This is a genomic window from Agriterribacter sp. (genome assembly GCF_035497235.1).
Classification (GTDB): Bacteria; Bacteroidota; Bacteroidia; order Chitinophagales; family Chitinophagaceae; genus Agriterribacter.
In genome coordinates, this window is sequence record NZ_DATJEB010000033.1 from 230,686 (window position 1) to 317,293 (window position 86,608).

Consider the following 86,608-nt stretch of genomic DNA (forward strand, 5'->3'; position numbering starts at 1 on the left):
GCGTGCCGCCAACTGGCTGCTCTCGTACCAGAACGTATAGTTTCCGGTATATATCTTTATTTTCTGACGGTCTACATCGGCTACATGCGTACATACGGAATCCAAAAAGTGCCTGTCGTGGCTAACTACGATGACAATGTTTTCATAATCGGCTAAAAAATTTTCGAGCCAACTGATGGTTTCCACATCAAGGTCATTGGTAGGTTCATCTAATATCAGTATATCCGGGTTGCCAAATAAAGTTTGCGCCAGTAATATGCGCACTTTTATAGCGCCCGGCAGGTCTTTCATTAACGCCAGGTGGTATTCTTCTTTAACCCCCAACTCGCCTAATAGTGTTCCCCCATCGCTTTCAGCGGTATATCCGCCCATTTCGCCAAATTCGCCTTCCAGCTCGCCGGCACGCATACCATCTGCTTCGGTAAAATCTTCTTTGGCGTAAATAGCGTCTCTTTCCTGCATCACCTGCCACAATTTCTGGTGTCCCATCATTACCGTCTGAAGAGCTGTATATTCATCAAAGGCAAAGTGGTTTTGCTGCAAAACCGCCATCCGTTCACCGGGAGTAATATCTATTGTTCCTTTGCTGGGGTCAATTTCACCGGAAAGGATCTTTAAAAAAGTAGATTTCCCGGCGCCGTTGGCTCCAATAACGCCATAGCAATTACCCTTATTGAAGCTCAGGTTTACCTCATCAAATAATACCCTTTTGCCAAAAGATAACGACACATTGTTCACTGTAATCATAGCTGCTTCTTGTTTTAAATTCTGCCTTTTGCGAAAATAAGCCGCAAAGGTACGATTTAAAGCGCAAGAGATAAAGCGCGTAAAAAGCTTCCTCCATCTGAATCAACCCCCGAATTTTTAAATTTCAGTTTATCGAAGCTTTTGATCAGCCCGGCGAATAGCACATGGGTGTATTCCATCGCTTCCAGGTATTATGTTTCCTGCATAAACTTAACCTTTATCAACACAGATCATAATCGAATATCTATACTACCCTTATACGCTTATAATTATAAAAAGCAGCATATAATACGGATATATGGATTTATATGCATAGCTAAGTGTATGTCCTATCGAAAATAAGCAATAACACTTAGCTGGCTGCGTTATGTTTGCGCAATATTTAACCCCAATTAAACCACCATGAAAAGGTTTTTACTCATTTTTACAATTTCCCTTTTTTACATATTATGTGTAAATAGTCAACCCTGTACGCCCGTTGGCGACCAAACTACTTACGGAACCGGTAATATATGGATCGGGTACACATATAATAGCATGAATTTTACGGATTACCGCAGCTATGTAAATGAAGGAACAGCGGCAAGCCCTAACTTTGACAGGAATTTTGGGGGAAGCAATGTAAACTATCCTACTACCGGCTGTTTCGTACAAACGGAAACGTTCAGCATGCGCTATAAGCTTACCAAAACCTTTACCAGCGGCAATTATATTTTTACGGTAGGTGGAGATGACGGCTACAGGCTGAGCCTTGATGGCGGCGCCACATGGGCCATTGATCGCTGGAATGATCAGTCTTATACCATTACCACCCTTTCTGTTGCGCTAAATGGCACTTATAATATGGTATTGGAATATTATGAGAACGGGGGAGAAAACAGGATATCTTTTGCACTATCCGCCGCATGCAACGGAACAGAAAACACCGGGATATATGGAACAGGCAACATATGGAATGGATATGTGTACGATGGAACCAATTTTGAAGTATACGCAGGTATGGTGCATGAAGGGTCTGCCAGTGACCCGGCATTCGACCAAAACTTTGGAGGAGCCAATGTATCTTACGCTACCAGCGGCTGCCCGGTTCAAACCGAAACCTTTAGCCTACGTTACCGGCTTAGCAAAACATTTGCTGCCGGAACCTATATGTTTACCGTTGGAGCCGATGATGGCTACAGGCTAAGCGTTGATGGCGGCGCTACCTGGATCATTAATAACTGGACGCTGCATTCATATACTACCACAAGCTACAGCGCTTCGTTAAGCGGAACGCATGACCTGGTACTGGAATATTATGAAAACGCCGTGGATAACAGGGTTTCGTTTGCCATGCAAACCCTCTCCATATTACCTGTTACCCTGGAATCTTTTACCGCCCGCGAAAAAGAACATACCGTGCAATTGAACTGGAACATCTCTTCCAACAGTGATCCCCGCTTATTTGAAGTAGAAAAGAGTATAAACGGCTTATCTTTTTCGGGTATCGGCACAGTACCATCTAACAGCAATTCGGTTACGCAATATAGTTTTACCGATCAGTCTCCTTTCAGGGGAATGGCTTATTACCGTTTAAAAATGACCGACAGGAGCGGTATTACCACTTATTCGGCAACAGTAAGCATTCGTGCGGCCGTAACTTCTGCAAATAAAATAAGCGTTTATCCCACCGTAGTAACAGGTAATTCCTTTTTCGTAACCAGTAGCAGCAATATCCGCAATGCAGTAATTACCATTACCGGTTTAAACGGAAAAATCTTATCCAAACAAAATGCCGGAAATATTACCACGGGGCAGGCTATTCGTGTTTTCACAGGCGCCGCTACTTCCGGAAAAGGAATATATGCGGTAACAATATCAGGCAGCGATTTTGGAATAACTACAGGTAAAATAATTATACAATAAATTTTCATGTGAAGGGGTTAAAGAAAGCAAGTGTCAATGGAGGCCCAGCTACAGCTTTGTAGTTGGGCTTTTTCTTTTGGATGAGCCCCGTGTATTAACCGGCAGCTTCTCTTGCGCTGTAAAAAACAATTTGAGATCGCAGGTCAACTACCCCGTAAATGGGGTTCAGCCAAAAATATACACACCAAACAAAAACGGCTATACGCAGTTTGCCTTATCTGTGCAAAATATAATCCGTCATTCTAAAAGAAATGAATTAACTTAATAGCATTAAAAGTTCTTTTTATGATACACCTAACGATTTCCCGCATAGCCATATGGCTCCTGGCCATTGTTATGATTATCTTCGGCATTATACATTTCACCAATCCGAACGAAATGCTCAACTATGTGCCGTTGTATCTTCCAAGAGGAATAGTATGGGTTTATTTGGTTGGCATTGCTTTTATTCTTGCCGCTGTGGCTTTTATAACCAACCGCTTTGTATCTCTTGCAGGGTATCTCCTTGCCGCTTTGCTAGTTGCATTTGTGTTGTTAATTCACATTCCCAATCATTTAAATTCAGGCGATCCTACGATGCGGCAGTTAGCGCTGGTGAATGCGCTTAAAGATACTGCTATAGCGGGGTTTGCCATGTATATCGCCAGTATTGCAAGACACCAGCGGTTAACCGAATCTGACAAGTAGATACCGCACCCTTATCATCCCTCTTGTTTTTCCCTTACCCAAAAACTACACTTATAATTAACCGTAAGTGCAGGTAGTACTGGAATGCCTGTTTTAGCACCGCACTAACACAATGCATCCACCCTTACGCCATCCGGCATAAAAAAGGGTTGTTTAAAAAAAATATTTTGGCATGAAGCCTTTTGATACAGCCCCGGAACGATATTTCCTGTTGCTTATTTTACTGATAAGGCTTTATCAATAATAAAGTTAAGGTTGATACGGTGTGCACGGGTTTGTTCATTGGCGGATACTGCCGTGGCCAGCATGGCTTTTATTTTTTTGAGTGAAGACAAGGCTGCTGCTTTAGAAGCATTATCATACGCGTTGGGCATCGGACTTGCAGCAATGGCTGCCAATGCCTTTACATATTCTGTTTGCAGGTTTATCCTGTAAAGATTCACATTGGTTTGCAGGTCATCCGTGAAAAAATATTTATTCAGATCGGATGTAAGGTTAGCGGTGCTGTACGTATTACCATACAATCCGCTGTTATTGATACGCTGCAAAGTAACCGGGTGCAACAGTTGCGCTAACACGGATAGCTGAATGCTTTGAACGGTTGACTGGGGTTTATAGTCTTCGGTAGAGCCAAAGAAATTAAAGCCCCTGCGTTGTTGCTGCAGGTAAGGAAACAATACCGCATCTGCATTAAAAACGTTGGGAGAGAAAATATATTTATTCAGCAGTGCAAGCGCTTTCTTTTGTGTTTCGGGCGAAACCGGGGTAAACGGTTTGGCGGTTGTATTTTGTCCCGCAAAACTCCTGTCTACATATACCCCGCCAATATAACGGCTTACCGCGTTGGCCATTTGAGCCCGCTGGCTCTGCAGCATCAGGTAGCGCTGGCGCAGTTGCTGGTAGCTTTGACCGGGTTTGCTGTATCGCTCTTTTAATTGGGGCATCATCTTATTCACCAGCTTAAAACGGTCTTCAGCATAAGCCATCATATCATTGCTCATATCGTTGATCATTACCCGCGGGTCTATTCCTCCTCCCGGCGAACGCATATCATCGGCATCATTGCCAAAAGCAAGCTGCGGATCGGTACTGCGGCTGAGTATTTTATTCAGCGCTGCTTCCTCTTCACCGGCGGCAAAAGGGGTATAGCCATATTCTATAGCCCATATATCATAAGGGCCTGCTTTAGTGGTATAGTAATTCCCCTGCTTACTGCGGTCAAGGCTTACATTAATTGCGGGATAATCCATTACAGAACCGATCATCCCAATTTTATCTGTAATGCTTTTATCATTTACCTGCGCCGGGCTAAGCATCTGGCTGGCCTTCATGTTATGATTCAATCCCAGCGTATGTCCCATTTCATGCATAATAAGATAAATAAGAAATTCCTTATGCATTTCCTTTACTTCTTCCGGCCTGTTATCCAGCGCTTCTAATACGGTTAGTCCGGTTATATACTGCGCCTGCAATTCGCGGGCTATAGTACAATACTGAAGATGATGCTTATCAAAGCTTACATGTGGCTCATCACTGGCGTCAGTCCAGGGTAGCTGAACAGCGGGCAATTCCGTACCGTTACTACCATTGAACAGGTCGTCATAATTAACGGTACCTGCGCCGCTTCTCCATTCCACAGTAATATCCGCCCCCAGTATCTGGCCGGTGCGGGGGTTAAAGAAGCTGGGGCCAATGGCGCCATAACTGGGAAAGGGGCTGCTCACCCAGCGGATCACATTGTAGCGGATGTCTGCCGGATCCCAGGTGGCGGTATCGGGCATGATCTTCATTACTATAGCATTTTTAAAGCCTGCTTTTTCAAAAGCTTCATTCCATTTTTCGCCGGCTCCTTTAATGATATTACGATATTCAACCGGCGTAGTATTTTCTATCCAGTATACTACGGGTTCCACCGGTTCACTTACCGCGGCAGCGGGATCTTTTTTTACGAGGTTCCAGCGGCTGATAAAATCTTTATAAGGAGTAGCCGATGTGGAAGTGAGGTCCTGCACCTCCGCTCCAAAATAACCTACTCTCGGGTCATCGCGGCGCGGCCGGTAATCATTTTCAGGCATAGCAAGAAAAGAATGCTGCATTCTCACCCGGTTATAGCGTGCATCCGTTACATCATCTCCGCCCCGGTTAAAAGGCGTGGGATTGTCGTATGCAAGGTCTACCACCACATCCGTATTGTCGGGATAAGATCTTATTTGATTGTACTTTGATTTGGCTACATTGAGCATGCCCAGGTTAAAGACCGCGGTAGGGGGCACACCAGGCGGCACCGTGGGTTTTACCGGATCTAATTTATCGCTGATAAATAAGCCATCAGCAGCAATCAGGTAGCCTGTAGAATCTTCGGCTGCTACCTTCTCTGAAAAAAAGATTGCCGGCGGGGCGTCTACATTCGCGGCCTTACTTACGGCATTGGACGGATCGTAATAAAAATTGGTGTTCTGCTGCGCAAATTCCAGCTTGTCAAATGGTTTGGCGATACTAAAAACAAAGGTGGCTCTTATCATATTCTGGTTCAGGTAAAGCCTTGTAGGTCCGCCCATAGAAAAGCTCTGGTAAATATATTCTTTCCCTAACTGGTCCTTCTTTATATATAATTGTATACTACCCGTAGCCGTGTCCTGGTATATGGTAAAAAGGCCGTCTGTTTTTTTACTGGATTTTATTTTTTCCGCGATCGTAGGTTTTGGTGATTTAGGGGGTGATTTTTTTGTTGTGTCAACAGCGACAACAGCAACCGCGGCATCCTTTTTCTTTTGTTTTTTCTGAGCCAGCACAGCAATACTGATGAAGCAGCAGCTTAAGGCAAGCAGGAAAGCTTTTCTATACATAAACAGTATTTTTTACCAAGATAGAACGTTTGGCTTTTATAGCGGTAATATTTTTTTAGGAGGCTTATTAACGTGTTAACAGAATAAAAAGAATTACGAAAGGTAAAAAAATACTTTCTCCCTCAACTAAAGATTATGATCTTGGCAGAAAGTTCTTTTCATCTTCCACCTTCCTGTTCTCATACTCCTCTTTGATTTCCCATTTCCAGCGGTTATGGCTCCACAGGTATACTTCGGGTTGTTTACGGATCACCGCTTCGAGGTAGCGCACATATTGCAGGGTAAGTTCTCCTTCTTTCATAGCTGCCGGGTGCAGGCTGGCCAATTTCGTTTCAACAAGATAGTATCCTCTTTTAGGCTTGGAAAACCGGGCAAATACAACGGGTATATCATTTAAGCGTGCATTTTTTTCAGGACCCGTTACAAAAGGCGTCCAGCGGTTAAAAAATTTTACCCAATGCGCTTTTGAAGGATCGCCCGGGTTTTGATCGGCTACCAGTGCCAGCAGGTATTGTTTATTGCGGTAGGGCAACATAGCGTTTTTCATATCCGTTGCAGGTAACATAGTAGTGCCGGTTCTTTCCCGGAAATACTTAAACACCCGGTCAAGCATTTTACTGCCAATAGGTATATATACGGCCAGGTAAGGGTAGAGCAACTCCTTCGCCACTCTTACATTCACCCATTCCCAGTTAAAATTATGTCCTGCATGCACCTGGCAGCTTTTACCTGTACGGTACAGCTCATTAAAAACCGATGGGTCGAACTGTATTCTTTTACGGAGGTTTTTTTCAGATATGGAAAGCAGCTTGATGGCTTCCAGAAAAGTATCAGTGAAGTTCCTGTAAAATTTTTTGATGAGTGCCATTTTTTCCTTTTCCGTTTTTTCGGGGAAAGCGATAGAAAGGTTTTTCATTAATACCTTTCTGCGGTAGCCCAAAACGTAATGCAGCAAAAAGCTGATGAAATCGGATATGCGGTATATGACCCACAACGGCAGAAAAGAAAACAGGTACAGTAAGCCAAGAATAAGATAATACATGAGCGCAAAGATAGACAGGATTTGAAATTTGAAATTGCAAATTTGAAATTGCATTTCGCTCCGGATTGTTTCACGGGTTCACGCAGAGTGCGCAAAGGAAGGTTTACGACAATCAGGTATCAGTAGTTAGGTATCAGGTAAATAACCACTGATGATAAGACGAATACTCCTTCTTTTTTTTACCACTCACCGCTTCTTTCACCCCCCGCTTCGGGGCTTCCTGCCTACAGCACAATATTCTGCACCTGCCCGCTTTTATGCGGATAATCGGTATTAAAATGAAGCCCCCTGCTTTCGTGCCTGAACTGGGCCGATTTAACAATGAGGTACCCTACGGTGATCATATTACGCAACTGGCAAAGCTGCGGCGATACTTCCGTGGTTTTATACAATTCTTCTGTTTCCTCGTGCATCATATCTAAGCGGCGCATAGCACGTTCCAAACGGGTATTGGTTCTTACAATGCCTACATAATCGCTCATCAGCAACTGCAGTTCTTTTAAACTCTGCGTGATCAGGATCATCTCCTTTGGAGCCGTTGTGCCTTCAGCACGCCAGTCGGGTATGGCATTCCGGTGCCAGCTACCCCACTCGCCACCGGAATTATCCTTTGTTTTTTTTACAGCATCCACATACGCCCTGTGCGCAAACACCATAGCTTCGAGCAGGGAATTGCTGGCCAAACGGTTAGCGCCATGCAGGCCTGTTGAGGCGCATTCTCCCGCCGCATATAAATGACGGATGGAAGTTCTTGCCCATTCATCTGTTTTAATACCCCCACAACTGTAATGCGCCGCAGGCGCTACGGGTATCATATTTTTAGCCACATCAATTCCAATAGACAAACATTTTTCGTAGATATTGGGAAAGTGGTGCAGAAATTTTTCCTGGTTCATATCCCGGCAATCTAACCACACCTGTTCCGTACCTGTTCTTTTCATTTCATTGTCTATAGCTCTTGCCACAATATCACGCGGGGCCAGGTCTTTACGGGCATCATATCTTTCCATAAACGCCTCGCCCTCGCTATTGCGTAAAATACCTCCATCACCGCGCACCGCTTCCGTTATCAGAAAAGCCTGTCCCTTCACACCGGCTTCGTATAAGGCGGTAGGGTGAAACTGGATGAACTCCATATTTTCAATCCGGCCTTTTGCCCGGTAGGCCATTGCCACACCATCGCCGGTGGCAATAACCGGGTTGGTAGTGGTACGGTACACCTGTCCGTTACCCCCCGTAGCCAGCAGGGTAATGCCGGCCCTGACCGTTTCAATTTTTTGGGTACGGAGGTTTAAAGCATACACACCAAAGCATTCAATATCGGGGGTTGACTTGGTAACCAAATAACCCAGATGATGCTGTGTAATAATATCTACCACAAAACAATGGGTGATCACTTCAATATTAGGCTGCAATTTTATTGCATCTAAGAGCGCTCTTTCCATCTCCCTCCCGGTTACGTCTTTATGATGCAGTATACGAAATTCGCTATGACCGCCTTCCTTACCGAGCGCATAATCGCCATCCGGTTCCTTATCAAATTTTGCACCCCACTCAATAATTTCCCTTATCCTGTCTACACCTTCCCGTACTACTATCTCTACCGTTTTTTCATTGCACAAACCATCGCCGGCAATCAACGTATCTTCTATATGCTTTTCAAAACTGTCGTTCTCATTATCCCATACGCCCGCTATGCCGCCCTGGGCGTATTTGGTATTGGTTTCATCGGAGGTGGTTTTGGTAAAAATAATTATCTTTTTATCGGGGCAGTCGCGGGCAACTTTTAACGCATAGGTAAGTCCTGCAATGCCGGAACCTATAACAAGAAAATCGGTGTGCATGGTAATACTTCAATATTTAATGCAAGGTAAGATTGTTTATTTTGTAGTTTATCGTTTGTGATGTATGGTTGTTCATTGATTTCGAATTTCGGATTTTAGCGTTCGTATTTTCTGATTAATTATTTTGGTTCTTTGTATTCCCCCCGGATTTCACACTCCCATCCGCTTCCTGATACTTTGCCAAACCGGTTGCACATCGGGCGAAAGCTTACAATAAATAACGCTGCCGCCATACAACAAAATGAAGGCCGCACTGCGCAAAAACATACCCGTAAAGCCATGTATGTTTTTAAAACCAAAGTAACAGGCAGCGTAGCAACAAACCGCCACTATTATAGTATACAGGCTGGCAGGCGTAAAGGGCTGTAGTCTGAATTTCTTCCATAAAAAAACAATACGGATCAAATTGTAAATTATTCCCTGGGAGATTAGATTGGCTATTGCAGGCCCCAATATATCATATTGCCTGGTAAGGAAATAGGTAAGGGGCAGCATAAACACCAGTAATATGATGCCACTCACCAGTTCAAACCGCCAGTAGTTGGAGGTGCCAATGATCTGTGCATTAAGCCCGGTACCCAGATCAATTACCCTGGTGAGCCCCAGCAATACAAAAGCACTGAAGCCTGCCAGGTAGGCGTCTTTTAATCCTAAAGTATAAATGGCTTCTGTATAATTAAGTGTTAGCAATGCAAAAATTCCCGTAGCAAAAAGCAGCAGGTTAATGGATGAACGCTGGTAAATCTTTTGCAGCAACTCCATATTCTTATCTTTCCAGGCCCTGGATAAATGCGCGATAGAAGCCGCGATGATACCCCTTTGCGGCGCCTGTATTACACTGGTCATGATTTGCGCCAGCCCGAATATGCCCGCCTTGCTTAATCCATCGTCTAATACGGCAGCAATAACAAGCGAGTCAAACACACCCGAAAGGGTAAAAACGATCATACCCGAATACGCAAAAATGCAAAGTGAAACAATTTTTTTAAAGTACCGCTGGGTAACCTTGCTTCGTTTAAAAGTAAAATGGATCTGTTTAGTAACAATTAAATAGATAAACAGTACGATGGCGATACCGGGGAAGGTAAAGGCATACAGCTTTATGAATACACCAAAGCCGGTAATGGCATGAAAAATAAATAATACAATAAGCATTGTGGTAAACAGACGCCACAGTATTTCTTTTAAAAAGTTGGTGAGTACCGGCTTATGTATGCTCCAGGCATAGGATTCCAGTATGGTATATATAGTTAGTCCAAACCCCATGGGAAATATCCAGTAATAATAGGTAACAAGGTCGGGGGAGTTTTTTCCGAATTTACGGATCACCAGGTCTTTAAATATCCAGCCGGCAAGCATCACCAGCAAAAAACCAATGCAGCTTATAAGCAGCGCCCAGCTAATCATATCATTTTTACGGGCGGGAAGGTGGTGATTATAATAAGGATGAAACTTAAAAATATAAGAAGGCATGGCCAAGCTGGCAAAAGCTTGCATCATGGTGGCTATAGCAATAAAAATACTTGTTAACCCATACTGGGCGGGGGTAAACAGCCCTTCTTTAGTAAAAAAGTACACATTCAGCATCCCCACGGCAAAGCCTGTATATATTACTACGGAGGCTACAATACTTTGCCTTCTGATCATGCTCATACAGTAAAGATAATCCTGCAAAATAATAAAACGATTCCCGTTACATAAAACAGTGCATGTTAATGACCCGCGCGGGGGGTAACAAAAAAAATTCTACAGGTTTTAAGAAATACCTACTCCCGCATCCGCCCCTTCCATACCATTATCCAATGTCTTTTCAGGAACCTGCGCAAAACCTGTAAAAACGGTACTGTCATCTTTTAATCATTAAACTATTTTTTATGTCAATCAAAATGCAGGGCATGTGGCTCGTGAGCGTAAAGTCAAAATCGGCCGCATTTCCCCAACAGTTTAAAATTGAGGGCGCCGATACCGGCAACGGAACATACGCCGGTACGCCTGGGTCTCCGGAAATATTCGTAAACGGCAGTAACTGGTCTGTTACCGTGCAAAACAATCCCGGAACAGGGTTTATTCCCTCCGGCATGCAGATCACCTTTCCCGTTTCATCGGGCGGCTTTTACCGGTTCGATATTCAATCCAATGATGCCGGGGCAGATGAAGACTTTGATGATCTGATACTTACCTGCCGGACACCGGTTGATGCCAACGACTATATCATTTATGGCAATGTGAGTTACTATGAAGGTTTTTGCCTGTTCAATCCATGCAACAGGAGGTATATTGTAATAGATACCCTTGTCGCGTTAAAGGATGCCATGCTTAACCCGGCATTAAAAAAATTGATCGGCAGCTATTATCCATCCAGGGTAAAAGCGCTGGAAACAGTAGCGCTGAATCCACAACCACTACCACCTTCTCCCGGGGATCCCTTTACACCTATGGTCATTCCGCTAACGGAAGCCGCAGCTATTCCGGCAAAAGAAAGATTTACCGTTCGCAGCATACCGGATACAGTTCCGTTGGCAGGTGACTCCCGCGCTAAAAATGAAGGAGGATTTGTATTTAACAGGCTGGTCTCGGCACAGAAATCCATCGGTACAGCAGCAGGTATATCTTCCGTAAATATAGCAGACAAGCTCCGCTCCGATGCCATAACAATTGCAGATCGCTACCGTTTTTATTGCGAAAGCGGATCGCTGCCCAATGCTATATTAAACTTCCAGGAATACGACCGCAGTATGGGTGAATTATCGGGCGACCCCTATACCGGCAACGGAGAAAGAACCGACCTGGGCAGCTCATTTGCCGACCGCAACGGCAATTATATTTTCCGCTTTAAGGTTAACGCAACGGATATTATTGACGAAATAGAAACAGATACGGCTTCCGGTGAAACAACTACTGAACAGTCGGCTCCCGATGTATTGGTTCAGTTGCTCTGCCCTGGTTCCGCTGTGCCTGTTTTTGAATCTGCCCCTAACTGGAACATTGGACATTTAAGAAGGGTCAATATTTGTGTTCCTAAAACAAAGTCGTGCCTTATTCCCTTAGCATGCAACGGACAGCATATTTTGCAGGGCGTGGGAAATATTGTGCTGGGGCCGCCTACAGCTTCGGGTACACGGATAGGTTCCAATAATTTTCTTAACGATTTGGGCATTATTACCGCTTATGGAAGCGGGGCGCCCGGCGTACGTTGCGCCGCATGGAACGGCACCTTACAGTTAAGAGGCTGCCTGAGCAATAACGCGGTGAAATATTACCGCCTGTGGTACCGGCGTAATGCGCCATTCACCTTTTTCACGGCTTTCACCAAACCATTTTCATTACCACGGTTCCAGGGCATTAATGTAGTAGATACGCCTGTTTTTGACCTGGCAAAAGATGCCTACCTGAATGTGGAAACGGATACTACCTATAGCTGGCTTATTGCTTACCGCAACATAAAAGCAAGGATAGCTACCGGCGATTTTACAGCAGGCAGCTACATTTTCAGGATCCAGGGATTAGACGCCAGCCTTAACCCTGTGGCCGGAACGGAAGAAACCATTCCCCTGTATTTTGAAACCCAGGAAATAGCTGCGCAAATTGATCCTGAAATTACTATGGATGGCGTTGGACCTTTGGGTGAATGCGCCCTGTTTACATTGCCTGTGGTAAATGGAACTGTGGTGGAAGGTGCCGGGCTTACCGTAAAGTTTAAAGCGGTACATAAACCGGCATCTGCAACCGGCTTTATGAACAGTTATGGATTATCTATGGCCAAGGGTGCGGGTGGTTTTGTATTTACGCCGGCTGGCGCCCCCGCTAATTTTATAGCGCCGGGGATATTAGATGCCACTATAAACAGCGGAAGAAACTATGTACACGGTAGTGATTTGAATTGTATTACCTATTTCCGCGGAACGATCAATGAAGCTGCGGCAGATGTGGAAGGGTATTACACTGTTTCCCTGCTCCCCGCAACTGGTCACTGGCTGGAACCCGGTCAGCCTTTTTGCGCATTCGGCATTTCACTGAGCGGCTATCTGCGGTTAACCAACGGAGAAAGTGGCTACCCTTATTTCTCCGGCGGACAGGTATTAATTGGCATACAAAGACCTTAACCATGCTACAGAATGAATGGTTTCAACTTACGGTTTGTACACTGGCAACCTGGCGGCTTACGCACCTTCTTTCTAAAGAAGACGGGCCATTTGATATCATTTACCGGTTAAGGAAAAAAGCAGGAGCAGGCTTCCTCGGGAGCCTGCTCGACTGCTTTTATTGTCTTAGTATTTGGGTAGCCCTGCCATTTGCATATTGGATGGCATTCAACTGGGAAGTACTTTTGTTGCTGTGGCCGGCCATTTCAGGCGCAGCTTGTTTACTTGAACAGTTCAGCTCAAATAATACAGCCGGGGCCAATAAAACTATGTATTCAGAAGATTAAAAAATAAAACTATGTCGTGTTGCGGACAAAAAAGAAATGAAAACCGGCAGCAGGAACAGCGCCGGGCTGCGGGTGCTGTGTATAATTATACACCCCCTAAAATGTGGGAAGACGTGCAGTTTGAATACACGGGTAAAACAGCGCTCACCGTAAACGGTTCCATTACCGGCAAGCGCTATCGTTTTGAGCATACAGGCAGTAAGCTGGTAATTGATTACCGCGATGCGGCAGGCATGACGGGCATTCCGGTACTAAGGAAAGTAAAATAGCTGAAGCATGTGGAAATATTATGCCCTGCTCTCCGCCTTCTTTGCCGCGCTCACAGCCATTTTAGCAAAGATGGGCATTAAGGGAATAAGCGGAAATATAGCTACTGCCATAAGAACCATTGTAATACTTTTTGTGGCATGGGGCATTGTGCTGGCAACAGGTGAAATAAAAGCGCTGAAAACACTTACCAAAAACAACCTGCTGTTTTTAATCTTATCGGGTATTGCAACAGGGTTATCATGGATATTTTATTTTAAAGCACTGGAAACGGGAGATGTGTCAAAGGTTGCGCCTATTGATAAGCTCAGTGTAGCCATTGCCATAGGGTTGGCCTTCCTGATCCTGAAAGAACCGGTGGATATTAAAACCATTACCGGCGCCGGTTTGATTGTTGCCGGAACATTGGTGCTTATATGGTAAAAAGGGAGAGGAAAGTACCCTATCCGGATTTACGGCTCTACCCAGGCATCGCTTTCTTTAAGTAGTTTGATCAATTCTTCCACTGCTATACTACTGTCAACGGAACGCTTCACAACTTCTTTACCCTTATATAAGGTTATTCTTCCGGGACCGCTGCCCACATAACCAAAATCGGCATCGGCCATTTCGCCGGGACCGTTTACAATACAGCCCATAATGGCAATCTTAACACCTTTAAGGTGATTGGTAACTGCGCGTATTTTAGCCGTAGTTTCCTGCAAGTCAAACAGGGTTCTGCCACAGGAAGGGCAGGAAATGTATTCGGTTTTTGAAATGCGGGTACGTGTTGCCTGCAAAATAGAAAAGGCCGTACTGTTGATGAACTGCTCGGGACTTTTATTATCTACATAATTTCTGCCACTGGCATTCAGTTGCCCGTAGCTATTGGAAAGCAGCGCATAGCTGCCCGTAGTCATCCCCAAACAAATGCCATCGCCAAAACCCTCCAGGAACAATGCGCCGGTTTCGGTAGCAAAATGAATAAGATGTTCATCAGGGGTTTGCCAGTTGCTGCCGGTAATTAATATAGCAGGGTTCCGGATATCTTTTTCCAGCAGTTCCATAAACATACGCCGCACCGATTGCATCGCGTTTTTATTGGCGCTGCTTAATGCAAGTACAACTGTAGGGTCATCTTTAACTTTATCCAGGCTGTTCAAATCAAACGAATCGCCTTCATTAAAGCAGTTCAGCATTACTACATTTAATATCGTGCTTTTGTTTTGCCCGGCCGCGCTAAGGTATTCATCAAAAGAAAATAAGGGATAATATTTTTCTTTGTCTGAGCATTCCGGCCAGTTTTTTGCAGGCAGTATTACTTTTAAAGTACCTGGTAGTGCAAACGGCAATTCATTACCGTTAAGGAATATATAGTCGGCCGCCAGATCGCTTATGTTCCACTTATCCGATGCTTTATCATAGGTATACCCTATACGTTGTAAAGTGCCTGCTGTAATTTGACCTGCTTTACTTACATCTGCCACTACTACCGGAACGTGACGTCCGCCGATATGATTAACCACAAAAGTTTCCCGCCGTTTGTACCGGAAAGGTGAGTAGTGAGTAGTGAGGGGTGAGGGGTGAATGGTGAATGGTGAATGGTGAATGGTGAATGAGGCGGCACTGTAGCGTTTCACAATATCGCGGCACACGGGTATTTCAAACTCCGGGTCTTCGGTTAAGGATACCCGTATGGTATCGCCAATACCGTCTTCCAGCAAAGTACCGGTACCAACAGCTGATTTTATTCTGCCGTCTTCACCATCACCGGCTTCCGTAACACCAAGATGCAGGGGATAACATTCATCAAACTCATCGGCCATTTGCCGCACCAGCAGGCGGTAGGCCTGTACCATTACCTGCGGGTTACTGGCCTTCATGCTGAGCACAATATTGTGATAATTTTCATACCGCGCAATGCGCAAAAACTCCATCGCGCTTTCCACCATACCCATAGGCGTATCTCCGTAACGGCTCATAATACGGTCGCTCAGCGATCCGTGGTTAGTGCCAATGCGCATAGCCGTTCCGTATTCCTTACAAATTTTAACTAATGGTGTAAAACGTTGTTGTATCCTTTCTATTTCGGAGGTATAGGCCGAATCGGTGTATTCAATAAACTCAAACTTCTTTTTGTCAATATAATTACCCGGGTTCACCCGTACTTTTTCAACAATACGGGCGGCAATTTCGGCCGCGTTGGGTGTAAAATGTATATCGGCAATGAGGGGGGTATTGTATCCTCTTTTACGGAGTTCATTTTTAATGTTCAGCAGGTTTTCTGCTTCCTTTTTGCTGGGCGCCGTAATACGTACCATTTCTGCACCGGCCTCAATACAACGAACAGACTGCTCTACGGTGCCGGCAGTATCCATAGTGTCGGTGGTGGTCATAGTTTGCAGACGAATGGGATGAAAGTTGCCTGTAAGTAATCCACCAATATTTACTTCCCTGGTTTTTAGCCGTTTATATTCCGTTAAGGATTCACAATACCATTGCATAACATAAGTATATAATATATTATAATAAAACTGAGAGCAAAGGTAAACAAAACTAAGATGGCTGTTATCCGGACGCGATGGGTGATGAGCGCGGCAAATTTAAATCTCTTATATTGCGGGAGATTACCAGTGAGCCTTAGCAATTTATAACGGATTATACCGTTATGGAATTCCCGGGCTTTTTAATGACCTCCTTCCAAAACATACAGAAAATGCGCCAAATAAGCAATATAGTTGTGCCGGGGTATAGCATATTGATTTATGGGGTCAATTTTTAAGAGAAATAATTGGTTTGCATGATTTTATATAAATACCTTTGCATGATAATTTAAATTTGGTTATTAAATTATATTAATCTGTTATACTTAACAGGTTAATTTTTTATTTAATTACATTCGTTCACATTATTCTACTTCTGAAATTCACCCCTTGATCTAAAAGCTTTAAAGTCGCCTATATTTGTAAAAACCTTATCCGCACATGTTAGTAAATATCCCTGCTACTAATAAGATCACGATCTTAATAGTTGATGACCATAAACTGATCAGAGATACCTGGTCTTTTATTTTAAACAGCGATCCGCGATTTCAGGTAATTGCCGAAACCGATTCGGGGAAAACCGCTATTGAGCTTGCAGAAAACAATCATCCGGACATTATATTAATGGATATCAATATGAGCCCGATGAACGGTTTTGATGCCACAAAGGAAATCCGTAAAATATCTCCCGATTCCAGGATCATTGGCGTTTCTATGCATTCGCAGCCCGCTTATGCCAAAAAAATGCTGCAGGTTGGCGCAATGGGATATATCACCAAAAATTCGTCAAAAGAAGAAATGATTGGCGCTATCAGTGAGGTGGCACAGGGCAATAAATATATCTGCCACGAAGTAAAGACTATTCTTTCCGAGCAAATCTTAGAAGATACCGAGAAGCCGGATATTAACCTGTTATCGCAGCGCGAAGTAGAGATCATTGACCTTATTAAACAGGGTCAGTCTTCAAAAGAAATCGCGTTGGAGTTAAGCATAACGCTTAAAACGGTAGAGGTGCATCGCCACAATATTCTAAAAAAGCTCAACTTAAAGAATACGGCCGCGCTCGTGAATTTTATTAATACCGCCGGAATAGCATAGCCTCAGCAAAAATCCATTATTTTACATAGCAATATATTCCTGTTTAACTGTGGGAATTTTAATGCATTTTATGTATTAATTATGTTAATTATGCCGGTACTTTCTGTTACTACCATTCAAACCCATTTGCACTGGGAAGATAAAACCGCTAACCTGCGGATGTTAAAGGAAAAGATCATGGCCATACCGCGGCAAACGGAAATAGTGATATTGCCCGAAATGTTCAGCACAGGCTTTAGCATGTACCCGCAGGCGCTCGCCGAAAAAATGAACGGTCGTACAGTGGAGTGGATGCAAGCGGTAGCAGCACAAAAAAAGATCATCCTCACCGGAAGCATTATTATTGAAGAAGACGGACAGTATTTTAACCGTTTAATATGGATGCTGCCTGATGGCCATTATGGTTACTACGATAAGCGGCATTTATTTGCCTATGCCTCTGAAAATGAAAGGTATACTGCTGGTAAAAAAAGGCTCATCGCTTCCGTAAAAGGATGGAAGATAAACCTGCAGGTTTGTTATGACCTTCGTTTCCCGGTATGGGTGCGGCAGAAAAGCTACCCGCGGCAGGATGGAGCGGCAAACCTTCCCGAATATGATCTTATTATTTATGTGGCCAACTGGCCGGAAAGCCGCAGCCATGCCTGGAAAACCTTACTTCAGGCCAGGGCTATAGAAAATCAGTGTTATGTTGCCGGCGTAAACCGTGTGGGAAACGATGGCAATGGCATATACCATAGCGGCGATTCTATGATTGCTGACCCGCTGGGTGAAATCTTATATACACAGGCACACCAGGAAGACGTGTTTACTACCGTTTTACTTAAAGAAAAGTTGGAAGCGGTACGCAGGCAATTCCCTTTCTGGAAAGATGCCGACAGTTTTTTAATTGATCCCTGAACCAATTGTAAATAAATGAAGATAGCCTATACCAACTGCAGCATATACAGCGGCACTAAAAAAGAAACGGGCAAAGCCATCCTGGTGAACAATAATATAACAGAGGGGCTAATCAATGAAAAGGAGCTGCCGGCCGGGTATGTAATTAAGAACCTTGGCGGACTAAACATAGCACCCGCTTTTATTGATCTCCAGATCTATGGCGGCGATGGCAAATTATTTTCGGCCGAACTCAATACAGATGCTATTGCCGCTACTTACCGGTATTGCCTCAGAGGAGGTTGCACACAGTTTATGCTTACCATGGCCACTAACACTATTGAAAAATTTTTGAAAGGCATTGAACTGGTGAAAGCATACTGGCAGCAGGGAGGAAAGGGTGTGCTGGGATTGCATATGGAAGGGCCTTACCTGAATCCTGCAAAAAAAGGAGCACATATTCCCGAATGCATTAAAAAGCCAACCGTTGATGAAGTAGCCATGTTGCTGGAAAAAGGCAAAGGTGTACTTAAAATGATGACCATAGCACCCGAGGTTTGTGATGAGCAAATAATAAAGATGCTGATGGATAATGATATTATTGTTTCGGCAGGGCATAGTAATGCCACTTACGCGGAGGCTGTAAAAGGATTTGCGTTGGGAATTCCCGCTGCTACCCATTTATTTAACGCGATGTCGCCTTTTCAAAGCCGGGAACCCGGGCTGGTAGGTGCTGTGTATAATAACGATACCGTTAAAAGCAGCGTAGTTACCGATGGCGTGCATGTTGATTATGTATCGCTGCGCATCAGCAAAAAAATAATGGGTGAACGCCTGTTCTTTATAACAGATGCCGTTGCGGAAACCTCCAAAGGCGGATACCAGCATGTATTTAAAGGCGACCGCTATACACTTCCTAACGGAACGCTTTCGGGTTCCGCCTTAACTATGATGCAATCGGTAAAAAACGCGGTGGCGCATGCCGGCATACCGCTTGAAGAAGCGCTGCGCATGGCTTCCACTTATCCCGCGCAACTATTAAAAGCGCCTGCTGTTCCCTTAGGGAAAATAGAAGCGGGCTATGCCGCAGAGTTCGTGGTTTTTAATGATGCACTGGAACTGAAGGATGTGATTCTGGGCCATTATTAGAGGATTATTTCAACCCTTAAAGCGGTCTGAACCTCCTGCATCCGATGCCGGCCGCTGTTGAACAGGCGATTCGTTTCCCGCCGTATTACCGCACAATCTTCCGGACATAGCTGTTACCCGGTGTTCTGGCGGTTAAAAAATAAACCCCATTGCTTAAGCCCTGCAAGCCATCCATCATATAGCTGTACCTGCCGGGGGTACACTCCAACTGCTTCAGCATTATTGTTCTGCCATGCATATCCATGATGCAGAACTGAACGGTTTGCCGTTTATCGCTGTAAAAACTAATATCTAATTTATCGTTGAAGGGATTGGGGGCTACGGCAAGATTGAATTGTGTGTTGCTGCTGTCGCTAACGGCAAGCGTTTTACTGTAGCTGTATTTACCATCTGGAGAAACGATCTTGATCCTGTAAAACCGTTGTGCGGTTACCAGCGGTTCCTGGTCTGTATAACTAAAAAACTGTGATGCGTTATTAATATTGTATACTTTACCTATTGACTGGTAGGTTCCGTTAGCTTTGCCGGCAGCTTCCACTTCAAAATAGGCTATGCCCTGCTCGCTGTATTCCCAGGTTAATACCACCTGGTTATTATTGAGGCGGGATGTGAAATTGGCAATGCCGAAGGGGAGGACGTATTGGGCTGTCCACTGCTCTGTTGATAGACTATATAATCGCGGACTTACCGGGTCCCTGTTTTCATTTGAAATTAATACCCAGGTTGGTTTTACTGCTGTAATACTCTCAATTTGGCCAATAATACCTGCACTGCCCAAATCAATTTTTCTTTTATTTCCTGTTGAAAACAACTTATTCATTTCAGTAAACCCTGAAACTATCCAAAGTGCACAAGGATAGAGTTCTGCAAGAACATACTTATAACCCAAAATTATAACGATATTATCATTTGCTTTAGTAGCGCTCGTAATTAATATTCCTCCGGTATCAAAGCTTTCTAACTTTTGTGCTACATAGTCTCCCGGTTCAGCAGGAATTACATAATGACTTGTTGTATTTCCTATCCAGTTTTTGGTAAACAAATGCAACTGGCCATTATGATAGATCACAGCTTCGCAGTCAAAGTCAGTGTTATTGTTGCCTGTTGGTGAAAAATCAGTTTGGTCTTCGTATGAAAAATTAATAGCCTCTATATCTGCCCCAGAAACGGTACCTATCGCTTCGGTAATGTTGAAGATACTTTGTAAAGGAACCCGATAAAATTTAAGGTCTGTCCTGTTTCCATCAACATTATTTCCAAAATCACCCACATATATATAGGTGCCGTCTGTTGTAAGGTCTTCCCAGTCTACGTTGGTAGTACCTGCTAATGTAATGGTTTGAAGAATAGCACCACTTGTTGAATCCATCACATAAATAGCATGGGCATTCCCTCCATCATTCAGCGCATACAATTTGCCATTAATATGGATCATACCGCTTATTTCAGTGAGGGTTGCAGAAAGATCGGCTTTTTTGGTCAGGGAACCGCTTGCCGCATTATACGTACATGTTCCATTATTAACCGTGGCAGATGCCATATAGTTAGTAGCCAATGGATCCATACAACCCGGCACATCCTGTGCGCGGAGGGAATGGCTTGCTGTTATGCACAGCGCAAGCACAATAAAAATGATACGCATCATGATAATCGTTTTAGGGCTTCTTTTGTATATCAGAGGTAATTACCGCAGGTATTGGAAGTGTTATACAGGGAATGGCCTGATATTAAACTGAATGCAGCAAAATGCCGCTATAGTGTAAGATTAGAAGTAAAACATTGGGATAAGGGATTCGATTGGGATAATCAGATAGCTAAGGTAATTATTTTGTAATGATAAAAAAAGAAAGGCCGGTGTTATTCCTGTACTATCCCCGGTAACGTTCCAGTAAGATACCCTTCTCTGTTAGTACCTGCAGCATTTATTGCATTGCAGATGAATCTTTTATGATCTCTATCACCTTGTCCATTTTACCATCTCTGCCTTTTCTTACATTATCTACTGTGGGCGGCACGTACGTATCGGGCATTACGCCTTTACCGTCTTTAGGTGCGTGATGGTATTGTACCAGCCTGAACAAAGGCATCCTCACCTTCATTTTGGTTTCAGGCAATACTATGTCCGGAATGAGTATACCGCTGTTGCCATGCGCCCCGCCCCCGGCTTCTTCACCAACAAGCAGTACATTAGACTGACCTTTTACAGTGTGTGCAAACAGGGTGGATGCCGAAAATGTAGGGCCGTTGATCAGCACAAATACCTTTCCATTATAATGATTTTTTTTGCGGGGATGAAACACGTGCTTTTCCCAGTACCTGAAATGATACCTGCCATCCTCCCTTTTACTGGTAGTAAAAAAAAGGATCATCGAGTTAAGCCACCCCGAGCTGAAATAACGTTTGTAGCGCCCCAGGCTATTGTGCATTGCCGTGGCGGTATCGGCAACTTTAAAAGGCGTATCGCTAATGTAACGGGCAAGGGAGGTATAATTATTTACCTTGCCGCCGCCATTGGCGCGCAGGTCAATAACTAAGTTGGGCGTTTTTGCTTTACGAAGCTTCCGGAAGCTTTTCCGGTAAAAAGAAGGTAACCGTCCTTTGCTTCCAAAGCTGTGTATGGACATTACCGCCAATGCATGGGCGGTATCTGTTTTAAAGGATCTGAAATTTTCCCATTTAGCCGGTTTATCTTCAGGGTCAATTTGTTTATTCCTGTTCCGGATAAAAGTTCTTGCCAGGCTGTCGGTAGCCGGGTCAAACAAGGGAACCGTGCCTGTTCTTTCCACCCCGTTGCTGTCTATGTATCCCACTTCATATTTTTCAGACAATCCCATGATATTGCGGTGATAATAGGGAAATGCCGCGCTGAGCCGTATATAATTCACATTCTCCGCATACCCGTCTGTTGGCATAAACCGGAAAAGCGTATCGGCCAGTTGCCGCACATCAAGCCCGTTAATACGGGTAATTAATGTGCCTCTTTTTAAAACACTATCTTTTTTATTGAGGTTAGCGGTAAGCACCATCGTATCGGGCCATATTTTCATAAACAGCGGAAAAGAGGGCTGCGCATGCTCACGTTGCCGCCTGCTGTAAGCCCGGGGATAGTTAAAGCTGGTATGCCCGCAATGCACCCTGGTAGTAAGGGGGGCAAGTATGGTAAAGCCAAACTGTTGCCGCGTCATAGAGTCGGTAATGGCGTTATAGTATTCATCAAAATAATAGTCCATGCTGTCTTTGGATGTATACCAGTACAGTGCGGGGTGAAACCGCTCCATGATTTCGCGGAGCAGGGTATAATCTTTACGCAGGGCTTCGGCAGAAAATTTTTTACCCGGATCCATCGTTTTCCTGGCGGTTTGACAACTTACCGCAAATAGTATAAGGACAGATAACAGTAAACCATACCTAAACCTGTTTGCCATACCGGTAAAAATAGATTCCAAAATCCAAACGGAGGAGGAAAATGGGAAAAATGTGAAAATGTGCTGATTTGAAAATGGGGGAAATCGTTACAGGTTACAAGTTGCAGGGGCATCCTGGCGTTGGCGGCTCTCACCCTCATGCCTGAAACCTGAAACCTATTTAAACGCATTCCAGCCCTGGGCGGTTAGCGCATGTTTATTGCCCGACCGGGTAATAATATGCCTGCCTTCTGCCGCTTCGGTAATATAGCCAATTACGCTGATCTGCTCATTCAATACCAGCTTATCATAATCTTCCTGCTTAACGGTAAAAAGCAGTTCATAATCTTCACCCCCGCTTAACGCACAGGCTGTAGGGTCCATATCTAATTTAAACGCGAACTGCCGGGCTTCTTCCGCAATGGGTATCTTATCTTCATGCAGCACACAACCCACGTTGCTTTGTTTGCAAATATGCAGCAGATCACTGCTCAACCCATCGCTGATGTCCATCATGCTGGTAGGAAATATATCCTTTTCTTCAAAAAAACCAATGATGTCTTTTCTTGCTTCGGGCTTTAAGAGGCGGCGCAAAATATAGTCCTGGCTTTCCAGGTCGGGTTGTACGGAAGGGCTTTCGAGGAAAATCTTTTTCTCTCTTTCCATCAGCAATAAGCCTAAGTAAGCTGCTCCCAGGTCGCCGCTTACGCAAATCAGGTCGCCCTTTTTAGCGCCATCGCGCTTTACAAAACGGTCGGGCGCCACTTCGCCTATTGCCGTAACACTAATAATAAATCCCTTATTAGAGGTGGTAGTGTCGCCGCCTACAAGATCTACATTGTACTTTTCGCACGCAGCATACACCCCGTCATAAAACTCTTCCAGGGCTTCCACGCTAAAGCGGTTGCTGATGCCAATGCTCAGGGTTATCTGGGCGGGAGTAGCGTTCATGGCGTATATATCACTCAGGTTTACGATAACACTCTTATAACCTAAGTGCGTAAGCGGAGTGTATATCATATCAAAGTGAACGCCTTCAATTAACAGGTCGGTGGTTACCACAATTTGTTTACCAAAATGATCCAGTACCGCCGCGTCATCGCCTACGCTTAATATGGTTGAGGCATGATGTGTTTCATTGTTACGGGTAAGATGGTCAATTAACCCAAATTCGCCAAGTGATGCTATTTCTGTACGTGATGACATGAAAAAAAGTTAAAGATGAAAAAGTTAAAGAGGAGCGCAACAGTCCGCTCATCTTTCAACCGGGTTTATACTATTTCCTTCCGTTTATACAGTCCAGCAGTTCATCGTGTATTTTTCCGTTGGTAGCCAGTATCTGCGGCTGGTAGGGCGAATAATAATTACCGCTGAAATCGGTAACTTTTCCGCCTGCTTCTTCTACCATTAAAAAACCGGCGGCGCTGTCCCATGCTTCTAATTTGTGTTCATAAAAGCCATCGAACCTGCCAGCGGCAACCCAGCACAGGTCAATAGCGGCGGAGCCCAAGCGCCTTACCGGTATGCCCCTTCTTATCAGCGTATTAAAAACCTCCAATGGCCCGTTGGGTTCATCCAAAAGGCTGTAAGGAAAGCCGGTAACCAGGCAGGAGCTGGCCATATCCTGCTTGGCACTTACCTGCACAGGCTTATCATTTAAGGTGGCGCCTTTGCCTTTTTCGGCAACAAAAAGTTCATTGAAAAAGGGGTTGAATACCGCTCCCAGTATCATTTTTCCCTGGTATTCAACGGCTATGCTTACACAGCAAAGAGGAATGCCATTAGCGTAATTTACCGTTCCGTCTATCGGATCAATGATCCATTTATAATCGGAGTCCATTACAATTTCACCCACTTCTTCACTCAGGATAAAATGATCGGGATAGTTTTTTTTAATGATGCCGATAATGGCTTTTTCCGATGCATGATCTATTTCGGTTACTAAATTATTGATACCTGTTTTGTTGGAAATTTTAAACGCGCCGTTAAACGATTCCCGCATAATGGCGCCTGCCGCCGTAGCGGCTTCTAATAAAGTTGATTTTAACATCCCGCAAAGATAGGAACACAAAAAAGAATTATCTTTACCCTCAAACCTAAACACATTATTTATTATGGAATTATTTAAATCCGGTAATCCCACCCTGAGTGAAAAGATGTTTAAATCTACGCTAACGCTGGATAGCGAAGATGTAATGACGGTAAGGGGAACCTTGAATAAATTCGGCTTTCTTTTTTTAATGGTTATGGCCACTGCTTTTTTTAGCTGGTACAGCTTTGGCAAGGGTGTAGATGTAACCCCTTATATGTGGGGCGGCGCTATTGGCGGACTGATTGTGGCGCTGGTGATTGTTTTCAAAAAAACATGGGCGCCTTTCCTGGCTCCCGCCTATGCTTTATTAGAGGGCCTGTTCGTAGGGGCTATCTCGGCTTTTTATAATCATGCTTTTGAAACAACAGCTCCTTTTATCATTACCCAGGCCGTGGGATTAACTTTTGGCGTAGCCATTGCCATGTTCATATTATATAACATGCGCATTATCCGCGCTACAGAAACATTTAAATCGGTTATCATAACCGCTACCGCGGGTATCGCCATATTTTACCTCATCTCTATTGTACTCCGTTTTTTCAGTATTGATATTCCTTTCATTCACCAGGGCAGCACATTCGGAATTATTTTTTCCCTGTTTGTAGTGGCTATCGCCGCGCTTAACCTGATACTCGATTTTGATATGATTGAACGTGGTTCCGAAGCAGGCGCACCCAAATATATGGAATGGTACGGCGCTTTTGGACTGCTGGTTACCATTGTATGGCTCTACCTTGAAATATTAAGATTGTTAGCGAAACTTAACAGCCGCAAATAACGGCTCACCGGCATATACCATCACCATAACGGTTTACTTCATATAAATCAACCGCGGCTTATAACAGTCGCGGTTTTGTTTTACAATAACCCTGCTATCAGGCCTGTCCACCCGGTTTGATGGATGGCTCCCAACCCTTTGCCGTTATCGCCATGAAAATATTCATGAAATAAAATATAATTGGCAAAGTGAGGATCTGTTTGAAATTTATCATTGTCGCCATATATCGGCCGTTTGCCATTAACGTCTTTAAGGAATAGTTTTTTCAGCCTGCCAGACAGCTCCCGGCTTATTTCCAGCAGGCTAAGGTATTGACCGGTGTTAGTGGGATATTCCACTTTAAAATCATTGCCATAGTACAGGTGAAACTTCTGTAAGGATTCGATGATCAGATAATTAACCGGCATCCATACAGGACCCCGCCAGTTGGAGTTTCCGCCAAACAGCGGAACAGGCGACTCCGCCGGGCTGTATTGTATACTATGTATACTATAGGCTTCTTCGTTCTGGCTAAGCGTATACGGATGGTGTTCATGAAAGCGGGAAAGCGACCGGATACCATAGGGGCTGAGAAACTCGGTTTCATCAAGCATACGGTACAGGATTCTTTTCATGCGGTGTCCGCGAAGTAATGAAAGCAGGTGCATTTCATTATCGCCTTTTTCCTTCCACCTTGAAATGAGACTGGAAAGCTCCGGACGATGTTTCAAAAACCAGTTGAGATGACCGGTGAATTTGGGTTGATTTTGCAAAATGCTGTCATGCAATATTTCTACTGCAAATAAAGGGATGAGCCCAACCATGGAGCGTACCCGCAGTTTGATCTGTTTGCCATCCTGCATTTTTAATCCGTCATAATAAAAGGCATCCTCTTCATCCCACAATCCGCTGTCATTTTCTCCCATAACCGCCATGGCGCCGGCGATATACATGAAGTGTTCAAAAAATTTCGTTGCCATATCCTGGTAAACCGGGTTGGTTTCCGCAAGCTCCAGGGCAATGCGCATCAGGCTTAAACAATAAGCCGCCATCCAACTGGTTCCATCCGATTGCTCCAGTACTGTTCCGCCCGGCAGCTTTTGATTACGGTTAAACAGCCCTATATTATCCATGCCCAGGAAACCTCCTTCAAAAATATTGTTGCCGGTAGGGTCTTTCCGGTTTACCCACCAGGTAAAATTGAGCAGCAGCTTATGAAATACCGTTTCTAAAAAAGCGGTATCGCCCCTGCCTCCATTATTTTTTTTATCCCGTTCATATACGTTGTAAGCGGCCCATGCATGTACGGGCGGGTTAGCGTCACCCAGGGCCCACTCATAGGCGGGTAACTGCCCGTTGGGATGTATATACCATTCATGTGTTAGCAGCAGTAACTGCTTTTTAGCGAAGTCTGTGTCAACCAAAGCAAAAGTAACGCAGTGAAAAGCCAGGTCCCATGCGGCATACCAGGGGTATTCCCATTTATCAGGCATTGAAATAATATCCGCGTTATTCAAATGCTTCCATGTTTTGTTTCTTCCCGACAGCCTTCCGGCAGGAGGCGGGGGACCGGCAGGATCGCCTTTTAGCCATTGCCCAACGTCATAATAATAAAATTGCTTACTCCATAGCATACCCGCTAATGCTTGGCGTTGTACATTTTTTTCATCTTCGTCAGATATGTCTTTTTGAAGCCCCGCATAAAAAGTATCCGCCTCCAGTAAACGCTGCCGGAACAGTTCGTTGAAACCGGCAAAAGCCTCATCCATTTCCCGTGCCGCCAGGCGCAGGCGAATAACATGAGACTGGTTGCCTTCTACCGTTATATTATAATGAACAGCGGCTTTTGTTCCTTCCTTACCGCTATTAACCGCGGGCTCATGGTGTATGATGTAATCATTGATGCCATCTTTACAATATTTATTCCCGTCGTTGTAGCCGTATAGCTTTTTTGTGTTGGTTTCATTTTCACAAAACAGGAGCGCATGCCCGTTTTCACTATATAAACGAAACATTTTCATACGGGGGTGTCTCACCTCTATTACGCTTTTATCATTTGCAGCAAGTGATGGCTTTTCGTTGTTGTAATCCCATGACCAGGTATTGCGAAACCACAGCGCAGGTAACACATGCAGGGCCGCGGCCCGGGGCGAACGGTTGCAAACAGTGAGGCGGATAAGGATGTCATCCGTATCCGCCTTGGCGTATTCAATAAAAATATCAAAGTAGGCATCGTTGTTAAAGATGCCGGTATCTATAAGCTCAAACTCCGGCTCTAACCGGCTCCTCTTCTTATTTTCTTCTATAAGCTGCCGGTACGGAAATTCAGACTGCGGGTATTTATACAGCATTTTCATATACGAATGGGTAGGGGTAGAATCGAGATAGTAATACAACTCTTTTACATCCTCCCCATGGTTGCCTTCGTAGCCCGACAAGCCGAATAAGCGTTCTTTAATAATAGGGTCTTTGCCATTCCAGAATGCGGGTGCAAAGCATAATAATTGCTTATCATCACAAATACCGCCTAATGCTTCTTCACCCCAGCGCCATGCTTTGCTACGCGCCATTTCATGAGTAGTAAAAAGCCAGGGCTCTTCGTTGCCGCTGTAATCTTCCCTCACGGTGCCCCATTGCCGTTCAGATACATAGGGCCCCCACGTTTTCCATCCTTTTGTTTTCAATCGTTCCTGTTCTGCATTCATAATAATACGATAAAATGAACTGATGCTTCAGCCTGGCATTAAATAATTACTTTATGCTGAAGGTATTTTTATGTGGTAACTGGTATATTATTTTACCCGTTTTCACTAAATCCGGGGTAGAGCGTCATACCACCATCAACAAATAAAGTAGTGCCGTTTACATAATCCGAGTCATCGCTGGCCAACCACAGCGCGGCAGCGGCAATGTCTTCCACTGTGCCCACCCTTTGGTAAGGAATTAATTCCAATAGTTTTGCTTCTGCCTGCGGAGTAGCCCATGCATCGTGGTTGATGGGTGTTTTAATAGCCCCGGGAGCTATGCTGTTAATACGGATCTTTTTAGGGGCAAATTCCTGGGCGATGCTTTTCATCATCATCATTATACCGCCTTTACTGGCAGCGTAATTGGCATGGCCCGACCAGGGAATTACTTCGTGCACACTACTCATGCAAATAATTTTGCCCGCTGCTTTAGACTTTTGGGGCACGATACCTCTCCTCAAAAACTCACGGATAGCTTCCCTGGCGCAAAGAAACTGACCGGTGAGGTTTACACTCAGCACAAAATTCCATTGCTCCAGCGTCATTTCATCAAAAGGGGCGTCACGCTGTAAGCCCGCGTTGTTCACCAAAATATCTACAGTTCCAAATTGTGTAATAACATCCGCGAACATTTGCTTAACTGCTTCTTCCCTGCTCACATCGCATTGAAAAGTAATGCCCGTTCCACCTTCCGCTTTAATTGCGGCAAGTGTTATTTCAGCGGCAGCTTCAGTAGCCGTTGCCGGGTGATTAACGATCACCGTTGCTCCCGCGGCTGCCAGGGCCTTCGCCACACCACTCCCGATTCCGGAACTGGCGCCGGTAACAATGGCAACCTGGTTTTGCAGTTTCTTTTCTGCCATGATGTTTATTTTAAATAAGTAGAAGTTAACTTTTCCCGGGGCAGGTTAATAAGTATGTAAATACCGTACGGGATGGTCCAATAAACAACCCGCGGCCAGCGCTACTCATTTTATTCATTTTGTCTGAACCGCTTTTGAACGGCAGGTAGTTGTTCCTGATTTAGGGAAGTGGTTTTCCGGAGTACTTGTACAAAGTTGTCCGCTTCTGCTTTGGCTTCGTTTAAAATTTCCGTTGCGGAACAAGGTTGTGCAAATGCGGAAGATAAAAACAGAAGGAGAAATATTACCAATGCGGTTAGTATCTTCATATATTATTTTATTACCAAAGCTACACAATTGTGCATACCCGGTGGTTTATGGCATGTTAAGCAAATGATGAGCGGGTCTAAGCGCTTAGAAAATGACGTGATGTGTCATTTATTATCAAAACAAAAACGGCACCTGTTTATAAGTGCCGTTTCCAATTAGTTTACCGGAAATGGATTTATATTATTCCATCAGCCTGTACAATTCATCTAAGTTGGGTGAAAGAATGATTTCCGTTCTGCGGTTCAGCGCCCTTCCTTCCGGTGTGGCATTACTGTCGCGCGGATCAAAATAACTGTGACCCGATGCCACCACTCTTGCAGGATCCACCTGGTAATCTTTTGTGAGGATGCGTACAATAGATACCGCCCTGGCTGTACTTAATGCCCAGTTGTCTTCAAATGTTCTGCGGATAGGAATACTGTCGGTATGCCCTTCTACCACAATCTGTATTTTAGGATCGGTATTAAGTACCTGCGCTATTTTGCCCAGTGCTTCCTGCCCGTCTTTACCTACTACCGCGCTGCCCGATTTGAAGAGCAGTTTTTCCTGGAGCGACACATATACTTTTCCATCCTTTACAAAAACATCAAGGTCTTCAGCTTTGTATTGCCCTAATGCCTTATTAATTGTGTTGCGCAGGTTTTCCACCACGCTGCGCTGCTGATCTATCAGTTTCTGCAATGCTTCCAGGCGCTTTTGCTGTTCTTCAATCGTAAGCGCTTTGGTACTCAGTTGCTCCTGGGTACTACTTAACTGCTGTTCGGTATTGCTCAGCAACTGGCGGGCTTTATCCAGCTCCTGCTCCTTTAAACTTTTGGCAGAAGTGATATCATTGAGCTGTTTTTTAAGGTCTTCATATTGCTGACCACTCTCCCGCAGGCTTTTGCGGAGGATAGCAAGGTTGTTTTCAAAACGCAGGCTGTCTTGCTTTAAAGCGCTGATGGCATTGGTTGCTTCCGTAAATTTTTTCTTGGATACGCAGGAGGCAAGGCCCGCAAAAAAGAATAATGTGGTACAAGCGAGCAGAAGATGCTTCATATTAAAATGGATTTTTTGTTTACAACTAACACGCAGGTATAGTTGCAGTTAATAGAATGATGATAGCTGTTCAAAAATAAAGAAATAATTTGTTGTGTGTGATTTTGAATTGCGGGCACTTCAGCATATATGAAAAGCCCCCAGAAAATTCAGGAGGCTTTTCACTGCAGGAGAAACGGTATAACCGGAAAATTTTACCAACTGCTAAAACGAACGCCCACTGCATAAGGGTGCTGGTCTACGCCATACTGGTGTAAAGGAGTAATAGCATAGGAACCATAGAGGCGAACAGGCCCCAGCCCCAGCTCAGCGATATAGGCAAGCTTCCATCTTTCGAGGTTAAAGTCGCCCGCAAATTTCTGTTTGCCAAAGTCATCGCTCTTTTGTTTATTTCTTGCGCCATACAAATAGCCGGCACTTATACCCGCGCTCACATTTATGCCGCCATTTTTGTGTCCCGGGTTAGGATTAATGTTAAGCATGAACGGAACGGTTACATAATCAAATGCCAGTTTATTTCTTTTAAAAGAAACGTCCTGCCTCTCCACGTAAGGATCAGACCCCTCTATGTAGCGAATGCCGGATTTGTAATAATATTTATACAATTCTATTCCGGCGCCGTACTTAAGATTTACCACCTGTTTGTACAGGCTCATGCGCTGCATAAAAAGCCACAGGTTAAAGTTGAAGGATCCCGTCTTTACTGTAAAATCACTTTTACCAGCCGGCTTTGCAAGGGTAGCGCCATGTACAAAAGACTGCGCTTCGGTTGAACCGTAATTGGTTTTATCTTCGTGATTAGCGAAACCCAGATCAACAATGAACCAATTGGTAGACACTTTGTTTTTCCAGCGGCTTCTGTGTACAGGGCGGTTTTTCTGATACCCTTCTTCCGTTTTATTCTCCTTGCCGTTTTTAATAATAATAATGGAACCTACCCTTAAGGTGTCAGACGCGGGTTTTTCCTGCAGCGTTGTGTCTGTTTGCGCCATTCCTGTAAGGCATAGCAATATGCCGCCCATCATCAGCAGATGTACTTTTTTCATTGTTCCTGGTTTAAAATTAATGCGTTATTATTTCCTGGTAATCTCAAAACTGGCAACCCGTACAATAGTTTGTTTTTCGTCTATATCGGGGTTCGTAACGTGGTCAACAAGGCGGGATGCCCTTCTTAATAATCCACGAAACTTTCCTTTTGATTTCTTTTCAGTATTGTCTGTATCCCAATAAGCAATACCCTCCTCGCGCTTTGTTATTGCCTCGTGCCGCATCATCCCATTGCTTTCCCCGCTAAAGGCGGCCTGGTCAAGGATAAGGGGTTTTACTTCTTCCGAAACCGGCGCGCCGTTATATGATACCCTGTTTGTTTGAAGAACGGGAGGAACATGTGCAGCCAGGTTCGTCATTCCGGTAGAAGCGGACTCCTGGTCAACAGCTACGGCTACTTTCATTTCCTCATTTTTAACTATGCTGTTTGCCTGTATGTTACGATCAGTGGTTAAGCCGCGGGCGGGCAATTGTAGTGTTTTGCCTGCCGCGATTGGGTTTTCAGCGGTTGTTCCGGTTTTGTTTATAATGGCTGATTGTTCAGCGGTTGTTTCTTTTACCGTTACTGAAGGCGCCTTTGTTGCTTTACTTTGCCGGGCTTGCGGTTCTGCCGGTTGCGGGGCTTTAACTGCCAGTGGCAGTTCTGTTGCCTGGTGTGGAATGATGCTGCCTGCATTCATCCATAACCAGCTACCTATGGCTATAATGGAAGCGGCAGCCACCATACGCCGCCACTGGAAAGCAATTACACGCACCGCCGTTTTTTCTGTTTTGTATAATGCGGTTTTGCCGGCAAATACAATGCTATGGTCGGCTTGTAATATGGCACGCTGCAGGAGCAGGAGTTCCGCCTGTTTCAGCGGATGCTTTTCTATAAAATTTTCCACTTCTTTTCGTTCCGCTGCGTTCAGCTCCCCATCTGCATACAACACAAAATATTCTTCATAATTACCTGTATGAATGAAGGCAGGCGTTCCGGATATTTTATATAAGCTTTCCTTATGTAAAAAAGGAGTGGCTTCATGGGCAGGGAGCCGGGTTTGTAGCAGGGCATTCAGCTCTTCCTTCAGGTCGGCATGGAGATCAGCAAAAGCTTCCACCGCTTTTTGTTCCGCTGCATCCAGTTCATTATCTGTATACAGCAAAAAGAACATTTCATAATTATTCCTGTTAATTTCCATGTTTTATTTTTTTGCCTGCCCCTTTTCGTTTACCCCTTATTATATCACATTTTCCATTTTAACTAAGTATTCCTTTAGTTGCACTCTTGCGCGGTGCAGGTACACTTTTACCTGGCTTTCGTTCAGTCCTGTTATCTGCCCTATCTCTTCGTACGAATAGCCTTCATAGTCTTTCAGCATCACTAACGAACGCTGGGTTTCATTTAGTCTTTCCAGCGCCTGCTCCAGTATTTTCCTTACGCTGTGCCTGGGCTGCGTAATGCCTGCGTCTTCCCTGAACTCCTCCTTCAAACTTATCCGCTTCCCTTTGCGGATATGGTCAATCATTTGATTATAGGCTACGGTAAACAGGTATGATTTACTTTTTTTGTACTGCACCTCTTCCCTGTTGCGCCACATTTTTTCAAAAGCGGTTTGTACCACATCCCGGGCATCTTCTTCATGCCTGAGATTTTTGAGAATAAATCTATACACATTATCTGCATAGCAGTTAACACATTCGTTATACTCTTTTTCGGTCATACAGTCAGTTAAATTCCCTTAAAATTACCTCCCTAATGTGTGATTTAAAATGTTATACGGTTAAGCGGCGTAAAAGTTACATTAAAGTAAAAATTTAATGATATAGGTTTGCAGGCATCATTGAATTCCTTAACTTAACTGGTATGAACAATCAGCATGACCTTATCCTGGTAAATGACAAAGATGAGCAGGTGGGTACCATGGAAAAAATGGAGGCGCACCGCAAGGCCCTTTTACACAGGGCTTTTAGCGTATTTATTTTTAATACTAAAGGCGAAATGCTCTTGCAGCAAAGGGCACCGGGCAAATACCACAGTCCGGGCTTATGGACCAACACCTGCTGCAGCCATCCCCGGCCCGGGGAAACCACTATAGCCGCCGCGCAAAGGCGGTTAAAGGAGGAACTTGGCTTTGTGGTTCCGCTGCGCAAAGCATTTGATTTTATTTATACCGCAAGCTTTGATAACGGACTCACTGAAAATGAATTTGACCATGTGTTCACTGGTGTGTATGAGGGGGCTGTTTTGCCGGAACCTGCGGAGGTAAAAGCTTTTTGTTATAAGTCGCCGGATATTATCCGCGAAGAATTGAAACATACGCCTGAGCGGTATACCGCCTGGTTTGCTATCGCTTTCCCGATGATGGAAAAGCAGGGCCTGAGCGGCCAGGTTTCAGGTGTATAAGGCCGATTTTTGATATAAACACATAACCCCAAAATGCCAGCTACACCAGCATTTTCTTCATTACTTCCGTTAGTTCGCCTTTGGTAATAGGTACCCCCATAATTTTATTATAGCCTTTGGCATCTACCAGGTATTTATCGCGGATGATTTTGATAAGTTGCCCGTTGTTGATCTCCGGAATAAGTACCTGTTCAAAGTTTTGAATGATATCTCCAAGGTTTTTGGGGAAAGGTCTTACATAACGGATATGCGCGTGGGAAACGGTATGTCCCTCTGATTGCAATTCGGCAACAGCGCTTTTTATAACCCCATAAGTAGATCCCCAGCCCAGTACAAGCAGCTTCCCTTTTTCCGGGCCGCTGTCTAATTGCTGTCCGGGAATATCATCGGCTATCTTTTCCACCTTTTCTTCCCTGATCTTTACCATTAATTGGTGGTTCTCCGGATCATAGCTCACATTTCCCGTAATATTTTGCTTTTCAATACCGCCAATGCGGTGCTCCAGCGCAGGTGTGCCGGGTACCACCCAGGGACGAACCAGCTTTTCATCCCGCAGGTAGGGATGAAATTTTTCTTCCCCATGCCCCAGTTCCTTTTTAAAATGAACCGGCACTTCCGGTAAATCGGCACTTTGAGGAAAACGCCAGGGTTCGGCACCGTTGGCAATATACCCATCGCTTAAAAAAATAATGGGGGTCATGTGCTGTGCCGAAATACGGCAGGCTTCATATACCGCGTCAAAACAATCGTGCGGCGAAGAAGCGGCAACCACCGGCATCGGGCATTCCCCGTTTCTTCCATAATAGGCCTGCAATAAGTCGCTTTGCTCTGTTTTGGTGGGTAAGCCGGTAGAAGGTCCTCCCCGCTGAACATCTATAATAACCAGCGGTATCTCCAGCATAACAGCCAAGCCCATTGCTTCTGTTTTTAAAGCCATGCCGGGGCCGGAAGTTGTAGTAACACCCAGGCTACCCCCGTATGCGGCCCCAATGGCGGCCGAAATACCGGCAATTTCATCTTCTGCCTGGAAGGTACGGATGCCAAAAGTTTTATGCCGGCTTAGCTCATGTAAAATATCCGATGCCGGTGTAATGGGGTAAGAACCCAGGAATAGAGGCAGCCCGCTTTTCTGTGAAAAGGCGATCAACCCGTAAGCCAGCGCCTGGTTACCCATAATAGAACGATAGGCGCCACTTTTCATGCGTGCTTTGGCTACAGTATAAGTTGTGCCAAAAGCTTCTGTAGTATCGCCATAATTATATCCGGCTTTAAGCACTCTTACATTGCTTTCAAATATTTCGGGTTTTTTACCAAACTTTTCTTCTATGAACTGAATGGTATTATCCATGCTGCGGTTGTACATCCAGTATAAAAAGCCCAGCACGAACATGTTTTTCGCCCGGTCTTTTTCTTTGGTACCCATACTAATATCCTTCAGCGCCTCGCGGGTCATTTTGGTAACATCCATTTTAATTACCTCGTAACTGTCAAGGCTGCCGTCTTCCAGCGGATTAATCCCATCGGGATAATTAGCCAGCCTGAGATTTTTAACATCAAATCCATCGGTATTGGCAATGATCCTCCCCCCTTTTTTCAGGGCTTTCAGGTTTACTTTCAGTGCCGCGGCATTCATCGCCACCAGCACATCGCATTCATCGCCGGGTGTATACACCATATCGCTGGAAAACCGCAGCTGGTAGCCGCTCACGCCGGGTAAGGTACCCTGGGGGGCCCGTATTTCGGCTGGAAAATCGGGGAAAGTGGCCAAATCTATACCCAAAAGGGCAGTATTATTAGTGAACTGACTGCCGGTAAGCTGCATTCCATCACCGCTGTCTCCTGCAAACTTGATCACTACTTCCTGTAATACTTCTGTCTTCGTAGCCATTATGCTCTGTTTAAATGAAACTTTGCAAAGTTAGTTCAACCTGCCTTTGCACAGGCAAAAATTTAAGTCATGGGTTTGTCTGAACAGGGGCTTACGGATAAAATTTTGCGGCCTCCTTTAAAATTTCTTAATTCGTTGCTTTAATCTAATACTATAGTGCTTTCTGTAATTATCGTTAACTACAATGTAAAATACTTTCTTGAGCAATGCCTTTGCTCCGTTTATAAGGCGGGGCAACGGGTTGACATGGAAGTAATAGTGGTTGATAATTTTTCTGCAGATGGCAGCCGCGCATATCTTGAGCCGGCTTTTCCGGGAGTTACCTTTTACTGGAACAAAGAGAATCTGGGTTTTGCCAAAGCCTGCAACCTTGGACTAAAACACGCTAAAGGGGAATATATTCTTTTTTTAAATCCCGATACCATTGTGGGTGAGGATTGTTTTGAAAGATGCATTGACTTTTTAAGATCACATAATCAATCCGGCGCGCTGGGTGTGCGGATGATTGATGAATCGGGCAGGTTCTTAAAAGAAAGTAAAAGGGCATTTCCTTCCCCGGCAACGTCTTTTTTTAAACTGAGTGGATTGTCCGGATTATTTCCCCGTTCGGCGGTCTTTGCAAAATATTATCTTGGTAACCTAAGCGAAAACGAAACGCATGAAGCGGATGTGATTGCCGGCGCATTTATGATGATAAAGAAAACCGTGCTGGATATTACCGGCGGTTTTGATGAAGCATTTTTCATGTATGGCGAAGATATTGACCTGAGTTACCGCATTCAAAAACAAGGGTATAAAAACTATTATTACCCAAAAGTAACCATACTGCATTTTAAAGGAAAAAGCACGCCTCAGAAAAACATGCGTTATGTGCGTATGTTTTACCGGGCCATGGGTGTTTTTGCTAATAAACATTACGGAAAGCGCAGGGCGGGCGTATATAATTTTTGTATACAAACAGCCATATGGTTAAGGGCAGCCATAGCCCATTTGCTGTATTGGATAAGCAATAAGGTAAATGCTGCTAAAAAGCAATTCAATAGCATACAAAACAGGGAAAGCTCCGCGCAGGTACTTGTTATAGGCAAAGCGGAAGGGTATAACGATGTTTTAGCATTGATTAACCCAGCCAATAGCAGGAAAACCGTACGGATTAGCCCTTTGCCGGGGGAACAAAATACTGCAAAAAACCTCACCAATATAGAGGATATCTTAAAAAGGCACTATATCACCAATATTGTTGTTTGTGAAGGAGAACTATCTTTTCAGGAAATTATAAGGTTAACTGAGCGGCTGGGCAGCAGGGGAATAAGAATAGGAATACATGCCGCGGGGAGCAAAGGCATTACCGGAGGGTTGCATACCGGGGATGATTTGTGACAGGCGGTTCACAAAAGCTACGGGAATTTAGGCGTATACAAACTTGTGTCATACATTTGCCCGTTAATAAAACATCATTAACCCATCTATATTCAATGGGGCTTATTGAAATACCGATTCCTAAAACAATTGCAAGAACATTAAAATTGCATGCGGGCCCGCAACAACGGCAACAGAGCCGTGTTTTAAAAAAACTACTAAAAAAAGCCAGGTACACTGAATTTGGGCAGGCCTATCATTTCGATGAAATACTATTGCACAAACATCCCGAAAAAATTTTTCAGCGGCTTGTTCCTGTTTTTGATTACGATAGTATATATGCACAGTGGTGGCATCGTACATTAGACGGCATTCCGGATGTATGCTGGCCGGGAAAAATTGAATATTTCGCCCTTAGTTCAGGTACTTCAGGATCAGCCAGTAAATACATACCCATTACCAACGATCTGATGCGGGGCAACCGTATTGTAATGATCAAACAAATGCTTACCCTGCGTAATTATGAAAATATTCCTGTTAAATCTATCAGCAAAGGATGGCTGATGCTGGGAGGTAGCACTGATCTGCAAAAAGGCCCCGGCTACTATTCCGGCGACCTGAGCGGCATTACCGCCAAAAAAGTACCTTTCTGGTTCAGCCCTTTTTATAAGCCGGGAAAAAAAATTGCCCGCACAAAAGACTGGAATACCAAGTTAGATGAGATTGTAGAACAGGCACCGCACTGGGATATAGGCTTTGTAGTAGGCGTACCTGCCTGGATACAAATGTGCATGGAAATGATCATAGAAAGATATGGTTTGAAGAACATACACGAAATATGGCCTAACCTTGCTTTTTATGTGCACGGCGGCGTAGCCTTCAATCCCTATAAAAAAGGGTTTGAAAAATTATTGGGCAAGCCCCTTACTTATATTGAAACGTATCTTGCATCTGAAGGCTTCATTGCTTACCAGGACACACAGAACGGGAAAGGCATGAAGCTGAGTACCAATGAGCATATTTTTCTTGAATTTGTGCCTTTTAATAACCAGAATTTTGACCCGGAAGGAAATATTATTGCCAATGCACAAGCCCTGTTGCTGGATGAAGCAGAGGAAGGAACCGATTATGCTATTTTACTGAGTACTTCTGCCGGGGCGTGGCGGTATCTTATTGGAGACACGGTACGGTTTACAGATAAAAAAAGATCCGAGATCATAATTACGGGAAGAACAAAGCATTTCCTGAGCCTGGTAGGAGAGCACCTGAGTGTTGATAATATGAATAAAGCCATTCAGATGGCGGGTCAGCAACTGAACATCTCCATTCCCGAATTTACAGTAGCGGGTATTCCTCATACTTCTTTTTTTGCGCATCACTGGTATGTGGCGTGTGATGACGCGGTAGATGCAGAGAAATTGCGTGCAGCAATAGACAATAACCTGAAGGAGCTGAATGACGATTATGCCGTAGAAAGAAAAAGTGCATTGAAAGAAGTTATGCTTACCGTGTTGTCGGAAAAAAACTTTATGGAGTTTATGGAAAGCAAGGGCAAGCTGGGGGGGCAGCATAAGTTTCCCAGGGTTATGAAAGGAAAAATGCTGGAAGAGTGGCAGCAGTTCATTGCTTCGGTAACCTTATAAAAGCAATTACCGGTTTGAGGTAACGGTTTTTTACATGAGCAGTTAATCATGGTTTCTTACATTTATATCTCCAAATTGATGAATTTAAACGGTAAACCATGATGGAGGCCCTTTTGAAAGGATTGGCGCTGGGGTTAATTTTAGCCTTGTCTGTAGGACCGGTTATTTTTACTATAATCAAGCAAAGTATCTATAATGGTCACGAAGGCGGTTTTAGTTTTGTTGCGGGTGTATGGATAAGCGATATTATCCTGGTGGTATTATGCAACGCCTTTACTGAATTAGTGAAAGAATTACTGGAATATAAAAAGCTCATCGGCTACACCGGCAGTTCTTTTTTGCTGGCGATGGGGGTGTATTATCTTTTTTTCAAAAAAACCAGGATAAGGGTAAACGGCAACGGGCCGGAAGTTAAATTAGGCAGGAGCGACCATACCCAGATCTTTCTTTCCGGCTTCCTGATCAATACCCTCAACCCCAGTGTTATTATTTTTTGGCTGGTAAATGCTACAGCATTCGCGGTGAGCCACACACTACAGCAACGTATTGTAATTTTTACTACCTGTATTCTTTTTAATATAGTGGCAGACGCTGCAAAAGTACTGCTGGCCGGCAGTTTGCGAAAAAAATTAACCGCGCATAACATTTCAGTGATCACTAAAATTTCGGGAGGTATTTTAATTGCTTTTGCCTTTGCGTTAATATATGGGATAGTTTTTTGGAGCGATAAAGTACAGTAAGGTTTAGCGGGAAGGGTTTGAAAATACTTTTCACATCATTTTTACTGTCGCCCAATAATCATAAATGGCACGTACACCCGGGAAAAAGCAGAACGATATCCTGTTATTTTTAATTTTGTTCTGAATTTGTACTAACAGATCAGGCGCAACCTGGCAGGGTTAATACGGAAAAGTACAGGCTGGTTTTTAAAGATGAAATGATAGCCCTGTATAAAAAAATAATGCCAAATAAGATACAATTGTTTTAAATAACAGCAGATCCCTTTACTTCCTTATTGTTTTTATGGCCTGGTATTTTGTGGTAATTGCGCTATTTCAATTTCCAGGTCTTCCATTAATTGTATTACTTTAAGATTTACTTCCTGTTTTAACGCATTAAATTCATCCATGGGGATGGGCGCCGTATAATAATCGGTTTGTACAAGATACCCCTGTTGCACGATGTCGTTTAAAAAAATGTTCCTGTTCTCTATTTTCGGGTGCCGTAAAATTTCACTCATCCCGTCCAGCAACTGCTGAATTTGCACCGCCGTTGTAGCGGTTTCGAGTTCCAGCTTTAAATCGGCGCGGCGTTGCGTACGCAGGCTCAGGTTGTCTACAATACTATCTACCATTTGTTTGTTGGGTACACTCACGTATGTTTTCTCGGTTGTTCGTAACCGTGTACTCCTGAAACCAATTTTTTCCACCGTACCCGTTATATTTTGTACTTTAAGCGTATCACCTATAACAAAGGGCTTATCAAAAAAAATAATAAAGGAAGCGATAAGATTTTCCAGGCTTTCCCTGGCAGACAGCGCCAGTGCCACACCTACTATACCCAAACCGGTAAGCAGATCCATGATCTGGTAATGGAAAGCAAACTTGATGACGGTTAATAGCCCCGCTATACTTACCATAGCTTTCAGAAAATCTTTAAAAAAAACAATCAACTGGTGTTCTCCCTGCATTGCTTCATTACCATTATTTTTTACAATTACAAACGCCAGGTAGTCAATCATTCTTAGCAGCAACCAAAAAAAAGAAACAATAAGAAGCGCGGTTGCTATCCGGTCTGTAATTGTCTTCGTATCGGTTTTGTAAAAATTATATTTTAATACCTCCGGAAAATGCAGCGAGGAAAGAGCGATAACAGCAGTAAGCACAATAATAAAATATTCCAGGGGAGCCAGTATCAGCTTTATAAAGGCCTGCCGGTCTACCTGGCGGCCAATTTGCCGCAGCAAATAAATAATAGCGGCAGCTATAGGCCTGCTAAAGTATTTTTTTAACAGGTACATCCCCAAAATAATAAGACCTACCGTCAGGTAGTCTCCTATAGTGTTGTCCAAAATTATCCTGTTCAAAAAATCGTTCATATTCCCGGTCTTTATTGATAAGGATACAGTTCGATCCCTGTTGCGTTAAGGATATATACCCCCTGTTGCGTAATGTATATTTTTTCTGCCTGTTGTATCATCACGGGAAGCGGCGCTTCCCTTAACTCCAGCGTTCCTGTTGTATACCGCACAAATGCCTGCTGCCTGCGGCCTGCAATGGTTTTGCCAATCACCTGCAAATCGCTGATACCTGTTAACGCTATCGTATTTTTAAGCGTACCGTAATAATCAAATACATACAATCCGTTCGCCGCATCATACACATATACAAATCCATCCCTGTCTATTATCTTTACGGGAGAAGGCGCTACATTTAATACCTGCCGCAGGTCGGCCGTTTCACTAAGCAGCCTGCCGCTTTCATCAACCTTTTTAAGCTTTGCAGATTGCTCATCAAATATCCAAACGTTATTATCATAGGAAAGGCCTACTGCCTTTGCCTGAAAAATACCCAACTTTCTCAGGTCTATTATATTTACCCTGTTCAGGTAACGGTCCAGCATCACTATCGTTGAAAAATCTTTATAATACAACAGCACTTTCATAGGGTTGGTTACATCCATCGCATACACCGTTCCATAACGGCGCACCTCGTTAAACGCATTTAATGAATCGCCTTTATTATTAAATTTTATTAAAAGTCCTGCCGGAGTAAGTACATACACATTTCCCAGGTTATCGGCAGCAAACTGCGTGGCCTTGCCGGTATAAATAGTAACAGAAGACGAAAGGGCAGGAGCGTTGCCGTTTTGAACTACCGTATCTGTTTGCGCATATAGCTGTAACGCGGCACTGCATAATAATATATTAAAGAGGAAGCGCATCAGGATTCAAAATATTTCAATTCAAGGTGCTCTCCGTTAAACACTGCATAGCTGTTATAACGTATCCAGTCACCCAAATTAATATACCGGCTGCTGTCATTCAAAGAAAAATCAATAGGAAGATGCCGGTGGCCAAAAATAAAAAAGTTGTACGGCTTATGTTGCAGCACTTCTTTGCAATAGCTAATCAGCCATTCCTTATCTTCCCCCAAAAACTGCGCATCATCTTCACCCGTTGCCGCACGGCTGCTTTTGCTCGACCAGTGCGCAATGCCCATGCCTATATACGGAGGCAGGAGTCCAAACAACCACTGGCACGCTTTATTCCGGAATATTTTCTTTAAGAATTTGTATCCCCTGTCGCCGGGACCAAGCCCATCGCCATGTCCGATCAAAAATTTTTTGCCGTTGAATTCAAAATCTTTGGGTTCATAATATACAGGAATGCTGAGTTCATTTTCAAAATACCCGCTCATCCACATATCATGATTGCCTACAAAAAAATATATGGGTATGCCACTGTCTGTTAGCTCTGCCAATTTACCCATGATGCGAACGAATCCTTTAGGCACTACTTTTTTATATTCATACCAGAAATCGAACAGGTCGCCAACGATAAAAATGGCGGCTGCATCTTCTTTTATTCCGGAAAGAAAGCGAACAATACGCTTTTCCCGTTTCAGGCTTGAAGCATGATCGGGAACGCCAAGGTGAAAATCGGAAAGAAAGTATATGTTTTTCCCTGTAGGAACCTGCATTTGTGCAAGATAAATTGAAATGCTTCAATTTTCTGTCAAAAACACAAATACTTCTTTTGGTCCGTGCACACCAACAACCAGGGTTTTTTCAATATCAGCCGTCCGGCTCGGACCTGTTGCAAAAGTAATGAGGGAGGGTATTTTGCCTGCATATTTCTGCTTTAGCAGTTGCAGTCCGTCTTTAACATCATACACCAGTTGATTAACATAGGCTACACAAATATGCACCGGCGCGTACACGCTGGTTGTTCTGCCGCTTTGCTGCGCTGTGCTCATCACTATGCTTCCTGTTCTTGCTATTAATATTTCGCAGCCCGTAACAGCCACATCGGCGCCGGCTACAGGCTCCTTCGAAAAATATATAGGAGCCAGCTTTTCCCGCAGCAGGGTTTCTTTGCAAAATACTTCTTTCCATTGCCTTTGCTGTATAAGAAGCGACAACTGCTGCCGCATTTCGGTTTCTCCGGAGCAATATAAAAACCGGCCCTGCAGGGTACTAAAAGCTTCGGCAAAAAGTATTTCAAGCTCATCCGTTGGGGGTAAAAACACGGAATTATTTCCCTCGCTTTGAGGAAAAGGTAAAGGCACTGGTGTACTCAGTGCCTTTCGTATTTTTTTTAGCATATTTTCCTTTGCAGAAGACACCTTCATTGCATCAGGGTTTAGGTATGATTTCAGCAGGAGGAACACCAGCGCTGATGCCCCCGCTTTCAGCACCATTGGAAGAAGTATGTTCATCATGATGATGATGGTCATGCACCACATCGGCAGGCTTTTTCTCTTCAAAAGGCCGTTTACCGATCAACTGTTCCAAATCGCTTTGAAAGAGTACCTCGCGGGTAAGCAGTTCTTTTGCAATTATTTCCACCTGATGTTTCTTTTCCTGCAACAGGCTCTTGGTTCTGCTGTACTCCCCATCAATCAGCTTTCTTACTTCTTCATCAATTATTTTACCGGTTTCTTCGCTGAAGGGCTTGGTGAAATAGTTTTCCTGCTGCGGATCGTAGTAGCTGATATTGCCCAGCTTGTCGTTCATACCGTACACCGTAATCATGGAGTAAGCGATTTTGGTTACCTGCTGCAGATCGTTGCTGGCACCGGTAGAAATTTTTCCAAAGAAAATCTCTTCACTTGCCCTGCCGCCCAGCGTCATAGCAATCTGGTCTTTCAACTGGTCTGTATTATAGAGGTACTGCTCTTTAGGCGTATACTGCGCATACCCGAGCGCGGCAGTGCCACGGGGAACGATGGTAACTTTTAATAAAGGATAGGCATGTTCAAGAAACCAACCGCAAATAGCATGTCCGGCTTCATGGTAAGCAATGATCTCTTTTTCATCGGGTGAGATGATCTTATTCTTCTTTTCCAGCCCGCCAATGACACGGTCTATCGCATCCTGGAAATCATTCATTTCCACTTCGGTCTTTCCCTTGCGGGCAGCTATCAAAGCGGCTTCATTACACACGTTGGCTATATCTGCACCGGCAAAGCCAGGCGTTTGTTCGGCCAGTTTAAACACATCCAGCTTGGCCGATTTTTTAATAGGTTTTAAATGCACATGAAAAATTTCTTCCCTGCCTTTTACATCCGGCTTGTCAATGGTGATCTGCCTGTCGAAACGTCCCGGGCGCAATAAAGCGCTATCCAGCACATCCGGCCTGTTGGTGGCGGCAAGTATAATAATACCACTGTCTGTGCCAAAGCCATCCATTTCTACCAGCAACTGGTTAAGGGTATTTTCTCTTTCGTCATTGCTCATCATCATATTTTTACCTCTTGCCCTGCCAATCGCGTCTATCTCATCAATGAATATGATACAGGGCGCTTTTTCCCTGGCCTGCTTAAACAAGTCCCTCACCCTGCTTGCGCCTACGCCTACAAACATCTCCACAAAATCGGAACCGCTCAAACTAAAGAAAGGTACCTGCGCTTCCCCCGCCATGGCTTTTGCCAGCAGGGTTTTACCAGTACCCGGAGATCCAACGAGCAACGCGCCTTTTGGAATTTTACCACCGAGCGCTGTATATTTTTTGGGGTTCTTTAAAAAATCCACGATCTCCATTACTTCCTGCTTGGCTTCTTCTAACCCGGCCACATCGGCAAAAGTGATATTCACCTTTGTGCCTTTTTCAAATAAAGTAGCTTTTGATTTGCCTATGCTGAAAATACCGCCGGGTCCGCCGCCACCGCCGGGTCCGCCTACCTTGCGCATCATTAAAATAAACAGCAGGGCAAACATGAGCAGGGGAAAGATATAGCTGAGCAAAGAACCAAACCATTCGGGGTCACTTACTATTTTAACAGGAACTTCTTTTACCTGCTGATGCTCTTTATAAAATTCAGTAAGCGTTGTACCTGTGTAGGTTTTGGCATCCGGAACTTCAAACTGGAAATGCGGCCCCTCTGTTTTTGAAATAATTGACCACCTGTCTCCCAGTAATTCTTTGTAAATGGGTTTATTTAAACTGTCTTTGTTTATAAAAACCCTTACCATATCCTTATTGCGAACCAGCTCCAGCTTCTGAATATCATTTTTAACGAGCATTTCGTTTCGGAACTGAAGGTCCGAAATGACAGTTGCCGTTGGCGTAGCGCCTTTATATAGCTGATAGCCTACCAGCAAAAGCGCAACCACACCATATACCCAGTAAATGCTGAACTTTGGACCGCGCCGCTGAGATTTGTCATCTCCATCCGATCGCTTTTTGAATCCTGGAATTTTATCCTGATTATTATCCTGTGCCATAAACTTCTTCGCTTAATAATTTAAATTAAAATAAAAAACCGGACCCTCCAGTTATTAATAAAATGACCGTTTAGCGTTTTGTTCTGCAGATTACGCTTCGTGTTCTATATGATCGCCATCATTCCACATTTCTTCCAGCTTATAAAATTTTCGTGTTTCCGGCTGGAAAATATGCACTACAATATTTACATAGTCAATTAACACCCATTGCAGGGCCTGGTAGCCCTCGTGGCGATACGGCAGTTCCCCTGTGTGCATTTTAACTTCATGTTCTATTGCATCAGCAATAGCCCTTACCTGCACACTGCTGGAAGCTTCACAAACTATAAAAAAATCTGCAACGGCTTCCTGTATTTTACGCAGATCCACCGAAACAATATTTTCTCCTTTTTTTTGACGGATGGCGCTGATGATGGTTTTAAATAGCTTACTGTTCCTCGTCAACCTGGCTGCACGTTTGGGCCGTGCAGTTAACACCTGTAATGCTGCCAATAGAAATCAATTTTAGATTTACCCTTTTTCGGGGGCTGATTTGGTTATAATTTAAAAAAGCAATGCAATGCAACTGCTTATTTGTTTTACGATTATATAACTTGCTCAAAAATAGTAATTAATTCGGTATTCTCTTATGCAATCCTTTGGCCGGTCTTTTACCGTATTACCCTGTATTGACAGTACCAACAACTATGCCATGCAAATGGTTCATGCCCGTTTGGCAAAGCATGGCGATGCCTGGTTTGCAATGGACCAAACAAAGGGTAAAGGACAAAGGGGTAAAACCTGGTGGAGCAGGCCGGGAGAAAATATAATAATAAGTATCATTATAGAGCCTTCCTTTTTACTTCCTGTACAATCTTTCCTGCTGAATGCGGCTATTGCATTGGGCACGTATGACTTTTTTAAAAAATATGCCGGTAATGAAATCCGCATCAAATGGCCGAATGATATTTACTGGCGTGACAGAAAGGCAGGTGGTATATTAATAGAAAACAGCATACGGTCTAATAAATGGTTATATGCGGTTGCCGGTCTTGGCCTCAATATTAACCAGCGCCATTTTGAGGAAAACTTATACCGGCCAACATCACTACGGCAAATAACAGGTAAAAGCTTTGAGGTAATTAACCTTGCTAAAGAACTGTGCTGTTTTCTGGAAGAAAGGTATGAGGTATTAAAAGCAGGAAATGAAACGCTGATTTTACACGATTACCGGCTGGCAATGTATAAGCTGAATGAGCGGGTAAAATTTAACAGCAACGGAGTTTTGCTGGAAGCCCTGGTAAAAGGTGTAACTCCAAACGGGCTGCTGATTGTTGAAACAGCTAATAAAAAAGAAGAAAACTGGCAGTGGGGAACTGCAGAATGGATACTATAATCAGCACAAAAAATAAAACAGCATTTGGCATGTTAATTTCAGAAGCTTCTTCGCGATTTATAATTCATGACTAATTTTATTTCCATTTTTCCATTAAGCATTGTAGTATTTCCGTGGGAAGAAGTAAACCTGCACATTTTTGAGCCGCGCTATAAGCAGCTTATTAATAGAATGCTTCAGCGATGTAAAGCCTTTTGGCATACCACTACCTATCATCAACAACCGGGTTGGCGCATTAGGAACACTTGTAAAGGTACAGGAACTGGTGAAAGTGTATGATAATGGCGAAATGGATGTACGCATAAAAGAAGTAGCTGTTTTTCGGATATTTGATATAGCGCACCACGCAGGTTTATCTGTTGAAGAAGAGCATGAACTACTTGGTCTGACACAGGAAATACACCGCCAGGAATATTTGAATCGGCATCTCAATACCATCATTTCCGTATTAAAAGAAACGGAAACCTTAAAAGAAAAAATAAAGCTAAACGGTCGTTTTAAGAATGACCGGTTCGATGGATTAATAAGTTTATGGTTGCATTTTGCTTCGAATTTGGGATTTCCGTCTTCGAATTTTGCCTGTCACTGGGGCAGCACAAACCATCTGTATTTGTTTGGTTCTTGTTATTTGGATTCTTATACTGCTGATGGCTGACAGCCTCATACCTTATCAGCTATTCATGCTGGCCAAAAACTCCTGGTTGTCTTTTGTTCCCCTCATGCGTTTGAGTAATTCGTTCATAGCCTCTTCGGCATTCATATCGGCCAGGTAATTGCGCAGCAAATGCATTCTTTTCAGCACATCCTTATCTAACAGCAGGTCTTCGCGGCGGGTAGAAGAAGCTACAAGGTCAATAGCAGGGAATATGCGCCTGTTGGCCAGGCGCCTGTCTAACTGCAGCTCCATATTACCGGTTCCTTTAAATTCTTCAAAGATCACTTCATCCATTTTTGAACCGGTATCTATTAAAGCCGTAGCCAGTATGGTTAACGATCCGCCATTCTCTATTTTTCTTGCCGCGCCAAAAAACTGTTTGGGTTTTTGCATGGCGTTGGCTTCCACACCGCCCGACAATACTTTACCTGATGCAGGAGCAACGGTATTATGTGCACGGGCCAAACGGGTAATAGAATCAAGCAGTATAACCACATCATGCCCGCATTCTACCAAACGCTTCGCTTTTTGCAGGGCGATGGTAGACACTTTTACGTGTTTTTCAGCAGGCTCGTCAAAGGTAGAAGCAATAACCTCCGCTCTCACGCTTCTTTCCATATCGGTTACTTCTTCGGGGCGTTCATCTACCAGCACAATCATCATATAACACTCAGGATGATTTTCGGCAATAGCATTGGCTATATCTTTCAGCAAAACGGTTTTACCTGTTTTAGGCTGCGCCACAATTAATCCACGCTGTCCTTTACCGATAGGCGTAAATAAATCAATCATTCTTGTACTCAATGCCGATGGCTGCGTGAAAAGGTTCATCTTTTCAAAAGGGAACAAAGGCGTAAGGTAATCGAAAGGCACCCTGTCTCTTACATCTTCGGGTGATTTGGCATTGATCGTTTCCACTTTAAGTAACGCGAAATATTTTTCGCCTTCCTTTGGAGGACGAACAGCGCCCGATACGGTATCGCCGGTTTTTAAACCGAATAATTTTATCTGCGATGGAGAAACATATACGTCATCGGGGGAGGAAAGATAATTGTAATCACTGCTTCTTAAAAAGCCATATCCATCAGGCATCATTTCCAAAACGCCTTCACTCATGATCACACCATCGAACTCAATATTAAAGTTTTGTTCGCGGCGGTTAGGATATTGCCTGCGTTCGGTTTGCGATTCTTCGGCCGGTGCTGTTCCCTGTTCCTGCTGTGCCGATTCTTCCTCTACCAACTCTTCCTGTTCTTCGGCTTGATCCGTTTCATCGGCAGGCGGAATAACAGCAGCAGCAGCTTCCTGTTGTTCTCTCTTTTTTGCAGCCTGTTCCGGAGTTTCGTCCTGGAAAAGTTTGGGTTTCTTTACTATTTTCTTTTCTGCCTTTTTTTCGGGATCAACGGCAACCATTTTCTTTTTCCTGCCGGAAGCGGTTGTTTTTTCAGGTTCAGATTCCACGAGGGCTTCTTCTGTACTGTTAGCAGTAGTTGTTTTTACAACGCGTTTGCGTTTGCCTTTTTCATCGGTTCCTTTGGTTGCGGCGCTATTTTCTATGGCCTGTTTATCTAATATCTTGTAGATGAGTTCCTGTTTATCAAGTTTTTTAGCGTTAGTAATGCTCAATTGCTCGGCAATATCAAGCAGCTCAGGAACGAGCATATCATTCAGTTGCAGAATGTCGTACATAAATATACTTAACGGTTTAACCTCTTATCAAAAACACCTGATAATTTGAAAGAGAAATGTTGAAATGAATTTTTGGTTGAATGAAATTGGTGCGGAATGGCTAAAACTGATAGAATCCCGGAGCTTGGTAAGAACTGATCAGTTTGATTCCGTGGCAATAATACATCAAATTTCCGGAATCTAAAAAATTTTTTACTCCCTTATCTTTGTGCGCTTTCCTTTTTGCAACGCATATTTGTGAAGCCTGTTTAAAAAGAATCATATGTTCAACAAGAGAATTAAAATAAAGCAATTACTGGCCCAGGAGCCCGATAACCAGGAAGTTACGGTAATGGGATGGGTACGCAGTTTCAGAAATAACCAGTTCATTGCACTCAACGATGGATCTACCAACAGTAACCTGCAGGTAGTAGCCGAACTGGGGAAGTTTAACGATACCTTGCTGAAACGGCTCACTATTTCGGCATCGTTAAAAATTACCGGCGCCGTTATTCCCTCCCTGGGCAAAGGACAAAAGCTGGAACTAAAAGCCGCCACCATAGAGATCCTTGGCGACAGCGATGCGGAAAAATATCCCCTGCAACCTAAAAAGCACAGCATGGAATTTTTAAGGGAAATAGCCCATCTGCGCTTTCGCACCAACACGTTTGGCGCGGTATTCAGGGTGCGGCACAGTTTGGCCTATGCCGTTCATAAATTTTTTAATGACAAGGGATTCGTGTACCTGCATACGCCCATTATTACCGCCAGCGATGCGGAAGGCGCGGGAGAAATGTTCAGGGTAACTACTTTACCGGCTCATAACCCGCCGCTTACCGAAAATGGCGCTATTGATTATAAAGAAGATTTTTTTGGCCGGGCTACCAACCTTACCGTAAGCGGACAACTGGAAGGCGAACTGGGTGCCACTGCCCTGGGTGAGATATATACTTTTGGGCCTACTTTCAGGGCCGAAAATTCCAATACCCCACGCCACCTGGCAGAGTTTTGGATGATTGAACCCGAAATGGCTTTTTGCGACCTGGAAGACAATATGAACCTGGCTGAAGAATTTATTAAATACATCATCCGCTATGCCATGGAGCATAACCGGGAAGACCTTGAATTTTTAGCACAACGCCTGGCAGACGAAGAGAAACAATTACCACTGGATAAGCGCAGCGAACTGGGGCTATTAGAGAAATTAGATTTTGTACTCAATAATAATTTTGAACGAATTACATACACGCAGGCCGTTGATATTTTATTGCAATCGCCCGCATATAAGAAAAAGAAATTTCAGTACGAAGTGAAATGGGGTATTGATATGCAAAGTGAGCACGAAAGGTACCTGGTAGAAAAACATTTTAAAAAACCAGTTATCGTTACAGACTACCCATTGGAGATAAAAGCATTTTATATGCGCCGGAACGATGATGGCAAAACCGTTGCCGCCATGGATATTTTAGCGCCCGGCATTGGCGAAATTGTGGGTGGCTCCCAGCGTGAAGAACGTTTAAACTTGCTGCTGCAACGCATGGAAGCAATGCATGTACCCGCGGAAGAGCTATGGTGGTACTTAGATACCCGCCGCTTTGGTACTGTTCCGCATGCAGGCTTTGGGCTGGGTTTTGAGCGTATGGTGCAATTCGTTACCGGCATGAGCAATATCCGCGATGCCATTGCTTTTCCGAGAACGCCGGGGAGTGCAGAGTTTTAAAGCAGCTCCTGACACGGGATTTAGCGCTTTTTACTGACCGTTCTTCATACAGCTTCACCGCAACGGGGTTACCCAAACAACTCCACAGGATTTACTTTCAAAAAATCCTGCCAGGGCATACCGGAATTGTCAACCAGTAACACTTTATACGGATTGAACTGTTTTTGGAAGGCCGTCATCCCCGAACGGCTTTGTTAGAAAAGAATCCGGCCGGAATACAGGCACCCCCTTTCAAAAAACCGTTTCATCAGTGCCGGTTTATCCACCCTGGTAAGCATGCGTATGTCTTTGGATATACTTGTTTCAATTAAAGATTGCTGAACATACGCTTTCCACCTGCCTTCATCTTTTATAAGTTCCTGTAAATGAGGGCGTACAAACATTTTTAACAAATTACTCAGTATGGCGAGTAAGTCAAAATAGGTTTATTCTTTGTGTTACTTCCAGTGTTAATAAGGCATTGAGTACTGTACCATAAATCACAAACTTCAAATTGCTCCTTACTCCTCCTCATGCACCGATAAAATGGGGATATGCGAATGAAAGGCCAGCTCTTTTGTGTGGCTCTTTTGAAACAGCAGATCTAATAAACGATGCTTGCGCGGTATTACTATAAGCAGGTCAAGATTATTGCTTTCCGCAAACACGCTGATCCCTTTTGCTACATCAGGATTATCAATATGAAAATATTTTGGCCGAAGCTCCTGCAACAGGGTATACGATAATACCGACTGCTCCGCCGTATCTTTTATATTGCTTTTTTTATCGTCAACATTTAAAACGCTTAGCGTAGCGCTAAATGTTTTTACCCATTCTTTTATAGCAGCCGCAGGAATGGCGCCCACTTCTTTTTTAAAATCACAGGCAAAGCCAATCCTTTGTATGGCAGTAAAAGCGGCGCCGGGCGGAACAACAAGTACCGGTGTGGTAAGATGCCGTATGACTGATAAAGTAGAACTACCCACCAATAACCTTTCTACAAAACCGGCGCCCTTTGTTCCCATAACCACGGCAAAGGGACTGGTGCCGGCGCAAAGTGTTTTAAGCTCGTCTACCAGGTCGCCCAATTTTACTTCGGCAGTTATTGTAAGTTTATCCCCAACAACACGCTGCACCTGTTCCTTTAGCTCATCAATCCTTTCCTTATTAATCCTTTCCAGCTCGCCAATGTCCATCAGTGGCAGCGGAATATCACTGTTGTTATACGATACCGGCATTTGAAATACATGCAGCAGCATAACCGAAGCATCTATTGCCTGCGCAAGTTCCACAGCATAATTCATGGCATTAATAGCTACCGGGGAAAAATCAGTAGGAACAATAATTGTTTTCATCAGCTTGTTTTTACTTAACAAAAATACAGCGCTTTTAGTTGTTCATAAGCGCAATTGGCAATGCTTTTCTGTTCTCAATACACCTGTGCAATGCAACTTTAAAGAATTGATGCTAATTTCATGCAAAATTCCGCTTTGGCACCCAAATTACACTAAAAAGTGCGCTATGCATATTGCCACACCTGCCCGATTTTGCCGGAACCAGTTTGCTCCGGAAAAACCTGCTCGTGCCGCAAATGGATAACGCCTGTGAAGAAGCAGGCTTTACCGGGGTAAAGCGCCATTTCATTTCAAAGGAGTGATCGTTACATTTTAATGCTTACAGAATGCGTTTGAAACTTTTGCGCCATATTTCTTTTTTGAAGGCGGTTACTTTATATAGTTTAACCGCCTTTGGGGGAGCGCAGGGGCATTTTGGAATGATGATGAAAACATTTGTTGCCAAAAGAAAAGACGTTACGGAGCAGGAACTTTTGGAATACAACGCATTTTGCCAGTTGCTGCCCGGTGCATCATCTACACAAATCATTACCCTTATAGGCTATAAAAAAGGAAAACTGCCCCTGGCGGTTTTAGCGCTGCTCTTATGGATATTACCCGCCTGCCTGCTCATGGGCGGACTTTCTTTTGCATTAGATTTTGCCGGTAAAACAACACTGCAAAATGATCTCTTTAAATTTATAAAGCCAATGGCTGTAGGCTTCCTGGCTTTTGCCGCCTTCAGGGCCTATACGTTGGTTGCCAATAACCGTATTGCCAGGCTCATTATGACAGGCACTATGATCGCCACTTATTTTCTTTTTAATTCGCCCGTAATTTTCCCTGCTGTTATTGTACTGGGCGGACTGGTTACCAATTTTACGGAAAAAACATCCAAAGCAATAAACATAGAGCCAAGGCCTATTAAATGGGGAAACATAGTAATATTTTTTTTAATATTTATTATTGCGGGGGCACTCAGTGAACTATCCCGAAAAAATGAATGGCAGCATCGCAAAGCCTTTAATCTTTTTGAAAACACTTACCGTTTTGGCGGAATGGTTTTTGGCGGGGGCGATGTACTTATGCCCATGATGTACGAGCAGTATGTGGTTCGCCCGGCATCGGAGCGCATCCAGCTCAAAAATAAAAATGTGATCAGCATTAACCAAAATGAATTTCTTACCGGGGCCGGAATGGTAAAAGCTATACCCGGGCCCACCTTTTCATTTTCTGCTTTTGTGGGAGGGGAGGCACTAAAAAATGAAGGCCCCGGTATGCAGGCCCTTGGCTGCGCCATAGGTACATTCGGTATTTTTTTGCCCAGTGCCCTGCTGGTTTTATTTTTCTTCCCGGTTTGGCATAATTTAAAAAAATACCCCGCTATTTACCGCTCCTTAAAAGGAATAAACGCGGCTGTGGTAGGCATTATGGCGGCATCTACCTTTTTCCTGATGAAAGATATTTCTTTTTTTGAGGTTAACGAAGAAGCTACTACCAGCTTTTTAAACATAGGCGTAATTACCGGCACATTTTTGCTGCTCACTTTTACTAAACTGCCGGCCCCCGTAATTGCGATGATCTGCCTGGCATTGGGTTTACTATTTTAGCCAGGTGGCTCTAAAAGTGTAAATATTTTGCCGTTGTTGCTGTTAATAGGTTGTTTTAGTTCCAAAATGCATTAAAACGCCACAAAACAACCAAAATAGCTGCGTAAATCAAAACGCGTGGCTATTACCTGTAGTACCCGTTTTTTTCTATTTCTTCTTTAACGCTGTCGGGAACCAGGTACCGCACAGATTTTCCCTGCTTTACCATCTCCCGTATTTGGGTAGCCGAAATTTGCAGCAGGGGGGCATCTAATATGGTAATATTGGGCGATTGACCGGCTGCCACTTCAAAGCCCGCTCTTTTATATACAAAAATGGGAAACCGTTTCATCAGCACTTCCGAATTCTTCCACTTATGCAGGTTTTGAAAACTATCGCTACCCATAATAATAGCAAACTGGTGCTGCGGATATTTCTCTTCCAAATAGGCTAAAGTATCTATAGTGTAAGACGGTTTGGGTAAATGAAATTCTATATCGGAAGCACGGAGCTTCGGTTCTCCTTCTATAGCCGTTCTAACCAAATGTAAGCGCTGGTATTCATTGAGCAGGGAATGCGATATTTTAAAAGGATTTTGAGGAGAAACAACAAACCAAACCTGGTGGAGTGGCGTATAGCCTGCAATAAAACCGGCAATGATTAAATGACCGTGATGAACAGGGTTAAACGATCCAAAATACAAACCTATATACATGCGCGATATATCATCAGGCTGTTTTAACAATAAGCTCTTCTACCAGCACACTATTAGCCTCATTTAAACGCAAACTTAAACTATATCCTGCAACAGAAACCGAAATAGGATCCCCTAATGGCGCTATCTGATCAACAGTAATCATTTCACCGGGTATAAACCCCATTTCCATGAGTTTCAAAAAGAGTTCATCATTTTCTACTTCCCTGATGATTACCGTAATGCCCGGGGTTATTTGAGAAAGCCTTTTCATATCAACAAATCTATTGGTAGTTTTGCAGCATTATTTACGATTTTCGGAAAAGGATTTTTTGATGCCCCCTATTAACTTTTACTTCCCATACCGGCAATTTGGATTAAAAAGGCGGAAAGAACTGAAACTATTCATTCGTAGTACCTTCAAAGCCGAAAAGAAAAACCTCGCTTCCCTTCAATACATATTTTGTGCTGATGACTACTTATTAGACATTAACCGCCAGTATTTACAGCACGACTATTATACCGACATCATAACGTTTAACCTGGGAACAGAAAAAAAGATAGAAGGAGAAATTTATATTAGCGTGGAAAGGGTTAAAGAGAACACCCAATTAATGCAAACCAGCTTCACAGAAGAATTACACCGGGTTATTTTTCATGGCGTTTTACACCTGTGCGGGCATAAGGATAAGTTAAAAAACGAAAAACAGGACATGAGAAGAAAAGAAGATCGTTTATTGCAGTTGTATTTCAATAAAAATAAACACCGTTCCACGTGAAACGTTTTTTGCTCAGTATTATTGTTTCCTTTTTTTACACTATAAGTTTCGGCCAGGGCTCTATTGTTTTAAGTGATAAACCATTTATTATTAGTCCTGCAAAAGATACAGCGGTGGAAAACTGGCTTCACGCAAACACTGCTTATTCGCTGCTGTCCAAAGAAGAAAAAGAAGTGCTGTACTGGGTAAATATTGTAAGAACTCAGCCCATTAATTTTTTAAACAATATCCTATACCCATTTTTAGAGCAGTTTCCGGAAGTAAAAAACAGCTACACCCGTTCCCTCATTGCTCAACTATCTGTACTTAACCCGCTTCCACTGCTAACCCCTTCTGCAAAATTATACCAAATAGCCAGTAACCATACCAGAGACCTTGGCATCCATCAAATGTCTGTTTCGCACAGTTCTTCTAAAGGAAAATCGTTTCAGGAACGTATGAACAGCTTTGGCTACTTTGAATGTATTTCAGAAAATGTATATGAAGGAAAAGAAAACGGGCTACTTTCCATTATTTTTTTGCTCATAGATACGGGAGTAAAAAACCTGGGGCATCGGAAAAACATATTAGATGCCGGTATGAAATATACAGGAACATCTTTTTATCCAATAAAAGGACGGAGCAGCCATTTCTTTATGGTTCAGAACTTTTCCTGCAATTAAACAGCTTGTTCCACGTGAAACACTGTTATCCTATATCAATTGGATTTCTAAATAAAAAGGTATTTTATTTTTACCTGCCGTAATTTTGCCCCATGTTTTCAACATACGATGTAATTGTAGTAGGCGCAGGACATGCGGGTTGCGAAGCTGCTGCCGCTGCTGCCAATATGGGTAGCAAGGTTTTGCTGGTTACCATGAATTTACAAACCATTGCCCAAATGAGCTGTAACCCTGCTATGGGTGGAATAGCCAAAGGCCAGATTGTTAGAGAAATTGACGCCCTGGGTGGCTACTCAGGAATTGTTACCGATGCCAGTATGATACAGTTCAGAATGCTCAACAAATCAAAAGGCCCGGCCATGTGGAGTCCGCGGGCTCAAAGCGACCGTATGCTCTTCTCTCAAAAATGGAGAGCCATGCTGGAACAAACACCGAACATAGATTTTTACCAGGATATGGTAAAAGGCTTGCTCATTAAAGAACAATGCTGCGTGGGGGTAATTACCGGCATGGGGCATGAAATAAAGGCAACTACGGTAGTACTCACTAATGGCACTTTTTTAAACGGTATTATTCATGTTGGCGAAAAAAAGTTTGGTGGCGGACGCGTTGCTGAAAAAGCGGCTACCGGCATAACCGAACAATTAGTGGAACTGGGTTTTGAAAGCGACAGGCTGAAAACAGGTACGCCTCCGCGGGTAGATGGAAGAAGCCTCGACTATTCTAAAATGGAAGAGCAGAAAGGAGATGAGGAGATAAGCGGTTTTAGCTTTTTGTCCGTTCCTGCAATTACACCCGAACAGCAAAAAAGCTGCTGGATAACCTATACCAATCAAACCGTACATGATGTGCTGAAAACAGGCTTCAACAGAAGCCCCATGTATTCCGGCAGAATTGAAGGCGTAGGTCCCCGCTATTGTCCAAGCATAGAAGATAAAGTAAACCGGTTTGCAGATAAGGACCGGCACCAGATTTTTGTAGAACCCGAAGGCTGGGATACTATTGAAATATATGTAAACGGATTCTCTACTTCTTTACCGGAAGAAGTGCAGTTTGAAGCCATTCGCATGATTCCCGGATTTGAAAAAGCTAAAATGTTCCGTCCCGGTTATGCTATTGAATATGATTATTTTCCACCTACGCAGCTTCATTATTCCTTAGAAACCAAACGCATAAAAAACCTGTTTTTTGCCGGGCAAATAAATGGTACAACGGGTTATGAAGAAGCTGCCTGCCAGGGCCTAATCGCCGGAATGAACGCGCACCTTGCCACGCAGCATAAAGCGCCTTTTATTCTTAAAAGAAGTGATGCCTATATTGGTGTGCTTATAGACGATCTTATCAGCAAAGGAACAGAAGAACCTTACCGCATGTTTACCAGCCGGGCAGAGTTCAGAACCCTGCTACGCCAGGATAATGCCGATCTGAGATTAACTGAAAAATCATATATTTTGGGCTTAGCTTCTTCTGAAAGACTGAAAATATTAAAAGAAAAAAGAGAGGCTATTAATTATATTACAAATATAATTAATTCTTTATCAATTGAACCAAATGAAGTTAATGATTATCTTAACAGTATTCCTACCTCTCCCATCATTCAAAAACAAAAAGCAGCGCAGTTGCTATTACGCCCCGGTATCCGCTTAAATGAGCTGCAGGCAGCTCTTCCCAGATTATCAGAAGCACTTATGCACAACAAGCAGGATGCTTTGGATGAAGCTGAAATTCAAATTAAGTATAATATTTACATAGAAAAAGAAAGAGAACTGGTTTCAAAAATGAGCAAGTTAGAAGACCTGATGATACCGGAAAACTTTAATTATACGCATATTTCCGCCCTTTCTACAGAAGCCAGGCTAAAATTCATTTCCGTTAAGCCCAGAACACTGGGTCAGGCCTCACGCATTTCAGGGGTTAATCCCAGCGATGTGCAAATTTTGATGGTGTATATGGGCAGATAGATTTAAGGGGCTTAAACAGGCGCCTACAAGCCTAAGGAGGCACTTATCTCCAGCATTCTCCTTATGGGTTTCAATGCGGCAATCCTTAAATCTTCTTCCATTGTTAATTCCGGCAGCTCATATTCCATACACAAATATAATTTTTCCAGCGTATTCAGCTTCATATGCGGGCAATCATTGCAGGCACAACTGTTATCGGGCGGCGCGGGAATAAATACTTTCCCCGGCGAATTCTTTTGCATCTGGTGTAAGATGCCCGTTTCTGTGGCTACAATAAATTCCTTTGCCTCGTCCCTTTCTGAAAACTTAATCAGTTGTGTAGTAGAACCAATAAAGTCGGCTAACTGCAACACTACCTCTTCACATTCCGGATGCGCAATTACTTTAGCCTGGGGATGTCTCACTTTTAATCTGGTAATCTTTTCCCTGCTAAAAATTTCATGCACCATACAGGCCCCGTTCCAAAGCACCATATTGCGGCCCGTTTTTTTATTAATATAGGCGCCAAGGTTTCTATCCGGTGCAAAAATGATCTTTTGATTTTCGGGTAAGCTCTCCACAATTTGCCTTGCATTAGAAGAAGTGCAGATAATATCACTGAGGGCTTTTATCCCGGCTGAGCAATTAATGTACGATATAACAAGATGATCCGGGTGGCTGTCTTTAAATTTTTTAAATAAAGGGGGCGGCGCCGAATCAGATAAAGAACAACCCGCTTTAAGATCGGGCAATAAAACCTTTTTACCCGGATTTAAAATTTTTGCCGTTTCAGCCATAAAATGAACACCCGCAAAAACAATAATATCTGCAGTTGTTTTTTCTGCCTGTTGCGCCAGCCCCAAACTATCCCCAATATAATCCGCTACATCCTGTATATCCGGCTCCTGGTAATAATGCGCCAGTATTACCGCGTTCTTTTCGCGCTTTAGTTTTTCAATCTCTTTAAACAAATCCAGCCGGGGGTCAATATCAACATCCAAAAAACCAACCCGCTGAACATTTTGCTTTGCTTCATCAATGTTAATTACTGCCATAGTATTTAATAATAATTAATTATTTATTTAAAGGCCCTATTACTATTACGGCTGTGAATATGGGGAAACATAACTAAACCTGTTTCTTTGCAAAGTTAAAGCTAATAGTTTATACACTTTCATTCACAAGCTATTCACAGTAGGTGAATAAGCGGCAGCAGGTATTTTTAAACATTATTAACAATGTTGAATGATTATGACTGCGGAAAACTTTTTGCTTATTTTTTAATAATCGGCTGTGTATAAACTGTGGTGAACTTTGTTTTATTAACCGTTGCTCCGGCCCTGTGTAAAGGAATGAGAATTCCAAAATAATCTGTTGTCCGGAACAGCACATCAAAAAAGAAATAAAGCCGGGGTTTTCAACATAAAGCCGGCGCTATTAACAAGTGGTTGTGGATTCTTATAAACGCTGTTCGGCTCTTTTTTATTGCGCTTGCTGTATAAAGAGATATTCACTTTTAGAAGACAGGATGCTGCTGCTTTACGGTGGTTTTCCACAATTTGTTGATAAACTTATATTACCCTATTTTTGCCGTCCATAAAAAATACATTCAATATTATATGTCTATTATTCAGACGATTCGCGACAAAGCTGCTGTTTTTGTGTTTGGGATCATAGGGCTCAGTTTAATTGCTTTTGTAGTTCAGGATGCTTTTGTAGGAGGAGGTAGTCACCTTTTTTCAGGGTCTTCCACTACAGTTGGAAAAGTAAACGGTACGAAAATAGAAAGGGAAAATTTTGACGAAAGAACCAGAGCCATGGAAGCCCAATACCAGTCGCAGGGCTACCGTGTAGATGAGTCTATGCGCCAGGAAATTCAAAACCAGATATGGAATGGTTTGATCAGTAAAGAACTGGTAACCGCGGAAGCGCAAAAGCTGGGCATAGACTTTACATCTAAAGAATTTACTGAATTGTTATTCAGTGACGATGCTCCCCAGGAATTTAAACAACAGTTTACCGATCCGCAAACAGGTATATATAATATTGAAGCGGCGCGCAACGCGTTTAAAACATTACAAAAAAGCAAGGATGCTGTTCAGTTGCGGCAGGTACACGATCAGCTTATTGATCCGATTGTGCTGAGCCAGATACAAAAAAAGCTGATGAGCATTTATACTAACGGTACGTATATACCCAAATGGTTAATTGAAAAACAAAACGCTGTAACGGGCCAGGTAGCCGATATTTCTTTTGTGGGTTTGTCTTATTCAACGGTTGCCGATTCGGCCGTAAAAGTTACCGATGCCGATATCAGCGATTATATTCAAAAGCATAAAAATAATTTTAAGCAGGAAAGAAGCCGGAGCATTGCCTATGTATTATTTAACGCGGCGCCTAATAAAGAAGACAGCCTGAATTTGTGGAACAAAATGGAGGAGTTGAAAAAACCATTTGCTGAAGCGGCAGACCCGGGTGTTTTCGTTACGAGGCAGGGAACAAAGTCGGCGTTTTTTGACGGATACATGAACAAAAGCCGCATACAGATACCCGTTAAGGATTCTTTGTTTGGGTTAGCTCCCGGAGCATTATACGGACCTTATTATGATGGTAACTCCATTGTTATTGCCCGTATGATCGGATCAAAAGTACTGCCCGATTCCGTAAAAGCCCGTCATATATTGATAGCCACTATTGACCCGCAAACCGGACAGCCAACGCTTGCAGATTCTGTTGCTAAAAAAAGAATAGACAGTATACAACAGGCCATTGCCGGTGGCGCTTCTTTTGAAGTAATGGTTACCCAGTATTCTGATGACCAGGGTTCAAAGCCGGTGTTTGGCAGTTTGGGTTACTTCCCTAACGGACAAATGGTAAAAGCTTTTAATGATTTTTGTTTTGAAGGAAAAACAGGCGATAAAGGTGTTGTTAAAACAGAATACGGCTATCATTATATAGAAGTCCAGGATCAGAAGAATTTTGAGCAGGCGTACAAAATCGCCTATTTGTCGAAACCAATTGAAGCCAGTGTAGAAACGGATCGTGCGGCTTCGGCGGCGGCAACGCAATTTGCTTCTCAAAGCCGTACAGCCAAGGCTTTTGATGAAACAGTACAAAAAGAAAAACTCAATAAGCGTCTGGCGGAAAGTGTAAAAGAAATGGATTACCAGGTTATAGGAGTAGGAACGTCCAGGGCGTTTATTAAATGGATATATAGTAATAAGCCCGGAACGGTTTCCGATCCTGTATCGGTAGGCGACCAGTATGTAGTAGCACTTATTACCGGTGAAAAGGAGGCAGGCCTGCAATCCGCTGCATCGGCAAGAGTGATAGTGGAACCCCTGTTAAGAGATAAAAAGAAGGCGGCGCTGCTGGTTGCAAAATTCGGTACGTATACAACTATTGATGAAGCCGCAAAAAATGCGGGTCAGCAGGTTCAGGAAGCAGACAGTATACGTTTTGCAGATAATTTTAAACCCGGCTTCGGCAATGAGCTAATAGTGATAGGCGCAGCGCTCAATAAAAATTACCAGGCAAAAGTATCGCCGCCGCTCGCGGGTAATGCAGGAGCATACGTGGTGCAGGTAAAAAATATAGGCGCTTTGCCCAATGACGCGGCTAACGTGGAAGAACAGCGTAAAGCAGCATCTATGCAAATGAAGCAAACGATGGGTTATTCGGTAATGCAGGCATTAAGGGATGCCGCAACCATAAAAGACGACCGGTTGAAGGCCGGATATTAATAGCGTTAATTTTTTATAAAAAAGAGGTCGCCGGCTTATAGTTGGCGACCCTTTTTATTTTGGTAACTTTGTACCTATGACCGATACGATAATTAACAAAGTGGCCGAAAGCGGCATTGTTACCATAGATTTGGAAACCTACTACCCAAAAGTGGAGATCGCTGTTATTGATATCAAAGCCTACCTGTTTAAAGGACTGATTTTAAAAGAAAAAGAGTTCAGGGAAGCGTTAAAGCAAACAAACTGGCAGCAATACAGCGGAAAATATATTGCCTTAACCTGTACGGCAGATGCTATTATACCCATGTGGGCTTATATGCTTATTGTAGCTTATGTACAGCCGGAAGCAAAAGACATTATTTTTGGCAGCGAAAAAGATGTATTGCAAACCCTGCTGCTTAATAATATTACCAATATCAGCGCCGATGACTACGCTGGTAAAAGAATTGTTATTAAAGGATGCGGTGATGTGGTGCTTCCCGAAGCGGCCTATGCGGCCATTACAAAAAAGTTACGTCCGGTAGTTAAAAGCCTTATGTATGGCGAACCCTGCAGCACCGTTCCGGTGTATAAAGCGCCTTCGGTTCGGGTACCCTACTGATAACCCTGTAACATTTTAAGCTTATTTTTGTATAACAATTAGTAAAAGTTGAAAGTGTTATTCTCTTTCAAACTTCTTATGAAAAAGCAAATAGCATCGTAAAATTTAACAACAATAAACATCTATAAACAGCATTACGAAAACTATTAACAGCACAGGCCATAAAGCCACTCCTCACTCCGTAGTCAGTAATTTAATGGATAACAAAGCAGTTATACTTCAATCGGTTTTTACCTGTCCTGTTTGTGGACACAAACAAAAAGAATCAATGCCTACAGACGCTTGCCAATATTTCTATGTTTGTAAAAGTTGCGGGACACGACTGAAACCGAATGAAGGTGACTGTTGCGTTTTTTGCAGCTATGGTTCTGTAAAATGTCCACCTATTCAAATGGGAACTTCCTGCTGTTCATAGTGATGAAGGGTATGCAGCAGGAGAGCGTGGGGTTATATTAAAAACAATGTGTACCTATGCCATATAAAGCATTTTACCTGAAAAATTAATCCGGAAGCTATCGGATATGTTTTTACCCCTGACCCGGGTTTCGGTAGCTGCTGAAGTTTGCTGTTTCATAATTTAGATTATAAAGATTATTAATTCAGCAAAGTTCTTCGTTGCAGCCGTGATAATCTCAACGCGCCTACTTCCTTTTTAGCTGCTCCAGGTATACTACAATATTTGCCAGTTCTTGCGCTCCCATGCCTTCCGCCAGTCCTTCGGGCATTAAAGACTGATCGTATTGCGTTTTAGAAAGGATATCCGATTTTCTGTATTTTTCAATAATACCGCCAATCATTTTAATACTGATCTCATCTTCCGTTTGGCTGGCAATATAGCCCGATACGGTGGCACCCGTTTTCAGCTTAAATGCATACCCTTCAAAGCCGAAGCTTATGCCGGCCGAAGGTTCAAGAATGGCGGTATATAAAGCCTCCCTTGATAGTTTTGAACCAATTTCCGAAAGATCGGGCCCAAAAGCGATACCCTGTTCTTTTACCTGGTGGCAGGTACCGCAATAAGTGGTAAAAGCAACAGCGCCGGAATCTGCATTGCCCGTCATTGCCATTAATTCTTCAACAGGCGGCAGCTTATTGGTTTGCAATGGTATAGCAAGGTATTTAGCGGCTTCCTGTTTCAGGTCTTTCCGGTGTGTTTTTGTAAAGATGTTTGTTGCCACCGGTTCAAGGTCCTGAGGTAATTGTTTGTTTTTAACCAGTTGTAACAGGGCTGCTTCGCCGGATCTGCCGGTAGCGATGGCTTGTACGGCTTCAGTTCTTAATGCAACAGGATTGTTTTTATCCATAAGAAATTGCCGGAGTATATTTCTTGAAGCATCTCCGCCCGCTTTGCCCAGCAGGCTTATCATATACCCGGATGTATTATTTTTTTGCAGCAAAGCTTTAGTAATAAGCGTGCTTCCTCCCGATTCGAGCAGGAGGTGCAGGGCGTCTGTCTTAATAGCATCATTGACACCTTCGGTGGACAATTTCAAAAGTTCGGTATTTTTGTTTTTTAGCGCGTATTTTCTCACCAGGTCAATGTATACCTGTGTTTGAGCCACACTGTTTAATCCATTTTGAATAGCATTTTTTACGGTTGCCGTACGGGCTGTTGCAGGGTCAAGCTGCAGGAGTGTAAACGCATCAATATAACCCTGCTGCGGATGACGGCCATCCAGCAGAGACAATAATATTTTTTGTTTGTTGCCGTCTTTATAAAAATCAAAGGCGCGGAAAAACTTCAGTTCCCGGCGGGGATCTCCGCCGGGATCGCTGATGATCTTCGCCAGTAAGGGCAATGCCGCGGTAGCCCTTGCCCGCCACACGATATCTTTTCCCGCAGGCGTATTCCAGTTGTTGTTCACCAATTGCAGCCAGGCATTAAAAAAGCCATCCCATTGCCCTTCGGCCGCAATGCCCAACGCTTCGAGGTACCAGCGGTCTTTACCATTATATTGCTGAGCCAGTTGGGCCCAAACTGCCGGCGCTTCGGTTGAGGTGTTGCGGTGAAGTGCCAGTGCCGCCTCTCTTTTAACCTGTATACTTTCATCGTTGAATAAAGATTTTACTATGGCAATGGTATCTGCTTTTACCTGTAAAGCGGCTCTTAACGCGGTAATGCGGATGTTGGGATCCTTATCTTTCAATGCCTCCTGTATATAAGCCGCACCCTTATTGGGAATTTTACTCAGCAGCCATAGCGCCCGGGCCCTGAAGCGCGGATTTTCTGAAGTGTATAGTTTTTCCAAAGCAGGCGCTGCTGCTTCCCCCATGCTGTTTATTTTTTGCCATGCCAAGTAACGGGTAGAGCCGTTAGGGCTTTGTAAAGCTTTTATTGCGCCTTCGGTTGTGGATAGATCCTGGGCAGGAATTTTATACCCTTTATGTTTTTGGGGCGTAACCCTGAAAATCCTCCCTTTGGCAAAATCCTTTACCTGGTGGCCGCCTACACCGGGGTCGTACCAGTCGGAGATGAATAAAGATCCATCGGGCGCTACACAAACATCTGAAGGCCGGAACCAGTTATCGCCCGTGCCTTCAGCAATAGTGTTGATTGTAGCCGAATATCCCGCTCCATCGGGAACAACAGCATAGGAGCGTACTACATTGGGGCCGGCATCGCTATGGATCAGTTGTCCGCGGAATCGTTCGGGCAGCAGGTTACCTTCATACACCAGTATACCTGTTGGCGAACCGGCTCCCGTTTGCAGCATATTGGGTACTACGCCGGGATCATTTAAATGCCAGTGCCGGTAAGGAATGGAATCTTCTATATTAATACGTCTTTCGGGCCAGGAGGCGCCGGTTATTTCATCTGTAAATCCATAATTGCCATAAGGCATAACATAATTGATGCGTACGCCGCGGTTGCCATCGTCATCATTGTCGGATTGCCACAGAGTGCCATAGGAGTCTTCTGTAACCTCGTAAGGATTGCGGAAATTATTACCCAGCACCTCCACGTTTTTACCGTCTGTATCGCAGCGAAAAACCATACCCTGCCGCCAGGGGTTGCCGTTAGCTGTAATTTCTCGTCCGTAAATATCTTTTACCTGATTTCCATATTTATCTTTTAGCCCCTTTCCTTCATTACCATAGTTGAAATATAATTTACCATCAGGTCCAAAATTAAAAGCGTGTATGGCATGATCGTGTTCCTGCCCGCTGATGCCCGTAAAAAGCGTATCTTTTTTATCGGCTACGCCATCATTGTCTTCATCGGTAAAAACAAACACATCGGGGCTTCGGGAAACAATTACCTTGTTGCCCAGCACCGCGATGCCTAATGCCGAGTTGATATCTTCGCCCTGGTAAAAAACGGTTTGCTTATCCGCCATCCCATCGCCGTTACTGTCTTCAAGTATTACAATCCGGTCTCCTTCTTTTTTGTAAGGATTGTCGGGGTTGAGCGAGTAGCGGTAATTATATCCTTCGCATACCCACACCCGGCCTTTTTCATCAATATCCATATTGGTAGGATTAACCAGCATAGGCTCGTGGGCAAATAAGCTGATCTGCAGGTCATCTGCTCCTTTCAAACCTCTTAATGCATTTTCCGGAAGATGCTTTTGTGCTTCAGAAAGCGGCTTGCTTTCATCTTCCTTTTGCACCGGCGACTGGCAACCCGCCAGCAGCAGGCTAAGTAAAAAAGCGGTATACAAAAAGGATAAAATGCCGGTTACATGCCGGGAGAACCTGAAAAAAACAAAGCTCATATAAAAGAGGGTTTTAAACGCTGAATGAGGTACTTAAACCAATAAATATAAACATCTTTTTTCCTTATTCTTCTTCTAATTTTTTTGCTATTTGGCTGAACATATCGTTTTGTGTTTGTTGTATTTCCAGCAGCTTCCTGTTTTGATCCAGCAGTAAATGATCGATTTTTTCGTGGAGCAGGCGAATTTCTAATTCTGCTTTAAGGTTAATCTTATAGTCGTGCTCCCCCCGGGCTCTGTCTTTAGCCTCCTGCCTGTTCTGACTCATCATAATGATGGGCGCCTGTATAGCGGCTAAACAGGAAAGCACTAAATTGAGCAATATAAAAGGATATGGGTCAAAGCCCCTGTTATGCAACAGGTAAATATTGATCGCCATCCATACCAGCAGTAAAAAAAAGAATATAGAAATAAAGGTCCAGCTACCGCCAAAGGTTGCTACATGGTCTGCCAACCTTTCGCCGGGCCGGGCTTTTTCATCAGCTTGCAGTGCAATATTTTCAGAAAGGATCTGGTTATCCATTATACTGCCTACCACTTCTTTTTCTGCTTCTGTTAGCTCGCCAATTTCCTGGCGCAATAAAGCTTCAATATACATTTTACGCTCTTGCTGCAGGGTGTCTACCGCGATGTTGCTGGTTTCATTAAAATCCGGATGCTGCTTCCTGATGAAATCATATAACGGCTTTCTAAGTTGTGAACCTGTGAGCAGTTCGTCATCGGGATATTCTTTTTTGTTGATAAAGCAGGTACCACTCATATGCTTAATGCTTTAAGTATGCTTAATCAAACTTAATGAAAAAAAGGGCAGGCCCGAAAGGTAAATGGGTAACCTGAATGGAGGAACGAAAAAGTTAGGCAGGTACATTAAACCGGAATCCCACACCATGTATGGTTTCGAGATTAACAGAGGGGTCGGTTTTAAAATGCTTACGGAGTTTGGTGATAAAAACATCCATACTTCTGCCAAGGAAATAATCATCTTTTCCCCATACATTCAGCAGTACTTCGTCTCTTTTTAAAATGTGGTTGGGATGCTCGCATAAAAATTTCAGCAGGTCGGCTTCTTTCTGCGTTAAATTGGAAACTTCCCCTCCATCATAAATTTTAAGATCTGTATAGGAGAAATGCATTTTACCGAGTTTAAATTCGAGGGCCTGGTCAGAGAATAATTTTTTTGTTCTGCGTAAAAAAACGTCCATCCGCATCAACAGTTCTTTCATGCTGAACGGTTTGGTAATATAATCGTCTGCGCCGCTGGTAAATCCTTTCAGCTTATCTTCCTCCATAGATTTTGCTGTGATGAATAAAATAGGGATAAGGTCGCTTTTCTGCCGTATTTTTTTGGCTACGCTAAATCCGTCTTTAACCGGCATCATTACATCTAAGAGGCAAATATCAAATTCATCTTTTTGAAAGTGCTGCAGCGCCTGTTCCCCATCGGAACAGAGCAAAACCTGGTACCCTTCCTGCTCAAGATTATCTTTAATAACGTAGCCTAATGATAAATCATCTTCGGCAAGTAACACATTTGCTTTGATTGGTTGCATGATGTAAAAATTTATCCGGGTAAAATGATTTTAAATTCCGTGCCAATGCCAGGTACACTGTTTACCACAATTTTCCCGTTATGGGCATCTACGATCTTTTTAACAAAATTCAGGCCTAAGCCAAATCCCTTTACATTATGCACATCCCCCGTAGGCACACGGTAGAATTTCTTAAAGATATTCTTAAAAAATCTTTTATCAATGCCCACGCCATTGTCTTTTACCGATATAAAACTGTCCGACCCGCATTTGCCGGCTTCTATAATGATTAGAGGTACGCTGGAATATTTAATGCCATTTTCAATGAGGTTAACAATAGCCAGTTCAAGATGTGTCTTATCGGCTTTAACAGCAACGTCTTCCGCTTCAATTTTAATTTCAATTTTTGCGCCTCTTGCTTCCACAAGGGGTTGCAGTTTGGATATGGCCTGATCAATAAGCTCTTTTACCGGAATAGATTCCATCTCTACGCGAAGTACATTTTGTTCGGATACCGCCATTTTTAGTAACCGCTCCACCTGGTTTTGCAGGTGTTCTGTTTCGTGCGTAATAATAGAGGTATACTTTTCCATTCGTCCGGGCTGCTTTATTATGCCGGGCTGGCCTAATACTTCAGAGGCAATTTTCATTACAGCCAGCGGTGTTTTGAATTCGTGGGTAAAATTATTGACAAAATCTTTTTGTATTTCAATCAGGAATTTTTGCTTGTAAAAATAAAACAGGCTAATGGCAAGGCCTATTAATACCAGTACCAAAACAGTGCTGCCTATGATCCATAAATTCATTTGCGATAAAATGTACGCGCTCCTGTCCGGAAAATGAAGGAGGATATAATGATAATCCGCGGGGTATATTTCCAGTGTTGCAGATGCCACTGCGGGTGCTGATGCAGGGGAGGCTATATTTTGCTGAAAAATGTAGTACCGCTTTGTTTTGTCGTATAAGGCCACATTGCATTCGGTTAAAACGTCAAAGTCCATCAGTTCATTGGTAAGGTAAAATGCAAGCGTATCTTCAGGCGGCAAATTGCTGATTCGTATAACAAAAGTATTGGGCGAAGGCCGCATGGTTATCATTTGCTGTAAATGGCTGCCCGGACTATCGGATAGGCTCATGTCTTCAAAAAGTCCGCGAACACTTTTTACTACGTTGGTATCAAACTGCTTTTGCTCTAATTTGTATATGTGGTTCAGCCAGTATAATTGAATGGCTATGATTAAGCCAATAACAACGGCGCCTGTTAGCACTATCCATTTTAAGGTGGCGGAACGCATACCAAAACGGTTGGAGGAATAAATAGGCACAAATATGTTTTTAATTATTTAAAAAATGTTGCCGGCTGCTTCTTTTCTTGTTAAGCCACCGTTAACCCGCTTCCCTGCTGTTGTACAGGGTATACCCGCTCCTGCATGACAAGGTGCAGTTCCCGGAAAAAAATTATTTTGAAATTTGTATTTGAAATTAATGTATATCCCACCAAACTTTAACAGGATAAGCTTTATTAATAATCACCGGTTCGCCTATCATGGGTGTAGTGACAGGTATATTTAGTGCTGCGGCTTTTTTTACAGCCCTGGCAATGGGCTCGTTCCAGGGATGATTGGCCAGGGAAAATTTTCCCCAATGTACAGGAAGTAACCATTTTGCGCGCAGGTCTATACCAGCCTGTACGGTTTCTTCCGGCATCATGTGTATCAATGGCCATGAGGCGTTGTATTGTCCGCATTCAAGGATAGCCAGATCAAATTCGCCAAACTTTTCACCGATGGCCTTAAAATGGGCGTCATATCCCGAATCACCGCCAAGGTAAAGGGTATAGCCAAATATGCGGAGTACAAATGAACACCATAGCGAGCCTCCCCGTTTTAACCCGCGGCCCGAAAAATGCCGGGCGGGTGCTGCTGTAATTTCAATATCATCGCTTATCCGAAGAGTTTCCCACCAGTCTAATTCCGTTACAGGTGTTGGATGAAGTTTTTGAATGCTGGTGCTTACGCCTAAGGGCATGCACCATGCGCTGGTTTTATCACGCAGTTGGGTAAGGGTACCGGTATCCAAATGATCGTAGTGATTATGTGTAAGTATCATCAGGTCTATAGGCGGTAAATCATTAGGGGTATATATAGCTGTGCCTTCAAAAGCCCTGATCAAAAAAGGGAGGGGCGAAGCGTGGCCGCTAAAAACCGGATCCACAAGAATATTTTTCCCCCTGATATGAATAAGGTAAGAAGAATGCCCGAACCAGATGATCTCCGGGCTTTCTGAATGCAGGTTTTTGAGATCCGTTTTTACCGATGGTAAAGGATGAGAGGGACGGATTGTTTTTGGACGGTTCAGGCTCTCTTTAATTACTTTAAGCCACGAACTGTCTTTTGCCATTACAGGCGTTTCCGAAAGATTTTGAAATGAGCCATTCTTATAGTTGACCGATTGCGATATTATTTCCAACCTGCTCATATTAATTGTTTATTGAATGGTAAAGTTATTAATAGCGGAGCAGGTCGTTTGTATTTTTCTGCCAGGGAGTATAGTTCAATATCTATAGTTATGCATCTCCCTATTGAATACCCTGCTAACATTCATCATTCCGATAAATGCAAAAGGCAGCCGACCCTTCGCAAAATTAAAAGAGCTGCAAAGCCAACGCACAAAACCGACCACACAATTTGCAGCACATTTAATTTTGCCCAGCCGCAATAATCATCTTATTGAAAACCTGCAACTGAAAGAAAACGATTTCTTAAAACGGGCGGCTATTCTGCTATTTCATTCCAACCCTGAAAAAGCAGAATAGTTATACTGCACTAAAAGCAGAGCAAAATGGTTATAAGGTATTACCTGTTGTCAGACAAATAGAATATAGTATGATCCAGCGAAATTACCTGCAGATTAAGCAGGATGTGGAAGATCTCGTGAGTGCAGAGATGGGAAGGGTGCAGAGATGGGAAGGATGCTGAGTGACCGGAAGTGTCAGGTTTAATAATTAAGAAGAAATAACAATTGCTAAACTGCCCATAAAGTTCCGGCCTCTTCCGATATCCCATGTTCCTTGTCCATCATTTCATTTTCTTTTACTTAATTAATTAACCCGGATTGCATGAAATGGCTATAGATGGAATATAGTGGATTCTCGTTCGATTATTTTTCCCATAAGATTCACAGTCATTGGGATGTGATTATTGTTTTTTATACGTCTTATAGCCAATTCAATACTGATACTCGCCATTTCTTCACAAGGCTGAATATATGAGGTAAGCGGGTATTTAAGATGTTGGGAATATTTCATATTATCAAAACCGCATATTAAACAATCCGAAGTAATCTTAACATCAATCTTTTCTAATGATGATAACAACAATGCGGCAGTTGAATCATTGGCGCAAATAATACCCGTTTTGCCTTTTTCAATTTTAATCGTTTTTATATAATCAATATCAGAAGGATCTCCGCAGTATATATTCTCGTCTGTAAATTTTAAATGGTTCTTTAAGGCTTCATCTCTTATGCCCGATAGCCTAAGGTCTACTGAATTACCTGAATTTGGACGGAAGAAAAAGTTAATCATTTCACAACCGTTTTTAATAAGATGTTGTGCCATTGTGCTGCCGGCAAGAAAGTTGTCTATCCAAATAACATCAAATCCACCAACATCGGGTTGAGGTTTTACCCCTCTGTCAATTAAAACAAGAGGAATATTTGCACTAGTAATTTTATTAAATATTCTTAGGTTTATTTCATCTGCTTCGGGCAACCGTTCAAGTGGTGAAAATAGAATACCATCAACCCTTTGCGTTATATAATTTGCACAATCTTGCTCTATTTGAGATTTCCTTATTTCTGCATTACTGGCTCTGGCACCCTCCCATAAACAATTCAATTCATTTCTCTTGGACAACTTCAGTATCTGATCATTAATTATTGTAAAAATTTCAGACTCACCCGAGCCTGGTAACAGCAACCCAACGGTATATTTTGATCTTACATTATCGTGAATAACCTGCGAGCCGGCTCCTCTTTTCTTATGTATATATCCTTTGGTTTGTAACTGGTTATAAATTTTTGCAATAGTAGGTCGTGATACAGAATATTGTTTTGCAAGTGTTTCTTCTGAAGGTAATAAGGATCCGTTTCTGTATACACCGTTAACAATGTCCTCTTTTAAAGATTCATATATATCAAGTTGTTTCCTACGCAATTCTCTAAAATTTTGTCTTTCCTAAAAATAGATTTTTCAATAATGCCAGCGCTAAATAATTGCTTGTATAAATGCAAGCAAAGCTAATTAATATTTCCATGATAATTATATGTAAATATTATGTAAGTAGTTGTAATTTATTCAGATAAAAACTCAAGAATATTATTATAAACATTAAATGAAATAATCATGTATTTATTGTTATAAATTAATAGTAAATACATTATATTTAAAAGTTTGTTTTAAATTTCAGAAACAGGGAGGAGCAGATTAAAAATAAAGATTAATAAAATGTTAAAATGTTAAATTTACTTGAATTTTAATTAACATTTTATTTGTTTTAATTTATCATTGATATTACATTTGTAGCATATTAAGTTTACATAAAAATTACTAATTCTAAACCTAACGACATGCTTATGCTTGCTTTAAAAAAGAAGAGAATAGTGTCTGTACTTATCTTTTTCCTCATTATATGGCTTTCAATCCCCATTGTAAGCATTGGAAAAACAATACCTTCTCCAGATCAGCAAACAGACATTTTTGCCAATGGGAAAGTATTAGGTGAAAATGGCGAACCATTATCCGGGGTAACAATTCTTGAAAAAGGATCTGCTATTGGAAGCACACTGACTGATGAGACCGGTGTGTTTTCGATCAAGGTATCTTCAGGAAACAGTATTATTGTATTAAGCTATATTGGTTATAAAACTATTGAAATGCCAGCATCGAAAATTAACGGTGCTGCAATTTCAATGACAAGAGATAAGCTGAATTTGGACGAAGTTGTAGTAACCGGATATGTATCCCAAAAAAAGGCAGATCTTACCGGTGCTGTATCAGTTGTAAATGTGAGCCAGATAGCAACCAATCCTACTGGTAGTGCTATGCGGGCGCTTCAGGGTAAGGTTGCGGGGATGTCTGTTTCCGCTAATGGTTCTCCCGATCCTAATGCTACTGTGCGGATTCGTGGAGAGGGTACATTAAACAACAATAACCCGCTTTATATAATAGATGGAACACCTACAACACGTTCGATGGGTGAGCTTGCCATGATGGATATTGAATCTATCCAGGTATTAAAAGATGCCTCTTCTGCATCTATCTATGGGTCGCGTGCTGCTAATGGTGTTATCATTATTTCCACCCGTAAAGGGAAAAAGGGCACTGTAGTAAATTTTAATGCTTCCTATACATCGGTGAGTAGCAGAAAGCCACTTAACCTAATGAATACCGAGCAACGCGGCATAGCGCAATACTGGGCTATAAAAAATGACAACCCTAATGCAGATCCTAATGTAGTGGGTATTGGCGGGTTGTATAATTATGTTGATCACCAGGATGCCAATGGTAATTTTGTTTTGGATAAAGTAACCTGGAGAGAATATCTGGATCCTGTACAGCAAACCATGAAATCTGCTGATACAGACTGGCAGAAAGAAATACTAAGAAGAGGTCAGATTCAGCAGTACAATGTTAGCCTCTCCAGCGGCGGAGACAACAGTCATGTGTTTTTCGATCTTGACTACTACGACAATAAGGGAACTATTAAAGGAAGTTATTTTAACCGGTACAGCGCCCGAATCAATAGTGATTATTCTTTCCTGAATAAACGGGTAAAGATCGGAGAAAATTTAAGTATCTCTAAATGGCGCAGAAGTACCCATATTGGTGAATCAAATATTGGTTCAACCAAATCACTCATGTCAATTGTGCCCGTGCATACGGTAGATGGGGTTGGCTGGGGTGGCCCCATAGGCGGAATGAGCGACAGGCATAATCCTGTGCGTTTGATTGAAGACAATTTGCAGAACTACCAGGATGTGGTGCGTTTGTTTGGCAATGCCTACGCAAATGTTGAAATTGCTAAAGGGCTCTCGTTTCAATCCTCTTTTGGTTTGGATCTGGCAGGCACCTGGCAAAAGACGATGGACCTTACTTACTCTGCAGGGTTTTTAAGCGAAGATCGTAGTAAGGTTACCCAAAGCTCTAATTACCAGTTAAACTGGAATAACAGTAACGTTCTCCGTTATGTGTTTGATGTAGGGCGTCACAATGTTGATGTAATGGGCGGTCAGGAGTCTATAGGATCTCAGAGCAATAATTTCTGGGCCAGCAGAAGAGTATATGCCCTGGAAACTCCTAACTACATGCAATTGGATCGCGGTGAAACAGAAAGGGATAATGGTGGTAATGAAAGTATAAACCGCATGAGTTCCTGGTTTGGTAAAATAAATTACAATTTCGATAGCCGGTATCTGGCTTCGTTTACCCTCCGTAAAGATGCGTCTTCCATATTTGGTGCCAGCAACCGTTGGGCCACGTTCCCCGCGTTTTCATTGGGATGGGTATTGAGCAATGAAAAATTCATGCAGGGATTGGCACCAACACTTTCGCACCTGAAACTCAGATATGGCTGGGGCCAAAATGGTAATTCTCAAATTGATAATTATGCGGCCTTCCAGATGTACGAATTTTTATACGATGTAAATACTGTGTGGGATTGGAACTGGGGAACCGCTTATGATTTCACTGGTCAGGCTGGCAATCTGCCTTCCGGCTTCCGGCGTACACAGAGAGGCAATCCGGGCCTGAAATGGGAAACAACCGAACAACATAATGTGGGTGTAGACTTCAGTTTACTTAACTCTACCCTGAGCGGTTCGGTTGACTACTATCTTAAAAGCACTAGGGATATTCTGATGAAGCCCGGTACAGTAGCTACATTGGGCGAAGGTGCAGGTATGTGGTTGAATGGCGCTAATATCCGTAACCGCGGGTTTGAAGTAACGCTTAATTATACCAATAACATCGGCAAAGTTGCCACTAATGTTGGTGTAGTGCTGGCACACAACAAACAAAAAATTGTGAAAGTGCCTGATGTAGTAATCAACAATTTTGCAGGTAACGGTAAAGATGACAATATCCTGGGCCGTTCCAGAAGTTCAATGTACGGATATATTGCAGACGGATTGTTCCGGAGCCAGGATGAAGTGGACAATGCACCAGCACAAGTGGGAGCTGCTCCCGGTAGAATCAAATACAGAGATATTAACGGGCCTGATGGTAAACCAGATGGTAAAATCGATAACCACGATCGTACCTGGATAGGTGTACAAGATCCTACATTGGAATACGGATTTAACGCGGGTGCAAGATGGAAAAACTTCGATTTCAATATTTTCTTCAATGGTATTTTGGGTAAGAACCTGAATGTGCAGGGATGGAAGACCTGGACTATATATGCACTGGGTACTGTAGGCGAAAACTACGATACCAAATTGTTGGATGCATGGACTCCTACTAATACCGGTTCTAACATACCCGCAATTTCAGTAAACAACTATAACGAGGAAAACCGTTTTTCAACCTATTATGTAGAGAATGGATCGTATCTGAAAATCAGGAATGTGGAACTTGGCTACTCTTTCTCCAGGAAGTTATTGAGTGCTATAAAATCCAACCAGTTCAGGGCGTACCTGAGATGCGACAACGTTTTAACAGTAAGCAAAAACTGGGGCAAAAATGCTTACACCGGGCTTGATCCGGAAACGCCAGGGACTAGTTATCCATTACCTTTTTCAATTACAACAGGCATAAAATTAACTTTTTAAAATATTTATTGTATGAGACTACTAATTTGCTCATGTATTACACTCCTAATAATATTTTCAATATCATGTAACAAAGGTCTGGATCAAACGCCAATGGGAGTTATTTCAAGCGGCGAATTAAATACGCCCACAGCTATAGAACAAATGGTTAATGCAGCCTATTCCTTTGTAGGGCAAAACCACTTTAATAAACAAATGGGTTTACCGTACGAAGAGGGGTCTGTTCGGGCAGGAGAAGCCTATAAAGGTGGTTCAGGCACCAATGATAATGCGGAAAGAAATCTCTGGGAAACCTTTGTATTCCTGCAGCCCACCACCACCGGCGATCTGGATAATTTATGGTATGTACATTATGCAGCAGTGGGCAGAATGCACGATGCAATGCGCAGAATTAAAAATACCGAGGAGTCTGTATTTCCGTTAAAAAATGAAAGATTGGCAGAGCTTAGATTTCTGCGGGCGCACATCTACTTTTATATGAAAGTTGCTTTCAAGTCCTTCCCATATATAGATGAAGAAGCTCCTGATGAAATGTATGATCAAATAAGTAACGATGCACTTACCGATCAGGAATTGTGGAACAAACTCATAGAAGACTTTAGGTTTGCTGCCGCCACTTTACCTGCTACACAAAGTGAAGTGGGCCGCCCTACACAATTTGCGGCAAAAGCATACCTGGCAAAAGTGTTACTTTTTGCAGCCTACGAACAGGACGACAACAACAACGTTATCTCAATCAATACGGAAAAGCTTACTGAAGTTGCAACGCTGTGTAAGGAGGTGATAGATGGTGCAGGTAAAACATTGTATGACGATTTTGCAAAAAACTTTTTAACTGCGTTTGAAAATGGTAATGAATCAATTTGGGCAGTACAGTATTCTGCTAATAATGACAATTCACCAACGGGTAGGTTAAACGCATGGTTGATATATCCCGTTAACTCCGAGTACGGATGCTGTGGTTTTCTGCAACCTTCAGAAAATTTGATGAACAGGTTTAAAACCGTAAATGGTGTTCCTGATTTTGATAATTACAATACCGGCGTGATGTTGACTGGCAAAGATGCTTTTGCAAGTCAGCCTATGGACCCCAGGTTGATGCACACCGCAGCGGTACCTGATATGCCCTGGAAGTATGATGCAGATTTTATCATGGAAAAAAGCTGGGTAAGGTCACCGGAAGTATACGGTTACTCCATGAGTCAAAAAATGCTGGTGTTGCCTACTGATCCCGGTTTCAGGAAAACGAATCCATTTATGGGCAGCGGTTTGAACTGGGATGTGTTGCGCCTTGATGAAGTGATATTGATGAGAGCGGAAGCCTTGATTCAATTGGGTGGTCAGGCCAATCTGGACGAAGCGCTGGGGCTTATTAACCAAATTAGAACCAGAGCGGCTAACAGTACTGGCTTGCTAAAATTTGCTGATGGCACCCCAACCGGCAACTTTTCTGTTCAAACCTATCAGCCAGGGGTAAACTGCCCGGTATGGAACCAGGAGTTTGCATTTAAAGCATTGCGTTGGGAACGTTTGCTGGAGTTTGCTACGGAAGGTAAAAGATTTTTTGACCTGGTGCGCTGGGGTATTGCAGCGCAGGAAATGAACGACTATTTTGATGTTGAAAGAACTCGTAGAACCTACCTTAAAGATGCTGTATTCACAAAAAACCGGGACGAGTATTTCCCTATTCCGCAACAGCAAATAAATTATGTAAGAGGGTTGTATAAACAGAATCCTGGTTGGTAGTTGTTATAAATGAAAGGATATTTGACCCTCCGGTAATTAGCAATAATTGCCAGCTTGTAATTGGATGTTGTTACCGGTCGTAAAGCCCGATGTGATACGCTGGCTTTACGATCTCTTTCATTACACATTCATTGATTTGTATAAGTTTAAAAAATGCTTCATGAGGGTATTTCTATCTTATTTTTTGGTTGGATCGTTACTGCATGCGTCATGTAACAACAAGCCTGCCAATACACACGCAGTAGCCGTATGGTCTTTTGCCGGCTTAAACGATGAGGCAGGACTCAATAGCAAGTTGCAACAGCAAGGAACAGTACAGTTCGTAACAAAGGCTGGTGATGAAAAGCTGGAAACAAAAGGAAGAACGCATGATGGTAAAGCAGTATATCTCGATGGTACATCCTGGTTGAGTGCAGGGCAGGGGGTAGATGGAGAATTGAATATTGGCGGGAGAGGCATTACCTTATTTGCAAAAGTGAAACTGGATTCCTTAAAAGAATATAATCCGGTGTTAGGCAAATCGGGTAATGATCAAAGTGTTGCGTACAAAATTATATTATGCAGGCACGATGGAGAAGGAACCTTCATAGAGGCAATGATTGGGAGCGATGATATTGCGGGAGCACACCTACTGAAGTACAGGATACCTGAGAATGAAGTACTCGACTGGCAGACTATTATGTTCCGTTTTAACGGCAAAAAATCTGAGTTGTATGTAAACGGTATTTTACGTGACGAAGAAATTACAGCAGGTGATTTGCGCCAGTGGAATGATCATCCCGTGTTGATTGGTGCTGAGTTTGAGGAGCCGTTTATCAATGGTGATAGTGCAAAGAATAAATTGAAAGCCACTTTCAATGGGTGGATTGATGGAATTGCCGTTTATAATAAATACCTGGAAGATGATCACTCTGCAGCTTTGTTTGGTGTAGCAGCCCTGCAAAACGATGGATTACCCGGGTACTATAATGAAAAATACAGACCCCAGTTTCACTTTTCTGCAAAGAAAAACTGGATTAACGATCCCAATGGATTGGTATATTATGATGGAACCTACCATTTGTTTTTTCAGTACATGCCGCCGCACCGCCCCGGCGCTTACAAGGACTGGGGGCATGCTATCAGTAAAGACCTGCTACATTGGGAGCAACTTCCCTCTCACATAACACCACACAAAGTTTGGGCAGGCTGTTGGTCAGGTTCTGCCGTGGTAGACGAACATAATGTATCCGGGTTTCAGACAGGAAAAGATAAGCCGATCCTGGCATTTATTACCAATGGTGGCAGGCCCAATGAAGGGTTAGGACCCAAGTGTACGCAGTGCATTGCATATAGTACAGATGGCGGAAAATCATTTACGTATTACGATCAAAACCCGGTAATCAGGAATATTCATAATGAGAACAGAGACCCTAAAGTAGTGTGGGATGAAGATTCAAAGAAATGGATCATGTCCATCTATATGGACAAAGGTTATGAGTTTGCACTATTTTCTTCTTCTAATCTGCGTGATTGGGAGCAAATATCAACATTGTCTCTCGATCGTATTGCAGAATGTCCGGGGTTTGAACCTTTCCCGCTTGATGGTAATAAGAACATTAAAAAATGGGTGTTTTCTGGCGCCAATGGTAATTACGTAGTAGGAACATTTAATGGTACAGCATTCAAACCTGAAACAGGAACGATCATCGGCGATTATGGCAATAATTTATATGCGCCGCAAATTTGGAATAATGCTCCCAACGGTCGTAAAATTCAAATAGCCTGGTTGTCCACCAACAAATATCCGGGTATGCCTTTCGAGCAACAGATGAACTTTCCTACTGAACTACAGTTAAAGACCACTCCTGATGGGATTCGTTTGTTGAGAACGCCTGTAAGAGAGATCAAAAATCTTTATGACGCTGAAATCAAATTTCAGAAATCGCTTAGTGGTCAGGCTGAGAATCCTTTGAGTGAACTTAAAGGAGACTTATATGATTTTGATTTGGAGATAGATGTTAAAAAGTCCAGCTCTTTCGAGTTGGGTGTAAGAGGTGCTACCATCCATTACGATGCAGTTAAAAAGATACTTCGCTGCGGTGGCCAGGCAGAAAAAAGCGGCTTCCCGCCAGATCATTGGAAGGCTTTTGTTAGAACAAATGTGAACGAAACCAATAACATGGGCGAAGCGAAACTGGCAGCCGTTGATGGTAAAATCAAACTGAGAGTATTGGTAGACAGAACTACGGTAGAGATATACGCAAATGATGGAATAGTGGTAATGACTTCTTGCTTTAGACCAGACGAAACCAGGTTCTACTCTTTATCTTCTAATGGAGAAATTGGTGTGAATGCATTTGTTCACTCTTTAAAATCGGCCTGGGTAGTCAACAAAAAATAATAGCTGGCATACCATATATCACAGTAAATAAACTTCTAATTAACATTATCACTCAAAAATCATCACAATGAAGAGCATTTTTTCGATTGTACTTGCCGGTTTGTGTTTACTGCAAACAGGATTTGCACAAACAAAACATATATCTGCAAAGCTGTACACACTCAGTCCCTATTTTACTTTTACTACCAGGGCTGCACCTTTTACCACATTGAGTGCAAGCGGGCCTAAGGGTGTGATAGCTACTGAAAATAGCAAACATGAAAGTTTTACCATTAAAATGTCGGTAAATCTGCAGCCATTTACCGGGGAGCAAATGTTACTGGAAGTACCAGGGCTGATATCTATTAAGTTAAGGCAGGCAGATCCAAAAAAACGCGACCGCCAAAACTATCCGGCTTCTGTAATGCCCGATGGCTCTTTGCCGGTGTTGGAAGCTGGTATAACACTGCACTCGCCAGGGAACAACATATTCTCCCGTAATCTGGAGGTGGGTCACCCGCTGGCTGCATTAAAAAATCCCTGGGGAAAACATGAAGTAGTAGTACACTTTACGAAATCACATTGGACTTTGTATGTAGACAATGAACTGATGGATAACGATTTTGTTATCGGATATCCGCATTGGTGGCATAGGCGCTCATGGAATATCAACCCTGCAGTAGTAAGTGAAGCAAGCATTTATTTGCCTGGTATGATTGTGGAAAGAGATAACAATATAAATATTGAGAAAATGCCCGGCCTGTTATATTGGACGCCCCGTGGGCACAATAGCTGGGTGGGGGATGTGGCTACTATTTTCCACGATGGCCGCTATCACGTATTCTATCTTTATGATAGACGGCATCACGCCAGTAAGCTGGGTGTAGGCGGTCACTATTTTGAACACTTTTCTACTAAAGATTTTATTACCTGGACAGAACATGAAGCGGCAACTCCTATCGAAGAGCAGTGGGAAACTTTTGGAACCGGTACACCCTTCGTTTACAACGGCAAACTCCATCTCTCTTACGGATTGCATACATCACGTATTTATCCGGATTCGCTTACGACCCATCCTGCCATCACGGCGTACTTTAATCAGTACAAAAAAACAGGGTATTTCAAGGCAGATCCAAAAACATCTTTTCCCGCAGGAGCTACCTACTCTGTAAGTGAAGACAATGTCAGCAATTTCAAAAAGAGTGGTTCAATTTTTCACTACAGTGAAAATCCAAGTGTATTTACCACGCCGGAAGGGAAGTTGAAAATGTATGGAAATTTCAGGTCTAAAGGAACGTGGGAGTCACCAGCGCTCGATAGTGCCTGGTATTGCACAGACCCGGAATTTCCCCTAGGAGGCGATTGTACGTTCGATTTTAAATGGGGTAAATATGAATATGTTATTGGGGGCTTTTCTTCCTTATGGAGAAGAAAAATCGGAACCAATGAGCCATGGACGGATGTAGTTGCTCAGGGAAAAGATTTTTATAACGGAGTAAACGTTCCTTCGGTTTCGCCCATTGGTGATGGCCGTTATGTAATGGCAGGCTGGATGCCTATTACGGGATGGGGTGGCCCATTCCTGATTCATGAACTTATACAATATCCTGATGGGAGAGTGGGAACGAAATGGATGAATGAAGTAATTCCAGCTACGGCTGATGCAGCGGTATTGGCTAAAAATGCTCAATCAAAATTAAATTTCCCGGTACAGGACGAAAATTTCATTATCACCTTCGATGTAGTTCCGCAAAAAAAGAAAAATGGTAAACTGGCAGTTTCGTTTTTGCCGGCTTCTGGCAGCGATCAGAAAGGATGCGAGATGCAAATCAATACAGCGGTTTTAACAGCTCATTATGCCGATGCTGTGAGCGATGGTTTTTCTGAAGCGCAAAAATCTATCAGAATGGGAGGAAATCCCAGCGTGGTTCACAACTACGCCATTGAAAATATAATGGGGGTTGATAAGCCATTCACAGTACGCATACTGGTTAAAGCAAATGCAAAACTTGGTGGAACCATTATTGACACTGAAATAGCCGGACAGAATACTTTAGTGTCTTACCGTAATAAACTTGATGTTAAGCGTTTTGCTTTAAACCTGAGTGAAATTGGAGTACGCAATGTTAAGATTTCAAAAGTAGTAGATTAATTGAACAACGAATTGCACAAATAAATTCCAAAAGCATTTAACGATGAAACAAGCCGTATTATTAACGCCCGGAAGCATTAAAAGAGAATGAGCTGTTATTAAAGATCCACAACATAGGAATTTGTGGATCCAACGTACACGTCTTTCATGGCAAACACCCCTTTGTAAAAAATTATCCGGTTATTCAGGGGATAAGTATGGAAGAGAAGTGGTTGGAGTAGAACATTACATTGGTGCTGCAAATGGAAAGGAGTATCGCATAGTAGATGATTTTGCGCCGGTTCTTTTCGAAAAATGAAATACGCTAACCGGCATCGATCTTGTTAATTTTGTAATAGCTGATTATCTAACGAATTTTCGCAAAACTTAAATTCTGCCTTATGACAAATTTAGTTGGCGCTGTAAAAAAGGATTACGTAGTTACTTCAACACTTATACGAGCGGCCATTGTAGCTTCTTTAGGAGGTTTATTATTCGGATTTGATACCGCTGTAATTGCCGGAACCACCGCTGCCATCCAAAGTTTATATCAGCTTTCTGATTGGGCCATGGGTTTTGTTGTGTCATCTGCCCTCATAGGTACAATCATAGGAACGCTCATATCTTCAAAACCAGGCGATAAATGGGGCAGACGGGAGAGCTTAAAGGTGCTGGGATTCTTATTTATTGTTTCTGCATTAGGATGCGCATTTGCCTGGGACTATTGGTCCTTGTGTACTTTTAGATTTATCGGCGGGCTGGCGATAGGCGGTTCTTCTGTCCTTGGGCCAATGTACATTGCAGAGATATCACCAGCAAAACTTCGGGGTCGTTTGGTTATTTTATTCCAGTTTAATGTATGCCTGGGTATCCTTCTGGCCTATTTCTCCAATGCGATGATTGAATTATTAAACCTGAATGAGCTTTATGTTCAATGGAGAGTGATGTTAGGTATGGGTTTTGTACCGGCCCTGGTATTTACTGCTATGTTATATACTATTCCAAAGAGCCCCCGGTGGCTGGTGTTAGTCAATAAATATGATGAAGCGCGCAAAGTGTTGAGCCAAATCGGCGAAGTGAAAATAGACCAAGAGATGGCAGAAATTACAGCGTCATTAGAATCAAATGCGGGTCAGTTTAAAGAAAAGCTGTTTCAAAAAAAATACTTATATCCTATCTTCCTGGGAGTTGCAGTTGCGGCTTTTAATCAATTATCGTTCGTTAATGGATTCCTATACTATTTAAATGATACGTTGAATGACATAGGTGCCAAATTTGGCGGCAAATTTCAACCTGTAATTATTGGTGTTGCTAATGTAATTGCTGTAACAATTGCCTTATTAACAATTGATAAGATAGGCAGAAAAAAGCTATTGCTGATCGGTTCCTGGGGGTCGGCAATTCCTTTGTTTTTTTGTGCTTACATAGCATGGACCAGGAATTTAATCGAATTATTCCCCTGGAGTATAGCAGCTTTCATTTTATTTTTTTCATTCTCTCAGGGAGCTGTTATCTGGGTTTATATAAGCGAAGTATTTCCAAACAAGGTAAGAAGCAAAGGCCTGTCTTTAGGTAGTTTCACACATTGGGCACTGGCAGCTATTGCAGCTCAGGTGTATCCAGTGATTATTGCCATTCCTAAAATTGGTTTATCGATCCCCTTTATTGTAGGTGCGGTCATGATGATTGTACAATTTTTTGTTGTTTGGTTTTTATTTGTTGAAACCAAAGGAATTCCATTAGAGCAATTGGAGGAAAAACTGGGCGTAAATCCCAAAAAAGATCTGACTGTGGATTCCATATACACGTAACGGTGTAATTAATAAGATGACATAAATAAATGAAGCTTTGATAATAAAAGAATGGTATGCATTTTATTGGAATTGATATTGGAACAACTTCTATCTGCGGCATTGCATATGATTTTTTGAATCATACGACAGCTTCAATAACTATAGAAAACGAATCTGAGATTGATTCGGGTAAGTCTTGGGAAAAGATTCAGGATCCTGGATGGATCGTTACTAGTGTTATACGGATCATTAAAAAATTCGAATCGAAGTATGACGTTATTAAAGGAATAGGGATAACCGGGCAAATGCATGGCATTGTTTATGTGAATAATGATGGTGAAGCGGTAAGTCCCTTATATACCTGGCAGGATAACAGGGGCAACATGATCTTAAATAGTCATATTACTTATGCTAAATTTCTAACTGATAATTCCGGATATAAGCTTTCAACCGGGTACGGCATTGTGACACATTTTTATAACATAAGGAATGCATTAATACCGAAAGGCGCTGTGAAGCTTTGTACCATTATGGATTACGCAGTAATGAAACTAACGGGGAGAAAAACGCCATTAACAGATTATACAAATGCAGCAGGTCTTGGTTTTTTTAACGTTAAGGAAAGCAAATTTGATCTTTCATCCTTAGACAATATTGGTATGGATACTTCCATTTTACCTGAAATTGGTGAATCCGCTTCATTTTCAGGTTTTTATAACTCGAATATTCCAGTATATTCCGCTATTGGTGATAACCAGGCAGGCTTTATTGGATCTGTAAGAGACAGGGAAAAATCAATACATGTTACGATAGGAACCAGCAGCCAGTTGTCGGTCTATTCTGAAGATTTCATTCAGATGAATACATTAGACACAAGACCATTTCCGTGGGGAGGTTATATTCTTGTAGGTGCGGCGTTGTGCGGGGGGGAATCTCTCACTATGCTCAAGTCATTTTTTGAGAGAACGTTTAGCTTATTTAATGGAAATGCTGGAAAAGTCAGAGACTTCTATGAAATATTGAATAACATAGATTTCAAGAAACATTATAACGATATCCTTTCTGTTAAAACCCATTTTAACGGTACACGATCTGAACCTTTATCAAAAGGTAGTATTTCAAATATCTCATCATCTAACTTTACTCCGGAAGTTTTAATTCTTGGATTTGTAAAAGGTATTTGCAATGAATTATATGATTTCTATAATACGATACCTGAAAATTTAAAAAAGAACAAGGATTTGTTAGTAGGTTCCGGGAATGCAATTGAAAAAAATGATTTGCTCGTTAGAGTACTTGAAGGAACGTTTAATTTCCGGGTTGTCAAATCGGAAACTGATGAAGATGCCGCTTTCGGCGCAAGCATTGCTGCCTTGGTTGGCGGAAAGTATATTTCCGACTTTGGCAAAGTACTGAAACACGGTGTGTAAAATTACATGCAATTTGCTACAATAAAAGACTTGAAAGAGGTTTAATGTATGGGTTTCGTCAGGCTTTTTAAAAATAGTGTGTTCTGTTAGGATACAAAACGCTGAAAGAAAGTAGTGGAAATCTTTTACAAAATAGCAACATTGAACTGGCGCATTATCCCTTGACATTATTCCTGGTAAAGCAAAAGAAATTAGCCTTGATCTTCATTGCTAAAATTTCCGGAGTTGAACATATGGATTAAGATGTATCTGGAAATAATATTTACATTATTTATTCAACACAGAATAATGATTGCAAAAAAGAAATGGTTGTTACCCGCTTTATGTTTCGCCTTCTTTCAAACGGCGAACGGCCAAACTAAAGATGCGGCATATATGGAAAAACATCGTCCGCAAATTCATTTCTCTCCTAGAAAGGGATGGATGAACGATCCTAATGGAATGGTTTTTCTAAACGGTAAATATCATTTATTCTATCAGCACAATCCGGATAGTACTGTATGGGGGCCAATGCACTGGGGACATGCCGTAAGTACCGATCTTGTACATTGGGAAGAATTACCTATCGCATTATACCCGGATGCTTTGGGAACCATTTTTTCTGGAAGTGCGGTGATAGACAAAAACAATACTGCAGGTTTTGGCGTTAACGCGATGGTGGCTATTTATACCAGCCACAGTCACGCCATGGAAAAAGATGGTTTTGAAAAAGTGGAAACGCAAAGTATCGCATATAGCTTAGATGAAGGAATAACATGGATAAAATACAAAGGCAATCCCGTGCTGCCTAATCCCGGTATACGTGACTTCCGTGATCCTAAAATTTCCTGGTATGAACCCACTAAAAAATGGATTATGACCCTGGCTACTATGGATCATATTACTTTTTATTCTTCTCCCGATTTAAAAAACTGGACAGAAGAAAGCAAGTTTGGTAAAAACATTGGTGCGCATGATGGCGTGTGGGAATGCCCGGATATTTTTCCTTTACAACACGATGGAAAACACGTTTGGGTATTAATTGTAAATATCAGTCCCGGAGGCCCCAACGGCGGATCGGCAACACAATATTTTACCGGCGATTTTGACGGGCATGTGTTTACACCCAATGACACCGAAACAAAATGGATAGATTACGGCCCGGATGATTACGCCGGAATTACATGGTCAAACACAGGCGACCGAAAGATTTTCATAGGATGGATGAGCAATTGGGCATACGCCAATATTGTTCCTACCGTTAACTGGAGAAGTGCTAATACTGTAGCAAGGGAACTGGCAATAGAAAAAGCAGGTGATAAATATCTGGTTAGCTCTGCCCCTGTAAAAGAGATAGATGCGCTGAAAGCAACATCGTATGATGCCAAAAATGTAAAAGCAAAAAATATAAACATTACTGCCAAAGCAGGTAAATTAAATGGAGCGGCAATAATGAAACTTGCGGCGGATGAATTGATGGAGTTTAATATTACACTGTCAAATAATGCCGGTGAAAAAGTAGTATTGGGTTACGACAAAACAGCCAATCAATATTTTATTGACAGAAGCCAGTCCGGCAAAGTTGATTTTGCAAAAAGTTTCGGGAATAAAATTGTCGTACCCCGGCTCTCCGCAAATAAAAACACAGATATTACCTTAGTTATTGATGTTGCTTCTGTAGAAGTGTTTGCTGACAAAGGTTTATCTGTACTTACCGCCATTTTCTTTCCAACTTCTGATTATACGGATATTACCATCAGTTCCAAAGATGGATTTGTAATAAAAACATTAAATCTTAGTCATCTTACCAGCGCGTTATGATTGATATCGCCAAATTTTGTTTCGCCTGCAAAAAGATGATGACAGATGTAAGAAACCAGGAACAGCACAGATAAGGCAATGGCGCCAAGCATTATTTTTTTGTGCAAAATATAATTCCGGCGCTTTACGGCAACCAG

Annotated in this window: 69 protein-coding genes (1 of these 69 cut by a window edge); 33 read left to right on the forward strand and 36 right to left on the reverse strand. The window is 42.8% G+C overall.

Annotated elements, in window-relative coordinates:
• Positions 1 to 747: the 5' portion of an ABC-F family ATP-binding cassette domain-containing protein gene (locus VL121_RS10700; RefSeq protein ID WP_325405037.1), read on the reverse strand. 915 nt of this gene lie to the left of the window's left edge; the window shows 747 of its 1,662 coding nt (coding positions 1-747); its start codon is at positions 745 to 747; the stop codon falls past the left edge of the window.
• 402 nt (positions 748 to 1,149) lie between these two features.
• On the opposite strand from VL121_RS10700, the gene VL121_RS10705 reads away from it, so the two are divergent.
• Together VL121_RS10705 and VL121_RS10710 are read left to right on the forward strand one after the other, a co-directional pair.
• A complete protein-coding gene (locus VL121_RS10705) occupies positions 1,150 to 2,652 on the forward strand; it encodes a PA14 domain-containing protein (protein ID WP_325405039.1) in 1,503 nt (500 codons plus the stop codon).
• A 285-nt stretch (positions 2,653 to 2,937) separates the two neighbouring features.
• Positions 2,938 to 3,339, forward strand: coding sequence for a DoxX family protein (locus VL121_RS10710; RefSeq protein ID WP_325405041.1), 402 nt, complete (start codon positions 2,938 to 2,940; stop codon positions 3,337 to 3,339).
• Between the two features lie 215 nt (positions 3,340 to 3,554).
• On the opposite strand, the gene VL121_RS10715 is transcribed toward VL121_RS10710, so the two are convergent.
• The 4 genes from VL121_RS10715 to VL121_RS10730 form a co-directional block, all read right to left on the reverse strand.
• Positions 3,555 to 6,185, reverse strand: a complete 2,631-nt coding sequence (locus tag VL121_RS10715) for a zinc-dependent metalloprotease (protein ID WP_325405043.1) — start codon at positions 6,183 to 6,185, stop codon at positions 3,555 to 3,557.
• 133 nt (positions 6,186 to 6,318) lie between these two features.
• Positions 6,319 to 7,281: a lysophospholipid acyltransferase family protein gene (locus VL121_RS10720; protein WP_325405045.1), complete on the reverse strand. Its 963-nt coding sequence runs from the start codon at positions 7,279 to 7,281 to the stop codon at positions 6,319 to 6,321.
• Between the two features lie 170 nt (positions 7,282 to 7,451).
• A complete protein-coding gene (nadB, locus tag VL121_RS10725; RefSeq protein WP_325405047.1) occupies positions 7,452 to 9,071 on the reverse strand; it encodes an L-aspartate oxidase in 1,620 nt (539 codons plus the stop codon).
• Between the two features lie 150 nt (positions 9,072 to 9,221).
• The gene (locus VL121_RS10730; protein ID WP_325405049.1) at positions 9,222 to 10,718 is read right to left on the reverse strand and encodes a lipopolysaccharide biosynthesis protein; all 1,497 of its coding nucleotides are present in this window, start codon (positions 10,716 to 10,718) and stop codon (positions 9,222 to 9,224) included.
• Between the two features lie 227 nt (positions 10,719 to 10,945).
• Here VL121_RS10730 and VL121_RS10735 point away from each other — a divergent pair, with 227 nt between their 5' ends.
• Genes VL121_RS10735 through VL121_RS10750 form a run of 4 tightly spaced genes read left to right on the forward strand, consistent with a single transcriptional unit; the run spans position 10,946 to position 14,190 of the window.
• Complete coding sequence (locus tag VL121_RS10735) at positions 10,946 to 13,174, forward strand: hypothetical protein (RefSeq protein WP_325405051.1); 2,229 nt, start codon at positions 10,946 to 10,948, stop codon at positions 13,172 to 13,174.
• Between the two features lie 2 nt (positions 13,175 to 13,176).
• Positions 13,177 to 13,500, forward strand: coding sequence for a DUF1360 domain-containing protein (locus VL121_RS10740; protein ID WP_325405053.1), 324 nt, complete (start codon positions 13,177 to 13,179; stop codon positions 13,498 to 13,500).
• A gap of 11 nt (positions 13,501 to 13,511) precedes the next feature.
• Positions 13,512 to 13,769, forward strand: coding sequence for a hypothetical protein (locus VL121_RS10745; RefSeq protein WP_325405055.1), 258 nt, complete (start codon positions 13,512 to 13,514; stop codon positions 13,767 to 13,769).
• Positions 13,770 to 13,776: 7 nt separating this feature from the next.
• On the forward strand, positions 13,777 to 14,190 hold the full coding sequence (locus VL121_RS10750) for an EamA family transporter (protein ID WP_325405057.1): 414 nt from the start codon (positions 13,777 to 13,779) through the stop codon (positions 14,188 to 14,190).
• 29 nt (positions 14,191 to 14,219) lie between these two features.
• Here the strand turns inward: VL121_RS10750 and ispG are convergent, their stop codons facing one another.
• The gene (ispG, locus tag VL121_RS10755) at positions 14,220 to 16,250 is read right to left on the reverse strand and encodes a (E)-4-hydroxy-3-methylbut-2-enyl-diphosphate synthase (RefSeq protein WP_325405059.1); all 2,031 of its coding nucleotides are present in this window, start codon (positions 16,248 to 16,250) and stop codon (positions 14,220 to 14,222) included.
• A gap of 480 nt (positions 16,251 to 16,730) precedes the next feature.
• Here ispG and VL121_RS10760 point away from each other — a divergent pair, with 480 nt between their 5' ends.
• The 3 genes from VL121_RS10760 (at position 16,731) to nagA (ending at position 19,415) form a co-directional block, all read left to right on the forward strand.
• Positions 16,731 to 17,387, forward strand: a complete 657-nt coding sequence (locus VL121_RS10760; RefSeq protein WP_325405061.1) for a response regulator transcription factor — start codon at positions 16,731 to 16,733, stop codon at positions 17,385 to 17,387.
• Between the two features lie 90 nt (positions 17,388 to 17,477).
• Entirely contained in the window at positions 17,478 to 18,287 is an 810-nt protein-coding gene (locus tag VL121_RS10765; protein WP_325405063.1) for an amidohydrolase, read from the forward strand.
• A gap of 15 nt (positions 18,288 to 18,302) precedes the next feature.
• On the forward strand, positions 18,303 to 19,415 hold the full coding sequence (nagA, locus tag VL121_RS10770; RefSeq protein ID WP_325405065.1) for an N-acetylglucosamine-6-phosphate deacetylase: 1,113 nt from the start codon (positions 18,303 to 18,305) through the stop codon (positions 19,413 to 19,415).
• A gap of 85 nt (positions 19,416 to 19,500) precedes the next feature.
• On the opposite strand, the gene VL121_RS10775 is transcribed toward nagA, so the two are convergent.
• The 4 genes from VL121_RS10775 to VL121_RS10790 all read right to left on the reverse strand — a co-directional run bounded on the left by VL121_RS10775 (position 19,501) and on the right by VL121_RS10790 (position 24,869).
• The gene (locus VL121_RS10775) at positions 19,501 to 21,060 is read right to left on the reverse strand and encodes a T9SS type A sorting domain-containing protein (protein ID WP_325405067.1); all 1,560 of its coding nucleotides are present in this window, start codon (positions 21,058 to 21,060) and stop codon (positions 19,501 to 19,503) included.
• 277 nt (positions 21,061 to 21,337) lie between these two features.
• Entirely contained in the window at positions 21,338 to 22,840 is a 1,503-nt protein-coding gene (locus tag VL121_RS10780) for a S41 family peptidase (RefSeq protein ID WP_325405069.1), read from the reverse strand.
• A gap of 156 nt (positions 22,841 to 22,996) precedes the next feature.
• Positions 22,997 to 24,025 carry a thiamine-phosphate kinase gene (gene thiL / locus VL121_RS10785; protein WP_325405071.1) on the reverse strand — a complete coding sequence of 343 codons (1,029 nt, stop codon included), beginning with the start codon at positions 24,023 to 24,025 and terminating at the stop codon, positions 22,997 to 22,999.
• 70 nt (positions 24,026 to 24,095) lie between these two features.
• Entirely contained in the window at positions 24,096 to 24,869 is a 774-nt protein-coding gene (locus VL121_RS10790; RefSeq protein WP_325405073.1) for an inositol monophosphatase family protein, read from the reverse strand.
• Between the two features lie 64 nt (positions 24,870 to 24,933).
• On the opposite strand from VL121_RS10790, the gene VL121_RS10795 reads away from it, so the two are divergent.
• Positions 24,934 to 25,689: a Bax inhibitor-1/YccA family protein gene (locus VL121_RS10795; protein WP_325405075.1), complete on the forward strand. Its 756-nt coding sequence runs from the start codon at positions 24,934 to 24,936 to the stop codon at positions 25,687 to 25,689.
• Between the two features lie 80 nt (positions 25,690 to 25,769).
• On the opposite strand, the gene VL121_RS10800 is transcribed toward VL121_RS10795, so the two are convergent.
• The gene (locus VL121_RS10800) at positions 25,770 to 28,373 is read right to left on the reverse strand and encodes an MGH1-like glycoside hydrolase domain-containing protein (RefSeq protein WP_325405077.1); all 2,604 of its coding nucleotides are present in this window, start codon (positions 28,371 to 28,373) and stop codon (positions 25,770 to 25,772) included.
• Between the two features lie 92 nt (positions 28,374 to 28,465).
• Entirely contained in the window at positions 28,466 to 29,278 is an 813-nt protein-coding gene (locus tag VL121_RS10805; RefSeq protein WP_325405079.1) for a glucose 1-dehydrogenase, read from the reverse strand.
• Between the two features lie 210 nt (positions 29,279 to 29,488).
• Here VL121_RS10805 and VL121_RS10810 point away from each other — a divergent pair, with 210 nt between their 5' ends.
• Positions 29,489 to 29,746 (forward strand): hypothetical protein, encoded by a 258-nt coding sequence (locus VL121_RS10810; RefSeq protein ID WP_325405081.1) that lies wholly within the window; start codon positions 29,489 to 29,491, stop codon positions 29,744 to 29,746.
• Between the two features lie 21 nt (positions 29,747 to 29,767).
• On the opposite strand, the gene VL121_RS10815 is transcribed toward VL121_RS10810, so the two are convergent.
• The 4 genes from VL121_RS10815 to VL121_RS10830 all read right to left on the reverse strand — a co-directional run bounded on the left by VL121_RS10815 (position 29,768) and on the right by VL121_RS10830 (position 33,375).
• Positions 29,768 to 30,625, reverse strand: a complete 858-nt coding sequence (locus tag VL121_RS10815; RefSeq protein ID WP_325405083.1) for an OmpA family protein — start codon at positions 30,623 to 30,625, stop codon at positions 29,768 to 29,770.
• A 194-nt stretch (positions 30,626 to 30,819) separates the two neighbouring features.
• Complete coding sequence (locus VL121_RS10820) at positions 30,820 to 31,671, reverse strand: outer membrane beta-barrel protein (RefSeq protein WP_325405085.1); 852 nt, start codon at positions 31,669 to 31,671, stop codon at positions 30,820 to 30,822.
• Between the two features lie 27 nt (positions 31,672 to 31,698).
• Entirely contained in the window at positions 31,699 to 32,853 is a 1,155-nt protein-coding gene (locus tag VL121_RS10825) for an anti-sigma factor family protein (protein WP_325405087.1), read from the reverse strand.
• 39 nt (positions 32,854 to 32,892) lie between these two features.
• Positions 32,893 to 33,375 carry an RNA polymerase sigma factor gene (locus VL121_RS10830; RefSeq protein WP_325405089.1) on the reverse strand — a complete coding sequence of 161 codons (483 nt, stop codon included), beginning with the start codon at positions 33,373 to 33,375 and terminating at the stop codon, positions 32,893 to 32,895.
• 143 nt (positions 33,376 to 33,518) lie between these two features.
• Between VL121_RS10830 and idi the strand changes: the two genes are divergently transcribed.
• The gene (gene idi / locus VL121_RS10835) at positions 33,519 to 34,058 is read left to right on the forward strand and encodes an isopentenyl-diphosphate Delta-isomerase (RefSeq protein ID WP_325405091.1); all 540 of its coding nucleotides are present in this window, start codon (positions 33,519 to 33,521) and stop codon (positions 34,056 to 34,058) included.
• A gap of 40 nt (positions 34,059 to 34,098) precedes the next feature.
• Here the strand turns inward: idi and VL121_RS10840 are convergent, their stop codons facing one another.
• Positions 34,099 to 35,946 (reverse strand): 2-oxoacid:acceptor oxidoreductase subunit alpha, encoded by a 1,848-nt coding sequence (locus tag VL121_RS10840; RefSeq protein WP_325405093.1) that lies wholly within the window; start codon positions 35,944 to 35,946, stop codon positions 34,099 to 34,101.
• Positions 35,947 to 36,102: 156 nt separating this feature from the next.
• Here VL121_RS10840 and VL121_RS10845 point away from each other — a divergent pair, with 156 nt between their 5' ends.
• From VL121_RS10845 to VL121_RS10855, 3 genes are all read left to right on the forward strand, one after another.
• Positions 36,103 to 37,326, forward strand: a complete 1,224-nt coding sequence (locus VL121_RS10845; protein ID WP_325405095.1) for a glycosyltransferase family 2 protein — start codon at positions 36,103 to 36,105, stop codon at positions 37,324 to 37,326.
• Positions 37,327 to 37,421: 95 nt separating this feature from the next.
• Positions 37,422 to 38,948 carry a GH3 family acyl-acid amido synthetase gene (locus VL121_RS10850; RefSeq protein ID WP_325405097.1) on the forward strand — a complete coding sequence of 509 codons (1,527 nt, stop codon included), beginning with the start codon at positions 37,422 to 37,424 and terminating at the stop codon, positions 38,946 to 38,948.
• Between the two features lie 98 nt (positions 38,949 to 39,046).
• Positions 39,047 to 39,688 carry a LysE family translocator gene (locus tag VL121_RS10855; RefSeq protein ID WP_325405099.1) on the forward strand — a complete coding sequence of 214 codons (642 nt, stop codon included), beginning with the start codon at positions 39,047 to 39,049 and terminating at the stop codon, positions 39,686 to 39,688.
• A 281-nt stretch (positions 39,689 to 39,969) separates the two neighbouring features.
• Here the strand turns inward: VL121_RS10855 and VL121_RS10860 are convergent, their stop codons facing one another.
• The 6 genes from VL121_RS10860 to rsfS all read right to left on the reverse strand — a co-directional run bounded on the left by VL121_RS10860 (position 39,970) and on the right by rsfS (position 45,887).
• The gene (locus tag VL121_RS10860; protein ID WP_325405101.1) at positions 39,970 to 41,046 is read right to left on the reverse strand and encodes a mechanosensitive ion channel family protein; all 1,077 of its coding nucleotides are present in this window, start codon (positions 41,044 to 41,046) and stop codon (positions 39,970 to 39,972) included.
• An 11-nt stretch (positions 41,047 to 41,057) separates the two neighbouring features.
• Complete coding sequence (locus VL121_RS10865) at positions 41,058 to 41,891, reverse strand: hypothetical protein (RefSeq protein ID WP_325405103.1); 834 nt, start codon at positions 41,889 to 41,891, stop codon at positions 41,058 to 41,060.
• Positions 41,891 to 42,649 carry a UDP-2,3-diacylglucosamine diphosphatase gene (locus tag VL121_RS10870; RefSeq protein ID WP_325405105.1) on the reverse strand — a complete coding sequence of 253 codons (759 nt, stop codon included), beginning with the start codon at positions 42,647 to 42,649 and terminating at the stop codon, positions 41,891 to 41,893. Before VL121_RS10870 ends, VL121_RS10865 begins: the two co-directional genes overlap by 1 nt.
• Positions 42,650 to 42,673: 24 nt before the next feature.
• Positions 42,674 to 43,300, reverse strand: a complete 627-nt coding sequence (locus VL121_RS10875; RefSeq protein WP_325405107.1) for a LutC/YkgG family protein — start codon at positions 43,298 to 43,300, stop codon at positions 42,674 to 42,676.
• A gap of 4 nt (positions 43,301 to 43,304) precedes the next feature.
• The gene (ftsH, locus tag VL121_RS10880; protein WP_325405109.1) at positions 43,305 to 45,395 is read right to left on the reverse strand and encodes an ATP-dependent zinc metalloprotease FtsH; all 2,091 of its coding nucleotides are present in this window, start codon (positions 45,393 to 45,395) and stop codon (positions 43,305 to 43,307) included.
• Positions 45,396 to 45,485: 90 nt separating this feature from the next.
• Positions 45,486 to 45,887: a ribosome silencing factor gene (gene rsfS / locus VL121_RS10885; protein ID WP_325405111.1), complete on the reverse strand. Its 402-nt coding sequence runs from the start codon at positions 45,885 to 45,887 to the stop codon at positions 45,486 to 45,488.
• Between the two features lie 136 nt (positions 45,888 to 46,023).
• Between rsfS and VL121_RS10890 the strand changes: the two genes are divergently transcribed.
• Positions 46,024 to 46,770: a biotin--[acetyl-CoA-carboxylase] ligase gene (locus VL121_RS10890; protein ID WP_325405113.1), complete on the forward strand. Its 747-nt coding sequence runs from the start codon at positions 46,024 to 46,026 to the stop codon at positions 46,768 to 46,770.
• A gap of 139 nt (positions 46,771 to 46,909) precedes the next feature.
• A complete protein-coding gene (locus tag VL121_RS10895) occupies positions 46,910 to 47,425 on the forward strand; it encodes a hypothetical protein (RefSeq protein WP_325405115.1) in 516 nt (171 codons plus the stop codon).
• Positions 47,426 to 47,440: 15 nt separating this feature from the next.
• On the opposite strand, the gene rho is transcribed toward VL121_RS10895, so the two are convergent.
• A complete protein-coding gene (gene rho / locus VL121_RS10900; protein WP_325405117.1) occupies positions 47,441 to 49,114 on the reverse strand; it encodes a transcription termination factor Rho in 1,674 nt (557 codons plus the stop codon).
• Between the two features lie 262 nt (positions 49,115 to 49,376).
• Here rho and asnS point away from each other — a divergent pair, with 262 nt between their 5' ends.
• The gene (asnS, locus tag VL121_RS10905; protein WP_325405119.1) at positions 49,377 to 50,813 is read left to right on the forward strand and encodes an asparagine--tRNA ligase; all 1,437 of its coding nucleotides are present in this window, start codon (positions 49,377 to 49,379) and stop codon (positions 50,811 to 50,813) included.
• Between the two features lie 194 nt (positions 50,814 to 51,007).
• Here the strand turns inward: asnS and VL121_RS10910 are convergent, their stop codons facing one another.
• Together VL121_RS10910 and VL121_RS10915 are read right to left on the reverse strand one after the other, a co-directional pair.
• A complete protein-coding gene (locus VL121_RS10910) occupies positions 51,008 to 51,196 on the reverse strand; it encodes a hypothetical protein (protein WP_325405121.1) in 189 nt (62 codons plus the stop codon).
• A gap of 117 nt (positions 51,197 to 51,313) precedes the next feature.
• Entirely contained in the window at positions 51,314 to 52,147 is an 834-nt protein-coding gene (locus tag VL121_RS10915) for a universal stress protein (protein ID WP_325405123.1), read from the reverse strand.
• 173 nt (positions 52,148 to 52,320) lie between these two features.
• On the opposite strand from VL121_RS10915, the gene VL121_RS10920 reads away from it, so the two are divergent.
• Both VL121_RS10920 and VL121_RS10925 read left to right on the forward strand, forming a co-directional pair.
• Entirely contained in the window at positions 52,321 to 52,449 is a 129-nt protein-coding gene (locus VL121_RS10920; RefSeq protein WP_325405125.1) for a hypothetical protein, read from the forward strand.
• 24 nt (positions 52,450 to 52,473) lie between these two features.
• Complete coding sequence (locus tag VL121_RS10925) at positions 52,474 to 53,736, forward strand: chromate transporter (RefSeq protein ID WP_325405127.1); 1,263 nt, start codon at positions 52,474 to 52,476, stop codon at positions 53,734 to 53,736.
• A gap of 124 nt (positions 53,737 to 53,860) precedes the next feature.
• Here the strand turns inward: VL121_RS10925 and nadD are convergent, their stop codons facing one another.
• Together nadD and VL121_RS10935 are read right to left on the reverse strand one after the other, a co-directional pair.
• Positions 53,861 to 54,430, reverse strand: coding sequence for a nicotinate (nicotinamide) nucleotide adenylyltransferase (gene nadD, locus VL121_RS10930; protein ID WP_325405129.1), 570 nt, complete (start codon positions 54,428 to 54,430; stop codon positions 53,861 to 53,863).
• Positions 54,431 to 54,443: 13 nt separating this feature from the next.
• Positions 54,444 to 54,683: a FeoA family protein gene (locus tag VL121_RS10935; RefSeq protein WP_325405131.1), complete on the reverse strand. Its 240-nt coding sequence runs from the start codon at positions 54,681 to 54,683 to the stop codon at positions 54,444 to 54,446.
• A 61-nt stretch (positions 54,684 to 54,744) separates the two neighbouring features.
• Between VL121_RS10935 and ybeY the strand changes: the two genes are divergently transcribed.
• The 3 genes from ybeY to mnmG all read left to right on the forward strand — a co-directional run bounded on the left by ybeY (position 54,745) and on the right by mnmG (position 57,811).
• Positions 54,745 to 55,188, forward strand: coding sequence for an rRNA maturation RNase YbeY (ybeY, locus tag VL121_RS10940; protein ID WP_325405175.1), 444 nt, complete (start codon positions 54,745 to 54,747; stop codon positions 55,186 to 55,188).
• Complete coding sequence (locus VL121_RS10945; RefSeq protein ID WP_325405133.1) at positions 55,185 to 55,850, forward strand: CAP domain-containing protein; 666 nt, start codon at positions 55,185 to 55,187, stop codon at positions 55,848 to 55,850. Before ybeY ends, VL121_RS10945 begins: the two co-directional genes overlap by 4 nt.
• A 92-nt stretch (positions 55,851 to 55,942) precedes the next feature.
• Positions 55,943 to 57,811 carry a tRNA uridine-5-carboxymethylaminomethyl(34) synthesis enzyme MnmG gene (gene mnmG / locus VL121_RS10950; protein ID WP_325405135.1) on the forward strand — a complete coding sequence of 623 codons (1,869 nt, stop codon included), beginning with the start codon at positions 55,943 to 55,945 and terminating at the stop codon, positions 57,809 to 57,811.
• A 23-nt stretch (positions 57,812 to 57,834) separates the two neighbouring features.
• Here mnmG and nadA read toward each other — a convergent pair whose 3' ends face one another.
• A complete protein-coding gene (nadA, locus tag VL121_RS10955) occupies positions 57,835 to 58,845 on the reverse strand; it encodes a quinolinate synthase NadA (protein WP_325405138.1) in 1,011 nt (336 codons plus the stop codon).
• 564 nt (positions 58,846 to 59,409) lie between these two features.
• On the opposite strand from nadA, the gene VL121_RS10960 reads away from it, so the two are divergent.
• The 3 genes from VL121_RS10960 (at position 59,410) to VL121_RS10970 (ending at position 62,549) form a co-directional block, all read left to right on the forward strand.
• Positions 59,410 to 61,533 carry a peptidylprolyl isomerase gene (locus VL121_RS10960; RefSeq protein WP_325405140.1) on the forward strand — a complete coding sequence of 708 codons (2,124 nt, stop codon included), beginning with the start codon at positions 59,410 to 59,412 and terminating at the stop codon, positions 61,531 to 61,533.
• A gap of 76 nt (positions 61,534 to 61,609) precedes the next feature.
• The gene (locus VL121_RS10965) at positions 61,610 to 62,134 is read left to right on the forward strand and encodes a DUF2480 family protein (RefSeq protein ID WP_325405142.1); all 525 of its coding nucleotides are present in this window, start codon (positions 61,610 to 61,612) and stop codon (positions 62,132 to 62,134) included.
• 196 nt (positions 62,135 to 62,330) lie between these two features.
• Positions 62,331 to 62,549, forward strand: coding sequence for a GDCCVxC domain-containing (seleno)protein (locus tag VL121_RS10970; RefSeq protein WP_325405144.1), 219 nt, complete (start codon positions 62,331 to 62,333; stop codon positions 62,547 to 62,549).
• A gap of 226 nt (positions 62,550 to 62,775) precedes the next feature.
• Here the strand turns inward: VL121_RS10970 and VL121_RS10975 are convergent, their stop codons facing one another.
• From VL121_RS10975 to VL121_RS11000, 6 genes are all read right to left on the reverse strand, one after another.
• Positions 62,776 to 65,850, reverse strand: a complete 3,075-nt coding sequence (locus tag VL121_RS10975; RefSeq protein ID WP_325405146.1) for a PVC-type heme-binding CxxCH protein — start codon at positions 65,848 to 65,850, stop codon at positions 62,776 to 62,778.
• A 64-nt stretch (positions 65,851 to 65,914) separates the two neighbouring features.
• Positions 65,915 to 66,610, reverse strand: a complete 696-nt coding sequence (locus tag VL121_RS10980; protein ID WP_325405147.1) for a DUF1003 domain-containing protein — start codon at positions 66,608 to 66,610, stop codon at positions 65,915 to 65,917.
• A 94-nt stretch (positions 66,611 to 66,704) separates the two neighbouring features.
• Positions 66,705 to 67,400, reverse strand: coding sequence for a response regulator transcription factor (locus VL121_RS10985; RefSeq protein ID WP_325405149.1), 696 nt, complete (start codon positions 67,398 to 67,400; stop codon positions 66,705 to 66,707).
• A gap of 11 nt (positions 67,401 to 67,411) precedes the next feature.
• Positions 67,412 to 68,704 (reverse strand): sensor histidine kinase, encoded by a 1,293-nt coding sequence (locus VL121_RS10990; protein ID WP_325405151.1) that lies wholly within the window; start codon positions 68,702 to 68,704, stop codon positions 67,412 to 67,414.
• Between the two features lie 157 nt (positions 68,705 to 68,861).
• Entirely contained in the window at positions 68,862 to 69,857 is a 996-nt protein-coding gene (locus tag VL121_RS10995; RefSeq protein WP_325405153.1) for an MBL fold metallo-hydrolase, read from the reverse strand.
• 649 nt (positions 69,858 to 70,506) lie between these two features.
• Positions 70,507 to 71,595 (reverse strand): LacI family DNA-binding transcriptional regulator, encoded by a 1,089-nt coding sequence (locus VL121_RS11000; protein ID WP_325405155.1) that lies wholly within the window; start codon positions 71,593 to 71,595, stop codon positions 70,507 to 70,509.
• A gap of 419 nt (positions 71,596 to 72,014) precedes the next feature.
• On the opposite strand from VL121_RS11000, the gene VL121_RS11005 reads away from it, so the two are divergent.
• From VL121_RS11005 to VL121_RS11035, 7 genes are all read left to right on the forward strand, one after another.
• Entirely contained in the window at positions 72,015 to 75,209 is a 3,195-nt protein-coding gene (locus VL121_RS11005; RefSeq protein ID WP_325405157.1) for a SusC/RagA family TonB-linked outer membrane protein, read from the forward strand.
• A 93-nt stretch (positions 75,210 to 75,302) separates the two neighbouring features.
• The gene (locus VL121_RS11010; RefSeq protein WP_325405159.1) at positions 75,303 to 76,955 is read left to right on the forward strand and encodes a RagB/SusD family nutrient uptake outer membrane protein; all 1,653 of its coding nucleotides are present in this window, start codon (positions 75,303 to 75,305) and stop codon (positions 76,953 to 76,955) included.
• Between the two features lie 160 nt (positions 76,956 to 77,115).
• A complete protein-coding gene (locus VL121_RS11015; RefSeq protein ID WP_325405161.1) occupies positions 77,116 to 79,338 on the forward strand; it encodes a glycoside hydrolase family 32 protein in 2,223 nt (740 codons plus the stop codon).
• Positions 79,339 to 79,405: 67 nt separating this feature from the next.
• Entirely contained in the window at positions 79,406 to 81,469 is a 2,064-nt protein-coding gene (locus VL121_RS11020) for a glycoside hydrolase family protein (protein WP_325405163.1), read from the forward strand.
• Between the two features lie 380 nt (positions 81,470 to 81,849).
• Entirely contained in the window at positions 81,850 to 83,259 is a 1,410-nt protein-coding gene (locus tag VL121_RS11025) for a sugar porter family MFS transporter (RefSeq protein ID WP_325405165.1), read from the forward strand.
• A gap of 56 nt (positions 83,260 to 83,315) precedes the next feature.
• On the forward strand, positions 83,316 to 84,671 hold the full coding sequence (locus tag VL121_RS11030) for a sedoheptulokinase (protein ID WP_325405167.1): 1,356 nt from the start codon (positions 83,316 to 83,318) through the stop codon (positions 84,669 to 84,671).
• A 288-nt stretch (positions 84,672 to 84,959) separates the two neighbouring features.
• Positions 84,960 to 86,471: a glycoside hydrolase family 32 protein gene (locus VL121_RS11035; protein WP_325405169.1), complete on the forward strand. Its 1,512-nt coding sequence runs from the start codon at positions 84,960 to 84,962 to the stop codon at positions 86,469 to 86,471.
• Here VL121_RS11035 and VL121_RS11040 read toward each other — a convergent pair.
• Positions 86,450 to 86,608 (reverse strand): DUF420 domain-containing protein, encoded by a 159-nt coding sequence (locus VL121_RS11040; protein WP_325405177.1) that lies wholly within the window; start codon positions 86,606 to 86,608, stop codon positions 86,450 to 86,452. The genes VL121_RS11035 and VL121_RS11040 overlap by 22 nt on opposite strands.

Coding starts and splice junctions, on each gene's coding strand:
- VL121_RS10705 (WP_325405039.1), top strand. CDS start 1,150: ATGAAAAGGTTTTTACTCATTTTTACAATTTCCCTTTTTTACATATTA.
- VL121_RS10710 (WP_325405041.1), top strand. CDS start 2,938: ATGATACACCTAACGATTTCCCGCATAGCCATATGGCTCCTGGCCATT.
- VL121_RS10715 (WP_325405043.1), bottom strand. CDS start 6,185: ATGTATAGAAAAGCTTTCCTGCTTGCCTTAAGCTGCTGCTTCATCAGT.
- VL121_RS10720 (WP_325405045.1), bottom strand. CDS start 7,281: ATGCAATTTCAAATTTGCAATTTCAAATTTCAAATCCTGTCTATCTTT.
- nadB (WP_325405047.1), bottom strand. CDS start 9,071: ATGCACACCGATTTTCTTGTTATAGGTTCCGGCATTGCAGGACTTACC.
- VL121_RS10730 (WP_325405049.1), bottom strand. CDS start 10,718: ATGATCAGAAGGCAAAGTATTGTAGCCTCCGTAGTAATATATACAGGC.
- VL121_RS10735 (WP_325405051.1), top strand. CDS start 10,946: ATGTCAATCAAAATGCAGGGCATGTGGCTCGTGAGCGTAAAGTCAAAA.
- VL121_RS10740 (WP_325405053.1), top strand. CDS start 13,177: ATGCTACAGAATGAATGGTTTCAACTTACGGTTTGTACACTGGCAACC.
- VL121_RS10745 (WP_325405055.1), top strand. CDS start 13,512: ATGTCGTGTTGCGGACAAAAAAGAAATGAAAACCGGCAGCAGGAACAG.
- VL121_RS10750 (WP_325405057.1), top strand. CDS start 13,777: ATGTGGAAATATTATGCCCTGCTCTCCGCCTTCTTTGCCGCGCTCACA.
- ispG (WP_325405059.1), bottom strand. CDS start 16,250: ATGCAATGGTATTGTGAATCCTTAACGGAATATAAACGGCTAAAAACC.
- VL121_RS10760 (WP_325405061.1), top strand. CDS start 16,731: ATGTTAGTAAATATCCCTGCTACTAATAAGATCACGATCTTAATAGTT.
- VL121_RS10765 (WP_325405063.1), top strand. CDS start 17,478: ATGCCGGTACTTTCTGTTACTACCATTCAAACCCATTTGCACTGGGAA.
- nagA (WP_325405065.1), top strand. CDS start 18,303: ATGAAGATAGCCTATACCAACTGCAGCATATACAGCGGCACTAAAAAA.
- VL121_RS10775 (WP_325405067.1), bottom strand. CDS start 21,060: ATGATGCGTATCATTTTTATTGTGCTTGCGCTGTGCATAACAGCAAGC.
- VL121_RS10780 (WP_325405069.1), bottom strand. CDS start 22,840: ATGGCAAACAGGTTTAGGTATGGTTTACTGTTATCTGTCCTTATACTA.
- thiL (WP_325405071.1), bottom strand. CDS start 24,025: ATGTCATCACGTACAGAAATAGCATCACTTGGCGAATTTGGGTTAATT.
- VL121_RS10790 (WP_325405073.1), bottom strand. CDS start 24,869: ATGTTAAAATCAACTTTATTAGAAGCCGCTACGGCGGCAGGCGCCATT.
- VL121_RS10795 (WP_325405075.1), top strand. CDS start 24,934: ATGGAATTATTTAAATCCGGTAATCCCACCCTGAGTGAAAAGATGTTT.
- VL121_RS10800 (WP_325405077.1), bottom strand. CDS start 28,373: ATGAATGCAGAACAGGAACGATTGAAAACAAAAGGATGGAAAACGTGG.
- VL121_RS10805 (WP_325405079.1), bottom strand. CDS start 29,278: ATGGCAGAAAAGAAACTGCAAAACCAGGTTGCCATTGTTACCGGCGCC.
- VL121_RS10815 (WP_325405083.1), bottom strand. CDS start 30,625: ATGAAGCATCTTCTGCTCGCTTGTACCACATTATTCTTTTTTGCGGGC.
- VL121_RS10820 (WP_325405085.1), bottom strand. CDS start 31,671: ATGAAAAAAGTACATCTGCTGATGATGGGCGGCATATTGCTATGCCTT.
- VL121_RS10825 (WP_325405087.1), bottom strand. CDS start 32,853: ATGGAAATTAACAGGAATAATTATGAAATGTTCTTTTTGCTGTATACA.
- VL121_RS10830 (WP_325405089.1), bottom strand. CDS start 33,375: ATGACCGAAAAAGAGTATAACGAATGTGTTAACTGCTATGCAGATAAT.
- idi (WP_325405091.1), top strand. CDS start 33,519: ATGAACAATCAGCATGACCTTATCCTGGTAAATGACAAAGATGAGCAG.
- VL121_RS10840 (WP_325405093.1), bottom strand. CDS start 35,946: ATGGCTACGAAGACAGAAGTATTACAGGAAGTAGTGATCAAGTTTGCA.
- VL121_RS10850 (WP_325405097.1), top strand. CDS start 37,422: ATGGGGCTTATTGAAATACCGATTCCTAAAACAATTGCAAGAACATTA.
- VL121_RS10855 (WP_325405099.1), top strand. CDS start 39,047: ATGATGGAGGCCCTTTTGAAAGGATTGGCGCTGGGGTTAATTTTAGCC.
- VL121_RS10860 (WP_325405101.1), bottom strand. CDS start 41,046: ATGAACGATTTTTTGAACAGGATAATTTTGGACAACACTATAGGAGAC.
- VL121_RS10865 (WP_325405103.1), bottom strand. CDS start 41,891: ATGCGCTTCCTCTTTAATATATTATTATGCAGTGCCGCGTTACAGCTA.
- VL121_RS10870 (WP_325405105.1), bottom strand. CDS start 42,649: ATGCAGGTTCCTACAGGGAAAAACATATACTTTCTTTCCGATTTTCAC.
- VL121_RS10875 (WP_325405107.1), bottom strand. CDS start 43,300: ATGAAGGTGTCTTCTGCAAAGGAAAATATGCTAAAAAAAATACGAAAG.
- ftsH (WP_325405109.1), bottom strand. CDS start 45,395: ATGGCACAGGATAATAATCAGGATAAAATTCCAGGATTCAAAAAGCGA.
- VL121_RS10890 (WP_325405113.1), top strand. CDS start 46,024: ATGCAATCCTTTGGCCGGTCTTTTACCGTATTACCCTGTATTGACAGT.
- rho (WP_325405117.1), bottom strand. CDS start 49,114: ATGTACGACATTCTGCAACTGAATGATATGCTCGTTCCTGAGCTGCTT.
- asnS (WP_325405119.1), top strand. CDS start 49,377: ATGTTCAACAAGAGAATTAAAATAAAGCAATTACTGGCCCAGGAGCCC.
- VL121_RS10910 (WP_325405121.1), bottom strand. CDS start 51,196: ATGTTTGTACGCCCTCATTTACAGGAACTTATAAAAGATGAAGGCAGG.
- VL121_RS10915 (WP_325405123.1), bottom strand. CDS start 52,147: ATGAAAACAATTATTGTTCCTACTGATTTTTCCCCGGTAGCTATTAAT.
- VL121_RS10925 (WP_325405127.1), top strand. CDS start 52,474: ATGCGTTTGAAACTTTTGCGCCATATTTCTTTTTTGAAGGCGGTTACT.
- nadD (WP_325405129.1), bottom strand. CDS start 54,430: ATGTATATAGGTTTGTATTTTGGATCGTTTAACCCTGTTCATCACGGT.
- VL121_RS10935 (WP_325405131.1), bottom strand. CDS start 54,683: ATGAAAAGGCTTTCTCAAATAACCCCGGGCATTACGGTAATCATCAGG.
- ybeY (WP_325405175.1), top strand. CDS start 54,745: ATGCCCCCTATTAACTTTTACTTCCCATACCGGCAATTTGGATTAAAA.
- mnmG (WP_325405135.1), top strand. CDS start 55,943: ATGTTTTCAACATACGATGTAATTGTAGTAGGCGCAGGACATGCGGGT.
- nadA (WP_325405138.1), bottom strand. CDS start 58,845: ATGGCAGTAATTAACATTGATGAAGCAAAGCAAAATGTTCAGCGGGTT.
- VL121_RS10960 (WP_325405140.1), top strand. CDS start 59,410: ATGTCTATTATTCAGACGATTCGCGACAAAGCTGCTGTTTTTGTGTTT.
- VL121_RS10965 (WP_325405142.1), top strand. CDS start 61,610: ATGACCGATACGATAATTAACAAAGTGGCCGAAAGCGGCATTGTTACC.
- VL121_RS10970 (WP_325405144.1), top strand. CDS start 62,331: ATGGATAACAAAGCAGTTATACTTCAATCGGTTTTTACCTGTCCTGTT.
- VL121_RS10975 (WP_325405146.1), bottom strand. CDS start 65,850: ATGAGCTTTGTTTTTTTCAGGTTCTCCCGGCATGTAACCGGCATTTTA.
- VL121_RS10980 (WP_325405147.1), bottom strand. CDS start 66,610: ATGAGTGGTACCTGCTTTATCAACAAAAAAGAATATCCCGATGACGAA.
- VL121_RS10985 (WP_325405149.1), bottom strand. CDS start 67,400: ATGCAACCAATCAAAGCAAATGTGTTACTTGCCGAAGATGATTTATCA.
- VL121_RS10995 (WP_325405153.1), bottom strand. CDS start 69,857: ATGAGCAGGTTGGAAATAATATCGCAATCGGTCAACTATAAGAATGGC.
- VL121_RS11005 (WP_325405157.1), top strand. CDS start 72,015: ATGCTTGCTTTAAAAAAGAAGAGAATAGTGTCTGTACTTATCTTTTTC.
- VL121_RS11010 (WP_325405159.1), top strand. CDS start 75,303: ATGGGAGTTATTTCAAGCGGCGAATTAAATACGCCCACAGCTATAGAA.
- VL121_RS11015 (WP_325405161.1), top strand. CDS start 77,116: ATGAGGGTATTTCTATCTTATTTTTTGGTTGGATCGTTACTGCATGCG.
- VL121_RS11020 (WP_325405163.1), top strand. CDS start 79,406: ATGAAGAGCATTTTTTCGATTGTACTTGCCGGTTTGTGTTTACTGCAA.
- VL121_RS11025 (WP_325405165.1), top strand. CDS start 81,850: ATGACAAATTTAGTTGGCGCTGTAAAAAAGGATTACGTAGTTACTTCA.
- VL121_RS11030 (WP_325405167.1), top strand. CDS start 83,316: ATGCATTTTATTGGAATTGATATTGGAACAACTTCTATCTGCGGCATT.
- VL121_RS11035 (WP_325405169.1), top strand. CDS start 84,960: ATGATTGCAAAAAAGAAATGGTTGTTACCCGCTTTATGTTTCGCCTTC.